At 72.8% G+C, this 95,374-nt stretch carries 76 protein-coding genes and 3 pseudogenes; 36 read left to right on the top strand and 43 right to left on the bottom strand.

The window, feature by feature from the left end; translation table 11 throughout:
- Positions 1-299 precede the first annotated feature (299 nt).
- On the bottom strand, positions 300-941 hold the full coding sequence (locus FF36_RS12645) for a TetR/AcrR family transcriptional regulator (protein ID WP_044885221.1): 642 nt from the start codon (positions 939-941) through the stop codon (positions 300-302).
- A gap of 281 nt (positions 942-1,222) precedes the next feature.
- On the opposite strand from FF36_RS12645, the gene FF36_RS12640 reads away from it, so the two are divergent.
- The 5 genes from FF36_RS12640 (at position 1,223) to FF36_RS12620 (ending at position 6,375) form a co-directional block, all read left to right on the top strand.
- Complete coding sequence (locus FF36_RS12640; protein ID WP_044885220.1) at positions 1,223-2,674, top strand: aldehyde dehydrogenase family protein; 1,452 nt, start codon at positions 1,223-1,225, stop codon at positions 2,672-2,674.
- Positions 2,675-2,803: 129 nt separating this feature from the next.
- Positions 2,804-3,622 (top strand): mycofactocin-coupled SDR family oxidoreductase, encoded by an 819-nt coding sequence (locus FF36_RS12635; protein ID WP_044885219.1) that lies wholly within the window; start codon positions 2,804-2,806, stop codon positions 3,620-3,622.
- A 97-nt stretch (positions 3,623-3,719) separates the two neighbouring features.
- Positions 3,720-4,952 carry a cytochrome P450 gene (locus FF36_RS12630; RefSeq protein ID WP_044885218.1) on the top strand — a complete coding sequence of 411 codons (1,233 nt, stop codon included), beginning with the start codon at positions 3,720-3,722 and terminating at the stop codon, positions 4,950-4,952.
- Entirely contained in the window at positions 4,949-5,143 is a 195-nt protein-coding gene (locus FF36_RS12625) for a ferredoxin (RefSeq protein WP_044885217.1), read from the top strand. Before FF36_RS12630 ends, FF36_RS12625 begins: the two co-directional genes overlap by 4 nt.
- 185 nt (positions 5,144-5,328) lie before the next feature.
- On the top strand, positions 5,329-6,375 hold the full coding sequence (locus FF36_RS12620; RefSeq protein ID WP_242418310.1) for a phosphotransferase family protein: 1,047 nt from the start codon (positions 5,329-5,331) through the stop codon (positions 6,373-6,375).
- 117 nt (positions 6,376-6,492) lie between these two features.
- On the opposite strand, the gene FF36_RS12615 is transcribed toward FF36_RS12620, so the two are convergent.
- Positions 6,493-7,317, bottom strand: coding sequence for an SDR family NAD(P)-dependent oxidoreductase (locus FF36_RS12615; protein ID WP_044885215.1), 825 nt, complete (start codon positions 7,315-7,317; stop codon positions 6,493-6,495).
- Between the two features lie 353 nt (positions 7,318-7,670).
- Here FF36_RS12615 and FF36_RS12610 point away from each other — a divergent pair, with 353 nt between their 5' ends.
- Positions 7,671-7,898 carry a hypothetical protein gene (locus FF36_RS12610; RefSeq protein ID WP_044885214.1) on the top strand — a complete coding sequence of 76 codons (228 nt, stop codon included), beginning with the start codon at positions 7,671-7,673 and terminating at the stop codon, positions 7,896-7,898.
- 51 nt (positions 7,899-7,949) lie between these two features.
- Here FF36_RS12610 and FF36_RS37815 read toward each other — a convergent pair.
- The 12 genes and pseudogenes from FF36_RS37815 to FF36_RS35915 all read right to left on the bottom strand — a co-directional run.
- Positions 7,950-8,783 (bottom strand): annotated as a pseudogene (locus FF36_RS37815) (cobyric acid synthase); the annotation flags it as partial.
- A 1-nt stretch (position 8,784) separates the two neighbouring features.
- Positions 8,785-9,512: cobyric acid synthase (locus FF36_RS37810; protein WP_242422463.1), on the bottom strand; the 728-nt coding region annotated here is incomplete at its 3' end.
- Positions 9,509-10,597: a cobalamin biosynthesis protein gene (locus FF36_RS12600; protein ID WP_052681080.1), complete on the bottom strand. Its 1,089-nt coding sequence runs from the start codon at positions 10,595-10,597 to the stop codon at positions 9,509-9,511. The genes FF36_RS12600 and FF36_RS37810, both read right to left, overlap by 4 nt.
- Positions 10,598-10,655: 58 nt before the next feature.
- Positions 10,656-13,712, bottom strand: coding sequence for a DEAD/DEAH box helicase (locus tag FF36_RS12595; RefSeq protein WP_044885212.1), 3,057 nt, complete (start codon positions 13,710-13,712; stop codon positions 10,656-10,658).
- Positions 13,713-13,792: 80 nt separating this feature from the next.
- The gene (gene tatC / locus FF36_RS12590; RefSeq protein WP_044885211.1) at positions 13,793-14,797 is read right to left on the bottom strand and encodes a twin-arginine translocase subunit TatC; all 1,005 of its coding nucleotides are present in this window, start codon (positions 14,795-14,797) and stop codon (positions 13,793-13,795) included.
- A 160-nt stretch (positions 14,798-14,957) separates the two neighbouring features.
- Positions 14,958-15,230, bottom strand: a complete 273-nt coding sequence (gene tatA / locus FF36_RS12585) for a Sec-independent protein translocase subunit TatA (RefSeq protein WP_044885210.1) — start codon at positions 15,228-15,230, stop codon at positions 14,958-14,960.
- Between the two features lie 359 nt (positions 15,231-15,589).
- On the bottom strand, positions 15,590-15,805 hold the full coding sequence (locus tag FF36_RS12580; RefSeq protein WP_044885257.1) for a hypothetical protein: 216 nt from the start codon (positions 15,803-15,805) through the stop codon (positions 15,590-15,592).
- A gap of 10 nt (positions 15,806-15,815) precedes the next feature.
- On the bottom strand, positions 15,816-16,808 hold the full coding sequence (locus tag FF36_RS12575) for a helix-turn-helix transcriptional regulator (RefSeq protein ID WP_044885209.1): 993 nt from the start codon (positions 16,806-16,808) through the stop codon (positions 15,816-15,818).
- A 3-nt stretch (positions 16,809-16,811) separates the two neighbouring features.
- Complete coding sequence (locus FF36_RS12570) at positions 16,812-17,909, bottom strand: helix-turn-helix transcriptional regulator (protein WP_236706107.1); 1,098 nt, start codon at positions 17,907-17,909, stop codon at positions 16,812-16,814.
- A gap of 273 nt (positions 17,910-18,182) precedes the next feature.
- Complete coding sequence (locus tag FF36_RS12565) at positions 18,183-18,848, bottom strand: FKBP-type peptidyl-prolyl cis-trans isomerase (protein ID WP_095212048.1); 666 nt, start codon at positions 18,846-18,848, stop codon at positions 18,183-18,185.
- Between the two features lie 13 nt (positions 18,849-18,861).
- Positions 18,862-20,220 (bottom strand): Pup--protein ligase, encoded by a 1,359-nt coding sequence (gene pafA, locus FF36_RS12560; protein ID WP_041939239.1) that lies wholly within the window; start codon positions 20,218-20,220, stop codon positions 18,862-18,864.
- A 57-nt stretch (positions 20,221-20,277) separates the two neighbouring features.
- A complete protein-coding gene (locus FF36_RS35915; RefSeq protein ID WP_199865381.1) occupies positions 20,278-22,398 on the bottom strand; it encodes an ABC transporter permease in 2,121 nt (706 codons plus the stop codon).
- Between the two features lie 406 nt (positions 22,399-22,804).
- On the opposite strand from FF36_RS35915, the gene FF36_RS12550 reads away from it, so the two are divergent.
- Complete coding sequence (locus tag FF36_RS12550) at positions 22,805-23,590, top strand: dienelactone hydrolase family protein (protein WP_044885207.1); 786 nt, start codon at positions 22,805-22,807, stop codon at positions 23,588-23,590.
- A 143-nt stretch (positions 23,591-23,733) separates the two neighbouring features.
- On the opposite strand, the gene prcA is transcribed toward FF36_RS12550, so the two are convergent.
- The 5 genes from prcA to arc all read right to left on the bottom strand — a co-directional run bounded on the left by prcA (position 23,734) and on the right by arc (position 30,056).
- Complete coding sequence (gene prcA, locus FF36_RS12545) at positions 23,734-24,459, bottom strand: proteasome subunit alpha (RefSeq protein ID WP_044885206.1); 726 nt, start codon at positions 24,457-24,459, stop codon at positions 23,734-23,736.
- 1 nt (position 24,460) lies between these two features.
- Positions 24,461-25,285 (bottom strand): proteasome subunit beta, encoded by an 825-nt coding sequence (prcB, locus tag FF36_RS12540; protein WP_173667317.1) that lies wholly within the window; start codon positions 25,283-25,285, stop codon positions 24,461-24,463.
- A 578-nt stretch (positions 25,286-25,863) separates the two neighbouring features.
- Positions 25,864-26,082, bottom strand: coding sequence for a ubiquitin-like protein Pup (locus tag FF36_RS12535; protein ID WP_044885205.1), 219 nt, complete (start codon positions 26,080-26,082; stop codon positions 25,864-25,866).
- A 244-nt stretch (positions 26,083-26,326) separates the two neighbouring features.
- A complete protein-coding gene (gene dop / locus FF36_RS12530) occupies positions 26,327-27,826 on the bottom strand; it encodes a depupylase/deamidase Dop (RefSeq protein ID WP_044885253.1) in 1,500 nt (499 codons plus the stop codon).
- Positions 27,827-28,250: 424 nt separating this feature from the next.
- A complete protein-coding gene (arc, locus tag FF36_RS12525; protein ID WP_044885204.1) occupies positions 28,251-30,056 on the bottom strand; it encodes a proteasome ATPase in 1,806 nt (601 codons plus the stop codon).
- 119 nt (positions 30,057-30,175) lie between these two features.
- Between arc and FF36_RS12520 the strand changes: the two genes are divergently transcribed.
- Positions 30,176-30,499 (top strand): ferredoxin, encoded by a 324-nt coding sequence (locus FF36_RS12520; RefSeq protein WP_044885203.1) that lies wholly within the window; start codon positions 30,176-30,178, stop codon positions 30,497-30,499.
- 643 nt (positions 30,500-31,142) lie between these two features.
- Here FF36_RS12520 and FF36_RS12515 read toward each other — a convergent pair.
- Both FF36_RS12515 and FF36_RS12510 read right to left on the bottom strand, forming a co-directional pair.
- On the bottom strand, positions 31,143-32,165 hold the full coding sequence (locus FF36_RS12515; protein WP_052681075.1) for a tRNA (adenine-N1)-methyltransferase: 1,023 nt from the start codon (positions 32,163-32,165) through the stop codon (positions 31,143-31,145).
- Positions 32,162-33,352 (bottom strand): site-2 protease family protein, encoded by a 1,191-nt coding sequence (locus FF36_RS12510; RefSeq protein ID WP_044885202.1) that lies wholly within the window; start codon positions 33,350-33,352, stop codon positions 32,162-32,164. Before FF36_RS12510 ends, FF36_RS12515 begins: the two co-directional genes overlap by 4 nt.
- Positions 33,353-33,524: 172 nt before the next feature.
- On the opposite strand from FF36_RS12510, the gene FF36_RS12505 reads away from it, so the two are divergent.
- From FF36_RS12505 to FF36_RS12490, 4 genes are all read left to right on the top strand, one after another.
- Complete coding sequence (locus FF36_RS12505; RefSeq protein WP_044885201.1) at positions 33,525-34,475, top strand: RecB family exonuclease; 951 nt, start codon at positions 33,525-33,527, stop codon at positions 34,473-34,475.
- Between the two features lie 371 nt (positions 34,476-34,846).
- Entirely contained in the window at positions 34,847-36,268 is a 1,422-nt protein-coding gene (locus tag FF36_RS12500; protein ID WP_422615087.1) for an ABC transporter ATP-binding protein, read from the top strand.
- A gap of 4 nt (positions 36,269-36,272) precedes the next feature.
- Positions 36,273-38,804, top strand: coding sequence for an ABC transporter permease (locus FF36_RS12495; RefSeq protein ID WP_044885199.1), 2,532 nt, complete (start codon positions 36,273-36,275; stop codon positions 38,802-38,804).
- 459 nt (positions 38,805-39,263) lie between these two features.
- Positions 39,264-40,337, top strand: a complete 1,074-nt coding sequence (locus tag FF36_RS12490; protein WP_052681074.1) for a type IV toxin-antitoxin system AbiEi family antitoxin domain-containing protein — start codon at positions 39,264-39,266, stop codon at positions 40,335-40,337.
- Here FF36_RS12490 and FF36_RS31510 read toward each other — a convergent pair.
- Positions 40,285-41,106, bottom strand: coding sequence for an HAD family hydrolase (locus FF36_RS31510; protein ID WP_370657258.1), 822 nt, complete (start codon positions 41,104-41,106; stop codon positions 40,285-40,287). The genes FF36_RS12490 and FF36_RS31510 overlap by 53 nt on opposite strands.
- Positions 41,107-42,251: 1,145 nt before the next feature.
- Here FF36_RS31510 and FF36_RS12480 point away from each other — a divergent pair.
- The gene (locus tag FF36_RS12480) at positions 42,252-43,094 is read left to right on the top strand and encodes a PAC2 family protein (RefSeq protein ID WP_011604006.1); all 843 of its coding nucleotides are present in this window, start codon (positions 42,252-42,254) and stop codon (positions 43,092-43,094) included.
- 240 nt (positions 43,095-43,334) lie between these two features.
- Here FF36_RS12480 and FF36_RS31505 read toward each other — a convergent pair whose 3' ends face one another.
- The 5 genes from FF36_RS31505 to FF36_RS12455 all read right to left on the bottom strand — a co-directional run bounded on the left by FF36_RS31505 (position 43,335) and on the right by FF36_RS12455 (position 48,556).
- Positions 43,335-44,720 (bottom strand): DivIVA domain-containing protein, encoded by a 1,386-nt coding sequence (locus FF36_RS31505; protein ID WP_052681072.1) that lies wholly within the window; start codon positions 44,718-44,720, stop codon positions 43,335-43,337.
- 3 nt (positions 44,721-44,723) lie between these two features.
- Entirely contained in the window at positions 44,724-46,097 is a 1,374-nt protein-coding gene (gene mshC, locus FF36_RS12470; RefSeq protein WP_199865380.1) for a cysteine--1-D-myo-inosityl 2-amino-2-deoxy-alpha-D-glucopyranoside ligase, read from the bottom strand.
- A gap of 148 nt (positions 46,098-46,245) precedes the next feature.
- Positions 46,246-47,025 carry an SCO1664 family protein gene (locus tag FF36_RS12465; RefSeq protein WP_044885198.1) on the bottom strand — a complete coding sequence of 260 codons (780 nt, stop codon included), beginning with the start codon at positions 47,023-47,025 and terminating at the stop codon, positions 46,246-46,248.
- 157 nt (positions 47,026-47,182) lie between these two features.
- Entirely contained in the window at positions 47,183-47,725 is a 543-nt protein-coding gene (locus FF36_RS12460; RefSeq protein WP_044885197.1) for a DUF3090 family protein, read from the bottom strand.
- Positions 47,726-47,731: 6 nt separating this feature from the next.
- Complete coding sequence (locus FF36_RS12455) at positions 47,732-48,556, bottom strand: histidine phosphatase family protein (protein ID WP_044885247.1); 825 nt, start codon at positions 48,554-48,556, stop codon at positions 47,732-47,734.
- A gap of 196 nt (positions 48,557-48,752) precedes the next feature.
- On the opposite strand from FF36_RS12455, the gene FF36_RS12450 reads away from it, so the two are divergent.
- Together FF36_RS12450 and FF36_RS12445 are read left to right on the top strand one after the other, a co-directional pair.
- Positions 48,753-51,263 (top strand): AAA family ATPase, encoded by a 2,511-nt coding sequence (locus FF36_RS12450; protein ID WP_082121867.1) that lies wholly within the window; start codon positions 48,753-48,755, stop codon positions 51,261-51,263.
- Positions 51,264-51,389: 126 nt separating this feature from the next.
- Positions 51,390-53,426: a glycosyltransferase family 39 protein gene (locus tag FF36_RS12445; protein WP_370657136.1), complete on the top strand. Its 2,037-nt coding sequence runs from the start codon at positions 51,390-51,392 to the stop codon at positions 53,424-53,426.
- Here the strand turns inward: FF36_RS12445 and FF36_RS12440 are convergent.
- On the bottom strand, positions 53,384-55,012 hold the full coding sequence (locus FF36_RS12440) for a glycosyltransferase (protein WP_242422460.1): 1,629 nt from the start codon (positions 55,010-55,012) through the stop codon (positions 53,384-53,386). The two genes, FF36_RS12445 and FF36_RS12440, sit on opposite strands and share 43 nt — an antisense overlap.
- Positions 55,013-55,267: 255 nt before the next feature.
- Between FF36_RS12440 and FF36_RS12435 the strand changes: the two genes are divergently transcribed.
- The 3 genes from FF36_RS12435 (at position 55,268) to FF36_RS12420 (ending at position 61,169) form a co-directional block, all read left to right on the top strand.
- The gene (locus FF36_RS12435; protein ID WP_044885195.1) at positions 55,268-56,758 is read left to right on the top strand and encodes an NAD(P)/FAD-dependent oxidoreductase; all 1,491 of its coding nucleotides are present in this window, start codon (positions 55,268-55,270) and stop codon (positions 56,756-56,758) included.
- 384 nt (positions 56,759-57,142) lie between these two features.
- Positions 57,143-59,017: a glycosyltransferase family 39 protein gene (locus FF36_RS12430; protein ID WP_044885244.1), complete on the top strand. Its 1,875-nt coding sequence runs from the start codon at positions 57,143-57,145 to the stop codon at positions 59,015-59,017.
- 1,948 nt (positions 59,018-60,965) lie between these two features.
- On the top strand, positions 60,966-61,169 hold the full coding sequence (locus tag FF36_RS12420) for a DUF5703 family protein (protein ID WP_009737761.1): 204 nt from the start codon (positions 60,966-60,968) through the stop codon (positions 61,167-61,169).
- 109 nt (positions 61,170-61,278) lie between these two features.
- Here the strand turns inward: FF36_RS12420 and FF36_RS12415 are convergent, their stop codons facing one another.
- Together FF36_RS12415 and FF36_RS31500 are read right to left on the bottom strand one after the other, a co-directional pair.
- The gene (locus FF36_RS12415; protein ID WP_044885243.1) at positions 61,279-61,725 is read right to left on the bottom strand and encodes a hypothetical protein; all 447 of its coding nucleotides are present in this window, start codon (positions 61,723-61,725) and stop codon (positions 61,279-61,281) included.
- 197 nt (positions 61,726-61,922) lie between these two features.
- The gene (locus FF36_RS31500; protein WP_199865379.1) at positions 61,923-64,253 is read right to left on the bottom strand and encodes a sensor histidine kinase; all 2,331 of its coding nucleotides are present in this window, start codon (positions 64,251-64,253) and stop codon (positions 61,923-61,925) included.
- Between the two features lie 970 nt (positions 64,254-65,223).
- Here FF36_RS31500 and FF36_RS35430 point away from each other — a divergent pair.
- Complete coding sequence (locus FF36_RS35430; protein ID WP_157866931.1) at positions 65,224-65,370, top strand: hypothetical protein; 147 nt, start codon at positions 65,224-65,226, stop codon at positions 65,368-65,370.
- On the top strand, positions 65,367-65,594 hold the full coding sequence (locus FF36_RS35425) for a hypothetical protein (RefSeq protein WP_044885192.1): 228 nt from the start codon (positions 65,367-65,369) through the stop codon (positions 65,592-65,594). The genes FF36_RS35430 and FF36_RS35425 overlap by 4 nt, the downstream gene beginning before the upstream one ends.
- A gap of 467 nt (positions 65,595-66,061) precedes the next feature.
- Here the strand turns inward: FF36_RS35425 and FF36_RS12395 are convergent, their stop codons facing one another.
- Entirely contained in the window at positions 66,062-67,420 is a 1,359-nt protein-coding gene (locus tag FF36_RS12395) for a M20/M25/M40 family metallo-hydrolase (protein WP_044885191.1), read from the bottom strand.
- Between the two features lie 193 nt (positions 67,421-67,613).
- On the opposite strand from FF36_RS12395, the gene FF36_RS37800 reads away from it, so the two are divergent.
- The 7 genes and pseudogenes from FF36_RS37800 (at position 67,614) to FF36_RS12365 (ending at position 74,546) form a co-directional block, all read left to right on the top strand.
- On the top strand, positions 67,614-67,991 hold the full coding sequence (locus tag FF36_RS37800; RefSeq protein ID WP_242422458.1) for a hypothetical protein: 378 nt from the start codon (positions 67,614-67,616) through the stop codon (positions 67,989-67,991).
- 350 nt (positions 67,992-68,341) lie between these two features.
- Positions 68,342-69,325 carry an ABC transporter permease gene (locus tag FF36_RS12385; RefSeq protein WP_044885190.1) on the top strand — a complete coding sequence of 328 codons (984 nt, stop codon included), beginning with the start codon at positions 68,342-68,344 and terminating at the stop codon, positions 69,323-69,325.
- A 125-nt stretch (positions 69,326-69,450) separates the two neighbouring features.
- A complete protein-coding gene (locus tag FF36_RS12380) occupies positions 69,451-71,241 on the top strand; it encodes an ABC transporter substrate-binding protein (RefSeq protein WP_044885189.1) in 1,791 nt (596 codons plus the stop codon).
- Positions 71,242-71,326: 85 nt separating this feature from the next.
- The gene (locus FF36_RS12375) at positions 71,327-72,328 is read left to right on the top strand and encodes an ABC transporter permease (protein WP_044885188.1); all 1,002 of its coding nucleotides are present in this window, start codon (positions 71,327-71,329) and stop codon (positions 72,326-72,328) included.
- Positions 72,325-73,413, top strand: coding sequence for an ABC transporter ATP-binding protein (locus FF36_RS12370; RefSeq protein WP_044885187.1), 1,089 nt, complete (start codon positions 72,325-72,327; stop codon positions 73,411-73,413). The genes FF36_RS12375 and FF36_RS12370 overlap by 4 nt, the downstream gene beginning before the upstream one ends.
- Positions 73,410-73,873: pseudogene (locus FF36_RS37795) on the top strand (ATP-binding cassette domain-containing protein); the annotation flags it as partial. The gene FF36_RS12370 and the pseudogene FF36_RS37795, both read left to right, overlap by 4 nt.
- A 16-nt stretch (positions 73,874-73,889) precedes the next feature.
- Positions 73,890-74,546: an oligopeptide/dipeptide ABC transporter ATP-binding protein gene (locus FF36_RS12365; protein ID WP_339325605.1), complete on the top strand. Its 657-nt coding sequence runs from the start codon at positions 73,890-73,892 to the stop codon at positions 74,544-74,546.
- A 102-nt stretch (positions 74,547-74,648) separates the two neighbouring features.
- Here FF36_RS12365 and FF36_RS12360 read toward each other — a convergent pair whose 3' ends face one another.
- Positions 74,649-75,416: a class I SAM-dependent methyltransferase gene (locus tag FF36_RS12360; protein WP_242422455.1), complete on the bottom strand. Its 768-nt coding sequence runs from the start codon at positions 75,414-75,416 to the stop codon at positions 74,649-74,651.
- A gap of 92 nt (positions 75,417-75,508) precedes the next feature.
- Entirely contained in the window at positions 75,509-76,300 is a 792-nt protein-coding gene (locus FF36_RS12355; RefSeq protein WP_242418301.1) for a class I SAM-dependent DNA methyltransferase, read from the bottom strand.
- Between the two features lie 261 nt (positions 76,301-76,561).
- Here FF36_RS12355 and FF36_RS12350 point away from each other — a divergent pair, with 261 nt between their 5' ends.
- Complete coding sequence (locus FF36_RS12350; RefSeq protein ID WP_242418300.1) at positions 76,562-77,719, top strand: enoyl-CoA hydratase/isomerase family protein; 1,158 nt, start codon at positions 76,562-76,564, stop codon at positions 77,717-77,719.
- A 189-nt stretch (positions 77,720-77,908) separates the two neighbouring features.
- Complete coding sequence (locus FF36_RS12345; protein WP_044885237.1) at positions 77,909-78,730, top strand: alpha/beta fold hydrolase; 822 nt, start codon at positions 77,909-77,911, stop codon at positions 78,728-78,730.
- Between the two features lie 78 nt (positions 78,731-78,808).
- Here FF36_RS12345 and cobF read toward each other — a convergent pair whose 3' ends face one another.
- The 4 genes from cobF to def all read right to left on the bottom strand — a co-directional run bounded on the left by cobF (position 78,809) and on the right by def (position 83,349).
- On the bottom strand, positions 78,809-79,735 hold the full coding sequence (cobF, locus tag FF36_RS12340; RefSeq protein ID WP_242418298.1) for a precorrin-6A synthase (deacetylating): 927 nt from the start codon (positions 79,733-79,735) through the stop codon (positions 78,809-78,811).
- Positions 79,736-79,754: 19 nt separating this feature from the next.
- Positions 79,755-81,500: an FAD-binding oxidoreductase gene (locus tag FF36_RS12335; RefSeq protein ID WP_242422453.1), complete on the bottom strand. Its 1,746-nt coding sequence runs from the start codon at positions 81,498-81,500 to the stop codon at positions 79,755-79,757.
- A 64-nt stretch (positions 81,501-81,564) separates the two neighbouring features.
- On the bottom strand, positions 81,565-82,536 hold the full coding sequence (locus FF36_RS12330; RefSeq protein ID WP_052681070.1) for an LLM class F420-dependent oxidoreductase: 972 nt from the start codon (positions 82,534-82,536) through the stop codon (positions 81,565-81,567).
- Between the two features lie 234 nt (positions 82,537-82,770).
- Positions 82,771-83,349 (bottom strand): peptide deformylase, encoded by a 579-nt coding sequence (def, locus tag FF36_RS12325; RefSeq protein WP_044885184.1) that lies wholly within the window; start codon positions 83,347-83,349, stop codon positions 82,771-82,773.
- A 126-nt stretch (positions 83,350-83,475) separates the two neighbouring features.
- On the opposite strand from def, the gene FF36_RS12320 reads away from it, so the two are divergent.
- From FF36_RS12320 to FF36_RS12300, 5 genes are all read left to right on the top strand, one after another.
- Complete coding sequence (locus FF36_RS12320; RefSeq protein ID WP_236706120.1) at positions 83,476-84,081, top strand: Fur family transcriptional regulator; 606 nt, start codon at positions 83,476-83,478, stop codon at positions 84,079-84,081.
- Positions 84,082-84,276: 195 nt separating this feature from the next.
- Entirely contained in the window at positions 84,277-85,347 is a 1,071-nt protein-coding gene (gene tsaD / locus FF36_RS12315; protein WP_044885183.1) for a tRNA (adenosine(37)-N6)-threonylcarbamoyltransferase complex transferase subunit TsaD, read from the top strand.
- 54 nt (positions 85,348-85,401) lie between these two features.
- Positions 85,402-86,115, top strand: coding sequence for an urease accessory protein UreG (ureG, locus tag FF36_RS12310; RefSeq protein ID WP_044885182.1), 714 nt, complete (start codon positions 85,402-85,404; stop codon positions 86,113-86,115).
- Between the two features lie 117 nt (positions 86,116-86,232).
- Positions 86,233-86,889, top strand: coding sequence for a DUF2889 domain-containing protein (locus tag FF36_RS12305; RefSeq protein ID WP_044885181.1), 657 nt, complete (start codon positions 86,233-86,235; stop codon positions 86,887-86,889).
- Positions 86,890-87,133: 244 nt separating this feature from the next.
- Positions 87,134-87,565, top strand: a complete 432-nt coding sequence (locus FF36_RS12300) for a peptidoglycan-binding domain-containing protein (RefSeq protein WP_052681069.1) — start codon at positions 87,134-87,136, stop codon at positions 87,563-87,565.
- 127 nt (positions 87,566-87,692) lie between these two features.
- On the opposite strand, the gene FF36_RS12295 is transcribed toward FF36_RS12300, so the two are convergent.
- A complete protein-coding gene (locus FF36_RS12295) occupies positions 87,693-88,457 on the bottom strand; it encodes a TetR/AcrR family transcriptional regulator (protein ID WP_242418296.1) in 765 nt (254 codons plus the stop codon).
- Positions 88,458-88,580: 123 nt separating this feature from the next.
- On the opposite strand from FF36_RS12295, the gene FF36_RS12290 reads away from it, so the two are divergent.
- A complete protein-coding gene (locus FF36_RS12290) occupies positions 88,581-89,729 on the top strand; it encodes an acyl-CoA dehydrogenase family protein (RefSeq protein WP_044885180.1) in 1,149 nt (382 codons plus the stop codon).
- Between the two features lie 317 nt (positions 89,730-90,046).
- Here FF36_RS12290 and FF36_RS37790 read toward each other — a convergent pair whose 3' ends face one another.
- Positions 90,047-90,379 carry a site-specific integrase gene (locus FF36_RS37790; protein ID WP_052681067.1) on the bottom strand — a complete coding sequence of 111 codons (333 nt, stop codon included), beginning with the start codon at positions 90,377-90,379 and terminating at the stop codon, positions 90,047-90,049.
- A 226-nt stretch (positions 90,380-90,605) separates the two neighbouring features.
- Here FF36_RS37790 and FF36_RS34140 point away from each other — a divergent pair.
- Positions 90,606-90,779, top strand: a pseudogene (locus FF36_RS34140) (IS1380 family transposase); the annotation flags it as partial.
- A gap of 348 nt (positions 90,780-91,127) precedes the next feature.
- On the opposite strand, the gene FF36_RS34135 reads toward FF36_RS34140, so the two are convergent.
- From FF36_RS34135 to FF36_RS37785, 4 genes are all read right to left on the bottom strand, one after another.
- Complete coding sequence (locus tag FF36_RS34135) at positions 91,128-91,835, bottom strand: hypothetical protein (RefSeq protein WP_128423298.1); 708 nt, start codon at positions 91,833-91,835, stop codon at positions 91,128-91,130.
- A 385-nt stretch (positions 91,836-92,220) separates the two neighbouring features.
- Entirely contained in the window at positions 92,221-93,156 is a 936-nt protein-coding gene (locus FF36_RS12275; RefSeq protein ID WP_044885179.1) for a hypothetical protein, read from the bottom strand.
- Positions 93,157-93,169: 13 nt separating this feature from the next.
- Positions 93,170-93,601, bottom strand: a complete 432-nt coding sequence (locus FF36_RS12270) for a hypothetical protein (protein ID WP_044885178.1) — start codon at positions 93,599-93,601, stop codon at positions 93,170-93,172.
- Between the two features lie 29 nt (positions 93,602-93,630).
- Positions 93,631-94,530 carry a CHAT domain-containing protein gene (locus FF36_RS37785; protein WP_242422466.1) on the bottom strand — a complete coding sequence of 300 codons (900 nt, stop codon included), beginning with the start codon at positions 94,528-94,530 and terminating at the stop codon, positions 93,631-93,633.
- Positions 94,531-95,374: the final 844 nt, after the last annotated feature.

The following is a 95,374-nucleotide window of genomic DNA, read 5'->3' as shown; positions in this document are numbered from 1 at the left end:
GGTACAGACGGGCGACGTGAACCGACCGGGGCATGGCTGTAATTCTACCCGAATACACGGCGATTCACCTCCCGACTAAAGGCGGAAGCCCTCTCGCCGAAGCCTGGTAGCGATCAGCGTCGAGACGGCCCGGTCGCGGTCGAGCTGGCCGGTCTTCGTCGGTGGAATCCCCGGGCGGCTCCCCAGGCGGCATCAGTCCGGTGCGTCTGATCCGCTGCCGGCTTCCACCAGCCATCCAAGATCATTTATGTTGCTCCCGTTTCGTCAACAACGTTGATTATCTTGTGTACGACGGGCCTTCACCGGACCGAGTCCGGCGGGGGCCGGCCGTGCTCCAGCAGCAGCGGGAGGAGGAGGTCGACGAGCTCGGTGCAGGCCGCGACGGTCTCCGCGTCGCTGGTGGTGTCCGTCTCGAGACCATGAGCCAGCGCCTTCAGGGTGATCGCGCCGTAGAGGCACTCGATGACACGGGCCCGGGTGATCGGGTTGATGGGTTCGCCGCGCTCGGCGGCCCGGGTGAGCACCACGCCTGCGGCTCGGCGATGGCGTTCGGCCACATCGATGGTGACCTGGGGGGCGGCGCGGCTGGCCACGGCCTCGACCGCGAGGCGCAGCGTCGCGAACCCCACGGGGTCGAGCAGGAATCGCAGCATGTTCGTACTCAGGGCGATCAGGTCGTCGCGCAGTGATCCGGTGTCGACGTCCTCGATCGCGCGGGACCGCGCCAGGACGCTGTCGACGAGGAGCGTGTCGCGGTCGGGCCAGCGCAGGTAGACCGTGGACTTGCCGACCCCGGCGCGCCGGGCGACGGCGTCGATGGTGAAGCCGGTCGCGCCGCGTTCGAGGTACTCGTCGATGGCGGCGTCGAGGATGCGCCGCTCGGCGTCGGCCTTGCGAGGCCGGCCGGGGGATCGTCGCGCGGCCGTCGCGCCGTCACCCATGGATCTCCTCTCCGCCGCGTCCGCGAGCTGATCCTCACCGTAGCGGCGAGCAGCGGGGCCTGCGGAGCCGAACTCCGCGCAAGGATTTACGGACGACTTTGTCCGATTCCTTGACACGTGACGACCACCACAGTTCACTAAGGTCACTCAGTCACCTCACTGTTCAGCCCCGAGCGGCGCACCTCCGAGCGGCCCGCCTCCCATCCGCCCGCCTCTGATCCGCCCGCCTCCGATCCGCCCATCCACTCCGTCGTGCGCGCGAGAACGTCCCGAGGAGCCCCATGCCAGACATCGACCGCACCCCACCGAGGGTCCATCTCCGCATCAACGGTGAGAAGCGTGCGTCCGGATCGGGCGGCACCTACGGTCACGTCAACCCGGCCACCGGCGAGGTCGACGCGCAGATTCCGTTGGCGGACAAAGACGAGATCGACCTCGCCGTCACCGCGGCGCACGAGGCGTTCCAGACCTGGAAGCGGACCCCGCCCGCCCAGCGCCGCGCCCTGCTCCACCGGCTCGCGGACCTGATCGAGGCCCACGCGGACGAGTTCGCCCGGCTCGGGGCGCTCGACAACGGCACGCCGCTGTCCGTCGGAGCGGCCTTCCCGGTGCTCTCGGCGGAGTGGACCCGTTACTACGCCGGCTGGGCCGACAAGATCCACGGCGACCTGACCGGCAACCCCGTCCAGGACTCCGAGCTCGGTTACACCCTCGCCCAGCCGTACGGCGTCATCGGGATCATCATCACCTGGAACGGCCCGCTCATCTCGCTGGCCATGAAGATCCCGGCCGCGGTCGCGGCCGGGAACACCGTGGTGGTCAAGCCCTCCGAGCTCACCCCGTTCAGCGGGGAACTGTTCATGGACCTCGTCGAGCAGGCCGGGTTCCCGCCCGGGGTCGTCAACGTCCTGCCCGGCACCGCCGAGGCGGGCGCCCAGCTCGTCTCCCACCCGCTGGTCCGGAAGGTCACCTTCACCGGTGGCCCGGCCACGGCGACCAGGATCCTCGAGGCGTGCGCGCCCAGCATGAAGCCCGCCGTCCTCGAACTCGGCGGCAAGTCCGCCAACATCGTCTTCGATGACGCCGACCTCGACGTGGCCTGCCAGCTCGGGACGACGTTCTCCCTGATCGCGCTCTCCGGCCAGGGCTGCGCCTTCGCGACCCGGATGATCGTCCACGAGGACGTGTACGACGAGGTCGTCGCGCGAGCGAAGCTGATCGCGCAGAACATCCCGGTCGGTGACCCGTTCGATCCCGCCGTGGCCTCCGGTCCGGTCGTCAACCAGGCGGCCGTCGAGCGGATCCTCGGGATGATCGAGCGGGCCTCCGAGCAGGGCGCGACCCTGCTGACCGGCGGGAGCCGGATCGACCGGGCCGGCTTCTACCTCCAGCCGACGGTCTTCACCGACGTCGACCCGGACTCCGAGCTCGCCCAGACCGAGGTCTTCGGACCGGTGCTGACGATCTTCCGGTTCCGGACCGAGCAGGAGGCGGTCGCCCTGGCCAACGGCACCCGGTACGCGCTGTCCTCCTACGTCCAGACCAGGGATCTGCAGCGGGCGCTGCGGGTCGCCGCCGAACTCGACGCCGGCGAGACGCTCATCAACGGCGCGACGAACCTCAAGGTCGGCCGGCCGTTCGGGGGGTTCGGGCTCTCCGGGGTCGGCAAGGAGGGCGGCCGCGAGGGAATCGAGGAGTTCCTCCGCATCCGCAGCGTCGGCATCGCCGTCTGACCGCACCGGCCGACCTCACCGGCACCGGCTTCTCGGCGGCCCTGGCCGCTCAGCGGCCCTGGCCGCTCAGCGGCCCTGGCCGCTCAGCGGCACCGGCTTCTCATCGGCTCGCGAGACAGGACAGGAACAATGACCGGAAAGCTCGAAGGGCGCGTCGCGTTCATCACCGGCGCCGCCCGTGGCCAGGGCCGCGCGCACGCCGTTCGCCTCGCCCGGGACGGCGTCGACATCATCGGCGTCGACATCTGTGCGGACATCCCGTCGATGAACTACCCGTGCGGCACCTGGGCCGAGCTTCAGCAGACCGCCGACCTGGTCGAGAAGGAAGGCCGCCGGGCGGTCATCGGCAAGGCCGACGTCCGTGACCAGCCTGCGCTTCGGGCCGTCTTCGACGAGGGATACGCCGCGTTCGGCCGGGTCGACATCATCCTGGCCAACGCCGGCATCCTGCGGGTCGGCGACAGCGTCGACCCGCAGCGCGAGTGGCAGGACACCATCGACATCCTGCTCACCGGCACGTTCAACACCGTCCAGGTGGCCCTGCCGCGGTTGCGGGCGGGTGGGCGCGGTGGCTCGATCGTCATCACCTCCTCGAGCGCGGGGCTGAAGGGCACCGCCAGCGAGGAGCCGAGTGCCCAGGCCTACACGGCGGCCAAGCGGGGCCTCGTCGGCTACATGCAGGTGCTGGCCACCCAGTACGCCGCCGAGATGATCAGGGTCAACACCATCCACCCGACCGGTGTCGTCTCGGGCATGACGATGAACGCCGCGATGCAGGCGGCGATGGCGAAGGCGGACAGCAACGTCTCCGCGATGCAGAACGCCCTGCCCATCCCCATTCTGCAGCCCGAGGACATCGCGGGCGCCGTCGCCTACCTGGTCTCCGACGAGGCGACGTTCATCACCGGGACCCAGTGGGCCCTCGACGCCGGCTTCACCGTCCGCTGACAGCCCGGGACAGCCGACAGCCCGGGACAGCCGACAGCCCGGGACAGCCGACGGCCCCGGACAGCCGACGGCCCGGGATAGCTGAGGAGAATCTGCGATGACAACGCCCACCACCGAGGTCACCGACCACCGACTCGTGGGAGTCGGCGCGGTCGGCGAAGCAGGCGACCGTTTCGACGCGCTGCGTGCCTTACACCGCGTCGTGCGGGTGACCGAACCCGCCCTGTCGTACTGGATGGTGCTGGACCACGATCTCGTCCGCGAATGCCTGCAGAATCCGGCGGTCTTCTCCAGCGAGGTCATCACCCCGCTCAGCCCGGACCCGCCGTTCGCAATGATTCCCATCCAGCTCGATCCGCCGGAGCACACGCAGTGGCGGCGGCTGCTGGCACAGTACTTCTCCCCGCGCACCATGGGGTTGCTGCGGCCGCGTCTGGAGGAGCGCACCGCCGAGCTCGTGGCGGCGATCCGCGCCAGGGGCGAATGCGACTACGTCGAGGATTTCGCGCTGGAGCTGCCGACGGTGGTCTTCCTCGAGCTCATGGGGCTGCCGATCGACGAGTTGCCGACCTTCCTGGAGTGGGAGAAGCAGGCGCTCGCCCCGACCGACGAAGGCGTCTTCGACCCGGACCGGCAGATCGGCGGGATCTTCTCGGTCGTCGGGTACTTCCAGGCCGAGATCGCTCGTCGGCGGGAGAGCGGCGAGCGGGGCGAGGGACTGCTCGGCGCGATGCTCGGCTGGGAGCTCGACGGCGCGCCGGCTCCCGACGACGCGCTGGTCAACTGCTGCCTGCTGCTCTTCCTCGCGGGGCTCGACACCGTGGCGATGAGCCTGTCCTTCGCGATGCACCACCTCGCCACGCATGAGGCCGACCGGCGTTATGTCGCCGGGCTGGCCGCCGCCGGCGAGCCGATCGACGGCGTCGTCGAGGAGCTGCTGCGGTTCTACGCCGTGCCCGAGATCGGCCGGAAGGTGACCCAGGACATCGAGGTCGGCGGCCAGCAGCTACGGGCCGGTGACCTCGTGCTCTTCCCGCTGGTCTCCGCGAACCGGGACGAGGCGCTCGTCGCCGGCGCGGACGCCCTCGACCTCACCTCGCGACAGCCCGCCCCGCACCTGGCGTTCGGCGCGGGCCCCCACCGGTGCCTGGGCTCACACCTCGCCCGGATCGAGATGACCGTCGCGCTCGCCGGCTGGCACCGCGTCATCCCGGACTACGCCCTGCGCGACGGCGCCACGCCCCGGGCGTACTGGGGCAATGTCCACGGCATCTTCTCCCTGCCCCTGGCGGGATTCGGATCCCGGCCCGGGCGAAAGGACGACCGATGAGAATCGTGGTCGACACCGGGCGCTGCTCGGGCCACGCCCGCTGCAACGCCACCGCCGACGATCTCTTCCCCCTCGACGACCTGGGCTACGTCGCCGTGACCGACCCGGAGGTTCCGGCGGGCCAGGAGAAGCGCGCCCGCGACGCCGTCGCCGCCTGCCCGGAGCGGGCGCTGAGCCTCGTCGACGAGTGAGTGCCCGCGGTCGTGCTGTACGTGATCGTGGGAGGTCGAACCGGCGGGCGCTGAAGTCGCGGGAGTCCCGCCGGGCGCCCGGCGGGCCGACCCGGCCGGCAGGCCCTCGACCGGGTGGGTCCCTGCACGCGTCAACGTCGTCGTCGAAGGTGTGGAAACCTGCATCTGTGACGGATGCGAACAAGGTGATCAATCTGGCGGCGCTGTCCGGCTGGCTGGACGAGCACGTCCCGAGCCTGGGCGACGGGCCGCTGGAGACGGCCCTGGTCTCGGGCGGGTCGACCAACCTGATCCTGAGCCTCGACCGGGGCGGCCGGAAGGCGATCTTCCGCAGCCCGCCGCTCGAGGGCAGCCCGCAGGGTGCGCGCACGATCCAGCGCGAGGCCACCGTCCTGCGCGCGCTGACCGGGACCGACGTCCCGAGCCCGGAGTTCCTCGGCTTCTGCGCGGATGACTCCCTGCTCGGGGTCAGCTTCTACGTCATGGAGCTGGTCGACGGCTGGGCGGCCACCATCACCGCCGAGAACGAGACGATCTGGCCGGCGGGTTTCGACGGCGGCCCCGACCAGCACTACATCTGCTGGGCGATGACCGACGGGCTGGTCGCGCTGGCCAACCTCGACTACGAGGCGGTCGGGCTGGGCGGCTTCGGCCGGCCCGAGGGATTCCTCGAGCGCCAGCCGGACCGGTGGCTGGGCCAGGTCGACGGCTACCGCCGGCGCTACCCGAAGTACGAGCCGCGCGACCTGCCCGGGCTACGGTACGTGGCGGACTGGCTGCGGGACAACGTCCCGGCGGGCTCGCGTCCCGCGCTCATCCACGCCGACTACGCGCCGAACAACGCGCTGTTCCACCACCGGCCGCCGGCCCGACTCGCCGCGATCATCGACTGGGAGACCGCGACCATCGGCGATCCCCTGCTCGACCTCGCCGCGTTCGCGAACAACCTCGTCACCGCCGAGGAGGACGACGGCGCCATGCGGTACTTCACGCCGGGGCGTTTCCCGCACCGCGACGACGTCATCGCCTACTACGGCGAGCAGACCGGCCGCGACGTCTCGACGATCGGCTACTACTCGGTCCTGTCCAAGTGGCGCGCGGCCTGCATGATCGAGTACAAGGTCGCCGAGTCGCTCCAGGGCCTGTCACCGAAGGCCAAGGGTGACCGCTTCGACGCGATCGTCCGCCGCCTGCTGCTCGACTCCGAGGCACTCGCCCGCTCCCTGACCTGACGGCCGAGCCCCAGTGCGGGCAGGCCACCCCATGAGCCGAACCAGGCCCGCTGGTTGTGCCGTGGCCGCGGGCCGACGGGAGCCAGGTCTGCCCCTCCGGCACGCAGGCAGCAGTGGTCAGGATCGGGTGGATGCGACGAGCAGCTCGTCGGTGGCCTGGCGGAGATGGCGGCGGGCAGCGGGGTCGTAGGCCTGGGCGAGAGCGCGGGCCTCACGTTGGCCGCCGAAGTAGCGGCCGGTGCCCGAGGTGGCTGCGGGGCCGGTGATCAGGTTCAGGGTGGCGTCGCCGCCCTCGGTGACGGTGCTGCTCACGGGGGAGCCGGCCTGGCGGACCATCGTGGTGTCCATGAAGGTCGCGGGGTGCAGGGCGTCGACGGTGACGCCGGTGCCGGCCAGCTGTTCGGCCAGGTCGAACGTTCCCATGATTTGGGCGATCTTGCTGCGGCGGTAGGCGCGAATGCCGCAGTAGTCCCGAGTGGTAAGCAGGTCGGCGAAGTCGAGGGGTTCCTGCCCGGCGGAGGCGACGTTGACGATCCTCGCCGGGGCGGAGCGGGTCAGCAGCGGCAGCAGCAGGCGGGTCAGCCGGTAGCCGGCCAGGTAGTTGACGGCGAAGCGCAGCTCGATGCCGTCGGCACTGGTCTCGCGGACGGCGCCCGGCGTGCCGAACCCGACCCCGGCGTTGTTGACCAGCACGTCGAGCCGGTCGGTGTGCCGTTCGACGGCGGCGGCGAGGCCGTCGACCTCGCCCAGATCCGCGAGGTCGGCGAGCAGCACCTCGGGCCGCGGCCCGCCGGCCGCGCGGATGCGGCCGGCCACCCGCTCGGCGCGGTCGGCGTCGCGGCCGTGCACCAGCACCCGCCAGCCCGCGCCGCCCAGCCGTTCGGCCAGGTGGGCGCCCAGCCCGTCGGTCGCCCCGGTGATGAGGACCGTGCCCTCGTCCACGTGCGTTCTCCTCTCGCCTGTCCTGGCAGGGACCGTGCCCGACAGCGGGGCCGTTCCTGTCGAAGCGGCCCTGCTCCTCAACCGGCCATGCTCCTCAACCGGGTAGGAACCCGTCGACCGCGGCGGCTCTTCCCGTGACGGCTCTTCCCGCGACGGATCCGAGCGGTTGGATGAGACGGGTAGGAACGTTCGGTACGGGCATAGGCACCTTCAGCGACCGCGGCGCGCCACCGGCTCGCGGCGGCGCGGGATCGCGGCCGCCGGTCCCCCGATGCCATGCCCGTAGCGGAGTCGGGGCTGGACCGCATCACGATGCTCAGAGGGCACGACGCCCAGAGGAGAGGTCGCCCATCATGACCACGACCGTGGAGCACGGGAACATCACCGGGACGAAGGACGCCCAGTACGACCTGCTGTGGTTCACCGAGATCTGCCTGAACAACGCGCTGCGGCTGGAGACCTACGCCGCCGACGCCGAGCGCGACGGGGACCGGGAGCTGCACGACCTGTTCCGCCGGGCGCAGACCGAGAGCCGCAAGGGCGCCGAGCAGGGCAAGCAGCTCCTGCGCAACCGGTTGTAGACCACCGGCGGCGTCACGGGGCGTCGGCGACGTCACGGGACGTCGGCGGCGTCACGGCGCGCCGGGCGGGACGAAGGGCAGGCCGGGCGGGGCTCCCCCGTCGAGCAGGCGGCGCAGTGCGGCGGTGTCGAGATGGTCGGCGACCAGATCGCCGAGGACGTCGAGGCGGCGGCTGCGCACGTCGGCGAAGCGGGTGCGGGCCGCAACGAACGCCCGCCCGGCCGCACCGGCGACGTCAGCGAGGTAGGCGCGGCGGAACTCGTCGTTCTCCAGCAGGCCGTGCCAGCTCGTACCGGCGACCGCGCCGACCCGCACGCCGTCGGCGGCGAACGGCTCGGCCCGGGGATGGCCGGCGACGGTGAGCCGGCCGTGGCGGATCTCGTAGCCGGTCACCGGCCGGCCGTCCGCGTCGGTCGCCGCGCGGCGGCCGAGCAGCTTCGACGCCTCGAAGGTGGTCGTCACCGGCAGCAGGCCGAGGCCGGCGACCTCCCCCGCACCCGACTCGACGTCGTCGTGGATGCGCCGGCCCAGCATCTGGTAGCCGCCGCAGATGCCCAGCACAGGCCGGCCGGCGGCGGCGCGGGCGGCGACGGCGTCGGCGAGGCCGCGGCGGCGCAGCCAGCGCAGGTCCTCCACCGTCGAGCGGGTGCCGGGCAGCACCACCAGGTCGGCGTCGGCCAGCTCAGCCGGACCGGTGACCAGCCGCACCACGACGCCGGGCTCGGCGCGCAGCGCGTCGAGGTCGGTGACGTTCGACAGCCGGGGCAGCCGGACCACGGCCACCCGCAGGCTCTCCCGCCGCACACCCTCCCCCGCCGATCCATCCTCCCCCGCTGGCTCGGCGTCGGGGTCGGCGTCGGCGTCGGCGTCGGCGTCGGCGTCGGGNTAGGAGGCCAGGTCGAGGGAGTCCTCGACGTCGAGCCAGAGCCCGGAGCGGAACGGGACGACGCCGTGCACGGGCCGGCCGGTCAGCGCCTCGATCTGGCGCAGCCCGGGTTCGAGCAGCCGGGCGTCGCCGCGGAACCGGTTGATCACCCAGCCGGCGACGAGAGCCTGATCGGCGCGGTCGAGCAGCGCCAGCGTGCCGAACAGGGCGGCGAAGACCCCGCCCTTGTCGATGTCGCCGACGACGATCACCGGCAGGTTCGCGGCGCGGGCCAGGCCCATGTTCGCGATGTCGGTGGACCGCAGGTTGATCTCCGCCGGCGATCCGGCGCCCTCGCAGATCACCGCGTCGAACCGGCCGCGCAGGTCGTCGAGGCAGTCCAGGACGATCTTCGCCAGCCGTTCCTTGTACGGGCGGTAGCCGAGCGCGTCGACCTCGGCGACGGGGCGGCCCAGCACGATGAGCTGACTGTGGCGGTCGCCGCCCGGCTTGAGCAGCACCGGGTTCATCGCCGCCTCCGGCTCCACCCCGGCCGCCGCGGCCTGCATCGCCTGCGCCCGGCCGATCTCCGCGCCGTCCGCGGTGACGGTGGAGTTCAGCGCCATGTTCTGTGCCTTGAACGGCGCGACGCGCACGCCCTCCCGGGCCAGCCACCGGCAGATGCCGGCGGTCAGCACGCTCTTGCCGGCGTCCGACGCCGTCCCGGCGACCAGCAGTCCCCCGCTCACCGACGTGGCCCCCCTTCGACCCCGACGCGGCGCACCCGGCGCAGGCCGCTGGCCAGCAGCGCGCCCGCCGCGCCGCCGACCAGCGCCGTCACCGCGAGGCACAGCACGCTGACCGCGCCGGACAGCCGGGCGGCGGCGGCGACGTCGGCGCCCCGCGGCGGGCGGCCGAACCCCAGCTCGGGCCGATGCTCGACCCGGTACGGGTAACGCAGCTCCCCGCCGAGGCGCAGGCCCAGCGCCCCGGCGAACGCGGCCTCGGCCATCCCGGCGTTCGGGCTGGGATGCGATCGGCCGTCGCGGCGCATCACCCAGAACGCATCGGCGGCGCTGCCCCCGACAACCGGCGCGCACACGCAGGCCGCCAGCGCGCACAGCCGGGCCGGCAGCAGGTTCACCAGGTCGTCGAGGCGGGCCGCCGCCCAGCCGAACCGTTCGTAGCGGTCGCTGTGATGGCCGATCATCGCGTCGAGGGTGTTCACCACCCGGTAGCCGACCAGCCCCGGCAACCCGGCTACCGTCCCCCACCACAGCGGCGCGACCACGGCGTCGCAGGTGTTCTCGGCGATCGACTCGATGGCGCCGCGAGCGATCCCGGCCTCGTCGAGCAGCGACGGATCCCGTCCGCACAACGTCGGCAGCCGCGCCCGGGCGGCGGCCAGGTCGCCGGCGAGCAGCTCGGCACCGAGCCGACGGCCCTGCCGGCGCAACGACGCCCCGCCGAGCACCACCCAGGTCCCCGCGGCGGTCATCGCGACCGCTGCGCTGCCACGCTCCCAACGGCCAACACGCTCCCCGCCGCCGGACCGGTCCTCCACGGTGGACCGCGCCGGCACCGCCCGGGGACGTCCCCACGCGTGCTCGACCGCGGCGGCCGGAACGGCGACGGCGGCCAGCAGCAGGGCGGTGTGCAGCACGCCGGCGGCGCGGCCGTCCCGGTAGTCCAGCCGTTCCAGCCGGACGGCGGCCCGCCCGAAGCCGGCGACCGGGTGCAGCCGCGTCGGATCGGCGAGCAGCGCGTCGAGGGCCGCGCCGAGCACCAGCCCACCGGCGCGCGCCGCCGCGCGCCGCCCTGCCGTACCACCCACCGACACCGCCCCGGACACCGACACCGCCCCGGACACCGGCACCGGCACCGGCACCGGCTCAGACACTGGTCGCGTAGGCGACGACGCCGCGGCGCAGCGCGTCCATCGCAGAGCGGGCGGTGCGGCGCACCCGGGAGTCGTCGGGGGCCACCTTGGCGATCTGGTCGAGCAGGTCGAGCAGTTGGCGCATCCACCGGACGAAGTCGCCGGCGGTCAGCTCCAGCCCGCTGTCGGTGAGGACCCGTTCCAGCGGCCGGCCCACCGCCCAGTCGTGGGCGGCGGGGACGAAGCCGAGCTCGGGCGGGCGCAGGAACGCCAGGCGGTGGCCCTGCTCGGTCGCGGCGAGCCGGAACGCCAGGCGGCCCATCTCGTCCAGGCAGTCGCGTAGCGCCGCGCCGCCGGGCAGCGCCGGGACGCCCACGTCGTCGCCGCGCGGCTCGAAGACCAGGCTGGACACGGCGGCGGCGAGCGCCGGCGCGGTCAGGTCCTCCCAGATGCCGGCGCGCAGGCACTCGGAGACGAGCAGGTCCTGCTCGGAGTAGATGCGCGCCAGCACCCGGCCGGCGTCGGTGACCGTGTCGCCGTCGAGGTAGCCGAGCTCCGTCAGCGCCGCGCGGACCCGGTCGAACGTCTTCGCGACCGTGTTCGTGCGGCCCTCGACCTTTCGCGAGATCGCCGCGGTCTCCTTGGCGAGCCGGTTGACCTGCTCGGCCGAGCGTAGATGCTCCTCGCGGCGCGGGCAGTCGTGCACCGGGTGGGCGCGCAGGGCCCGGCGCAGCCGGGCGAGCTCGGCGTCGTCCGCGGCCGCGGAGCGCGCCTTGGCCCGCCGGCTGGGCGGACCGTCGGGGTCGACGTCCGCGGCCCGCAGCGAGGAGGCCAGATCCCGGCGGGACTGCGGCGAGCGCGGGTTGAACGACCGCGGCACCCGGACCCGTCCGAGCGGCTCCACCGCGACCGGGAAGTCGACCAGCGACAGCCGCCGCACCTGCTTGTCCGCGGTCAGCACGACGGGCCGGGGCCCCTCGGCGCCGACCGCGCCCGCATCGGCGTCGAGGACGACGGCGAGCCCGCTGCGCCGCCCGGCGGGCACCCGCACGATGTCACCGGTGCGCAGCCGACCCAGCGCCGCCGCCGACTCGGCGCGTCGGCGCGCCGAACCCTCCCGGGACAGCGCCGCCTCCCGCTCGCGGATGTCGCGGCGGATCCGGTCGTACTCGGCGGCGTCCCCGCGGTCACAGCTCACCTGCGCGCGCATCTCGTCGATCGCCTCGGTGTTGCGCGCCACCACCCGCGCCAGACCCACCACGTCCCGGTCGGCCTGGAACTGCGCGAACGACGATTCGAGGACGGTGCGGGCCCGATCGGCGCCGAGCCGGCCGACGAGGTTGACCGCCATGTTGTAGGAGGGGCGGAACGACGAGCGCAGCGGATAGGTGCGGGTGGACGCGAGCCCGGCCAGCGCCAGCGGGTCCAGCCCCGGCTGCCACAGCACGACGGCGTGGCCCTCGACGTCGATGCCGCGGCGACCGGCGCGGCCGGTGAGCTGCGTGTACTCCCCCGGGGTGATGTCGACGCGGCTCTCGCCGTTGAACTTCGTCAGCCGTTCCAGGACGACGGTGCGCGCCGGCATGTTGATGCCGAGCGCCAGGGTCTCGGTGGCGAACACGACCCGGACCAGCCCCTGGACGAACAGCTCCTCGACGATCTCCTTGAACGTGGGCAGCATCCCGGCGTGGTGGGAGGCGATGCCCCGCTCCAGGCCCTCCAGCCAGGCCCAGTAGCCGAGGACGCCGAGATCGGAGTCGGGGATCCCGACGGTGCGCTCGCGGACGATCGTCCGGATGCGCTGCTGCTCGGCCGGCCCGACCAGGCGCAGCCCGGAACGCACGCAGGAGGTGACCGCGTCGTCGCAGCCGGCCCGGCTGAACACGAACACGATCGCGGGCAGCAGGCCGTCCCGGTCGAGGCGTTCGACGACCTCCGGCCGGCCCGGCACCCACATCCGCCGACGCGGGCCGCCGGGGCCGCCGGGGCCGCCGCGGCCCCGGCCGTAGCCGCCGGGCATCGCCCGGTTCTCCTCCCGGGCGAGCCGGACCAGGTCCGGGTTGACCACCCGGCCGCCCACCTTGGCCGTCGCGCCGCGGGCCGGGCCGTCGCCGCCGACGCGTGCCGCGGGCACCGTCTGCGACGGGGCCCGAGTGCCGTCGGCAGCGCGCCCCCGCCCGTCGCGGCGCCGGCCGCGTTCCCCACCGCGGCCCCGGTCCCCGGACCGCCCGCCCGCGCCGGCCGGAACCGCGGGGACGGACCCGGAAGCGGGCGGGACCGTGCGGGCAGACCCGGCGGCGGGCGGGACCGTGCGGGCGGACCCGGCGGCGGGCGGGGCCCCCCAGCCGGGCCGGGCGAGCTCCTCCTCGGACACCGCCCGGGCGAGTGCCGCCCCGGCGGACGGCGCCGGCGCGCCGGAACCGTCCTCGAGGAACAGGTCGTGCAGGGTGCGGTCGGCGAGGACGTGCTGCCACAGCGGCACGGGCCGGTGGTCGCTGACGATGACGCGGGTGTGCCCGCGGACGGTGACGAGCCACTCGCCGAACTCCTCGGCGTTGCTCACCGTCGCCGACAGCGACACCAGCCGGACGTGCGCCGGCAGGTGGATGATGACCTCCTCCCAGACGGCGCCCCGCTGGCGGTCGGCGAGGTAGTGCACCTCGTCCATGACCACGTAGGCGAGGGTGTCGAGGCCGCCGCCGCCGACCGGGCCGGCGTAGAGCATGTTGCGCAGCACCTCGGTCGTCATGACGACGACCGGCGCGGAGCCGTTGCGAGAGGTGTCGCCGGTCAGCAGGCCGACCTTGTCGGCGCCGTAACGGGCGACAAGATCGGTGTACTTCTGGTTGGACAACGCCTTGATCGGCGTCGTGTAGAAGCAGCGCGTTCCCGTGCTCAGGGCGAGGTGGGCGGCGAACTCGCCGACGACCGTCTTGCCCGCTCCCGTGGGCGCCGCGACCAGGACCCCTTCACCGGCCGCCAGCGCCGAGAGCGCCTCGAGCTGGAACGGGTCGAACCCGAAGGGGAGGCTGGCAGCGAACTCCACGAGAGCCTCAGGCGTGGAGGACACAGTGCCACCCTACGGGACGCGGCGCCCCCGCACCGACCGCCACGGCAGGTGGGAGCGGGGCACGTCAGGTGATGTCGAGGTCAGGTGATGTCGAGGTGCGACGGATCGCCGCCGGGGGCCGCGGAGCCGGTCCCCGCGCCGACCGGCGACGCCGGGGTCGCCTCGGCCGGCCGGGCGGCGCCGGGCGCGCGGGGCGGGGCGTCGTCGTAGTCCAGCGGCGAGGTCTCGTCGTCGCCGAGGTCGGCGTACGGGGAGTCGTCGCCGCGGCGGGCCTTGCGCCGATCGTTGATCCAGCCGACGATCAGCGCGACCTCGTAGAGGATCACCATCGGCAGACCCAGCGCCAGCATGGTGAACGGATCCTGGCTGGGCGTGACGACGGCGGCGAAGACGAACACGAGGAAGATCTCGGCGCGCCGCCAGGACCGCAGCCGGGCGGTGGTGACGACACCGGCCAGGTTCAGCATGGTGACGAGCAGCGGAATCTCGAACGACAGCCCGAAGATCAACAGCATCGCCTGGACATAGCTGAGGTACCTGTTGCCGTCGAGGACGCTGACCAGGCCGTTGCCGCCGAACCCGAGCAGCAGGCTCAGCCCCGTGGACAGGGTCAGGTAGGCGAAGACGGCGCCGGTGGCGAACAGGATCAGCGAGATCCCGACGAACGTGAGCGACCAGCGCCGCTCGTGCCGGTGCAGACCAGGGGTGATGAACGACCAGAGCTGGTAGAGCCACACCGGGGAGGACACCACCGCCGCGGCGATCATCGAGATCTTCAGCCGGATGGTGAACGCGTCGAGGATGCCGAAGAAGTACAGCGTGCAGTTGGTCGACGCCGCGCCGTCGGGGCTGAAACGCTTACTGGCCGGCAGGTCGCAGTAGGGCGCCTTGAGCCAGTTGAAGATGTGCGGTTCGAAGATGAAGCACACGACCGCGGCGATCGCGAACCCCAGGAGCGCGATCGCGATCCGGTTCCGCAACTCACGAAGGTGTTCCGTGAGGGGCATCCGGCTGTCCTCGACCGTGCGGGTCCGCCGCTGGTGCACCGAGGCGAAGAGCCTGCGCGGCGTGGGGATCCCTGGCACGTCGGCGTCTCCTGGTCAAGGGGGCAGGGTCGAGGGTCAGGCAGCCTCGAGGGTCAGGCAGCGTCAGGGGGTCGAGGGGTCAGGTCGAGGCCGCGAGGGACCGCCGACGGCGACCGGCATCCACCGGCCGGACGCTGCGGCGCCCGGCCGGGACGTGGGGTCAGCGCCGGTCCGCCGCCGGGGCGGAGCCGTTCACGGACGCGCTGGACTGGGCCGCCTGGGCGGGGGCCGCAGCCGGGGCCTCGATCGGCAGCGGGGCCGGCTGAGCGGCCGGGGCCGGGTGCTCGTCGTCGCGCAGGCCCTTGGTTTCGGCCTTGAAGATGCGCAGCGAGCGGCCGAAGGAACGCGCCGCGTCGGGGAGCTTCTTCGATCCGAACAGCACCAGCACGACGAGGGCGATGATGATGATCTCGGTGGTGCCCAGGTTTGGCATGGTCTGCGTCCTCCGATGAGCGGTACCGGCCCGGTCCCACGACCGGTGCGATCGATGCTACGTCCGCCAGCCTAGGAGGCGATAGAAGGCATACGGGTATCTCGGAGATGACGGCTGCGCAACGAAGCGGGTCTGCCGGACGAATTGTAGCTGTTCCGGAACGCTTCGCACGCGAGAATCCACACCACCACCGCCCGATGTTTCCCACAGTCATCACGAAAGCGCGCCGCGTCGACCACAATGTGACCCTGCGTTACGAAACCGAATCCCCCGATCGCTCCTCGCGGATCACGATGGATCACGATGGGACCACACCCGAGCTGCCCGCTCGCGCCCCGCATCCGGCCCGGTCGGGCCGATCAGGAGGTGCGCTCGGCGAGCCGGGCCGTGACCTCGGCATGGTTCAGCCGGGCGGAGAGCTCCGCGGTGTCGGCGGCAAGACCGGACACCCGCGTCGACAGCTCGCCGAGAGCCCGGCGCACGCCGCGCACCTTCTGCCACACCCGCCAGGCGCACAGGGCGAGCAGGACGAGCCCGCCGAGGATGAGCACGAGGTAGACGAGCGTCCAGAGCATGCCGGTCACCCTACCGTTCGCCGCCGGCGCCGCCGGCGGGGGCGTCGAGCCCGTAGGCGGCCAGCGCCCGACGCGCCAGGGCGTGCACCTGGGCGGCGAGCCCCGGCGGTTCGACGACCCGCACGTCGGCGCCGAGGCCGAGCACGAGCCGGTGCAGCCAGGACGTCTCCCGCGCGTGGAGGGTGACCTCCAGGCGACCGCCGGGCAGCTCCCGCACCCCCGTGACCGGGTAGTAGTCGGCGACCCAGCGGGCCGGCGAGGCGAGTTCGAGGACGACCCGGACGTCGGCCGGGCCGGGACGGTAGATCCCCTCGCTGGTGTCGCGGGACACCGCGCCCGGCGGCGGGGCGGCCGGAACGTCGAGCACCTCGACCCCGCCCGGCCCGTCGATGCGGTCCAGCCGGAACAACCGCACCGCCTCCGCCCGGTGGCACCAGCCCTCCAGGTACCAGTGGCCCTCCCGGACCAGCACCCGCATCGGGTCCACGTCACGCTCGGTCAACTCGTCGCGGGACCATACGAGGTAGCGCAGGTGCACCCGGCGACGTTGCCGTACCGCCCGCTGCACCGCGGCGAGCACCTCGGCGTGGGTGTCGAGGCTGACGCGCACCTGGCCGGCGACGCTGCCCGCCGCACCGACCGCCTTCTCCAACTTCTCCAGCGCCCGATCGAGGGCCTCCCGGCCGGCGAGCCCCGGCACATCGGCGAGCGCGCGGGCGGCGACGACCAACGCCGTGGCCTCGTCCACGGACAGGCGCAACGGCCGGTCAAGCGTCTGCGGATCGGCGACGGTGATCCGGTCGCCGGAGTAGCTCAGGTCGATGAGGTCGCCCGGCGCCCCGCCGGGCAGTCCGCACACGAACAGCAGGTCCAGGTCATCGCGTAGCTGCCGCGGCGTGATGCCGAAGGCCTCCGCGGCGGCCGGCAGCGGGATGCCGGGATGCGCCCGCAGCCAGGGGACGAGGGCGAGCAGCCGGCTCAACCGGTCGGTCGCGGCGCTCATCGCTCATCGCCCGCCGGGAACCGCGGCGGCCTCGCGCGCGCCGGCGGTGCCCGCGGCCGCCGCCCGCAGCCGGGCGACCACGGCGGCGCGCAGCTCCGGCGGCCCCAGCACGATCACGTCCGGCCCCGACCCGACGATCCAGCGGGCAAAGCGCTCGGTGTCGGCGAACTCCCGCTCCACCAGGTCCATGTCCGCCGGCACGACCGGCCGCCGCCCCGCCTCGGCCGGCCGACATCCCACCTCGGCCGGCGGGCCGGTGAGCAGGTCCGGCGGCAGCTCGGTCGGCGGGCAGGCGGCGTGGACGGGGCGGGCGCCGCGGCGCAGCGCGTGGCCGGTGCCGCGGCGCACGGCGAGCGTCGCGGTGCGCACCCGGTCCGGCGGGGCCTGGGTGGAGACCATGGCGTGCAGGTCGACGTCCGGCGGGACGCGCACGGCCCCGCCGGGTCCGACCGGCCGCACGGGCCCGGCGAACCGGGACAGCCGGAACACCCGCGGGGCGCCGCGGGTGACGTCGTGGCCCGCCAGGTACCAGCGGCCCCGCCAGGACAGCACGCCCCACGGCTCGACGTGCCGCTCGGCGACGTCGGTCTCGCCGACCTTGCGGTAGGGAAAGCGGATCGCCCGGCCGGCCTGCACCGCGGCGAGGCACGGTTCGAACGCGGGATCCGTCGCGTCGACCCGCGGCTCGAAGCCGTCCAGAGTGTCGAGGCCGGCGAGAGTGTCGAGGCCGGTAAGGGGGTCGAGGCCGCCGTCGCCGACCGCGGCGCTGCCGGCGGCCAGCTTGCGCAGGGCGCTCGCCGCCGGCCCGGCCAGCGCCGTCGTCGACCACAGCGACCCGGCCAGCGCCAGCGCGGCGGCCTCGTCCGGCGCCAGGGCGATGTCGGGCAGGGCGTAGTCGCCGCGGCGGATCCGGTAGCCGACCTCGTCGCTGAACGCCGAGTCCGCCCCGGTCTCCAACGGGATGCCGATCTCGCGCAGGTAGGCCTTGTCGCGCTCGAACATCCGCCGGAAGGCCTCCTGCTCCTCCCCGGTGACGCCGGGCTCGTAGCCCTCCACCAGCTCACCGAGCTGGGACACGGTGAGAAAGCGCGATGTCGCCATCAGGCACATCGTCAGGTTCAGCAGGCGCTCCACCCGTCGCCGGGACACATCGTCACACGGTAGTCGACCTGCAACGCCGGGCCGGCACCGCCCCCACCACGACCCGTTGTCCCACCGCCGGAGGACGGACGCCCGGATCCGAGCGAGGGTCGGGACGGGCCGGGATCGATCCGGGCGCGTGGCCAGGCGTTGCGGTGCGTTGTGCACGATCCCAGGGCTCAGACCGGACACAACGCACCGCAGCCGGCCCCGCTCGGGTTCGGACGATCTCGGCTAGGGCTGGACGGTCGCCCCGCCCGCGCCGGCACCGCCGGCACCGCCGCCGCCCTGGACGGCGAGCAGGTCGACCACGAAGACCAGGGTGTCGTCGGCGAGGATGGTCGGCGGCTGGCCGCCCGCCGGCCCGTAGCCGAGGTCGGGCGGGATGACGATCTGCCGGCGGCCGCCGACGCGCATCCCGTCGATGCCGCGCCCGAAGCCGGCGATCGTGCTGTCCAGCGGGAAGGTGGCGGTCTGCCCGCTGCCCCAGGTGGTGTCGAACTCCTTGCCGTTGCGCCACAGCACGCCGGAGTACTGGACGACGACGGTGCTGGCGGCCGAGGCGCGCGTCCCGTGGCCGGTGACGAGGTCGTCGGTGACCAGCGTGGTCGGCGGGGTGCCCGACCCCGCCGCGGACAGCGGCTTACGGGTCAGGTCGGTGGCGTTCTGCACCGCGGGCAGGCGGGGCCCGGCGGTCACGGTCGGCGCCGGCGCGGCGCCCGTGCCGTCGGGGGCGTCCGAGGCGGAGCAGCCCGCAAGGACCGGGACGACCAGCACTGCGGGCAGCACCACGCCGGCGAGCAGGCGGCGACGGCTCGCGGCTCGCGTGAGCGGGGCGACCACGCGCAGGGCGGTCAGGGCAGTCAGGGCGGCGCGGGCACGCCGCGGAGCGGACATCACAGGGAGCGGGTCCTCACATGCTGGCGATGAGCTTGTCGACCCGGTCGTCGACGGAGCGGAACGGGTCCTTGCACAGGACCGTACGCTGCGCCTGATCGTTGAGCTTGAGGTGGACCCAGTCGACCGTGAAGTCGCGCCGCTTCTCCTGGGCCCGCTTGATGAACTCGCCGCGCAGCCGGGCGCGGGTGGTCTGTGGCGGCCGCGACTTGGCCTCGAACACGTCGAGGTCGCGGGTCACCCGCTCGACGAGCCCCGCCCGCTCCATTCGGTAGTACAGCCCGCGATCGCGGTGGATGTCGTGGTACTTCAGGTCGAGCTCGGCGACCCGCGGCGAGGCCAGCGACAGGCCGTGCTTGTGCCGGAACCGCTCGATGAGCACGTACTTCGTCACCCAGTCGATCTCCCGGGCGACGAGCTCGAGGTCGTCGGTCTCGATCGCGAGCAGCGTGCGGCCCCACAGGTCGAGCACCCGCTTGGCGACCTCGTCGCCGCCCCGGCGCTCGACGAACTCGACGGCCTTCGAGTAGTACTCCCGCTGGATGTCCAGCGCGCTGACCTCGCGGCCGTTCGCCAGTTTGATCTTCCGCTGGCAGGTCATGTCGTGGCTGACCTCGCGGATCGCCCGGATCGGGTTCTCCAGCGTCATGTCGCGCAGCATGACGCCGGCCTCGATCATGCGCAGCACCAGATCGGTGGAGCCGAGCTTGAGCAGCATCGTCGTCTCGCTCATGTTCGAGTCGCCGACGATGACGTGCAGGCGGCGGAAACGCTCGGCGTCCGCGTGCGGCTCGTCCCGGGTGTTGATGATCGGGCGGGACCGGGTGGTCGCCGACGACACCGACTCCCAGATGTGCTCGGCGCGCTGGGAGATGCAGTAGACCGCGCCGCGCGGGGTCTGCAACACCTTGCCGGCCCCGCAGAGGATCTGCCGGCTGACCAGGAACGGCACCAGCACGTCGGCGAGCTTGGAGAACTCGCCGTGCCGGCCGACGAGGTAGTTCTCGTGGCAGCCGTAGCTGTTGCCGGCGGAGTCGGTGTTGTTCTTGAACAGATGGATGTCGCCGGCGATGCCCTCCTCCCGCAGCCGCCGTTCGGCCTCGACGAGCAGACCCTCCAGGATCCGCTCGCCGGCCTTGTCATGGGTGACGAGGTCGGGGACGGAGTCGCATTCCGGAGTGGCGTACTCCGGATGGCTCCCGACGTCGAGGTAGAGGCGGGCGCCGTTCTTGAGGAACACGTTGCTGCTGCGTCCCCATGACACGACACGACGGAACAGGTACCGCGCCACCTCGTCCGGGGACAGCCGCCGCTGCCCCCGGAACACGCAGGTGACGCCGTACTCGTTCTCCAGTCCGAAGATGCGGCGATCCACGTCTGTGACCCTATGCTCGGATGCCACCCTGGCGTGGCCAGACGCTCGGGCTCGAGGTCACCGGGATTCCGATCCGCCCGCCGTCGCACCCCCCGCGGGACCTCCCCCACGCCCTGGTGGCGGGTCGCCAGGGCGGGTCGGGGGCACCAGCCGGACGCCTCCGCCCGACGGTTCGATCGGCACTGTGCGCTCCAGCGGCGAGCGCCACGTCGGCAGGGGCGCCGCGACCGCAGCCGGTGGGCCACCGGGCGTGCTTCCCGCGCGCGCCGCCGGTGCCTGGTCCACCACCGCCCCACCGGGCAGCGCAGGGCCGCCGGGGAGCGCAGGGCCGTCGGCCGCTTCCTGGAGCGCCCACGCCTCGTCCGCTGTGGTCGCGCCGGCTCGTGCGGGCACCGCCGCCGCCACCCCCGGGCCCGCCACCCCCGGGCCCGCCGCGCCCGAGCCCGAACCGGCCGTGGCGCCTGCGCCTGCGCCTGCGCCTGCCGGGATCGTGGCCCCGCCCGCCGGCACCGTGCCCGTCGTAGGTGTGCCGGCCGGGGCGATGCCGGCCCCCTGTCGTTGGGCCCCCTGGCCCGACCGGGGGGTCCCCCGGGCACCCGGGTACAACGACGGGGCGGCGCCGCGCTCCCCCACGAAGGCCAGCCAGAGGCCGACGACCAGCCAGACGGCCAGCACGACCACCGGTCGGCCACCAGCCGCGCCCTCGAAGTAGCTGGTGGAGCGCAGCAGGGTCGCCCCCGCTCCGGGCGGCGCGAACTGGCCGATGTCCCCCCACGGGCGGGGCAGCATCTCCGGCGCGGACTGCACCGCCGACAGCGCGGCGCCCGCGACCGTCACCAGGACGGCGCCGACCAGGCCCGGCGTCCCGGCCACCGCGCCGACCCCCACGATCGGCCCCGCGACCGCCAGGGCCAGCAGGGTCAGCACCGCCATCGTCGTCAGGAAGGAACCCGGCAGGACGTCCAGCGCGCCCTGCAGCGCCACCGTCCCGGCGAACCCGGAGAGCACCGCGAGTACCGCGATGCCGGCCAGCCGGACCGCGCGGGAGCGGACCAGCCGGGTCAGCAGCACTCCCGCGGCGGCGATGACGAGCACGAGCGGCAGGTATCCGGCGGCCAGTCCCCCGCCGGCCAGATCCCGGGACGCGTTCGCGACCACGTCGACGACCGGGATCTCCAGACCGGGCATGAACACCCGGATGCCCCGGGTGATCGCCTCGGTTACCGCGGGACTGGCCGCCGAGGCGACCCGCAGCGTCAGTCCGTCGTTGCCGATGACGATCGCGGCGTAGGCGTCGCGGTCGCGCAGAGCCTGGTCGGCCGCGGCGACGGTCGGCACGGTGTGCACGGTCAGCGCGCCGGGTTCGACCCGGCTGATCTGGTCGGCGAGCGCGGTCGCCGCGGGCGCCGGACCCACGGTGAGGATCGGCAGGTCCCGTGGCCGCAGGCTGGTCACCGACGTCCCGTAGAGCCAGACGAGAATCCCCATCAGCACGGCCATCCCGACCGTGATGGCACCGGCCCGCCGCACAGCGCGCAGGCCGAGCGGGTCACGGCCGGGACGCTGCTGCGCCGGGGCGCCCGGCCTCCACCGGCCCGCCACCGCGTCACGATGGACGCCGGGGACGAGACCGGCGGGCACCTCGCCCGCACCGGCGATCGCCTCCCCCGCAGCAGGGATGCCGGCCGGTCCGGGCACCCCTGTCGAACCAGGCGCACCGGCCGAGCCAGCGCCAGCGGTCGCGGTCGCGCCCGGCAGGGTGTCGCCGGCAGGGACGCTGCCGTCCGAGGTCGGGAGCACGCTGCCGTCGGCGGCATGGCGGTGGCCGTACGCCGGTCGATGGTCCGGCGGGCCGGTGTCGCCCGGCCCGTGGTCGTGCGGCGGGTAACCGGGATGGGCGTGCCAGCCGACGGCGGGATCGACCCCGGCCGGATCGCGCATGCCGGCCGGACCCCGCTCGCCGCCCGAACCGCGCAGACCGCCCGAACCGTGCAGACCGCCTGAACCGTGCAGACCGCCCGAACCACCAGGGCCGTCGGCACCACCAGGGCCGACAGGCTCGCGATGGACGTCCGGCTCGGTGTTCGGCTCGAGGACGCCGTCCGACTGCGGGCCGGGTTGGTGACGTTGCCCAGGCAGGGGGCCGTGGTCGCCCTCCTGGTGCCTGCCGCCGGTCACCACGGGACCGCTGTCCCGGTCACGCCGGCCCGCGCCGCGCCCGCCGTACCCCGCGAGTCCGCCGTCGCGCGCACACTCGCCGTCCTGTTCGGCAGCGGTCTGCTCACCGCATCCTCCCCTCTGTCCGGCGGAGCCCGCCGGGACGCTACGGGGAGTAGCGTGACGCCTTCACGGTGTCGCGGCCCGTCCGGCGGCGTGTCGCGGCACGGCGTTTCGCGACGGACCCGTCGTCACCCGGCGGTTCCCGCCGCCGTCCGGCGGCCCCCGGCGGGGAAGCACGGGGGCGCTCAGGTGGGCCACCGCGTGGGGATCGACGCGATGCGCCCGCGCGCCCCCTGCCGCGACGGTGGCAGGTCCGACGCAGGCCATGCGGTCACGAAGCCTGCGACGGGGAAGGATGGCCGCCATGACAACCGGAACGAACGACGCGACGTCCAGCCAGGCCCACCGCAACGGCACCCTGAAGAGCCACCTGCGGGCGGAGGTCGCCCGGCGGGGTTCGGTCCCGCTGACGATCGTGGCCCCCGCGGCGGACGATCCGCCCCGGGGTGGCGTGGTCGTCGTGCAGGACGCCCGCGGCATCACGCCCTACCTGGTGTCCGTGTGCGACCGGTTGGCCGGGGCCGGCTGGCTGACTGTGGCGCCGCACCTGTACCACCGGGACGGACGCGACGAGGTCGACCCGGCCGGCGGCTGGCCGGGGGCGATCCCAGCGATGGAGGCGCTGACGGGGACGGGCATCGACGCCGACGTCGACGCGGCGCTCACCCATCTCGCCGACTCCGGCTTCGACGCCGGGCAGAGCGCCATCGTCGGGTTCTGCATGGGCGGCACCGTTGCGCTGCACACCGCCACCCGCCACCCGCTGGCAGCGGCGGTGTCGTTCTACGGCGGCGGGGTGAGCACGCCGTACTGGCCGGGTGTGCCGCCGCTGGTGGAGGCGGCCCCGACGCTGCGCGTGCCGTGGCTCGGTCTCTACGGCGAGGAGGACGATCTGATCAGCACCGACGAGATCGCCGCGCTGCGGGCCGCGGCCTCCCGCAGCGGCGCGCCGACGGAACTCGTCAGCTACCCGGGCGCGGGACACGCCTTCCACAGCGACGACCGGGAGGCGGTGTACCGCCCGGTTGCCGCGGCGGACGCCTGGTCTCGCGCGCTCGCCTTCCTCGACGAGCATGTTCGCCCGCGCTGAGACGTCATCCGCGCTGAGACACCACCCGCACTGAGACACCACCTGCACTGAGCACTACGCCGACCCGCCGTTCGGCCGGTCCGACGGTCGCCGCAGCGGCACCGATCGGACCGGCCGACGCGGCCGGTCAGGAGCGCGGTCGGTCAGGAGGAGGTGGCGGTCTGGGCGAGCAGCTCGGCGAGGGCCGTGCCGGCGATCCGCTTGAACTGCCGCCGGGCGCGGGTCCGGTCGAGCATCCCGACCTCCAGGTTGGCCGCGGTGAGCACCCGCTCGCCGTTCTGCGGCAGCCCCGGCGGGACGCTGACGGTCAGCGCCTGCACCGCGACCCGCAGGGCGTCGGCGAGGGGCTGGCCGTCCCGGTGATGCTCCTTCAACGAGGTCGTGACCTGGTCGGAGGCGCCGCCGATCGCGACGAACCCCCGCTCGTCGGCGATCGACCCGTCGAACGTCAGCTTGTAGATCTGGTCGTCGTCGGTGGTGGGGCCGACCTCGGCCACCACGATCTCGACCTCGTAGGGCTTCACGCTCTCGGTGAAAATCGCACCGAGGGTCTGCGCATAGGCGTTGGCGAGGGCGCGGCTGGTCACGTCGCGCCGGTCGTACATGTAGCCGCGGGAGTCCATCAGGCGGATGCCGGCCGTGCGCAGGTTCTCGAACTCGTTGTACTTGCCCACAGCGGCGAACGCGATGCGGTCGTAGATCTCACTGATCTTGTGGAGGGTCGCCGAGGGGTTCTCGGCGACGAACAGGATCCCGTCCGCGTAGGTGATGACGACGACGCTGCGCCCGCGCGCGATGCCCTTGCGCGCGTACTCGGACTTGTCGCGGACCTGCTGTTCGGGGCTCGCGTATCCGAACGGCATGGTCACGTCAGCCTCCCGCGCTCGTGGAACGGTCCGCGATGATGGCGGTCACCACGGGTTCTACCTCGTCGTCGCCGTAGCGCCGGTACCCGTCGGACGTCACCGACGCGACGATCGGATACAGCTTGCGGATCGTGTCCGGCCCGCCGGTCGCCGAGTCGTCGTCCGCGGCGTCGTAGAGGGCCTCGACGGCGATCCGCGCCGCGTCGTCCTGGGTCAGGTCGGGACGGAAGCGCTTCTTCAGCGAGCCCTTCGCGAACACCGAGCCGGAACCGATCGACTCGTACGTCCGCTCCTCGGACTTCGCCGCGGCGATGTCGTAGGAGAAGATCCGGCCCTTGTCCAGGTCCGGGTCGTAGCCGGCAAACAGGGGGACCACGGCGAGGCCCTGCAGGGCCATCGGGAGGTTCCCCTTGACCATGGCCGCCAGCCGGTTGGCCTTGGCGTCCAGGCTCAGGGTCGCGCCCTCGATCTTCTCGTAGTGCTCCAGCTCCACCTGGAACAGCCGGATCAGCTCGGCGCCGACCCCGGCCGTGCCCGCGTAGCCCACGCAGGAGAAGTCGTCGGCGTGGTGCACCTTCTCGACGTCCCGCTGGGCGATCATGTGCCCCTGCGTCGCCCGCCGGTCACCGGCCATGATCACACCACCGGGGAACGTCACCGCCACGATCGTCGTGCCGTGCGCCACCTCGGTGACCGGCCCCGGCAGGCCACCCCGGGCCCCCGGCAGCAGGTGCGGCGCCGACTGCGACAGGAAATCGGTGAACGACGACGTTCCCGGTGTCATGAACACAGCCGGTAGGCGCCCGGCGCCACCCATTGGATCAGCCACGCATCCCCCTTCCGATAGACGGTCACACGGTCCGCGGCGTCCCGATCGTCTCCGGGAACCGCGGGCGACGTGCGCATGAGCACAACATAGGGCCATCGCCTCCTGGTGCGGTCGGCCAGGGCGACCGGCCGGGCGATCGACGGCGATCCGCCCGCGGGGGGCCCCGGCCCCGAACCGGCCCCACGAACCGTCCGCAGGGCCTCCGCCAGCCCCCGGCCGACCCGCCCGCAGCACCCGACCGCACCCGGCGCCGCGCCGCGGGCCGGATCAGGGCCGTCCGGGCACGCCCGGACGGCCGCCGACGCGACCAGCGACGATCCGCACCCCGCGAACCGCAGCGGCGCGGCGCGTAGACGGGCGAAAACGCGGTTCCCGGGCCCGGCGGACCATCCACGACCCTGCCTCACCTGCCGGCGGAACCGACGGGCGACACGCGGAGCGCGGGTGGGCGACCCGGCCGACGGCGGTCAGGCGACACAGGGCGACCGCCACGATCGGGAGGCACCTTCGGTGCCCCGAGCGCGCCCGGAGCCGGTGCGTGGCGCGGGCTCAGCCCCGCCGACGCCGGGGTTGCGCGGTCACTCGCCGCCCTTCTGGACGTAGCCCTTCACGAACTCCTCGGCGTTCTCCTCGAGGACGTCGTCGATCTCGTCGAGGAGCGAGTCGACGTCCTCGGAGAGCTTCTCGTGCCGCTCCTTGAGGTCGCTGGCCTCGTTGCCCTCGGCCGCGACCTCCTCGACCTCGTCGGCCTGCCGGTTGGTGTGCTGCTGCCCGCCGCCGCTGTCCCTGGTGGCCATGAAGCCCTCCTTCGATCGCCTGGCGCGACACTATCCCGCCCCACCGACACCATCAGACGGATCGGTGAGAGGTCCACTCCATCACGAACTGACCGTCTCGTCGCGACGTCCGCCCAGGGCGCAACGCGCGCAGGTCAGCCGGGGAGCAACTCGGCCCGACGGTGGGCCAGGACGGGCCGCTCGGCTCACCGACCGGGCAGCGCCGCCAGGCGGCCCGGCGAGCGGCCAGCGCCGCCGGTCGGGCTCAGCGGCCGGCCAGCGCGTCGACGAGGTCCGCGGCGGTGGCGCAGCGGTCGAGCAGCTCGCCCACGTGCGCCCTGGTCCCCCGCAACGGCTCCAGGGTCGGCACCCGCTGCAGGGAATCCCGGCCGATGTCGAAGATGACCGAGTCCCACGACGCCGCGGCGACCTGCTGCGGGTAGCGGGCGAGGCAGCGGCCGCGGAAGAACGCCCGGGTGTCCTCCGGCGGCTCGGTCATCGCCCTGGTGACCTCGTCCTCGCTGACGACCAGATCGAACCGGCCGCGCTCGACGAGGCGGTTGTACAGGCCCTTGTCCGGCCGCACGTCGTGGTACTGCAGGTCGACGAGCTCCAGGCGGGGCGAGTCCCAGGCCAGGGCGTCGCGCGAGCGGTACCCCTCCAGGATCGACAGCTTGGCGACCCAGTCGAGTTCCCGGGAGCAGCTCATCGGGTCGACCTCGAGGCGGCCGAGGACCGACTCCCAGCGGGAGAGGATGTCGGCGGTCTGCGGGTCCACGTCCGAGCCGAACCGGTTCTCCACGTACTTGCGGGCCTGCTCGAAGTACTCCATCTGCAACTGCACGCCGGTCATCTTCCGACCATCGCGCAGCGTCACGAGATGCTTGAGCGAGGGGTCGTGCGAGATCGCCCGCAGCGCGGCCACCGGGCCGTCCACGGACAGGTCGACACTGAACCAGCCGTCCTCGATCATGGCGAGAACCAGCGCCGTCGTCCCCACCTTCAGGTAGGTGGCGACCTCGCTCATGTTCGCGTCGCCGATGATGACGTGCAGCCGGCGGTACTTCTCCGGGTCGGCGTGCGGCTCGTCGCGGGTGTTGATGATCGGACGCTTCAGCGTCGTCTCGAGGCCCACCTCGACCTCGAAGAAGTCCGCCCGCTGGCTGATCTGGAAGCCGGCCTCACGGCTGTCGACGCCGAGGCCGACCCGACCGGCTCCGCAGACGACCTGGCGGGAGACGAAGAACGGGGTGAGGTTGCGGACGATCTCCCCGAACGGGGTCGACCGGGCCATGAGGTAGTTCTCGTGGCAGCCGTAGGAGACGCCCTTGTTGTCGGTGTTGTTCTTGTACAGGTTCACGGGCTTGGAGCCGGGCACCGTCAGGGCGCGGCGGGCCGCCTCCGCCATCACCCGTTCACCGGCCTTGTCCCACAGCACGACGTCACGCGGGTTGGTGACCTCGGGCGAGGAGAACTCCGGATGGGCATGGTCGACGTAGAGCCGCGCCCCGTTGGTCAGGATGACGTTGGCGAGGCCCAGGTCGTCCTCGTTGGCCGGCGCGCTCGGGTCGACCGCCGGCTCCCGGGGGAGCTCGAAGCCTCGCGCGTCCCGCAGCGGCGACTCCTCCTCGAAGTCCCACCGGGCACGGCTGCCCGAGGACGACGTTCTGTTGGCATAGGAGTTCACCACCAACGACGAGGCCAACATCTGGTTGGTGTTCGGCTGACCGGGCACCGACACCCCGTACTCGGTCTCGATTCCCATGATCCGGCGCGCGCTCACTCTGCAAGCGTAGGTGCTGCGCGGGCGGTCGGTTGGCCGGACGTCCGCCTTGTTTGTTCTGGGCGGTCCGCACGGACCCGTTCCGCCCGACGCGGATCGGTGCGGCGAGCCCCCGAGCCGGACCCTCCCGAGGCCCGGGGATCCCCGATCGGGGGCACCCGGGGCCGGGCCCGGATCGCGGCGCGACCGGCACGCGGGTGTCGCCCATGCCGGTGGCGGCGCGCCTCGGTGAGAGCCCTCGTGGCGGGCGCAGGCCCCGCGGACTGGGCGGGTTTTCGGCGCACGCATGCCGCGGCGCCCGGAACCTTCTCGGTCCCGGGCGCCGCGGTACGGAGCAGGCCGCCCCGCCGCGGTCGCCGTACCTAGCGCGACCGCGACGGAACTGCGGTGAGTGTTCCGCCGGTCGTTACAGGTACTGGCCGGTGTTCGCGATGGTGTCGATGGAGCGTCCGGCCTCGGTGCCCTTCGTTCCGGTGACGAGCGTGCGGATGTAGACGATCCGTTCGCCCTTCTTGCCGGAGATCCGGGCCCAGTCGTCCGGGTTGGTCGTGTTCGGCAGGTCCTCGTTCTCCTTGAACTCGTCCAGGCACGCGGCGAGCAGGTACTGCATGCGCAGACCCTTGAGGCCGCCCTCGATGTGCGCCTTGACCGCCATCTTCTTGGCGCGGGCGACGATGTTCTCGATCATCGCGCCCGAGTTGAAGTCCTTGAAGTACAGGACCTCCTTGTCGCCGTTGGCGTAGGTCACCTCGAGGAAACGGTTCTCCTCGCTCTCCGCGTACATCCGCTCGACGACGCGCTGGATCATCGCCGCGACCGTGGCCTCCCGATTGCCGTCGAACTCGGCGAGGTCCTCCGGGTAGAGCGGCAGGCTGGGCACGACGTACTTGGCGAAGATGTCGCGGGCCGCTTCGGCGTCGGGCCGCTCCACCTTGATCTTGACGTCGAGCCGCCCCGGCCGCAGGATCGCCGGGTCGATCATGTCCTCGCGGTTGGACGCGCCGATCACGATGACGTTCTCGAGCTGCTCGACGCCGTCGATCTCGCTGAGCAGCTGCGGAACGATCGTGTTCTCCACGTCCGAGGACACACCCGAGCCGCGGGTCCGGAAGATCGAGTCCATCTCGTCGAAGAACACGATCACCGGCATTCCCTCGGACGCCTTCTCGCGCGCCCGCTGGAACACCAGCCGGATCTGCCGCTCGGTCTCGCCGACGAACTTGTTGAGCAGCTCGGGGCCCTTGATGTTGAGGAAGAAGGCCCGGCCGTTGCCCTGGCCGGTGATCGCCTCGACCTTCTTGGCCAACGAGTTGGCGACCGCCTTCGCGATCAGCGTCTTGCCGCAGCCGGGTGGGCCGTAGAGCAGCACACCCTTCGGCGGCTTGAGCTGATGCTCCCGGTAGAGCTCCTTGTACAGGAACGGCAGCTCCACCGAGTCGCGGATCGACTCGATCTGACTCTTCAACCCGCCGATCTGCTCGTACCCGATGTCCGGGACCTCTTCGAGGACAAGCTCCTCGACCTCGGACTTCGGGACCCGCTCGAAGGCGTACCCGGAGCGGGGCTCGATCAACAACGAGTCCCCCGCGCGGATCGGACCGTCGAGCAGCGGTTGGGCCAGCATGACCACCCGCTCCTCGTCGGTGTGACCGATCACCAGTGCTCGGTCACCGCTTTCGAGGACTTCCTTGAGCAGGACAATCTCACCCTGCCGCTCGAACGAGCGCGCCTCGACCACGTTGAGGGCCTCGTTGAGCATGACCTCCTGGCCGGGCGAGAGCGAGCCGACGTCGACACTCGGCGACACGGTCACCCGGAGCTTTCTGCCCTGAGTGAACACGTCGACGGTGCCGTCGTCATACCGGAAGACGAAGATCCCGTAGCCGCTTGGCGGCTGCGCGAGTCTGTCGACCTCCTCCTTCAGGGTGACGATCTGGTCGCGCGCCTCCCGGAGAGTGGCGACGAGTCTGTCGTTCTGTCCCGTGGCGGACGACAGCTCGGCCTGTATCTCCGCGAGGCGTTCCTCCAGCACCCTGACCTGCCTGGGCGATTCGGACAACCTACGCCGCAGCATGGCCACTTCCTCTTCCAGGAAGGCGACCTGCGTCGTGAGCTCGTGTGCTTCCTTCTCGTACGCCGACCGCCGTGATTCGGCATCACCTGGACGACCCGTGCTCCCACCGGAGCCAGAGCCCGAACGGGGACCGGACACTGCGCCTCCNCCNCCCCCGTGCTGACCGGGACGCACCCACACTACCGTTGTGACCGCCGCTGGCAGGCCGGTCGCGCAAGGACGACCGGGCTTTGCCGTAAACAGCGGGTTACGGTGCCATGGTGACAGAAGATCGGAGCCCTGTGGCAACTCCAGCGAAGCCGGGCGTTTCGGCGGGCCTGCGCGTGCGGGTCGACCAGAACGCCTGCACCGGCGACGGTCTGTGCGTCCAGCTCGCCCCCAGCATCTTCGAGTTCGACGTCGACGGGCTGGCCTACGTCAAGGACGACGCCGGCGAGCTCCAGACGACCGACGGGGCGTACGTGCCGGTACCCCTCCCCGTCGTGGACGCGGTCGTCGACGCGGCCGACGAGTGCCCGGGAACGTGCATCTACGTGGAACGCCCGGACGGCACCCTGGAGGCCGGCGGCCCCCTCGGCTGACGCCTCCATCACGCCGAGCCCCTCCATCGCCGCGAGACCTCTCCATCGGCAAGAGACCCCCCGTCGACGAGAGACCCCCCGTCGACGAGACCCCTCCATCGGCGAGAGACCCCTCCGTCGGCGAGAGGGTTTACAGGAGGTCGATGACGCCCCAAGGGCGGCGAGAGGTCACTGGCCTTCTGCAACTGCGACCGCCCTGCCGCCTCGGTCCCGATCGACCCGACCGTGGGGCCGCCGTGGCCTCTCCTGGTCCGCGTGTCCTGGTCCGCGCGGGTCAGGCCCCGGGCCTGCCTGGTCGGCTCGGCCTCGTGCAGCCGCTCACCAGTTCCTCATCCCGCGTTCGGTGACGAAGCGTGATGTCGGACTGCACCCGCCTCGCCATCGAACGGCCCACCGCCACCCCTCCACACCGCCTCGCGAGGCGGGGGTGTGCAGGGGAACGGGGCAACCTGTTCCTTCTGGGGGGACGAATCGGACGCCGAACCCCCCAGAAGAAACAGGTAGGCGCTCTCCCCGTATCCGCCGCTGGCGCACGGGCCGTAGCCCGCTTCGCGACGCGCCTCAGCCACACCCCCTAACGTCACGGAAGGTGACAGCAGGACGAGAGGGGGCTTCTGGGGGGTACGCCACGTCGCTGGTGGAGTCAGCTCCCACGCGTGGCTTCGGGCACCGCATCCACGACGGGTTCGGGCACCGCATCCACGACGGGTTCGGGCGCAGCTCCGGCGAGGGCCGTCGCGGCCGGCTCGGCGAGAAGGGCACCCGCCTCGGCCGGATCCGCGCCGGCCGGATCCCCGAGGGCGCCCTTTGCCGGGCGTCGACGGCGGACCGGAGGCGTGACCCCGTCGGCGAGGCGACGCGCGGTGACCAGGAAGCCCGTGTGGCCGACCATGCGGTGGCCGGGGCGGACCGCAAGGCCCTCGACATGCCAGTCCCGCATCATCGTCTCCCACGCGGCGGGCTCGGCGAACGTGCCGTGGGCCCGCAGGGCCTCCACGACCCGGGACAACTGCGTCGTCGTGGCGACGTAGGCACAGACCACCCCGCCGGGAACGAGCGCCGCGCTGACGGCGTCCACGACGTCCCAGGGCGCGAGCATGTCGAGGACGACCCGGTCGACGTCCCGTTCGGTCGTCTCGGCCAGATCGCCGACGATCACCGTGTGCGCCGGATGCGGCCCGCCGAAGAACGTCTCGATGTTGCGCTGGGCGATGGCGGCGAAGTCCTCCCGCCGCTCGTAGGAGATCAACCGACCGGCATCCCCGATGGTGCGCAGCAGGGAGCAGGACAGCGCGCCCGAGCCGACGCCGGCCTCAAGCACCCGCGCGCCCGGAAAGATGTCCGCGTACGTGACGATCTGGGCCGCGTCCTTGGGGTAGACCACGGTCGCCCCGCGGGGCATCGACAGCACGAAGTCCACGAGCAGGGGGCGCAGCGCCAGGTAGTCGGTGCCGCCGGTGCTGGTGACGACGATGCCCTCGGGCCGGCCGAGCAGCGCGTCGTGTTCGACGGCGCCGCGGTGGGTGTGGAACTGCTTGCCCGGTTCCAGGACGACGGTGTGCTTGCGTCCCTTGGGGTCGGTGAGCTGCACCCGGTCGCCCTTGGTGAAGGGCCCGCGGCGGTGCGCCGCGCCGGTGGGGCCGGGGCGAAGATCGGGCTCGGTCACCGCTGCGCCACCATGCGCGCGGCGGCGGCCGGGTCGAGGCGGGCGACCAGGTCGACCATCGCGAGCACACCGACCGGCCGGCCGTGCTGCAGCACCAGGTACTCCGAGGCGGGCATGCTCTGCACGGCGGCGAGCAGGTCCTCGCCCTCCAGGTCGGCGTCGAGCACCATCCCGGGCGAGATCGCCCGACTCACCTCGTCCACGGACATCCACGGCCTCCGATGCTCGGGCAGCGCGTCGACCGCCGAGCCATTCATGATCTTGATGGGATTACCGTCTCGGTCGATCACCGCGACGGCGGTGGCGCCGACCTCCTGGGCCCGCCGCAACGCCTCGGCCAGCGGCACGGCGCCCTCGACGGGCAGCGTCCGGCGCACCAGCCGGCCGGCGGACAGCCCCGGCAGCCGACCGCGCAACTGGGCCGCACGCAAGGACTGGAAGGCCGCGAAGGCCAGGAACGCCGCCAGAGCATACGTGTAGAACAGGCCGAAGCTGTCGCCGGAGATCGTCGTACCCCAGACGACCATGCCCGCGGCCACCACGAAGCCGCCGTAGGCGCCGGCCCGCAGCCCGCGCAGCTTGTCCCCGGTCACCGCCCACACGGCGGCGATGACCACCCGCCCGCCGTCCAACGGCACGCCGGGGGCCAGGTTGAACACGAACAGCGCCAGGTTGATGACCCCGAGATCGCGCAGCACCACCCCGACGTTGGTGTCGTCGCCGATGCCGAGCAGGCCGAGGAAGCACAGCCCGGCAAGCAGACCGTTGGCCGCCGGACCGACGAAGGCGATGAGGAACTCGCGGCCGGGACTGCGGGGTTCGGGCTCGAACTCGGTGAACCCGGCGAACCCGTGCAGCGTCACCGAACGGACGGTGTGGCCGAAGGCGAGGGCGGCCAGGCAGTGGCCGATCTCGTGGACCAGCAGGGAGAGCAGGAAGCCGACGGAGATCACCGTGGCCATCGCGAGGACCTGGCCGTCCGACGCCGTCGGCAGCCGGTCCCGGATGGAGCCGGAGAGCAGGTAGGCCACCAGGAGGGCGAAGATCAACGCAAGCGGCGACACCATGATCGGGACGCCACGAATGCGCCCGATGACGACCCCCGGCGGCCGTTCACCCGGATGCCGCGACGCACCACCCGTGCCGCCATGGGCATCCGAGCCGGTGCCACCGTGCTGATCCGTCATGGAACCGATGCTACGGACCAGATCCGGCCGCGTCTGCCGGCCCTGTCCACGCCTGTGACCAGCGGGGGTGCCGGGGGTCTCCGGCGAGGGCGGGACCGTCGCCGGGGACGTCCCTCGCCGCCGGCCGGGACCGACCCGCGGGACTGTCGGTGGCGGGTTCTAGGGTCGGGTCATGACCACGACGCCGCCGCCTGGTTCCGCGGCATCCAGCGAGGCTTCCGTGCCGGCGGTCGACCCCGCAGCGCCGGGCGGGCCGCGGGATGCCGAGCGGCCGCTGATCGGGTCGCTGTCGCCGTCGCGGGCGGCGGACTTCGTCAACTGCCCGCTGCGCTACCGATTCCGCGTCATCGACCGGCTGCCCGAACCGCCGAGCGAGGCGGCCAGCCGCGGGACCGTCGTGCACTCGGTCCTGGAGAACCTGTTCGACCTGCCGCCGGCCGGGCGGACCCTCGAGGCCGCGCGCGCGCTGGTCGAGCCGGCCTGGCGGGCGCTGCGCGAACGGGAGCCGGCGGTCGAGGCGCTCTTCGACGGCCCGGACGCGCTCGCCGCCTGGCTGGATTCCGCGCGCGAACTGCTCGCGGGGTACTTCGCGCTGGAGGACCCGGCCCGGCTCGCCCCCTCGGCCCGCGAGCTCTACGTCGAGCATGTGCTCGACTCCGGGCTGCGGCTGCGCGGCTACGTGGACCGGCTCGACGAGGCGACGACTCCGCAGGGCGTGGCCCTGCGGGTGGTCGACTACAAGACCGGCCGCTCGCCCGGGCCGGCGTTCGAGGGTTCGGCGATGTTCCAGATGAGGTTCTACGCCCTGCTGCTGTGGCGGATCCGCGGCGTGATCCCCCGGGAGCTTCGCCTGTACTACCTCGGTGACCGCACCTGGTTGCGGGCCGCCCCGGACGAGGCGGACCTGCGGGCCACCGAGCGGCGGATCGAGGCGCTGTGGGCGGCGATCGACCGGGCCCACCGCAGCGGGGACTGGCGGGCCACCCCGAACCGCCTGTGCTCCTGGTGCCACCACCAGGCGCTGTGCCCGGCGTTCGGCGGCACGCCGCCGCCGCTGCCCCGGCCGGCCCCCGCCGTGCCCCTCGACGACGCGGCCCCGGCCGTCTGCGAGGCGGACGGCTGACTCCCGCCGTGCAGGACGCCGCCCACGGGCGAGGCCGGGAACGTCGAGGGGACGCGGGTTGTCCGGGGATTCCGGATCAATCCCGAGATGCGGATCATTCCTCGATCGTTGGGGACTCCGACGGTGCGATCGAGGGTCGTCCGGACCGGGCGGCCGGCGGGCGGACCCCGCCGAGCGTGGCAGTCGCAGTCCGCGCGCCGAAACACCTACGTAGGACGATGGGACGGCCCTGTACCCGGCGGCGGGCAGGGGCATCGGCAGACGCGCCGAGCGCGCGAGGAGAGGACGTCACGATGGCCCGACGGACCGGATCATCCCCAGGCGGGAGGCGGGACGCGGGCAGGGGCGCTCCGCCCGGTCGCCCGCAGCGGGTGGCGCGGACCACCGAGCGCGGGGACGACCGCCGCGAGCAGCCCGCCGCCGGCATCGCGGGCAATCCCGGCGGCACGGGCGGCCAGGTCCCGGCGGCGCGCGCCGACCGTCTGACGAAGGTCTACGGCACCGGGGACACGACCGTCACCGCGCTGCGCGGGATCGACCTGGACTTCCCACGCGGCCGGTTCACGGCGATCATGGGGCCGTCGGGTTCGGGGAAGTCCACGCTCATGCACTGCCTGGCCGGCCTGGACACGGTGACCCGCGGGCGGGTGTTCATCGGCGACGTCGACCTGTCCCGGCTGTCGGACAAGGAGCTCACCCGCCTGCGCCGGGACCGGATCGGTTTCATCTTCCAGCAGTTCAATCTGCTGCCGACGCTGACCGCGGCGGAGAACATCACGCTGCCGCTGAGCATCGCGGGCCGCGCTCCGGATCAGGCGTGGATGCGCACCGTCGTCGACGCGGTCGGCCTCGCCCCCCGGCTGGGGCACCGGCCGAGCGAGCTGTCGGGCGGCCAGCAGCAGCGGGTCGCGTGCGCCCGCGCCCTCGTCACCCGGCCCGAGATCATCTTCGCCGACGAGCCGACCGGCAACCTGGACTCCCGCTCGGGCGCCGAGGTGCTGTCGTTCCTGCGGGACTCGGTTACCGAGCTCGGGCAGACGATCGTCATGGTGACGCACGACGCCACCGCCGCCTCCTACTCGGACGAGGTGATCTTCCTCGCGGACGGTCGGCTCGTCGACGCGATCGAGCAGCCGACCGCGGACGAGGTGCTCGACCGGATGAAGCACCTCGACGCCGCCCAGCGCGGGCTGCTCCCCGACGGCGCCGACGCGGCCGGCGAAGCGGACGCCTACGACGACGTCCGGGACGGCCGGGACGGCCGGGACCGCCACGACGATCGGGACCGCCACGACGGCCGGGACGGCCGGGACCGCCATGACAGCCGGGACGACCGCGACGGCCGGGCCCGCCGCGCGCGTCCCGCGGACCGCGAGCCTCAGGGCGACCGCGCCCGCCACGACGACTACGGCGCGGCGCCCCGCCCACGGGGCTACCCGGAGGGCGACGACCGGTACGGCGACTACGACTACCCCGACCAGCGCTACGGCAACGATGGCCGGCCGGCGCGGCCGGCGCCCTACGACGGCCGCTACGGCGAGCCGTTCACCGGCGAGTTCAATCCCGTCCCCGGGCCCGAGACCGGGCCGTTGGGCGCGACCGGACCGCTGGACGGGAGCGGGCCGGGCGGCGGCCGCTACGGTGGCCCGGCAGGCAACCCGCGGCGCCGGCCGGTGCCGCGCCCCACCGGCCCGCGCGATGACGACGCCCCGGACGGCTACGGCGCCCCGGACGGCTACGGCGCCCCGGGCGGCTACCGGGCGGACGGGCCCGGGTCGGCGGGCTGGGCCTGAGTCGATGCTGCGCGCCACCCTCAAGAGCCTGCTGGCCCGTAAGGTCCGGCTCGCTCTGTCCATGCTGGCGGTTGTCGTCGGCGTGAGCTTCGTCACTGGCACCCTGGTCCTGACGGACACGCTCAACCGGACGTTCAACAGCCTGTTCGCCGACATCAACAAGAACGTCAGCGTCGCGGTCCGAGCGGTCAACCAGATCGACCCGACGAGCGACTCCGGCCGACCGCCGCTGCCCGCGTCGATCCTCGACACCGTGGCCAGGGTCGACGGGGTGCGCGCGGCCGTCGGGTCGGTCAACGGCCAGGCGGTGCTCATCAACCCGCGCACCGGCAAGCCGGCGAAGGAGGGCGGGGCGCCGGGGCTGGGCAGAAACTGGACGGGCGGCCAGCCGACCGCGTCCGAGCAGCTCGCCGAGGGCCGCGCCCCTGGTCCCGGCGAGATCGCGGTGGATCGGGCGACGGCGCGGGACCTTCATCTCGCCCTCGGAACGCGGATCTCCGTGCAGACCAAGGGTGCACCGGCGACATACACGCTGGTCGGCACGTTCCGGGTCGCCGGGCAGGACAGCCTCGGCGGCGCCGCCGTGACCGCGTTCGACACCGCCACCGCCCAGCGGGTGCTGCTGGCCCCCGGCCAGTTCAGCTCCATCCACCTGGCGGCCGTCCCCGGCCTCGGCCAGCCGGAGCTGCGCGCGCGGGTCGCCGCCGTGCTCCCCGCCGGCATCGAGGCGATCACCGGCACGCAGCTTTCGGAGGAGAACGCCAGCGCCGTGCAGCAGGCGATCAGCGGCTTCTCGACCTTCCTGCTGATCTTCGCGGCGATCTCGGTGTTCGTCGGGGCGTTCATCATCTTCAACACCTTCACGATGCTGGTGGCGCAGCGGGTGCGGGAGCTGGCACTGCTGCGGGCGATCGGCGCCAGCCGGCGTCAGGTGCAGATCTCGCTGCAGGTCGAGGCGGCTCTGGTCGGCTTCGCCGGCGCAAGCGTGGGGCTGCTGTTCGGCGCGGGGCTCGCCGTGCTGCTCCGGGCGGCCGTCGGGGCGTTCGGCGTGGATCTGCCCAGCGGCTCGCTGGTCTTCGAGGCGCGCACGATCATCGCCGCCTACGGCGTGGGGATCCTGATCACCTCGGCCGCGGCCTTCGTGCCGGCGCGCAAGGCGGCGTCCGTGCCGCCGATCGCGGCGATGCGGGAGACCTACGTGCTGCCGACGCGCTCGCTGCGCACCCGGGCCGTCGCCGGGACCGCCCTCACGGCGCTCGGGGTGCTGCTGCTCGTCCTCGGGACCGCGTCGGCGGGCAAGTCGGGAGCCGCCGCCGTCGGGGGTGGCGCCGCGGGAATCTTCCTCGGTATCGCCACCCTGTCGCCCCTGCTGTCCGGCCCGATCATCCGGGTGCTCGGCGCGCCGTTCGTCTCGCTGTTCGGCACCACGGGCCGGCTCGGCCGGGAGAACGCGATGCGCAACCCGCGACGCACCTCCTCGACCGCCTCCGCCCTCATGATCGGACTCGCGCTGGTCAGCGCCTTCTCGATCCTCGGACAGTCGATCAAGGAGTCGGTGCGCACGACCGTGCAGGACAGCCTCGGCGCCGACTTCTTCCTGACCGCCCAGGGCTTCGGCCAGGGCTTCAGCGGCCAGGTGGCACGCGATCTGGCCGGGAAGCCCGGCATCGAGGTCGCGACCGGGCTGCGCGGTGGCCTGGCGAAGATCGGCGGGCGCGACGCCCAGGTGCTCGCCGGGGATCCGGCCGGCCTGCCCAAGGTGCTGGCCCTCAAGAAGGTCGCCGGAGACCTCCACGCCCTCGGCGACGGCACGATCCTCGTGGATGACGGCGTCGCCGCCGACCGCCACCTCGGCGTCGGGCAGAAGATCCCCGTCACCTTCCCCAACGGCACCCAGGACCTCACCGTCGCCGGGACGTACAAGAAGAGCCAGGTGGCCGGCTCGTGGATCATCTCGACCGGCCAGTTCGCCCGGCACACCACCGACGACCTCGACCTGTTCGTGCTGGTCAAACGCGCCGACGGGGCCGACCCCGCGGCCGTGCGCGCCGAGATCGACAAGATCGTCAAGCCGTACGCCACGGTGGAGGTACGCGACCAGTCGGAGTTCGTCGCCCAGCAGGAGAAGCAGATCGACCAGCTACTGGGCTTCATCTACGTCCTGCTGGCCCTGGCGGTGATCATCGCACTGTTCGGCATCGTGAACACGCTCGCCCTGTCCGTGATCGAACGGACCCGGGAGATCGGGCTGCTGCGCGCCGTCGGCATGAGCCGCGGGCAGATGCGGGCCATGGTCGTCATGGAGTCGACGATCATCTCCGTCTTCGGCGCCGTGCTGGGCGTCGTCGTCGGCAGCATCTTCGGCTGGGCCCTCACGAAGGCCCTGGCCTCCCAGGGCATCAGCACGTTCGCCTACCCGGTCCAGACGATCATCATCGTCATCATCGTCGGCGTCCTGCTCGGCATCCTCGCGGCCGTCTTCCCCGCCCGCCGCGCCGCCCGCATGGACGTCCTGCGCGCCATCTCCGCCACCTGAGCTGGGCCAGAGCCGCGGCAGGCGCACCCGCGACCTCGCCCAGGGGTTTGCGGCGCCCACGGCCCTCCTACTCGCGGGAGGCCAGGCACCCGCACCGGACCGCGACAGCCAGCCGGCACCCGTCCACGCGACCGTCGACGCACCCGTCCACGCACCCGTCCACGCGACCGTCGACATGGCCGGAACATCCCAGGCCAAGCCGAGCCGACCCAGCCCGTCGTCGCCCCACCCCGAGCGCGGCGCGGCCAGATTGCTGCCACATCATGCCGAGGGTTCGGTACGGTTTTCGGGCGAAAAACCGTACCGAACCCTCGGCACGATTATGTACACGGACGATTACCGAAGGAGCCTTCCCGCGAAATCCTCGTCCGCAGGTGCCCTTGTCCACAGGCCTCCGGCTCATCCACAGCTGGCCGAGTGCCGCTGCCCAGAAGGCGACATACCCGCCAGGCTGGCCGGGTGGACCTTCCCGCGCTTCCGCTCTCCCTGCGTCGGCTCGCCGCCCGCCAGGACGGCATGCTCACCCGGACCCAGATCCGGCAGGCGGGTCTGACCCGCCGGCAACTCGATCGCCTGGTCCGGGGCGCCGGCTGCTCCACGCCGTTCCGCGGTACCGTCCTGCTCCCGGGTGCGCACCCGCTGCGCGGACCGGTGCGGGCCGCGCTGGTCGGCCGGCCAGAGGCAGTCGTCTGCGGCGTGACCGCCGCCCGGCTCCTGGGCCTGCCGGGGCTCGACCAGACAGGCACGGCGCGCGAGCCGGTTCACCTTCTGCTCCCCCGGTCCGCTCACGCGGCCGCCGGCATCGACAACCTCATCCGGCATCTCGGTGCCCTGCGCCCCGACGAGCGGCAGCTCCGGCGAGGCATCCCGGTCACCACCGTCGAGCGCACACTGGCGGACCTGGTCCTGGACAGCGATCGGGAGACCGCCGTCAGCCTGCTCGACGCCGCGCTGCACCAGGGGCGAGTCCCGGACATCGGCGCCGTACTCAGGCCGGCAGCCGGCCGCCGGGGAGTGGTCGCCCGCCGGCACTGGTTTGCGCTCGCCGACGGTCGGGCCGAGTCACCTCTGGAGACGCGGCTACGCCTGTTGCTGCTCGACGCCGGCCTGCCGCCGGAGGAGCTGCAGTGGCAGGTGTGGGACCCCGCCAGCCCGACGGAGCGGGGCAGGCCGACGGGGTCCACGAGCGTCGATCCCCTCGAAGGGACGCCGGACGAGCCGCCGGACCGGGTCCCGACGCTGGGAGGCCGTCCAGTTGCCCGGCTCGACCTGGCCTGGCCGAGCCGGCTGGTCGCCGTGGAGGCGGACGGCGCCGCCTATCACCGCCAGCCACGCGCGCTGTTCCGCGACCGCATGCGGCAGAACGACCTGCTGGCGGCTGGCTGGACCCTGCTGCGCTTCACCTGGGCCGATGTGCTGGGCGGTCCGGCCGGCGTCGCCGAGATGGTGCGCCGCGCGCTCGCGCTCGCAGAGGTCACGGTCAGGTTCCGACCGGATGGGCGCCCAGCAGTTCGTCGAGCAGGTCGAGGGTGACGTCGTGCAGGCTGGCGACGATCGCGGCGAGGCCTGCGGGCACTTCGAGGGCGTCCGCTGACGCCGCGTCGGACCCCGCGAGGGCGGACGGCGCTCCATCCGACGCAACGGCGGCAGGCGGGACGGCGGCAGGCGGGGTGGCCGTGGGACGCGGGGTGGCCGTGGGCGGGGCCGGGGCAGGCGGGGTGGCGGTGGGCGGGGTGGTGGTGGGGTCGAGGAGATCGGGCATGGAGGGGACGAGGATGGTCGCGCAGCCGGCGGCCACACCGGCGCGCGCGCCCGAGGGGCTGTCCTCCAGGACGACGCAGCGCCGCGGGTCCACGCCGAGCATGCGGGCGGCGGTCAGGTAGGGCTCGGGATCCGGCTTCCGGCGGCTCACCTCGTCGCCGGCCACCGTCGTCGCGAACAGCTCCCGACCGATGACGCCGAGCACAGGGTCCATCAGGTCCCGGAAGGACGAGGAGACCAGCGCCGCCGGGACGCCCCGCTCTCGCAGGACGGCGAGCAGTTCGACGGCGCCGGGCTGCGGGACGATCACGCCTGGCTCGCGGAACAGCTCGGCGGAGCGTCGCAGCAGGAACCGCGCCGTGGCCGGGACGTCGGACGGCGGCCGGCCAAGCATCGAGACCATGATCGGCACCGCGGTGTCGATGCCGTGGCCGATCATCGCCCGCTTCATCGCCGACGTGAACTCGCCGCCGAGCCGCGCCGCCGCCTCGTGCTCGGCGACGGTCCAGATCGGCTCCGTGTCGACGAGCAGGCCGTCCATGTCGAAGAAGACCGCCGCGAGGCTTCCCACGTTGTGCTCCCAGCTCGAATCGGTGCGCTCCGGACGGTTCCGGGTGCGCGGGTCGGACGTGCCTTGCCCGGACGCGGGGTCGCGGCTGCCGGCCGCCGGCTGCCCACGCCGGCCGGTCCCGCCCGGGCGGGACCGGCCTCCGGTCTGGAGAGGCGCCGCTCTGCCCGGTACGGACCGGTCCTGCCCGTATGCTGCCGGATCGCGGCCGCGCAGCGGGCGGCGGGCGGCCCAGCGGGCTCGGAACGCGGGGTTCGGCCCGTCCGGGCGGCCGAGACCTGAGGACCTCGTTACACCGCCCTTCGGCGGGAATGCCGCGCGGGAAGGGGGCGGGGCCCGGCAACATGGTGACCATGGCGCCAGAGGCCCCCGGCACACGTCGCGACAGCACGGACAGCGGACCGTCGGGAATCCGTCGGCGACCCCGCCGCGAACCCCGGCGCCGTCTCCCCCGGTGCGGGCGGGCGCCCCTCCGGGGCAGTCCGCTGCAGGCGCCGATCGCGGCAGCCCCGCAGCCGCCCTCGGGCCGGCGTTCGCGGCCGGGAATGTGATCGCCCGGGCGTCGGTTGGCGACGACGCTGCCACCGGTGGCCGAGTGAACTCCGCCAGAGATGGCCGGGTGAACGGGAACATCCAGGAAGGTGGTAGGACGGGCGGCGCGGAAGTCACCGCAGCCGGTGCGGCACGGCGCCGCGGGCCCGCGGCGCCGCCGCCGGGGCGGACGGGGACGCGGCGGCCGCCAGAGCCGGCGGGCGGGCCGGGAGACGGGAGTGGGCGGGTGTCGCAACGTGGACAGTGCTCGCCGCGGCCGTTGGCCTTCCCGCGACAGCGGGTACTCGTCAGGAGCCGGTACGGTGCAGCCACCGCGTCGATCCGGAACGGATGTCCGATCCGCCCGGCGTCGTTTGCCATCGACAGACCGAGGAAAGGCGTTCCCACGAGAACACCGGCAGACTGGTCCCGCGGAGGTTCGCCGCGGGCGAGGGCAGGTTCCCCACCGGATGCAAGGAGGGCTGACGTAACGGATGTCGGCTCTGGGCAGGAGTCGTCTCCGTGAGGACGTACCGTTGCACTGTCACGGGGGCAGTGGGCCGCCGCTGGGCGGCAGGAGGTGGTAGGTGATCGAGTTTTCCGGCGTCGGTCAACTGCGGTCGCCGGTCGTGGTAGCGGCCTTCGAGGGTTGGAACGACGCCGCCGACGCGTCCTCCGCCGCCGTGGAGCATCTCGAGACGGCGTTCAAGGCCCGGGTGATCGGCGCGATCGACCCGGACGACTACTACGACTTCCAGGTGAACCGGCCGACGGTGAGCGGAACCGACGGGGCGTCGAGGAAGATCACCTGGCCGACCACCCGGCTGTCGGTGGCGCGGCCGCCGAAGTCGGAGACGGACCTGGTGCTCATCCGCGGGCTGGAGCCGAACATGCGCTGGCGCGGCTTCACCGATGAGCTGATCGAGGCGGTGCATGCCCTCGGCAGCGACATGGTGATCTCGCTCGGTGCGCTGCTCGCGGACTCTCCCCACACCCGTCCGGTGCCCATCAGCGGGACGGCCGGGGATGCGGCGACGGCGGCGAGGCTCGGCCTGGAGCCGTCCCGCTATGAGGGTCCGACCGGCATCGTCGGCGTCTTCGGCGACGCCTGCGCCCGGGCGGAGCTGGCGTCGGTGTCGTTCTGGGCGGCGGTGCCGCACTACGTCGCGAACCCGCCGTGCCCGAAGGCGACGCTCGCCCTGCTGCGGCGCGTGGAGGACCTGCTCGACATCGAGATTCCGCTCGGGGATCTGCCGGAGCGGGCCAAGGCATGGGAGCGTCAGGTCGACGAGCTCGCCGCCGGGGACACCGAGGTCGCCGAGTACGTCCGCTCGCTGGAGTCCCGGGAGCCGGAGACCGCGCTGCCGGAGGCCAGCGGCGACGCGATCGCCCGCGAGTTCGAGCGCTACCTGCGGCGCCGCGGGCAGTGATTTCTCTCATGCCCTGACTCCGCCCGCCGGCCCGTCGCACGGTCCGACCCGCCCCGGCCGACCGCCGTCAGCGTGGTCGGCCGGGGCGGGCGGCCAGCGTGGTCGGCCCGCCACACGGTCGGCCCTGGCTGTGGCACGGGTGGCCGGGTGGCCGGGCCCGGAGGGTCCCGGTCGGGCGGAGCGGCGCGTGGAACTCGGTGCCGCCGCCGCGGACTGGGGTGTGCGGACAGGGGCGGTGCCCTACTCCTCGACGATCTCGGCGTCGATGATGTCCTCGTCGGCGCCCCGGCGGAAGGGAACGCCGGCGGTGCTGGCCGCCGGCTCCCACTGCGCGGCGCTCGCCGGGTACGGCTCGGCGTCGGCGACCTCACCCTGCCGATGCCGGCCAGGAGGGCGCCGGCCGAGCCCGGCGGCACCCAGGCGGCCCGAGACCCGACCGGCCGCCGCGGCAGCACCTGCGCCGACGGCCGGGCCGAGAGCATCTCCGGCGGACCCGTTCCCGGCGGTGCCGCCGTGCGAGCCGAAGGCGCCCGCAGCGTCCCAGTCCGCCCCATCTGCACCCGCGGCCGCCGGCCAGCCCGGGCCGTGCTGACCGGTGCCGTGCGGCCCGGCTTCGCCCCGGCCTGCGCCGTACGATCCGCCGCCGTGATCGCTGGCACCGTGCTGACCGGTCCCATGCTGCTGACCGGTCCCGTGCTGCGGGGCGGCGCCGTGTTGGCCCGGGGCGGCTGAGGATCCCGGAGCGGCTGAGGATCCGGGAGCGGCTGAGGATCCGGGACCGTCGGGGCTACCGGGCACCCTGGGCGGCCGGGGTGGGACGCCCACGGGGGGCGTGGACGGCATCGACGGCCCGTCCACGACCGACGGAGCCGTCGGAGCCGTCGTGTCCGGTCCGCCCGGAAAGCCGCCGCCGGTCGCCTGCGCGGCCGAAGCGCCGGGGACGGCACCGTCCTGCGCGGTGGGGGTGCCAGGGACGAAACCTTGCCGCGCGCCGCCGGCGGCGGGGTCGCCGTCGCCCGCCTCCGGCGGGGCCGTGCCGGCCCGGGCGAGGTCGGTGAGGGCGCGGTCGACATCGTCGGAGCCGAGGATGCGGCGCAGCCGCAGGACCGCTCCGATGATCTCGCCCTGTTGGTGGCGAAGCGCGTCGAGGGACGCGGAGCTGCGGGCGATCTCGTCCGCCAGCTCCCGGTGGCGTTCGACGGCGAGCCGACGGCTCTCCTCCACCGCGTCGAGCAGCAGCTTCTCGGCCTGCTCGCGGGCCTCGCGGACGATCGGATGATTCGCCCCGGCGTCCTCGATCACCTCCTCCAGGGCGGACTCGGCGATCCGGCGGGCGCCGTCGATGATCTCGTCGGCCTCCCGCTGGGCGATGGCGAGCATCTGCCCGATCCGACCGCCGGCCTGGGCGGCGAACGCCTCGGTGCCGGTGACGCCCACGTTGCGCTCCCGCTCGTGCCTCAGCGCGCTCTCGGCGGCGGCCGCGCGCGAGGTCACCTGGCTGGCGTACCGCCACAGCGTGGCGAGGTAGTCGTCGACCTGGCGCGGGTCGTAGCCGTGGGCGACCTCGTCGAAGGCGGGCCGTTCGGTCGCTGCTCCGGGATCTGTACTGCGGTGGTGAGCCCCCATCCATCAGCTCCCTCTGGGTCGGACGGGTTCAAGGTCTACACCGAGCAGTGTGTCAACGAGCCTCGCGACCAGTGCGGGCGCCTCCCCCCCAGCACCCGCCGCACCGCCGGAACCGCGAAGGGACCCGCCAGACGAACCGACGCCAGCCGAACCACTGCCAGCAGATCCACCGCCGGCAGAACCGCCGCCGGCAGAACCGCCGCCGGCAGAACCACCGCCGGCGTCGGCGAGCGCCGCGTCGACCCAGGCGTCGACCGCGGTGAGGGCACCGGGGGCGTCGAGGTCGTCGGCGAGCCGCTCCCGGACGGCGGCGAGCACCCCCGCCGCGTCCGGGCCGGCGGGCAGAGCGACGGCCGCCCGCCACCGCTCGACCCGGGTCACCGCGTCCGCCAGCAGGCCCGCCGTCCACTCCCAGCCCGCGGTGTGGCGGTGGTCCAGCAGAGCGAGGCGCAGCGCGGCCAGGTCCGTCCCGGCGCGGCGCAGCCGGGAGACGAACTCCAGGTTGCCGCGCGACTTCGACATCTTGTGGCCGTCGAGGCTGACCATCGCGGTGTGCACGTAGCTGCGGGCGAACGGGCGGGCACCGGCGGCGACCTCGGCGTGCGCGGCACTGCACTCATGGTGCGGGAACGACAGGTCGGTGCCCCCGCCCTGGATGTCGACGACGCCGCCGAGGTGGTGACGGGCGATCGCCGAACACTCGATGTGCCAGCCCGGCCGGCCGGGGCCGAACGGGGACGGCCACGACGGTTCCCCGGGGCGCTGCGCCCGCCACAGCAGCGGGTCGAGGGGGTCCTTCTTGCCGGCGCGGTGCGGGTCGCCGCCGCGCTCGGCGCAGATCGCGAGCATCTCGGCCCGGGACAGGTGGGAAATGTCACCGAACGCGGGGGCGGCGGCAACGGAGAAGTACAGGTCGTCGTCGACGTGGTAGGCCGCACCCCGGTCCACGAGTTCGGCGACCATGTCGACGATCATCGGGATCGCCTCGACCACGCCGATGTAGGAGTCCGGGGCGAGCATCCGCAGCGCGGTCATGTCCTCGCGGAACAGCGCGATCTCCCGGGCGGCGAGGTCGCGCCAGTCCAGACCGTCCCGGTCGGCACGCTCGAGCAACGGGTCATCGACGTCCGTAACATTTTGCACATAAAGGACGTCATGCCCGGAATCCCGCAGAACCCGCTGCGCGAGGTCATACGTCAGGTACGTGAACGCGTGACCCAGATGCGTCGCGTCGTACGGCGTGATGCCGCAGACATAGAGATGGGCCGTGGGCGCGGAATCCAGGGCCCGCACACTCGACGTGGCCGTGTCGAAGATCCGCAAGGGCCGGCCGGAGCCTGGAAGTGGACGTATCGGAGGAGATGGCCACGCCTGCATGCGTGTCAGAGTAACCGCGAACCGTTCCGCCGGCGGGCACAAGACGGGTAACCATCCCGTAACCGACCTGCGAAAACGGACACAGATCGCAACATCACCGTCAGTAAACCGACGATGCGGAACGCAGGCGGTTCCGAACGGCGACGGTTCAGAACGGCGGCCACGGGATCGGCGGCCAGTCCCCCGAGGGCAGCGGGAAGCGTCCCTCGTCGAGCAGCCGCTCCACCCGAGCGGCCAGCGCGCCGGACTCGGCGACGGTGAGCAGCTCGGCGAGCCGGTCACCAAGGTCGCCGGCGAGTGCCTCGCGCAGGCAGCCGAGCAGGGCCGTCTCCTCGGCGACCAGCCGGCGGCCCCGCCACGTCCACAGCAGCGTGCGCAGCTTGCCCTCGGTGTGGAAGGTGACGCCGTGGTCGATGCCGTGGATGCGCCCCGACGGCGCGGGCAGCAGGTGCCCACCCTTGCGGTCGGCGTTGTTGATGACGGCGTCGAACAACGCGATCCGGCGTAGCTGCGGGTCGTCGGAGCGGGTGAGGGCGACCAGGTCGACGGTGACGTCGGTGTCGATCCAGAGCTGGACCATGCCCTCGCCGAACGGGCCGTCGCGCAGGACCGTCGGCGGCACGATCCCGAGGTCGAGGTGCGCGGAGACCTCGTAGGCGGCCAGCTCGCGAGCGGCGAGGGTGCCGTCGGGGAAGTCCCACAGCGCCCGTTCGCCGCGCACCGGCTTGTAGACGCAGCGGCCGGCGACGTCGCCCGCGGTGATGTCGCAGTACAGCGTCGCGTTGCTGGCGTCGGCGAGCCTGGCGCTGACCGCCAGCTCGCCGCGACGCAGCAGGTCGAGCGCGGCGGGGGCGTCGAGGCCGCCGCCGTCGATCGGATCGAGTGGCAGCCGCCGCCCCGGAGGGGGACCCGCCGCGGGAACGCCCATCAGCCCAGTGTGTCCGCTACGCGCCGGCTCTGTCGCCGGGTCCGGGTGGTGACCGGGGTCTCTCCGGGGCGAACCCGCACGCCGCGCCCCCGGCCGAGCCCCGAGACCGGCGCCCGACCAGGCCTGTCCCGCAGGCCGTGCGGGCGCATGGCGCGCATCAGTGCCGGTGCCCGTTCTGCCGCGGGCAGACGTGGTCCTCGTCGAGCGGCAGGCCGCACAGCGGGCACCGCGGGCGCCCGGCGGCGACGAGCCGCCCCGCCCGGCGGGCGAAGGCGCGGGCGGGGCCCGCCGCGAGCAGCACCCGCAGGGCGTCGGGGCCGTCCGGGTCGTCGCTGAACCCCGACGCCGACTCCTCGCCGCCGGCCGCCTGCGCCTCGACGACGACCCGGCTGCCGCGCGGATCCCACCCGAGGGCGATCGTGGCGACCCGGAACTCCGCCTCGATCGGCTGCTCCAGCGGCGACGTGTCGGGCGCGCCGACGGGTTCGGCCGGCCCCATCGCGACCCCGCGCCGGCCCAGCTCGTCGAGCAGCTCGGTGAGCTGCTCGGCCAGCAGGGCGACCTGGGCCTTCTCGACCGCGACCGTGACGAGCCTCGCCGCGTCCCGGGCCTGCAGGTAGAACCCTCGGGCGCCGGGCGAGCCGACGGTGCCCGCGACGAACCGCTCCGGCGGGTCGAAGACGTGTATCCGACGCGCCATGGCCGCTCAGACCGCTCCCCCGCCGGCGGGGGGCGGGTAGGACCCGGCGCCGCCGCCGACGACCTCGTCGGGACTGAGCGCCGGCCGGGGCGCCGCACCGTCCCCGGCGGGCGGCCCGGCGGCGCCGTCCCCGCCGTCCCCGCCGTCGCCCGCAGCGGCCTCCCCCTCGGGCTTGGGCGGCGGCGGGAGCAGCTCGGCGACGTCGCCGCCGATGTCGTTGATCCGCCGGACGAACGGTCGCCGCTCGCCGTAGCGGATCACCGTCAGCGAGCACGGGTCGACGGTGATGCGGTGGTACATGTCGAGGTGCATGCCCAGGGCGTCGGCGACGATCGTGCGGATGACGTCTCCGTGCGAGCACAGCAGCCAGGTCGCGTCCGGGCCGAGCCGGTCGTTCCACTCCCGCACCGCGGTGACGCCGCGGGCCTGGGTGTCGCGCAGCGCCTCACCCTCGGGCCCGGGGAAGACCACGGCGCTGGGATGGCTCTGCACCACCGCCCACAGCGGATCCTTGGCCAGGACGGCGAGTTCCTGCCCGGTCCAGTCCCCGTAGCGGCACTCCCCGAACCGCTCGTCGACGGCGACCGGCTGGACCCCGCCGGGAGCCGTCGGGCCGTCGGGGCGGCGGGCCGCGATCGTGCCCGCCGTCTCGCGGCAGCGCTCGAGCGGGCTGCTGACGATCGCGGCGAGCGGGATGTCCCCGAGCCGGCCCGCCAGGTCCGAGGCCTGCCGCCGGCCACGCTCGTCCAGGCTGACGCCGGGGGTCCAGCCGAGGAGGATCTTGCCCGTGACGGCGGTCAGGCCGTGGCGGACCAGCAACACAGTGGTCAACCGGTCGGTCCCTTCGAGGTCGGACGGGTCCGCGACGCCACCGGACCCGCGGGTGGCCGACCAGGCGCGACGCGAGGCCGTGGCGCCGGACACGCCGGGTCCGGACCACGGCGCGCCCTGGCACGGCCACCGGTGATACCACGCTACCCAGCGGGCTTCGCCGGGCGCCGAGTGGTGCGTCGTTACGCTTCCCGGCATGCCCGACGAGTACCCGACCGCCGCCGCTCCGGGACCCGATCCCGTCCCGGGAGCCGCCCACACCGCCGGTCCCGCCCCGGGAGCCGACCCGGTCGATGCCGACGCAGCCGTGGACCCGACGACGGTGTTCGCAGCGTTCTGCGAGGCCGCGCTGTGGCCGGGGCTGGGCCGTACGACGGCCGCCCGCCTGCCCGCCGCCGGCATCACCCGGCCCGAACACGTCGACCTCGGCCGGCTCGGCGCCGTCGAGGGGGTCACCGGCCCGCGGGCCCGCCGGCTCGCCGACAGCTTCCGCGCTGCCGCGGGCACGTACGCGGTCGTCGAACTGCTCGTCGCGGCGGACCTCCCGGCCCGCCTCGCCCGGGGGGCCACCGAGCGGCTCGGCCCGACCGCCGCCGAGGCCCTGCGGGCCGACCCGTGGATGCTGCTGACCGCCGCCGAGGCCGAGATCGGCCAGGCCGACCGGTTCGCCCGCCGCCGCGGGCTGCGCCGAGACGACCCGCGCCGCGGCCCCGCGGTGCTCACCCACCTGCTGGGCCGGGCGGCGACGCGGGCGGGGGACACCGCCGGCCCGGTCGACGCCGTGCTGCAGGCCGCGGCTCGGGAGGGGGTGGCCGATCCGCACCGGGCGCTGGACGCCGCCCTCGACGACGGGCGGATCATCGCCGTCGGCGACCGGATCGCGCTGGAGCGCTACGCGATGGCCGAGCAGTCCATCGCCGACGGCATCGAACGGCTGGTGGCCACCGCGGAGCCGCTGCGCGCGGGCGCGCCGAGGGTCCGCCGCCGCCCGGACGAGGACGACGACAACGACGATGACGACGGGTCGCAGGCCGTGGCCGCCGCGGCCGGGCCGCCGCCGACCGCGCTGATGTTCGACGACGAGGACGCCGCGGATGACGACCCGCCGAGCGGCGGGAACCGGGCGACTGGCGACGCCGGGCCGGACGGGACGTCCGAGGCCGCGGACGCCGGCGGCCCGACCGGCCCGACCGGCCCGACCGGCCCGACCGGCCCGACCGGCCTGCAGGGATCGTCCGGCGGGTCCGGGGACGACCCGGTGGGCGGCCTGGACGAGGTCCAGCTCGCCGCGGCCCGGGCGGCCCTGGAGTCGGGGGTCAGCGTGCTGACCGGCGGGCCGGGGACGGGCAAGAGCCGCACCGTCGCCGCCGTGGTCCGCCTGGCGTGGGCGGCGGACGCCGAGGTCGCGCTCGCCGCGCCGACCGGTCGGGCCGCCAAGCGGCTGGAGGAGCTGTGCGGGGCGCCGGCGAGCACCCTGCACCGGCTGCTCGGCGCGCAGGGCCGCGGCGGCGGCTTCGCCCGCGGCGAGCACAACCCGATCGACGCCGATCTCGTCGTCGTCGACGAGGCGTCGATGCTCGACGCGGAACTCGCCGCCGCGCTGCTCGACGCCTGCGCCGAGGGCACCCACCTGATGTTCGTCGGGGACCCCGCCCAGTTGCCGAGCATCGGACCGGGCCAGGTCCTCACCGATCTACTGGAGTCCGGCGAGGTCCCGGTGACGGAGCTGCGCCGGCTCTACCGGCAGGTCGACGGCGGGGCGATCGCGCTGATGGCCGCCGCGGTGCGCGGCGGGGAGCTGCCGCCGCCCCCGCCCGGCCCCGGCCGCGAGGTCGTCGTCGTCCCCTCGAGCAGCTCCGGGGAGGCCGCGCACCGCACCGTGCAGCTCGTCACCGACTCGATTCCGCGGGCGTTGGGAATCCCCGTCGCCGACATCCAGGTCGTCACGCCGGTGCATGCCGGGCCCGCCGGCACGGGGGCGCTGAACGCGGCGCTCAAACGCGTCCTCAACCCGGGCGCGGGCGCGGTGTCGGGATTTGACGTCGGGGACCGGGTGGTGGCGACGGCCAACCACATCGACGTGGGGTTCGCCAACGGCGAGATCGGCACCGTCGTCGCCGCGGGCGAACGCGGGGCGTTGCGGGTCGCCTTCCCGGGGGGGGTCGTCGAGGTGCCCGCGGGGATCCTCGGCGATCTGCGGCACGGCTGGGCGGTGACGGTGCACCGGGCGCAGGGCAGCGAGTGGCCGGCGGTCGTCGCCGTCTTTCCCCCGGAGGCCGGCCGGATGCTGACCCGCCCGCTGATCTACACCGCGCTCACCCGGGCGGCGACGCACCTGTCGATCGTCGCCGTGAACGGCCCCGCGGTGCGCCACGCGGTGCGCAACGCGGGCGGCCGGCGGCGCCTGACGTCACTCGCCGCCCTGCTGGCCGGGGAGATCGCCGGCCAGCTCGCCGAGGACGACGAGGAGCTGGACGACGAGGAGCTCGACGGCCAGGACTCGAAACGCGAAGGCCCGCAACACGCAGAGCTGGAGCGCGCAGGACTGGAGCGCGCAGAACTAAAGCGCGAGGGCCCGGACGTCGCCCGTTCCGGCGGCGGCGTCGGGTCCGTCGGGGCGGGGGCAGGGGACGACCTCGAACGTCTCCGGGCCCGGGTCGCGGCACTGCGCGCGCAGGCATCCGGCGCCGGGGTGACGGGTGGATGACAGGCTGACGGCGGGCCGATGGCCGGTGGACGCCGTCGCCGCGAGAGCCAGCGCCACCCCCGACGAGCCGGGGGTCCCCGATGGGAGGCAAGATCGTGCAGTATGAGGATGGGTAGCGTTCCCATCGTGGACGCAGACGCACCCGGAACGGCAGCCGCCGGCCGGGAGGCCGGGTCCGGCCCGACTGTTCTGCCCGGTCCGCGCGCGCCCCGGCAGGCACCGGACGGCGACCCGCCCGAGAGCCCCGTGGGCGACGCGGACGTGGCGACCGTCCCCGTCACCGCCGACACGGCCACCACCACCACCGACACGGCCAGCACCGCCGACACGGCCAGCACCGCCGTCCCCCCGGCCAACGCCGCCGACACGGGCAGCACCGCCGTTCCGGCGACGGCGCCGACCGCCGCCGGTACAGCGACCGCCGCAGTCCCGGCGACGGTGCCGACCACGACGCCCGCACCGCCGCCTCCAGCGCCAGCCACGACGCCGACGACGACCCCGCCACCAGCAGCGCCCTCCGGCGGGGCGGCGCCCGGGGATCGAGCACCGGTGGATCGGCGGCGTCGGGTCGGGCGCGTCGAGCGGCTGGGGCGCGCGGCGGGGGCCTGGATCGTGCCGCAGGTTCCGCGGCTGCTGGTGGCCGCCGTCGCGGTCGCGGTCGCGGTCGGCGCGGTCATGCGGTTCGCCACGCCGAGCCACCTGTGGCTCGACGAGTCGCTGACGGTCGCGATCGCCTCCCGGCCGGTGCCGGACCTGCTCCACGCGCTGCGCCACGACGGCTCACCGCCGTTGTACTACCTGCTGCTGCACGGCTGGATCAGCGTCTTCGGTGACGGCGACATCGCGGTCCGGGCCCTGTCGGGCGTGTTGTCGCTGCTCACGCTGCCGCTGGCGTGGCTCGCTGGACGCCGGGTGGGGCGCATCGCCTTCGCCGCCGGCAACGGCGAGCGGGACGCCCCGAGGTGGGTGGGCGTGGCGACGCTGCTGATGTTCGCCTGCTCCCCGTACGCCATCCGCTACGGCAGCGAGACCCGGATGTACTCGCTGGTCGTGCTGCTGGTGCTGGTGTTCGGGTTCGCGGCGGTGCGCGCGCTGGAACGCTCGACCCTGCCCCGGCTGGCGACGCTGACGCTGGCCACGGCGGCGCTGGTCTACACCCACTACTGGACGTTCCTGGTGATCTTCACGGTGGCGGCGTTCCTGCTGGTGCAGGCTCACCGGCGCCCGCACTACCGCCGGGTCACGCTGCGGGCGTTCGCGGCGATGGCAGCCTCGGCGGCGCTGTTCGCCCCATGGATGCCGTCGTTCCTGTTCCAGATGCTGCACACCGGCACCCCGTGGGCGCCGAAGGTGCAGGCCCAGGTGCTGCTCGACACGGTGTTCGACTGGGCGGGGCCGCAGTCGACCGGCGCGCTGCTCGGCGTGGTGCTGCTCGGCGGGGCGCTCATCGGCCTGACCGCCCGGCCGGTCGGCAGGCGGGAACTCGCGGTCCGGGTGACCGGCCGGGTGCCGGGCCGCTACCTGGCGGCGATCTGGCTGCTGCCGCTGGTGCTGGCGTACTTCGTGAACATGTTCGGCGGCAGCGCGTACGCCGAGCGGTACACCGGCATCGCCCTGCCGGCCTGCCTGCTGCTGGCCTCCCTGGGCATCGCCCAGCTTCCGGGCACACGGGTGCGGGCGATCGTGCTGGTCGTGGCCGTGTTCAGCGGGCTGGTCGGCGGCTGGCAGCTCGCCCGCACCGAACGCACCCAGGCCGGGGAGATCGCCGGACGGATCGGCGCGCTCGCGCGGCCGGGCGACGTGGTCGCCTTCTGCCCCGACCAGCTCGGCCCGGCCGTGCACCGGGCGCTGGTCCGGCACGGCCCGCTGACCGTCCGCGAGATCGTGTACGCGGACAACACCGGCCCGGCGCTCGTCGACTGGGTCGACTACGCCGACCGGATGCAGCGGGCGAACGGCACGACGTTCGCCGCCGAGGTCAACGAGCTCGCCGGCCCCGACCACGCGGTGCTGCTCGTGCGCGCCGACGGGTACCGGTTCCTGGAAGGTGCCTGCGCGGTGCTGTCCGACCAGCTCGCGACCCTGCGCGACCGGACCGTCCAGGTCGAGCGGCGCAATCTCTACGAGGGCGCGTCGCTGGAACGCTTCTCCACCCTGCGCTGACCGGCGGCGCCGGGCTCGCCGGCGGCGCTTCCCTGACCGGCGGCGGCCTGGGCGGGCACGCCCGCGACCTGGCCGCCGCGGCCGGAACCGAGGGCCGCGGCGGCCAGGACCAGCAGGCCCATCGGCAGCGTGTAGTGGTTGAAGAACGTCTGCTTGTTCATCAGGTCCACGGCGAGCAGGACCAGCGCGGCCCCGAGGCAGAATCCGGTGGCGTCGCCGCGCGCACGCCAGGCGGCGGCATACGCGGCAACCAGCGCCACCACGGCCGGCGCGAAGCCGAGCGTGACCCCGAAGTGCGACGCCCAGCCCGGCACGGACAGGGAATGGCCGAGCACCCGGTAGTGCAGGTTCGTCCAGACGGCGTCGTCGACGAAGTCCCCCGGTCCGGCCAGCACCCACGGGACGACGAGCAGCGCGGCGGCGCCCGCGGCCACCGCCGTGCGGCGCGGGCCGAACCGCGGCCAGGCCGCCGCGACCGGCAGCAGCAGGGCGATGTGCTGCTTGGTGGCCAGCGCGAGGGCGAGGGCGACGACCGCCGTGCGCCCGTGGCCGCCCCGGACGGCCAGCACCATGGCCGCCAGGCAGGCGACCAGCAGCGGTTCGGTCCACGACTGCTGCAACGCGTACATCGACTCGGGCAGGATCACGACCAGCAGCGGCAGCACGGCGACCGCAACCACCCTCCCGTCCGCGCCGCCCCGACCAGCCCCGCCGGCACCAGCATCGCCGGCACCGCCGTCGCGGACCGTCCCGTCTCCGCCGCGCGGGCCGGTGGCGAGGCGGCGCGCGCAGATCGCCGCCGCCGCGAGCGCCAGGAGCAGGCCGTAGCGGACGTCGCCGAGCAGCAGCCGCGACGGCGCGAGCAGCACCGAGGTCAGCGGCAGGTAGGGGTAGACGTCGAACAGGCCGTCGACGGGGTAGGCGGCCCGGCTCGGCGCCCACTGCTGGCGGTACATGTCCGCGCCGTGCGCCAGCCCCGACGTGGAGACCTGCAGCAGGTGGAACACGTCGATGCGGGGCGCGGGCGCCGCCCGGATGGTGGCGACCCCCGCGGCTCCCGCCAGGCCGAGCACGACCCAGAACAGCGCGGGCGAGCCGAGCACCCGCCGCGCCGCCGCGAGACCCGCCGGCACCGGTCTCCCGCGGGCCGGCCGTGCGGACAGCGCCACCAGGACGGCGGCGGCGAGCAGACCGGCGACGATCGCGAGCGCGTCGGCCGCGGCGGCCAGCGGCCCGGCGGCGTAGTAGCGGGGATGGCGCACGATCGGGCCCAACCCGACGGTGATCGCGACGAGCAGCCAGGCATTGCCCCACGCCCGCCCGCGGCCGGCGGCGACGCCCGCGGACGCGGACACGGAGGACTCGGACGGCGGGCGGTGACGGACGGTGGCGAACGCGGCGGCGGCGGTGCCGAGCAGGACGGCGGCCATCGCCCAGGCGCCATACCGGCCGTCCTTCGCCGCGATGCCCCAGGCGACGGCGCACCAGCCGACGAGGATCGCCGGCAGCGTCCGGTCCGGACCCGGGTCAGCACCTTCGGGCCGCGCCGCGACCGGCCGCCGCGGGCCGGATGCAGGCAAACCCATGCCCGCACGATGCCAGAGGCGGGCCGGGGCACGGCCGACGGACTCACCCGATCGCCGGGGGGACAGGGGGAATAGTCCGGATGTACCACGGATGATCGAGCCGGTGACCGCGAGGGGGTGCGGGCGGGTCACACCCGTCCGCATGCGAGACTTCCCCCCGAGGCCGGTCCCAGGGTCCGGCGCCCCCGGCGGCCGATGCCCCGCATCCGGCCGCGGGAGTGACCATGAAGGTGTGTTGAGGAGAGGTCCGGCACAGTGACCGAAAAGCCAGAGGTAGTCGTCATCGGAGCCGGGCCGGCAGGTCTGTCCGCCGGCTGGGAGCTGGTGAAACGGGACGTGCCCGTGACGATTATCGAGGGTGACTCGGTCGTCGGCGGAATCAGCCGTACCGCGCAGCGGGACGGCTGGCGTTTCGACATCGGCGGCCACCGTTTCTTCACGAAGGTGCCTGAGGTCGAGAAGCTCTGGCACGAGATCCTGCCGGACGAGGACTTCCTGCTCCGGCCGCGATCGAGCCGCATCTACTACAACGGGAAGTTCTTCGACTACCCGCTGAAGGCGACGAACGCGCTCGGCGGGCTGGGCCTGGTGGAGGCGGCGCGCTGCATCGCCTCCTACGCCGCGGCCCGCGTGCGTCCGCCGGCCGACCAGAGCAACTACGAGAACTGGCTGGTGGCCCGCTTCGGCTGGCGGCTTTACCGCACGTTCTTCAAGACCTACACCGAGAAGCTGTGGGGCGTTCCGGTCAGCGAGATGCCGTCGGACTGGGCGGCGCAGCGCATCAAGAGCCTGTCCATGATGAATGCCATCGTGAACTCGGTGCTGCCCAAGCGGAACCAGACCGACATCACCTCCCTCATCGAGGAGTTCCAGTACCCCAAGTACGGGCCCGGAATGATGTGGGAGACCGCCACCGACAAGATCGTCAAGCAGGGCGGTCGGGTGGTCTTCGAGGAGAAGGTCCGTAAGATCCATCACGAGGGCGGTCGCGCGACCGGCGTCACCACCACGGTGACCGGCGGCTACGGCCCGGGCGCCGGCGCGCCGGAGTCGTCGCGCACCGACATCGGCAGCGAGTACCAGTACCCCGCCGACGAGATCATCTCGTCCATGTCGTTCTCGTCGCTGGTCCGCGTGATGGACCCGCCGGTGCCCGACCACGTCCTGGCCGCGGCGAACGCGCTGAAATACCGCGACTTCCTCACCGTCGCCCTCGTCGTGCCGGAGTCGGCCGGGTTCCCGGACAACTGGATCTACATCCACTCCCCCACGGTCAAGGTCGGCCGGATCCAGAACTTCGCCTCCTGGTCGCCGTTCCTGGTGAAGGACGGGCGGACCTGTCTGGGGCTGGAGTACTTCGTCTTCGAGGGCGACGAGACGTGGAGCAGCTCGGACGAGGACCTCGTCAAGCTGGCCACCAAGGAACTCGTCGAGCTCGGGCTCATCCGGGCGTCCCAGGTCGAGCAGGGATACGTCGTGCGGATGCCGAAGGCGTACCCGTACTACGACATGCAGTACAAGAGCAACGTCGATATCATTCGGGCCTGGCTGGCCGAGAACACGCCGAACGTGCACCCGGTGGGCCGCAACGGCATGCACCGGTACAACAACCAGGACCACTCGATGCTGACCGCCATGCTGACCGTCGAGAACATCATCGACGGCACGAAGCACGACGTGTGGGAGGTCAACGTCGAGGAGGACTACCACGAGGAGGTGTCGTCCGGCGGCGCGGCCAAGCGCTGACGCCCGGACCGACCTGCTGAGCGCGGCGGCTCGGCCCGCCGGGACATCCGGCCGGGTCGAACCCGCCGACCGCCGACGAAGAACCTGGCCGGGATCTTCGGTCGTCGGCGCGCGGTGCCTTCGACGTGCCGTCGGCGGCCGACCCGGCCAGAATGCGGGACGGTACGCTCCGCGCCCGCCAGGCGCGCCCTGGCGGCGGCTTCGGTGGCCAGCCCACCGCCCCGGCATGCAATCCGCGGTCTGCCCCCCGCGCCCGCCCGGCATCGCCGCGGCGCGGGGGCTGCCGCACGAGACCTGCACCGGGTGCGGACCTGCCTGGTCGGCCGGATCGTGGCCCGGTTGACCCCGCCGCACCGCGGGCAACGTGGACGGAAGGGACTGACCGTGACGGATGTCGCGGTCCGGCCGGCGGAGCAGCTCCCCGGGCCGGTCGACCGGGTCGGGAACGCGCCCGACCGCGCGGGGCGGATGTTCGCGGTGGTCGTGGGGGTGCTTGTGGCCGCCGCGGTCATCGTGCGCTTCACCGCCAACCAGGCGTTGTGGCTCGACGAGGCGCAGAGCGTCGCCATCGCGCGACTCCCCCTCGGCGGGTCGGGCGTGACCATGTGGGACGGTTTGCTGCAGGACGGCTCACCGCCGCTGTACTACCTGGTGCTGCACGGGTGGATCGCCGTGTTCGGGGAGACCAACCTCGCCGTCCGGTCCCTGTCCGCCGTGATCAACATCGCCGCGGCATGGCCGCTGTTCGTGCTGGCCCGCCGGGTGGTGAACGCCCGCGCGGCGAAGGTCACCGTCGTGCTGTACCTGACCTCGCCGTTCGCGCTGTACTTCGGCACCGAGACCCGGATGTACAGCCTGATCGTGCTGCTCACCGCGCTCGGCGGACTCGCCCTGGAGCGGGTGCTGCGGGCGCCGTCGGTGCGCTCGGTGATCGGACTGTCCCTCGCCGCCGGCTGCCTGGCGCTGACCCACTACTGGTGCCTGTACCTGCTGCTCACCGTCGCCGTGTGGCTGACCGGGCTGCTCACCCTGCGCCCCTGGTACCGCGCGCGCCGCGCCCGCCAGCTCGGCGTGGCCTCGGCGACCGCGGCGGCGCCGCCGACCGCCGCGATGTCGCCGCCGGGGCTGGTGTCGCCGCCGGGGCTGGTGTCGCCGCCGAGCGGGCCGGTCTCCTCGATGCCGGCGACCGCCGCCATGCCTCGGCCGGGAGCCGGGGCGGTCAACGGCGGCCCGACGGGCCGCCCGCCCGGCGCGCGCAGCCATCGTTCGTCCGGCCGGTCCCCGTCGTCCGGCCGGTCCCCGTCGTCCAGCCGATACCTGACGCCGCAACGGCGCGGGCCGGTCTACGGGCTGCTCGGCATCGTCGGCGGCGCGATCGTCTTCTCCCCGTGGCTGCCGAACTTCTTCAACCAGCTCGCCCACACCGGCACCCCCTGGGGCGAGCCGGCCAGCTACGCGGCGATCTCCCACGCCTACGGCCAGTGGGCCGGCGGACCGACGACCCTCGGCCGCCTGCTGCTGTTTCTCATCACGGGCCTGGCCGCCGCCGGGATCGCCGGGCGCAGTCCCGGCGGCCGGTTCATCCTGATCGACCTGCGCGGTCTCGAACCGGGCCGCACGATGTTCTTCCTGGCCACGGGCACCCTCGTCGTCGCGGTGACGGCCGGCAAGCTCGTCGGCAACGCCTGGGCCGACCGGTACACCGCTACCGCCTTCGTTCCGTTCCTGCTCGTCATCGGCCTGGGTGCCACGATCATCGGGGACCGGCGGGTGTTCCACGGGGTCGTCGCCGTCGCGGCCCTGGTCGGCCTGCTGGCCGGCACCACCGACATCCGGCGGGAACGGTCGCAGGCCGGCGAGGCCGCCCAGGTGCTCCAGCGGCTCGCGCGACCCGGCGACGTCATGCTGGTCTGCCCCGACCAGCTCGGCCCGGGGCTCGCCCGCACCGTCCCGTCCTGGCTGAAGGTGTACGTGGTGCCGACCTACGCGCCACCGGACCGGGTCGACTGGGTGGACTACGAGGATCGCAACGCCAAGGCCGACGGCCAGGCGATCGCACGGCGCGCGCTGACCGAGGCCGGCCCGCAGCACACCGTCTTCCTCGCCGGCTCCGGCTCCTACCGGACCTACGAGGTGCTGTGCACGCAGGTCCGCGGGACCCTGCAGAACGCCCGCCCGCATGCGGACGAGGTCATGGAGCAGGGCCTGCCGGCGAAGGTGTACGAGAACTACTCGCTGCTGCGCTTCCAGGCGCAGTGACCACCGCGCGGGGGACGTCCGCCCACCCCGGTCCACAGCCGGGCCCAGGCCCGGCATCCGAGCCGGGGACGCCCCCCGCGCACGACCCCGCCGTCCCCCCGCCCGTTCCCGCCGCCCCAGGCGACTCCACCATCCCGCGCGACCCCCCTCCCCCACTCGAAGGCATCGCCCCACTGGCCGGCACCGTCCCACCCGGTGGCACCGTCCCACCCGGTGGCACCGTCCCATTCGACGGCACCCGATCCGCGTCTCGCCGACGCACCGCGGGCCGGCGACGCGCGCTGGTCCGCCGGGACGACCCGTGGTGCCTGCGGGAGGTCGTACTCGCCTGGCTCGCCGCCCGGCTGGTCGTCGGCGCCGCCCTGGCGATGACGAAGTTCATCGCCGACAACGCCCGCGGCGACCAGGGTGCCCGGCTGCAGACCACCGACCTGCTCGGATGGGATGCCGGCTGGTACAAGACGATCGCCGAGGTCGGCTACAGCGGCGCCGGCAGTGAAAGCCGCCGTTTCTTCCCGCTGCTGCCCACGCTGGTGCGGGTCCTGTCCCACCTGCCGGGCGCCGGTGCTCATGTCGGCATCGTGCTGCTGCTGGTGGTCAACCTGTGCGCCGTCGGCTTCGCCCTGGCGCTGGTCCGCCTGGCCCGCCTCGAGGGGCTCGGTTCGGACGCGACCTTCCGGCTGATCTGGTTCGCTGCCCTCGCGCCGCCCGCGTTCGTCCTGGTCATGGGATACGCCGAGGCGCTGGCCGGGCTGCTGGCGGTGGCGGTGTTCCTCGGCGCGCGCAGCCGCCGGTGGGAGCTCGCGGCCGCGGCCGCCCTGCTCGGCGGGCTGTGCCGGCCGCTCGGCGTCCTGCTGGCCGTCCCCGTCGCCGTGGAGGCGGCCCGCGGACTGCCCTGGCCCGGTCTGCGCCGCCTCGGCCCCCCGACGGCCACCCCGGTGAACGGGGCGAGGCGGGCCACCGCGGCGAACGGGACGAACGGGACGAAGCGGGCCACTGCGGCGAACGAGGCGGAGCGGGCCGCCGCGGCGAGCGGATCCGGACGGGCCGCGCCGGCGGGCGGCATCGGCCCGCGGGACCTGCTACGCCGACTGGTGGCAGTGCTCGCGGCACCGGCCGGCGCCGCGATCTACGTGCTCTGGTCGGCCCGGACCTACGGCGACGGCCTGGCGCCGTTCNCCCTCCAACGTGACGAGGCCCGCCACGGCAGCACCGGCAACCCCCTGTCGGTGCTGTGGCACGCCGCCCGCGGGGCCTTCTCCGGCGAGCTGGGCACGGGCCTGCACGTGCCGTGGCTGCTGCTGGCCCTGGTGGGCCTGGTGGTGATGGCCCGGCGGTTGCCGGTCTCCTACGTGCTGTGGAGCGCGCTGGTGCTCGCGGCCGTGCTCACCGGCAGCAACCTCGACTCGGCGGAACGCTACGTCTACGGCGCCTTCCCGTTCCTGCTGGTCGCGGCGCTGGTCACCGCCCGCCGGGAAGTCTTCACGTTCGCCCTCGTCGCCTCGACCGCGGCGATGACGCTCTACGCCACGCTGGCCTTCACCCTCTCCTACGTCCCCTGAGGCCCGCCGCGTCCTGAAGTCCGCCATGCGCCCTCCTCCATGCGGCCCCGTGGCCTACGTTCCCCCGGGGCGCTCTGCGTGCGCCGAAGTCCCGCCCGTCGCCGATGCGCCGGCCAGCCCGCCGTGTCATGATCGGCAGGCCGGTACGAACCCGCAACAGCCGGGCCCCCAACGCGCCGCAGTCCCTTGCGGGAGGTAGCGGGACGGTTAACGTGGTGGGGCCGAACGGTGGCCCTGTCCCCCGCCGTAACGGAGCATCCGGACCTCGCGCCCGTGCCCGTCGCACCGTCCGCCACATTCCGTCGTCGGCAACCGTCCCATCGTCGGCAAACCGTCCCATTGTCGGCAAACCGTCCCATCGTCCGCAAAGTCGAGGTCAGGTCGCTTTGGCTGGGGTCGAGCTGGAATACCAGAAGCTGTACATGCCGCCAGGAACGGACCGCCGGGCGGCCGTGCAGATCCTGACGATGCACGCCGAGTTCGGCGACTGGGAGCTGGAACGCCTGCGCCTGTTCCCCGACGGGTCGCGCCGTGTCGTCCTGCGCCGCCGCCGGCGCCCGGGCGGCCTGCCCGGCTACCTGCCCACCTGACGCCGCTCCGCCCACCACGGGCCCCGCCGCCCGGCACGGTGCGCGGGCGCCTCACCGCCCCCCGCCCAGCATGTTGCGCGGGCGCCTCACCGCCGCGGCCCGACTCCGATCAGCGGCCGACCTCGCGGCGAACCTGGGCGGGCGTGCGCACCTCCACGGCGTCCGGGGCAATCCCACGGCTTTGCAGATGCCGCCCCGACAGCGCCCAGCCGGTCAGCGGGACCCCCGGCGAACCCGGCTGGCCAGCCTGCGCCGAGCCGGTGGGCCGGTCGAGGGACCAGACGTCGGCGCGGAACCACACGTCGCGCCACCGGGCGTCCTCGTCGGCCCGCAACTGGACGAAACGGCGGCGCAGCACCTGGCAGGCGACCTGCGCCGCGGTACCCGGGCTGTGCTCGAAGCCGCCGGACGGCTCCGTCCGATCAGCCACCCACCGGCTGCCGTCCAGACTGACCTGCACCAGATAGGCGAAGGTGACCGACGGGCCGTCCGCCGGGACCTCGGCGGACGGCCCGAGGCCAGCGGCGGACACTGCGTCGTCGGTCACATCCGCCATGATGTCACGCAGCGACGGCAACACTTACACGACGGGTGACACTTCACGGACGAGCGGCACGGGACGTGTCTGTCCAGGAAACCGCGCCCGCCGGGGGCGCAGGAGTGACCCGGGCCACCTGTCATCCTTGACCCATGGGCCGCCTCGGCGGCACGTGCGCCTCCCAGCCGCCGCGATGGGCCGGGCCCGAGTCTGCGTCAACGGGCGCGGGCGTGAGCACGGGCTTGGGCGGGCACGGCGGCCGGTGGAGTGGGGTGCGACCGGGGGACGGGCGGTGCTGGCGCGACGGTGCCGACGGTGCTCGCGGTGGAGGCGGTGCTCGCGGTGGTGGCGGTGCTCGCGGTGGAGGCGGTGCCCGCGGTGGAGGCGGTGGCGAGGTTGACCTCGACGACGATCTCGCCGTCCTGGGCGGTCATCCGTAGCCGGCCGCCGTGGACCTCGACGAGCCGGCGCACGACATACAGGCCGAGTTGGGCGCCGTCCTCGGGGCGGCCCTCGGCGCCGGGGTGACGGCCGAACGGTTCGAACAGGCCGCGGATGGTGTCGGGGTCGAGGTCGGGTCCGGGGTTGCGCACGCGTAGGACGGCTTCGTCGCCGACCTGCCCGGCGGTCAGCCGAATCGGGGCGCCAGGCTGGGCGTACGTGGCGGCGTTGTCGAGGAGGTTCGTGACGAGCTGGTGCAGCGCGCCGTGGGCCATCCGAACGGGCAGGCGGCCCGCGGCGTCGATGATGACGCTGCTCGCGCGGGCGGGGACGGCGGCCCGCAGCGTCTCGACGACTTCGGCGAGCACCGACGGCAGGTCGGTGCGGACGTCGTCGTCGACGACGGCGGTGGCGGTCGCCGCGGTGAGCATGTTCTCCAGCAGGCGATGCAGGCGTCGTGAGGACCCGGCGGCGTCGTCGAGCAGCTCGTCGATCCGGGCGTCGGACAGACGGTCGCGCTCGCTGCGCAGGGTTGCCAGGGTGGCGCGGATGCCGGCCAGCGGTGCGCGGAACTCGTGGCTGACGGTCGTGACGAGTTCGCTACGGAGCCGGTCGGTCTCCTCGATACGGGCCATGAGGCTTTCCTGCCCTTCGTAGAGCTGGCCGCGGTAATGGGCGGCCCGTTGGCGGGATTGTTCGCCGTGACGGCGCAGGACGAGCTGGACGCCGGTGAGCGCGACGACGAACCCGCCGACGATCCACACGGGTCCGAACGGATCACGGCCGCCTGCGACGGTGTGTCGCACGACGGGGTCGGCGATGAACACGACGGGCAGGCCGAGCAGATGGGTCGTCCAGTCCTCGTACAGGGCGAGCAGGGCGGTGACGACGACGAAGTGCAGGACGAGCTGGCAGGCGCCGCCGGCGAGGAACATCAGGATCGTCGAGGAGCACAGCAGTCCGGCGCCCGCGGCCAGCGTGCGGATTCGCGGTCCCCCCGGCAGCCCCGCGGCGGCGAGCAGCAGCAGCGGCGGCAGCGCCGCGACCAGGGCGTGGCCGACAGACGCGCCCTGGTAGCAGGCGTAGCCGGCGATCAGCGGCAGATGCAGCGCCAGGATCCAGCAGACCAGGATGTGGCGGGCCTTCCAGTCCGCGAGCGGCAGCCCGCGCGGAAGCCACCCGCCGGCGGGTAACGGCGCGTCGAAGGCCGGCCGTGATGCGGGCACCGCCGCGAGCGATGCGGGCACCGCCGCGAATGCTGACGCCGCTGGGGGCTCGGGCTCGGGCGCCGCCGGGGGCTCGGGCGCTGATGCGACAGTCACCGCGCAGGTGGTCGCGGCGGGGTGTCCTGGACGGTCGGCGGGAGTCGCAACCTGCTGTCGCAACCGTTGCACCTGGTCGGCGAGCTCCGTCATCTGCACGGCGAGCTCTGCCACCTGTGCGGCGAGCTCCTGCTTCTGCGCGGTGAGGGCCCGCGCCTCTTCCTCGAGCCCCGCGGCCCGTTCGGTGGCGGCACGTAGCGCGTCGCGGGCCGCGGCGGCCTCGCGATGCGCCCGGTCGCACTCCCTGGACCCGACCTCGAGGATGTGGTCGCGGGAGTCGATCGCGGCGCTCAGGCCGGCCTCACGCGTCCGCGCCTCCCACCGCGTCTCCTCGAGTAACGCCTGCATCTGCCTGAGCTCGTGCAGGGCGTTCTCCAACAGCCTGTCCTGGGTGCGGATGACGATTCGAAGCGGGTCGAAACCCGCGGCGACGGGGTCGGCCGCCGGGTACGGACAGTCGGTGGCCTGCGGAAACGCCTTGCGGTAGAGGCGGCCGCACTCGTCGAGCGCGGTGTCGCGATCCTCGGGCGGGACCCCGAGTTGGATCTGCCCCTGAAAATAGATCCATTGGGCAGACGATTTTCCTATTCCATCCTGGAACAGACGGAGAATCTTCCTCGACAGACTCCGCTGGTTCTTCCAGGGATCGTCCGGCAGGATCCAGCGGGCGATCTGGTCGGCGGGCACCGGATGACGCCGGTGAAGATCGTGTCGGTATTCGATGAGTGCGGCCAGGTCAGGGTCGGCGAGCTGCCGAGGGGACCGCTGTGGAGCCCCGGGCATCGGTCCTTCTTTCGAGTGACGACGGAATGCGGAAACCCAGTCGCATCGCGACGACAGGGCTGGTAGCACGCCGGCTCCGGATGCGACATGCCTGTCGCACCCGGTCCACACGCGCATCGCGAACGGCCCCACCCCAAAGCCGTTGTTGCGTCATCTTGCCACGCATTCTCCCGGGTGGTCTTACTGGTGGACATCCAGCCGGAATCCCACGTACGGTCCGACTGTCCGCCCCCGGAAGGAGAAGTAAAGGGTGATGCACCTGCAAAGGCGCCGGTGTTTTCTCACGGCCGACGATCGGTCCCCGCACACGGGGACCGGGGGCACCGCGCGGGGTCGGGCGCCGATCTCGCGCCGCTCGACCCGAGCGCACCCGGACCGACGTCACCGTGGCCCCCTCCCCCGCGAGTGGATGTTGACACCGCCTGGTACTAGTCACATAGTGCCACCGGTGTAGCTAGATTGAGCTACTCCATCGTCGCTGTGGTGCCGTGTCGGCCGCATTGTCCGCGCACTCGGGTGGGGGACGTCCGTCGCCGCAGCCCGACGGCAGCACCTCGACGCCGCTCAGCCAGGCACTCAACGCCACTCCACCGCGATGGAACGGCCACCCACAGCAAGATCGATCAAAGGAGAGACTTCGATGGTCCAGCCCACCCCACGCCAACAGCTTCTGCCTGTCGTCGTGGTCGTCGTCCTGGCACACTGTGCCCACGACGTGGACCCTCTCGAGGCCAACACAGCCAGTGTCGACCCTCCAGGCAACGACCAACCCTCGGGAAACGACGAACCCTCGGGGAACGGCCAACCCCCAGGGAACGACGAACCTCCGGGGAACGACGAACCCCCGCCCCCGAGGGAACACGTATCTCCCGGGAACGGGGACTTCCCGGAGGGCAGGGAGGATCTCCACGAACCGATCGAGCCCGCCTCGAGCGACCCGGAACCGCCACCGCTCTGGGCGGCTGCCGCCGTGCTGCGGGTGGTCGTCGGCCTCACCGCCGCAGCGGTCCTACTCGTCACGGGCCTGGCGAGCGCCGACGCCCTGACGACCCACCTGTGGGGTGGCGCGTTCTTCCTGCTCGTCGACAGCGTGCTGCGCGGCCGGCGGATGCCGTGAGCCGACGCGACCGCCAGCCCGTTCCGCCCACCGGCGTCGTCGCCCCGAACCGGCACGACCGGAAGCGCGCCGCCGTGCACCATCCGCTGCTCGGCGCCCACGCCGGCTACGCGTGCACGATCGCCGGACCCGCCGCCCGACCCGTGTCCCCCTCCGGCCTGGTGGGACCCCCGGGGGGAACGCCTGGCCGGCGCAGCCATCATCATCGCCGCGGAAAGGCATGAACCGACGAATCCCGCCACGGACAGCGCCGACGCCGAGGAGGTCGCGGCGCGACTCCGTCGTCGCAGGACGATGATCGCGATGACAAGGTAACCATCGGAAGGACCCTCGAAGTCGCCGCGAAATCGCCGGAACATGGTGCCGTCAGCACGACGTCCCGACACCGAGGCATATCCACAGTACCGAAGTACAGATTTCAGTACTGCGGCGCGGCGTCATTCACCGTTCGGCCTCCGGTCTCGCCGCTCCTGCCAGTCGCCACCCGTCCACCGATTCGCGTGCGCCGGAAGCGCCGAAGTGCGCGAGTCGACGGGAACAGGCATGGAGATCGCACTCTCAGTCGCACACCCGAGGACAAAAGCCGCTCGGCACACCCGACCGCACCCGACTCCGTTGCCTCACGCACGGCGAAACCACGGTCCTGGGCCTCCACGAACAGCAGACCCCGCACCGCGGCGACCCGGCGAGGTCAGCAGGCGCGCAGGAAACGGTCCAGGACCCGGACGCCGAAGCGCAGGGACTCGACCGGCACCCGCTCGTCCACGCCGTGGAACATCCCGGAGAAGTCCAGGTCCGCGGGCAGAAGCAGGGGGGAGAAGCCAAAGCAACGGATCCCCAGCCGGGAGAAGGACTTGGCGTCCGTCCCGCCGGAGAGCATGTAGGGCACCGGCCGGGCGATCGGGTCCTCCGCGCGCAGCGAGGCGCCCATCGCCTCCACCAGCGCCCCGTCGAAACCGGTCTCGACGGCCCCGTCGTGGACGACCCACTCGCGGCGGATGTCCGGTCCGAGGATCTCGTCGAGCTGGCGGATGAACTCCTCCTCCTGGCCCGGCAGGTAGCGGCCGTCGACGTAGGCGGTGGCCTCGCCGGGGATGACGTTGACCTTCTCGCCGGCCTGCAACTGGGTCGGGTTGACGGTGTTGCGCAGCGTCGCGCCGATCATCCGGGCGACGGGGCCGAGCTTGCTGACCGTGGTCTGCAGGTCGTCGAGGTCGAACTCGACGCCGAGCGCCTCCCCCAGCTCGTTGAGGAACACCCGCACCGTCGGGGTGAGCACGAGCGGGAACTCGTGGCGCCCCAGGCGCGCCACCGCCTCGCACAGCGCGGTGACCGCGTTGTCGTCGCTGATCATCGACCCGTGCCCGGCCCGGCCGGACGCGGTCAGCTTCATCCAGGCCAGGCCCTTCTCGGCCGTCTCGATGAGGTAGAGCCGCAGGTCGTCGGAGACGGTGTAGGAGAAGCCGCCGACCTCGCCGATGGCCTCGGAGCAGTCGGCGAACAGGTCGGGATGGTGCTCGACGAGCCAGCGGGCGCCGAGCACACCGCCGGCCTCCTCGTCCGCGAGGAAGGCGACGACGAGGTCGCGCGGCGGCTTGCGGCCGGAGCGGGCGAGATCGCGCACAACCGCGAGGGTCATCGCGTCCATGTCCTTCATGTCGACGGCGCCGCGCCCCCACAGGCAGCCGTCGACCTCCTCACCGGAGAACGGCGGCACCCGCCACTGGCTGGCGTCGGCGGGCACCACGTCGAGATGGCCGTGGATGAGCAGCGGCGCGCGGGACGGGTCGGTGCCCTCGATGCGGGCCACGACGCTGGTACGGCCCGGCTCCGACTCCAGGATGGTCGGCTCGATCCCCACCTCGGCGAGCTTCGCGGCGACGTACTCGGCGATCGGGCGCTCGTGGCCGTCGCCGTTGCCGCGGTTGACCGACTCGAAGCGGAGCAGGTCCCGACAGAGCTCGACCACCTCACCCTCGGCGTCCGGTGCGGTCACCGGCAGCCGGATGCCACCGGTCGGGTCGGGGGACGAAGACGGCGCGCTAGGCATGCCTCCAGTCTGCCCCGCCCGGGATGCGCATGCCGACCGCGGACCGTACCGTGAAACATTGTCGTAGCCGACCAGCAGCATTGCGTCGCCGCGTCCCCGACCGAGGTGGCCCCACGGTGATCGCCCAAGGCGTGATCCGCGGCAGCGACCGCGATCCGCGCCGCCGACCGCGATCCGCCCGTGGGAGGTCCCCGTGACCGTCTACCCCTGCCCGCGCTCCGACCTCGCCTGCGCCGAGCGCTTTCTCAGCACCGGCGACCTCGACTACCACCTCCACGTGACCCACGGCTACCGGGGCGTCTGGCGAATCGTCGCGAGCCTGCGCCCGGATCACCCGCTGCCCATCGGCCCCCGCCCGGCCCGCCACGTCCCCGACGGCCTGGTCGAGAGCCCGGGCACCCCCACCCTGGCCGAGAGTCACGACGCCGACTCTCGGGCCGATGCGGGCAAGGCCGATGCGGGCAAGGCCGATGCGGGCAAGGCCGATGCGGGCGCCCTGACCGGTATCCGGCCATCGGCCACGGTCGCCGCGGGCCACCGCAGTAGGCGGCACATCCGCATCTCCCGCTGACCCCGGCACCTGTCGCCGGCCCCGGACCTGTCGCCGGCCCCGGACCTGTCGCCGGCCCCGGCAAGATCTGCAGCGCCCCAGAGGGCGTCCGGTCTGACCCGTTGTGACCGATACGGGTGGTTGTGGCACCGGGTCCACACAGGTGATCGACGTGTCGGTGTTACAGCGATGTCTTCGATGTATGTCCGAAGAAAATCTGATGATGTCGGCGGCGCGCGCCATGTAGCGAAGACGAAAAGTTTCCGGGTCAACTACCGTCCACGGCTATTCATCACCACTGCGGCTGGCTAGCGTTCCCGCGACCGCATCGGGAAGACGAATTCGCGGCCAGGATGGGTGGTGGTAGGACGATGACGGCTCCGCCGGGCGAGATGATGGTCGAATCTGTTGCCGCCCCGGCCGTCGTTCAGCCGGAGGGTCGATCGCTATGGCGATCCGGCTGGATCCGGCTGCGGCGCGACAAACCGGCAATGATCAGCGGAGTCTTCCTGATCCTCCTTGCACTGATCGCCATATTCGCGCCGGTCATGGTCTCGCTGCTGGGACATCCGCCGAACGAGCCGCACTACGACCTTCTTGATCCGAACACCGCCGCGCCACGGGGGCGTTTCGGCGGGATGAGCTGGCATTATCTGCTCGGGGTGGAGCCGGTCAACGGCCGGGACATCTTCAGCCGGACCGTCTACGGCGCGCGGGTATCGTTGCTGGTCGCGCTCCTGGCGACCGCGACGGCAGTGATCATCGGCACGGTTCTCGGGATGCTCGCCGGGTATCTCGGCGGGCTGTGGGACACGATCATCGCGCGGCTCATGGACCTGCTGCTGTCCGTGCCGTCGGTGCTGTTCGCGATCGCGATCGTGGCGGTGATTCCGAACAAGGCGTTCGGTCTGTCGGGTTCGGGGCTGCGGATCGGGGTACTGGTCTTCGTCATCGGGATATTCGCCTGGCCGTACATCGGACGCATCGTCCGCGGGCAGGTGCTGTCGCTGCGGGAAAGGGAGTTCATCGAGGCGTCCCGCTCGCTCGGCGCGGGGACGTTCACGGTGATGTTCCGGGAGCTGCTGCCGAACGTCGCCGCGCCGGTACTCGTGTACGCGACGCTGCTCATTCCCACGAACATTCTCAACGAGGCGGCGCTGTCGTATCTCGGGGTCGGGGTCCGGCCACCGACCGCCTCCTGGGGTGATTCGCTGGCCGTCGCCTCGCACGGCTGGTACAGCATCGAGCCGATTTTCATGCTGGCCCCGGGACTGGCAATCTTCGCCACCGTGCTCGCGTTCAACCTGCTCGGCGACGGCCTGCGCGACGCCTTCGACCCACGCGGCGGCCGATGATCGCGCTCCACCCGCGGCGCCCGGCGCGCCGCTGCCTGCCGGCTTCCCGCGCCGGTCATCCCGCGGGACATCCGGGCCGACCCGCCCGCGACACGGCGGGACCGGCACACGTGTGAGGGAGATTCATGAAACGGCGTGCAAATCTCATCCGGATGGGGGCGCTCGCCGCCGCCGCCGGGCTGGTGCTGGCCGCGTGCGGCGGCAGCAGCGGGGGCGGCGGTTCGAGCGGCGGATCCAATGGCACATCCTCGGGGAGCAGCTCGTCGAACGGCACCTCGTCGGCGGGGGCCAGCGACGCGCTGCTGCACCCGTCCGACAAGTCCGGCGGGACGCTGCGCGCCCTGAACGACTCCGACTGCGACTACTGGGACCCCGCCCGCACGTACTACGCGAACTGCTGGGACCAGCAGCGCTGGATCTCCCGCCAGCTCGTCACCTACTCCCCGCAGCCGGGCACGCCGAAGCTCACCGGTGACCTGGCGACCGCGGTGCCGACCTCGTCGGACCTGAAGACCTGGACGTACACGCTCAAGGACGGGATCACGTTCGCCGACGGCACGCCGATCACGTCGAAGGACATCAAGTACGCCGTCGAGCGGGTCTTCGCCACCGACGTCATCAACGGCGGCCCGACCTACCTCATCGACTACCTCGACGACCCCAGCGCCCCCTACCCGGGCCCCTACAAGGACACCGACCCGAACAAGCTGGGTCTGAAGTCGGTCGAGACCCCGGACGACAAGACGATCACCTTCCACCTGAACAAGCCGTTCGCGGACTGGAACTTCGTCATGGCGCTGCCGGGCGTCACCCCGGTGCCGAAGGCCAAGGACACGGGCGCGAACTACACCTTCAAGCCGGTCTCCTCCGGCCCGTACCAGATCGAGAAGTACACCCCGAACAAGATCATTACCTTCGTCCGCAACCCGCACTGGGACCCGAAGACGGACACGGTGAACAAGGCGCTGCCGGACCGCATCGAGGTCACGATGGGCCTCGACCTCGACGACGTCGACAACCGGCTGCTGGCCAACAGCGCCGACTTCTACGTCGGCCAGACCGGCGTGCAGATCAGCGCGCAGAACAAGATCCTCGGCGATCCGTCGCTGCGCAAGGACCGGACCACCAACGACGTCACCGGCTTCATCCGCTACCTGTCCGTGATGACGCAGGTCAAGCCGTTCGACAACGTCCACTGCCGCAACGCCGTCGCCTACGCCCTCGACAAGACCGCCCAGCAGCTCGCCCGCGGTGGCCCGGTCGGCGGCGGCGCGGTCGCCACGACGATGCTCACCCCGCCGCTGAAGTACTACAAGTCCTTCGACCTGTTCCCGACCGCGGGCAGCAAGGGCGACGTCGCCAAGGCCAAGCAGGAGCTCACCGCCTGCGGCCAGCCGAACGGCTTCTCCACCACGCTGGCCAGCCGCAGCAACGGCAAGGAGGTCGCGCAGGCCGAGGCGGTCCAGGCGTCGCTGGCGAAGATCGGCGTGAAGGTGACGATCAACAAGAGCGCCCCGTCGCAGTACTTCTCCTCGACGATCGGCATCCCGGCGAACGTCCACAAGAACGGCATCGGGCTGGCGATGGCCGCCTGGGGCCCGGACTGGCCGACGCCGTACGCGATGCTGAGCTCCATCGTCGACGGCCGCAAGATCCTCCCCGCCGGGAACAGCAACTACGCCGAGCTCAACGACCCGGCGGTCAACTCCGGCCTCGACGACGGCATCGCCACCACCGACGAGGCCAAGGCCCAGCGGATCTGGACCGACACCGACAAGGCGGTCGTGAAGTCCGCCGCCTACATTCCGCTGGTCTACGACAAGGCGCTGAACCTGTTCAGCGACCGCACGACGAACATCTACTTCACCTCCGCGTACGGCATGGCGGACTTCGCCCAGTTCGGCGTCGTCAAGTGAATGACCGGGTCCGCGCCGGCGGCGTTCCGCCGCGAGTGTCCGCCGGCGCGGGCCCGGTCCCGACCCACTGTCCGAGGGAGGTGACGTGGCCAGGTTCATCCTGGGCCGGCTGATCGGCGGCATCGTCATCCTGTGGCTGGTCAGCGTGCTCGCCTTCGTCCTGTTCTTCGTCGTTCCGAAGGCGCTGGGCAACAATCCGGCGGTGCTGTTCGCCGGGCGCAGCCCGGACCCCGCCACCATCGCCGGGGTGACGAGGAAACTCGGCCTCGACCGGTCGTACGTCGACCAGTACTGGGATTTCCTGCGGGGCGTCTTCGTCGGCCGCCACTTCGACTCCGGCTCGGATCGAAGCTGGTGCCCGGCGCCGTGCCTGGGTTATTCCTTCCGCAACGACCAGCCGGTGTGGTCGGAGATCGTCGACGCGCTGCCGGTGACGGCGTCGCTGTCGATCGGCGCGGCCGTGCTGTTCCTCGTCGTCGGCGTGAGCACCGGCGTGATCTCGGCGGTGCGCCGCGGCGGCCTGTTCGACCGGATCGCCGCCGCGGTGTCGCTGGCCGGCGTGTCGCTGCCGGTGTATTTCACCGGGCTGCTGCTGTTGCTGCTCGTCAGCTACAAATGGCACATCATCGACAACGTCCACTACGTGGACTTCACCCACAATCCGGCGTTGTGGGCGTGGAACCTGATCCCGGCGTGGCTCGTGCTGTCGCTGCTTTACACCGCCAACTACCAGCGGCTGACCCGGGCCAGCATGATCGAGACTCTGGGTGAGGACTACGTCCGGACGGCGCGCGCGAAGGGCCTGCGGGAACGCACGGTGATCGGCAAACACGCGCTGCGCCCCGCGCTGACGCCGATCGTCACCATCTTCGGCCTGGATCTGGGGGTGCTGTTCGGCGGCGCGATCCTCACCGAGCACACGTTCGGCTTCCGCGGTCTCGGCGCCATCTCCATCGACGCGGTGAACACCCAGGACCTGCCGGTGACGATGGGGGTGACGCTGTTCGCGGCGTTCTTCATCATCCTGGCCAACGTCCTGGTCGACGTCACCTACGCGTTCATCGACCCGAGAGTGCGGCCGTCATGACCGACACCACGTCCACCACCGAAGCCCCGACCCCCGCCACGGCGCCGGCGCCGGCGCCGAGCGGCACGCCGTTTCTGGAGGTGCGCGACCTCACGGTCAGCTTCCGCACGGACGACGGCGTCGTGCACGCCGTGGACAGGCTGAGCTTCTCCGTCGAACGCGGCCGCACGCTCGGCATCGTCGGCGAGTCCGGCTCCGGCAAGAGCGTCACCAGCCTGGCGATCATGGGCCTGCACCGGCGCGGCCGGCGGGTCAGCATCGCCGGGGAGATCCGCCTCGACGGCGAGGATCTCGTCACCGCGCCGGCCGAACGGGTCCGCGGGCTGCGCGGCCGGCGGATGGCAATGATCTTCCAGGATCCACTGTCGTCGATGCACCCGCAGTTCACCGTCGGCGACCAGATCGTCGAGGCCTACCGGGTGCACAACCGGGTGAGCAAGGCGGCGGCCCGCCGGCGCGCCACCGAGCTGCTCGACCTCGTCGGCATCCCCGAACCCGCCCGGCGCCTCGACGACTACCCGCACCAGTTCTCCGGCGGCATGCGACAGCGGGCCATGATTGCCATGGCGGTGTCCTGCAACCCGGAGCTGCTCATCGCCGACGAGCCGACGACCGCCCTCGACGTCACCGTCCAGGCGCAGATCCTCGACCTGATGCGCGAGCTCCAGAAGGAGTTCAACTCGGCGATCGTCATCATCACCCACGAGCTCGGCGTGGTCGCCGAGATCAGCCACGACATCCTGGTGATGTACGCCGGGCAGGCGATGGAGTACGGCGGAGTCGAGGAGGTCTTCGCCCACGCCGAACACCCCTACACCTGGGGCCTGCTGCAGTCGATCACCAGGCTCGACCGCCAGCTCGAGACCACGCTGCGCACCATCCCGGGCAGCCCGCCGAGCCTGATCAACGTGCCGCCGGGCTGCCCGTTCCATCCCCGCTGTACCTACCGCGAGCTCGCCGGGCCCGCGACGAGCACGACGCGCCCGCCCCTGGCCGAGACCTCCCCCGGCCACCGGGTCGCCTGCCACCTGCCGGTCGCGGAACGCCGGCGCCTGCTGCGCGAGGAGGTGCTTCCCACGCTATGAACGACCACCTGACGAAGGACTCGCCGTCCCCGCCGGCCGGTGAGGGCGCGGTGCCAGCCCAGCCCGCCCACGCACCGGCATCCGGCGCTGGACCGGCGGCGACCGCCGAGGCCAGCGCACCGCGGAGCCGTTCGACCGGCGGGGGCGACGAGCTGGTGCGCGTCACCGACCTGACCAAGCTGTTCCCGGTGCGCCGCGGCACGCTGGTGCGCCGCGGCGCGGGCGCGGTCCGCGCCGTCGACGGGGTGGGCTTCGCCATCGACCGCGGCACGACGCTCGGCCTGGTCGGCGAGTCCGGCAGCGGCAAGTCGACGACCGGTCGGCTCATCTCCCGGCTGCTCGAACCGACGTCCGGCTCGGTCGTCTTCGACGGCCGGGACATCAGCCACCTGTCCACGCGCGAGCTGCGCCCGTTGCGTCGCGACATCCAGATGATCTTCCAGGATCCGTACTCGTCGCTNANCCCCCGCCACACCATCGGTGCGATCGTCGCCGCGCCCCTGCGCATCCAGAAGCAGGTGCCCCGCGGCGGCATCCGCGCCCGGGTCCGGGAACTGCTCGAACTCGTCGGCCTCAACCCGGAGCACTACAACCGTTACCCCAACGAGTTCTCCGGCGGCCAACGCCAGCGCATCGGCATCGCCCGGGCGCTGGCCACCCGCCCCAAGCTCATCATCGCCGACGAGCCGGTGTCCGCCCTCGACGTGTCCATCCGCGCGCAGATCATCAACCTGCTCGACGGCCTGCGCGCCGAGTTCGGCCTGACCTACCTGTTCATCGCCCACGACCTGTCGATGGTGCGCCACATCAGCGACCGCGTCGCCGTCATGTACCTCGGGCAGATCATCGAACTCGCCGAGCGCACCGACCTGTTCTCCGGCGCGCTGCACCCCTACACGCACGCGCTGCTGTCCGCGGTGCCGATCCCCGACCCCACCAGCCACCGCCGCCGCGAACGCATCCGCCTGCGCGACGAGGTGCCCAGCCCGCTGAACCCGCCGGCGGCCTGCCGCTTCCACCCGCGCTGCTGGAAGGCCCAGGAGATCTGCCGCACCGAGACCCCACCCCTGCTCGCACGCGCCCCCGGCCACCAGGTCGCCTGCCACTTCCCCGAAAAACGCGACGTCGTCTGACCCCTGCGGCGCGCCCTCAACCCCGATGATCATGGTGTTCCGCGGCGCCGCGGTTCCGCGGAACCGCGCCACGCCCGGGCTCCGGCTCCGGGCGGAACCGCATCATGCGTCCGGGTGGCCGGGCTTGGTGGCTCGCAGCGAGTACATGAGCGGCAGACGGTGACGACCCTCGGGCGGGCGGAAGCCGTCCGGGCCGCGGACGAGGGACTCGAACTGCGCGAACAGGGCTCTGTCGTGTTCGTGCAGGAACTCGATCCGCAGACCGGCGGCGGCGATCGCCGAGACCACGCTGCCGAGCCGGTGCTCGTACTGCACGGTGGTGTTCTGCGTCGTGGCGGCGAGGCGGTCGGCGTAGCTGCCGGTGTCGGTCGAGACGAATGGCCCCTCGGCGAAGTAGTCGTAGGCCACCGTGGTGCCGGTGGCCTCGTCCAGGGTGTGGGCGAACGGATGGGATTCGGCCAGGTAGAGGAACCCACCGGGCGCGAGCAGGCGTGCCACGACCCGGGCCCACCGGTGCAGATCCGCCAGCCAGGGCAGGGCGCCGACGCCCGTGTAGACGACGTCGAAGGTTTCGCCGTCCAGCGCCTCGACCGCGTCGTACACGTCGGCCACGACGAACCGGGCATCCACCCCGATCTCGACGGCGAGCGCCCGCGCCGCCTCGACCGCGGGCGCGGAGAAGTCCAGGCCGACCACGGCGGCCCCCCTCCCCGCCCACGACAGGGAGTCCAACCCGATATGACACTGCAGGTGCACCAGCCGCTTCCCGGACACCTCGCCGACCTCGGCCACCTCGAAGGCCCGAAGCACGTCGGGACGCCGTCTGAACCCCGCCACGTCGTAGAACGCACCGTTCAGGTGAAGTGGCACCCGCTCGTCCCAGTGCGCCCGGTTCAACGCCGGCCCGTCCACGCCAGATTGATGCGAGGTCCCCGGCCGGGGCGCGGCCCCCGGTTGATGTGTCACTGCGGCCTGCGCCAGACGGAGATGTGGGACGTGCTGGTCGCCGTGAAGGGCTCGCCGTTCCAACCCGCCCATCGCTCGGCGAGTTCCAGGCCGGCGAGTCGGCCCATCAGATCCAGCTCGCTCGGCCAGGCGTACCGGATGTCGACCGGATAGGTGCCCACACCGCCCGACCCAAGGACGATGTGGTGACTGCGCACCCGCTGGGAGACCGGGTCGTGCAGCGAGACGTTCAGGTGCGTCGTCTCCCCGTCCAGACGGTCCGCCTGCACGCGCTGACCTCGGTCGTACCGGACGACGTCCGGGACGAACGCCTCCATGACGAACACGCCGCCCGGCCGCAGCGCGGCCGCCACGTTCGCGAAGCAGCGCACCTGCGCATCCTGGTCGGCCAGCGCGAAGAAGGTGTTGAACACGACATACACCAGCCCGAACGGTCCGCCCGGGGCGTCGACCTCGGCGAAGTCGCCGACCACGACCTCGATCTCGGACCCGCCGGGCTTGCCCCGCAGCCGGGCGACCATCCGCGGGGAGGCGTCGATGCCGACGACGGCCGTCCCGCGGGCCGCAAACGGCAAGGCGAGGCGCCCCGTTCCGACGCCGAGTTCCAGCGCGGGCCCGGCGCCGACCCGCGTCCGCAGGAAGTCGACCGCCACGGCCACCTCGGGCTGCCTGTCCGGCGCGGAATACCACTCGTCATATACGTCGGCGATGTGTTCGCCGTAGGCCGCCGGGTCAAGGTCGGTGCTGCCGAGAGGAGCTATGGCCGTCAGATTGGCACGCCACCACAACCCGTCGCATCCCATTTATCGCGGCAACGAAACGATCATCTGATCGTCGCCGGAACCTGGGCCACGATGTCGGATGACCTTGGTCGGGCTCGGTGGCCGCTGGGGGCGATCCCTACCGCGTGCGGCCCTGGGCCGGCAGGATGAACCGCAATCACCGACGTTGCCCGACCGACGTTCCCCGACGCAATGCTCTCCGACCCCATGCTCTCCGACTCAGTGCTCTCCGACTCAGTGCTCTCCGACTCGAAGGATGGCGAATCCATGTCTCCGCACGCGGCCGATGCCCCGTACCGCACCGGTTCGGCACCCGGGACGGCACCGGAGCCGGAGGTGCTGGTGCGGCGGGAGGGCCAGGGCGGGCGGCTCGGGCGGCTCACCCTGAACCGGCCGCGGTCGATCAACGCGCTCACCGGGACCATGGTCGGCCTGCTGGACGCGGCGCTGCGGGACTGGGCGGACGACCCGACGGTCGCTGCCGTCGTCATCGACGGTGCGGGCGAGCGCGGGCTGTGCGCCGGCGGGGACATCCGGGCGATCCGCGCGGCGGTGCTCGCCGGGACACCCGAGCGGGCGCTGGCGTTCTGGGCCGACGAGTACCGGCTCAACGCCCGCATCGGCAGGTTTCCCAAGCCGTACATCGCGATCATGGATGGGATCGTCATGGGCGGCGGCATCGGCGTCTCGGCGCACGGTGGGGTCCGCATCGTCACCGAGCGGTCGGTGCTGAGCATGCCCGAGGTCGGCATCGGCTTCATTCCCGACGTCGGCGGCACCTGGCTGTTGTCCCACGCCCCCGGTGAACTCGGCACGCATCTCGCGCTCACCGCGGCCCGCATCGGCGCCGCCGACGCGATCACCGCCGGCCTGGCCGACCACTACCTGCCCGCCGACCGCATCCCCGAGCTGCTCGACGCGCTGCGCCACGCCGCCGACCCGGCCGCCGCGCTCGCCGCCTTCGACTTCGCCGCCCACACCCCGCCGCCCGGGCACCTCACCACCGACCGCGCGTGGATCGACGAGCTCTACCGCAGCGACAAGGTCACCGAGATCGTCGCGGCGCTCGCGGCGAGCCCCATGCCGGCGGCGGCTGCCGACGCGGCGGAGATCGGCAGCAAGTGTCCGACGTCGCTGACCGTCACGCTGCGCGCACTGCGGGCCGCCCGGTCGATGACGAGCCTCGAGGCGGCGCTCGACCAGGAGTACCGGTTGGCCCGGGCGACCCTCACGACGGCGGACCTCGTCGAGGGCATCCGGGCGGCGGTCGTCGACAAGGACCGCAACCCTCGATGGTCACCGGCCAGCCTCGACGAGGTCGACCCGGCCGAGATCGACCGTTTCTTCGCCCCCGTCGATGACGAGCTCAGCCTCGCCGCCGCCCAGCCCGACACCGCCGCCCAGTCCCCCGTGCCCGCCCGCTGACCCGGCGGCGGCGGCCGGCCGGTCGGCCGAACGGACGGCCACGGTGCGATGCGATCGTGGCGCCGGCGCACCGCGTCGCCATACCGGCCTGATCGGCTACGCAGCGTCTACTGTCAGCCCCGGCGAGACCGCGCCCGGCCGCGCCCTGGCGGACGCCACAGCAGACCTGCCGACGGGAGGATGATCACCGTGCCCACGATCACCACAAGGGACGGCGCCGAGATCTTCTACAAGGACTGGGGCTCCGGCCAGCCGGTCGTGTTCAGCCACGGTTGGCCGCTGACCGCCGATGTCTGGGACAACCAGCTCAAGCTCGTCGCCGACCACGGGTACCGCGGAATCGCCCACGATCGCCGTGGCGGCGGACGGTCCAGCCAGACCTGGGACGGCAACGACATGGACACCTACGCCGACGACCTCGCCCAGGTGATCGAGGCCCTCGATCTGGCCGACGCCGTCCTGGTCGGCCACTCCACCGGTGGGGGCGAAGTGGCCCACTATCTGGGTCGGCATGGCTCCGCCCGGGTGGCCAGAGCTGTGCTGCGGGGCGCGGTGACGCCGCACCTGCTCGCCACCGACAGCGATCCGGGGGGCGCGCCGAGGGCGGTTTTCGACGGCCTGCGCGCCGGGTTGACCGCCGATCGGGGGCAGTTCTACCGGGACCTCGGCGAACCGTTCTACGGCAACAACCGCGACGGCGCGACCGTGTCGCAGGGTACCCGGGACGCCTTCTGGCAGATGTGCATGACGGTCGGGGTCAAGGGTGCCTACGACTGCATCGCCGCGTTCTCCGAGACGGACCTGACCGAGGACCTGAAGAAGATCGACATCCCGGTCCTCCTCTCGCATGGCGACGATGACCAGATCGTGCCGATCGAGGTCTCGTCGTCCCGCTCGGTGAAGCTGCTGCCCAGCGCCACGCTGAAGGTCCACCCCGGTGCTCCGCACGGCCTGACCGGCCGGTTCGAGCAGGACTTCAACCAGGAACTGCTCGACTTCATCGCCAGCTGAGGCATTCTCGCCATCGGATGTGCACGGGATGATGCCGAGGTTCGAGCACGGTCGAACCTTCCGGCCCTTCGGGGGTCATCACCGCCAGGGCGCACGCTGGTCGAGAATGTCGGCGTCGGCGTCGGCGTCAGAGGCGGAGGCGGCGTCGGAGGCGGCGTCGGAGGCGGAGGCGGCGTCGGAGGCGGAGGCGGCGTCGGAGGCGGACGGGCGACGGTCGCCAGGGGTGGGCGGGGCCGCGGGCGGGCGGCGGCGCAGCAGGTAGACGTCCATGATCCAGCCCTTGCGGCGGCGGGCGTCGGCGCGGGTGCGGGCGATGGAGCTGCCGACGTCGGCGACCCGGCCGTGCATGAGCATCTCGTCCGGGGTGCCGAGGTAGGCGCCCCAATAGATATCGAGGTCGGGGTCGTCGAGGGTGCGGAAGGTGGTGTCCGCGTCGAGCATGACGACGACGTCGTCGACCCCGGGTGGGAACCCCTCGGCGAGACGGCGGCCGGTGGTGATCTCGACGGCGCCGCCGACGCGGTTGAGCACCAACCGGTGGCTCGCGGCCAGCGCCTGCACGCTGGTGATCCCGGGGATCACCTCGTAGTCGAACGCCACCCGGCCGCGGGCGGTGACCCGCTCGATGATGCGCAGCGTGCTGTCGTAGAGCGACGGATCACCCCAGACGAGGAACGCGCCGCAGCCGTCGTCGGCCAGCTCGTCGAGGATCATCCGCTCGTACAGCTCGGCACGGCGATCATGCCAGTCCTCGACGGCGGCGGCGTAGGCGGTCGCATCCGCCGGGTTCCGGTCACGGCGTGGGTCGCGGGCCTCGACGACCCGGTAGCCGCCGGCGCCGACGTGCCGGTCCAGAATCTCCCGGCGCAGCCTGACCAGGTCGTCCTTGGCCGGCCCCTTGTCCAGCACGAAGAACACGTCGGCGCGGCCGAGAGCCTTGACCGCCTGGATCGTGAGCTGGTCAGGATCCCCAGCCCCGATCCCGACCACCAGAATCGTGCGCATCCCCACCATCCCTCCGGGACTAGTCCCCCACCGGCCCACCACCCGCACCGGTACCCGGGATGATCTTGCCGGGGTTGAGGTTGTGACCGGGGTCGATGCCGTCGAACAGCGCCGAGAGCAGAGTCACGCCAGCCGGGGAGATGTCGTCGTCGAGCCACGGGGCGTGCTCGACGCCGACCGCGTGGTGGTGCGACAGGGTGCCCGCGAGGTCGAGGAAGCCCTGCTGGATCGCGGACTTCACCGTGTCATAGCCCTCGATCGCCTCGAGGGTCACCGGGGAGGCGTAGGCGAACGTGAAGTACAGGCAGGCGCCGGAATGATACGAGTGCGACAGGTGGCACATGATCCAGCCGTCGACGCCGATCTCCGCGAACGCCTTGTTGGCCCGGGCGACCACGCCGCGGTAGAGCGGACCGAGCTGGGACCAGGAGGCCGACGTCTCCGACACGTCCGCGACCGCGCCCTGCCCGAGCAGGAAGTCGCGGATGTAGGGGGTGTCGAACTTCTTCTGGTCGTAGAGCTGCCCGGGACCGGTGCCGACGCAGATGCCGCCGTGGCGCCCGACGATCTCGCCGACGAGCTTGCGCTGGGCCTTGACGTGCGTCGGCGTCCCCTCGAAGCCGATGAACGACAGGCACATCGCGTCCAGGTCGTAGTTGCGGACCCGGCGCAGGTACTGCTTCAGCCCGGCGGAGACCAGCCCCGAGGCGAGCGAACCCTTCTTGCGGGTCGCGAAGGAGAACCGGGTCTCGTTCGCGTCGGACACCCGGGTGACGGTCGGGCTGGCCTCGCTCTCGGCGATCTCCCGCATGGCCACGAGCGCGTCGTCCCAGGTGGGGAAGAAGTAGCCGAGGATGACGCGCTGCTCGGGCACCCGGTGGACCTGCACCGTCGCCTCGGTGATGATGCCGAGCCGGCCCTCGCTGCCGAGGATCATCTCCCGCACGCTCGGCCCGGTCGACTGGCTGGGCACGGGCCGGGTCGCGAGGACGCCGGCGGGGGTGACGACGCGCACCGCCCGGGTGATCTCGGCGATGTCGCCGTACTTGTCGGACTGCATGCCCGACGAACGGGTGGCGATCCATCCGCCCAGGGTGGAGTGGGAGAAGCTGTCCGGGAAGTGACCCAGCGTCCAGCCCTGGGCGTTGAGCTGTTCCTCCAGGTGCGGACCGAGCGCGCCGGCCTGGATGCGGGCGAGCCGGGCGTCGGCGTCGATCTCCAGGACGCGGTCGAGGCGCCCCAGGTCCACGGAGATCACCGGCCGGGTCTCCGCGCGCGGCGCCTCCAGGCTGCCGGAGATGTTGGAGCCGCCGCCGAACGGGATGACCACCGCGTCGGCGTCGAGCGCCGCGGCGAGCACGGCGCGCGCCGCCTGTTCGCCGTCCGGGTAGACGACGGCGTCAGGCAGCCGGCCGAGGTCGGCGTTGCGGATCCGGACCAGGTCACGCAGGCTCTTGCCGTAGGCGTGCACCACCCGCATGTGCGCGTCGGTGTGGACGTGCTCGGCGCCGACGGCGGCGACGAGCGCCGCGCGCAGCGGCTCCGGCAGCGTCGGCGCGGGGATCGTCAGGTCCGCGAAGGCCGGCGGCTGCGCGGGCGGGCGGGTGATGTCCAGACCGATGTTCGTGCGCACGAACGGCGCCAGGTCGGGCTTGTCGCTGTGACTGAAGGAGACACTCTCCCGGCCCCAACCCCACCACTTCATGTGCTCGACCAACGCTGGCTCCTCGACGACGACGGACGTTCGGACGGATTCGGGACTCACGATGCAACCGGCGGCGGGGCTGGCCGCGGGGACGGCGGGACCGCGGCGGTGCCCGGCGGGCGGGTCAGGTGCCCGCGAGCCGCGCGACGACGGGTGCCAGCGCGGTCAGCGAGTCAAGGGCGACGCCGATGGTGCTGATCCCGAACCGCTCCCGGCGTTCGACGAGATCGTCGACGATCTGGTCGACCGAGCCGCACAGCGCGTGCGGGGTGGCGTAGGCCTGCTCGGTGGTCAGCCCGAAGCCGGCGGCGAGCTGCTCGACGATCTCGCCGCGGTTGTCGGTGACGATCGCCAGGTGGATGCGCACCTGCAGGGTGAGCTCGTCCCACCGGGCGCCGGCCGCCTCGCGGATCCAGCCGACCTTCTCCTCGGTGGCGGCCGTCGTCGCGTTCGGGCCGAGGGAGGCGTCGATGACCCCGCCGACCATGTTCATGTTCAGCCCGATGATGTCGGCCTCCCGTGCGGCCAGGGTCAGCAGCCGCCGCCCGCCGCCGCCGATGACGATCGGCGGGTGGGGGCGCTGCACCGGCTTCGGCGTGCCGCTGAGCCCCGCGACCTGGTAGTGCGTGCCGTGGAAGGTCAGCGGGCCGTCGGCGAACATGCCCTTGATGACGGCGAGGGATTCGGCGAGGCGGCTGATCCGCACCCCCGGCGGGTCCAGCGGCAGGCCGGCGCGCTCGTAGTCCGACGTCATCCAGCCGGCGCCGAGGCCGAGTTCGAACCGGCCCCCGGACAGCGCGTCGAGGGTGGCCGCCTCCTTCGCGAGCACGACCGGATGCCGGTAGTCGTTGCTGAACACCATCGCGCCGATGCGCAACGTGGTCGTGGCGTCCGCCGCCGCCATCAGCGCCGCGATCGGAGCGACCTGCTCGTCGAGGTGGTCGGAGACGGTCAGCGTCGCGTACCCCAGGTCCTCGACCTGCCGGGCGAGGTCCGCCCACGACCGGGCGTCGACCTGCGCAGGCGAGGAACACTGAATGTTGAACCGGAACGGCCGTTTGTACGGCCCGCCGGAGAACTCCGCCACCGCTGCCACTCCTCACTCCACCGACATCGTCACGTCGCCGACACCGTCAATGCACCGGCGTGCTCCCGGGCGGCATATTCTCCCGGACGGCGTTCTCGCGATTCTCGTGGGCGGGAGGATGCCAAGATAGCCCGCCCCGCATCGCCATGCCGCCGTCACCGCCCGCACGAGGTCACCTGCCCGCACGAGGTCACCAGGCCGCACGAGGTCACCAGGCCGTCCCCGTCACCAGGCCGTCCCCGTCTACTGGTCCGCGCGGCGCAGGGCGCGTAGCTCCTCGCCGGCCGCGCGCACCTGCTCCGGGCTCGGCGGTGGCTCGCGCAACGCCTGCACGGCCGCCTTGCGGTCCTCGCCGGTCAGCCGGTCGAGGTAGAGGGTGCCGTCGAGATGGTCGACCTCGTGCTGGAAGCAGCGGGCCAGCAGGCCCTCGCCGGCGTACTCCACGGCCGCACCCGTGACATCCACCCCGCGGACGCTCGCCCGCAGGGCCCGCGTCGTCGGGAAGTGCAGGCCCGGCACGGACAGGCAGCCCTCCTGGCCGTGCTGCCGCTCGCCGTCGGCGCCCAGTTCCAGCACCGGGTTGACCACGACGCGGGGCACGCGGGGCACCGTGACGTCGCGCGGGTCGTAGCCGACGTCGAAGACGAACAGCCGCAGGCCGACGCCGATCTGCGGGGCGGCCAACCCCACACCGGGCGCGTCGTACATGGTGTCGATCATGTCGTCGACGAGCCGCGCCAGGGCGGCGTCGAACGTCGTCACGAGCGCCGTCGGGGTGCGCAGCACAGGGTCGCCGACGGTACGGATGGGGAGCACGGCCATGGCGGACACTGTGTCATAAGCCGGCCCACCGCCGGGAGCCCACCGCCGGACGCCGGTCAGACGCCGGTCACCTGCCCGCAACAATGACCGCCGGGCCGCGTGGCGACCGGATCGGGACGGGCAGGGATGATCGGTACAGTCGGCGGGGTCATCGCCCGGGAGCACCGCCGGCCGGCCGATCGTTGTCCGGAGGTGGACGTCATGCGGGACCGCCGGCCCGTCGGCACCGCCGCGGCGCCGGCCGCCGCCGCGCACGAGGCGGGCCCCGGCCGCCCTGACCTCGCCGCGGCCGGGATCGCCGAGCTGCGGGCGCTCGGCGAGCGGGTCACCCCGGCGCGCCGGGCGGTGCTGCGGGTCCTCGCCGGGACCAGCGAACACCTCTCCGTCGACGATGTCCTCGCCCGCGCCGACGAGATCGTCCCGGGGCTGCACCGCACCACCGTCTACCGGGCGGTGGAGACTCTCGGCGAGCTCGGCCTGGTCACCCACGTGCATCCCGACCACGGGCCCGCCGTCTACCATCTCGCCTCGTCCCTGACCGGCAGCGGCCACCTGCACGTGCGCTGCCGCCGCTGCGGGGAGATCAGCGACGTACCCGCCGATCTGCTCGACGGCGTCGCCGATCGGCTCGCCCGCCAGCTCGGGTTCCGCCTGCAGCCCGACCACGCCGCGCTCACCGGCCTGTGCCGGACCTGCGCCGCCGCGGCCGATCCGCCGGGCCACCCACGCTGACCTGGGCCGACTCGCTATCCGAGGCTCGGCGTAATCTCACACCACAGGGCAGTTCGCCCTGTCGGACGCTGAACCACTGTTCAGACACAGCCATGCTGTCGGACACAGTCGCACTGGCGTACGGATGTGCTCTGTCGTACCGACCAGCGCGGGTAGGGACGGTGGCGGTCCGCCGTCCGAGGGAGGCCACGAACGATGCCGGTGCAGCCCAGCCCGGTGGTGATGGGCATCGAGACGTCCTGCGACGAGACCGGCGTCGCGCTCGTCCGCGACGGCGTCCTGCTCGGCGAGGCCCTGTCGACGAGTATGGACCAGCACGCCCGCTACGGCGGTGTGGTGCCGGAGATCGCGGCGCGGGCCCACGTGCAGGCGCTGGTCCCGTGCGTGCGCGCGGCGCTGGCGTCGGCCGGGTTGACCGCCGCCGACATCGGTGCCGTGGCGGTTACCGCGGGCCCCGGCCTCGCCACGGCGCTGCACGTCGGGGTGTCCGCGGCGAAGGCCTACGCCACCGCCCTCGACGTGCCGCTCTACGGGGTGCACCACCTCGCCGGCCACCTCGCCGCGGACCTCGTCGACGGCGAGCCGCTGCCCGACCCGCTCATCGCGCTGATCGTCTCCGGCGGACACACGTCGCTGCTGCGCGTCGGTGACCTGGCCCGGGACCCGATCGTCCATCTCGGCGACACCCTCGACGACGCCGCCGGCGAATGCTTCGACAAGGTCGCCCGGGTCCTCGGCCTGCCCTACCCGGGTGGGCCGGCGGTCGACCGCGAGGCGGTCGGCAACGACCCGGCGGCGCTGGCGTTCCCACGCCCCCTGACCGGCCGCACCGACGCGCCCTACACCTTCTCCTTCTCCGGGCTGAAGACGGCCGTCGCCCGCTGGGTGGAGGCCCATCCCGACTCCGCCGTCCCCGCCGGGGACGTGATCGCGTCGTTCCAGGAGGCGGTGGTCGACGTGCTCACCGCCAAGGCGATCCGCGCCTGCCGCGACCACGAGATCGGTGACCTGCTCATCGTCGGCGGGGTCGCGGCGAACAGCCGGCTGCGGGCCCTGGCTGCGCAGCGGTGCGAGGCGGCCGGCCTGCGGCTGCGGATCCCGGCCCGCAAGCGCTGCACCGACAACGGGGTGATGATCGCCGCTCTCGGGGACCTGCTGGTCCGCTCGGGGGCCGCGCCGTCCCGGCCGGACCTCGCGGCGATGCCCGGCGCCTTCCTCGACCAGGCCCAGCTCGGCGTGGCGCACCCGGCGCAACACGCCGCCTGACGCCCACCGCCCACCGCCCGGCCCCGACCGCACCCACCTGAGAGGCCTCCGACGATGCATCTCGGTCACGACGAACTGCATCCGCCGCACGCGCACGGCGGTGGCGGGGGGCCGGTGCCGCTCGGGCGGGCGCCGCGGATCGGCGTCGGCGGCCCGGTGGGCAGCGGCAAGACCGCACTCGTCGCCGCGCTGTGCCGTTCCCTCGCGCCAAGCCTGCGTCTCGGCGTCGTCACCAACGACATCTACACGACCGAGGACGCCGACTTCCTGCGCCGCGCCGGGGTGCTGGACCCGCAGCGGATCCGCGCGGTGGAGACCGGCTGCTGCCCGCACACGGCGATCCGCGACGACATCACCGCCAACCTGGACACGGTTGAGGATCTGGAGGCCGACACCGGCCCCCTCGACCTCGTCCTCGTCGAGTCCGGCGGCGACAACCTCACCGCGACGTTCAGTTACGGACTGATCGACCGGCAGATCTTCGTCGTCGACGTGGCCGGCGGCGACAAGGTGCCGCGCAAGGGCGGCCCCGGGGTCACCCTCAGCGACCTGCTGGTCATCAACAAGACGGATCTCGCGCCCATGGTCGGCGCGGATCTCGGCGTCATGGCCCGCGACGCGGCGGCGGCCCGCGGCCCCCGCCCGGTGCTGTTCACGTCGCTGACCGCCGACCCCGCGGCCAGCGACGTGACAGCCTGGGTGCGGGCCCAGCTCGCCGACCTGTCCCCGCCCGGCCCCCGAGGCGCCGCCCCGGCCGCCGCCGGGTAGGCCGCGTAGTCCGCGTGGGCCGGGCGGGCCGGGTCACCGTGAGCCGGCCTCGGTCCGACCGCCGGACCAGCCCCGGGGCCGCGCGCCGGCCGCCGGGCGAGCGCGAGGGGAGTCGCGATGCCAGCAGCCGTGCCGCCGGTGCACCGCAGGACGATCGAGATCGAGGTCCACCAGGCCGACGACCTGCTGATCGCCCAGGCGAGGCTGCGCGACACCCGGCCCTGGCATCCGGACCCGGCCCGGGTGCTGCTGCACGACATGCAGCTCGCCCTGCACGTGCGGACGGCGGACCTGACGATCGTCGCCGTCGAGTCGGGGATGAACGCCTTCCCGCACACCGAGTGCCCGCTGATCAGGCCGAGCTTCGACCGCCTCGTCGGGCTGTCGGTGCGCCGCGGGTTCACCCGCGCGCTGCGGGAGACCGTGTCCGGCGTCCACGGCTGTTCCCATCTGCACGAGCTTGCCCGCGCCGCCGGCCCCGCCATCATCCAGGCGACGTTGAGCGCCGCCGATGCCCGCCGCCGCGGCCTCACCCCCGGCGCCGAACCCCCGGACGCGCCCGCGTCGGCGGACGCCCAGACGGCGGACGCCCAGACGGGAGACCGGGCCGGAGGCTCGGGTCCCGTGGTGAGCGGGCGGCAGGCCGCGGCCCTCACCGGAACCTGCCACATCTGGGCGCCCGACGGTATCGCCACGCGGAAACTCGCCGCCGGCTGGCGCCCGGGCTTCGACCCCTATCCCGCGCCGCCGCTGACCGCGTACGAGCCGACCTGAACCAACCCGCCCGCCCGCTTCGCTTCAGCCGGCCGGCCGGCCGGCAAGAAATCGTTGCCGTGCGAACGAGAATGTCGCGGCATTCCCGCGCGTCCGAGGCGGCCACAAGAAAGGAGAAGTACGGACTAATTCCCGCGTGTCGCGAGCACGACGAAATGCGGCGGAAATCTGGTTTCGAGCGCAGGCTTGGCAGTGTTCCAAACCATCCATCCGCCTTCACTCACGCGACACGGGAGATCTCCTCATGGCACTTGTCTGGCCCCTTCAGAAGTCCGGTGACGCCGGACTCACCGTGCAGCTCGTGCAGTATCTTCTCGGCGCGCACGACCTGCGCGTCCCGGTTGACGGCGCCTTCGGACCGCGGACCGCGGCCGCCGTGCGCGATTTCCAGACCCGGCATGGGCTGACGCCCGACGGGCAGGTCGGCCAGCGCACCTGGCCGGTGCTGATCGTGCCGGTGCGCTCCGGTTCGCGCGGCCAGGCCGTCCACGCCGTGCAGGACGCCTCCCACACGCTCGACCCCCACTACCAGCCGAAGCTGGCGCTGGACGGCGAGTTCGGGCCGCGCACCGCCGCCTGGGTGCGGCACTACCAGGGAGTGGTCCACGCTCTCGTCGACGGCGAGGTCGGCCCCACCACCTGGAACCACCTGGCCAAGGGGGACCGGGCAAGCTGACCGCGCCCGCTCACCCGCTCACCCGCTCACCCGGAGCCGACCGGCCCCGCCCCCGCCCCCGCGACCGCGGTCCGCGAGGGCGGGGCCGGCCCGGCTTCTCATCCGGTGCCAGAGCGTCCCGCCCAGCTCAGCCGCCTGTCCGCAGACGATCGTCGGCGGGCACCGAGCGCGGGTCGGCGGGCGCCGAGCGCGCAGGACGTGTCGGTGCCTGTTCGGCGGTCTCGGGCGCGGTGAGCGCCGGGACCGACCTGATCTGCTGCCCGCTTGCCGCATCGCCGTCCCGGCGGGCCAGACCGTGCAGCAGCAGGCCGGCGAGCTGGGCGTACGCGTCGGCGTCGACAAGGCCCGTCTCACGTTCGATGGTGCCCTGCTGGATGCCGACCATCGCGAGCGTGGCGACCTGTCCGACGAACCGCGCGTCGACCTCCCGGAAGACGCCGACGGCCACCCCCTCGGCGACCAGGGTGCGCAGCTTCGCCGCGGCGATGCTGGTGTTGCGCTCGTAGATGGCGCGGGCGGGCGGGAACGCGGCAAGGTCGGCGCGGAAGGCCGCGGAGGCGGGGCGCAGCTCGGCGGCGACCCCGTCGAGGTAGCGACGCAGCCGATCGGCCGGGTCGGGCGCACTGCGCAGGCTGTCGTCGATCCGTTCGGCGGCGCTGCGGAAGAAGTGCACAACGACGGCGACCGCGAGCTGTTCCTTGCTGTGGGCGAGGGTGTAGAGCGTCGACTTCGAGCACCGCAGCCGGCCGGCGAGGTCCGCGAGGGTGAACCGGGCGAACCCCTCCGCGAGGAAGATCCCGACGAGCGCGTCGAACAGGGTCGACTGGCGGCTGGTCCTCGGTCCACCGGCCGTCGCGGCCGACCAGGTGTCGACGTCCCAGTTCACCGTCATGATCGATCAATCTACCTCAGCACTGGACAGTACCTAGGTACTCCGTGCGGTACTGTCGTTTCCAGTCGCACGGTGAGCCCCGGGCGACTCCCGGTCCCTCGGTGCGATCCCTGGAGGCACGTCATGCCGGCCGACCGCCTACTCCCCTCCCCCGAGGCCGGCGAGCTGATCGACCTCGTCCGCACGATCGGCGAGAAGGAGATCGAGCCGCGCGTCGTCGACGACGAGGCGCAGGCCCGTTTCCCCCGCGAGGTCTTCCACGTCCTGGGCGACGCCGGCCTGCTCGCGCTGCCCTACCCGGAGGAGTTCGGCGGCGGCGGCCAGCCCTACGAGGTCTACCTGCAGGTGCTGGAGGAGATCGCCTACCGGTCGGCGTCGGTCGCCGTCGGGGTGAGCGTGCACAGCCTGAGCTGCTTCCCGCTGGCCTACCACGGCACCGACGACCAGCGCGCCGCCCTGCTGCCCCGGCTGCTGTCGGGCCGGCTCCTCGGCGCCTACTGCCTGTCCGAGCCGCACGCCGGCTCCGACCCGGCCGCGATGACGACGGCCGCCCGCCCCGACCCCGACGGCGGCTACCGGCTGTCCGGGACGAAGGCCTGGGTGACGCACGGCGGCGCCGCCGACTTCTACACCGTGTTCGCCCGCACCTCGGCGGACCGCTCCGGGGGCATCTCCTGCTTCCTCGTCGACGCCGGCACCGCCGGCATGGACGTCCACCCGCCCGAGCGCAAGATGGGCCTGACGGCCTCCCCGACGACGCAGATCGGCTTCGACGAGGCCCCCGTGCCCGCCGACCGGCTCATCGGCACGGAGGGCAACGGCCTGCGGATCGCCCTGTCGGCCCTGGACGCCGGCCGGCTCGGCATCGCCGCCGCCGCGGTCGGCCTGGCGCAGCGCGCCCTCGACGACGCGGTCGCCTACGCCAAGGAGCGCCAGGCGTTCGGCAAGGCGATCATCGACCATCAGGGCCTCGGCTTCCTGCTCGCCGACATGGCCGCAGCCGTCGAGTCGGCCCGGGCGACGACCCTGGCCGCCGCCCGCCGCCGCGACGCCGGCCTGCCCGCCGGCAAGGCCGCGAGCATCGCCAAGCTCGTCGCCACCGACGCCGTCATGAAGGTCACCGAGGACGCCGTCCAGGTCTTCGGCGGCGCCGGCTACACCAAGGACTACCCCGTCGAGCGCTACATGCGCGAAGCCAAAATCATGCAAATCTTTGAAGGAACCAACCAGATTCAGCGCATGGTGATCAGCCGCCACCTCGCCCGCTCCTGATCAGAGCCCATTGCCGCTGGTCAGAGCTCCAATTCGGGTGCGGGTACGTCGTTGGCCGAGTGCGGGCTGGTGTCCGGCTGCAGCCGGCCCGGTCCGGTCGTGTCCGGCTCGCCGTGGCCTATTCGTGGACCAGACCGTGGCGGCCGCGCGGCCGGGACCACGTCGGCCGTCCCGGCCTCGGCGGCCAGCGCCGCGTCGATCCGCCGCCGAGCGGCCTCGTCCCCACCGGCGATGCACCTCGCGTAGACAAGCAGGCACACCCGCACGGAGTGGCCCGCCCGCTCCGCAACCTGGGTGACCGGGACGCCGGCGTTCAGTCAGCCCGACACCGCGGCATGCCGCAGGTCGTACGGCCGTCGCGCCAGCGGTGACGCCTGCTTGGCAGGCGTGAGCGCGATCTCGCGGGCCTGCCGCCACCTGGCGATGTACCGGATCGCCTTCACCGGCCCGTCCTGTCCCGACCGGAACAGTCTGCCGTCGGCGGTAACGCCGAACGTGTCGATATGGCGGCGCAGGATCGCGACCAGCGGCGGGTTCAACGGCACCTGACGCACCTCCCCCTTCGCCCGGTGCTTGAGTTCGCGCGCCTGCCGCGGCCCGTCCGGAGCATCGGACCAGCGGGGCGAAATCTCGGGATTGTTGGCGTCCACAAGCGCCTCACCCCAGCCGGACGCCGGCAGCGTCAGCTGGTTGAGACGCAGTTCCTGGAGTTCGCCGGGTCGGAGCGCGGCATGGTAGATCGTGGCGTAGAAGGCCTCAAGATCCGGGGCTTTCTCCGCGGCGGCCTTCAGTCGAGACCCGCGAGCGGATTGGCGTCCAGGTCACCACGCGCCACCGCAGATTTCACTGCCATCTCGAAGATCTGTCGGCGGCACCACTGCCGCGCTCGGCCAGCTGCCCAGACGGCTGCGCCGGTCCCGTGCGGTGCTCGTCCGCGCGGACTCGGGAAGTGGCACCCACGCCTTCGTCGAGTGGCTGCACCGGCGCCGGGTGGGCTATTCGGTCGGGTTCACCTTGCCCGACAACGCCGGCGAGCCGATCGCCCGCCTTCTGCCACCGGCTGTTCTCACTCGCCGGCTGGCTCGCCCGCCACGCCCGCTACGCCCTCCAGACCGTGCTGCACCTCGCCGCCCACCACCCCTGGGCGCCACTCGCCGTCCAGGCGATCAACACACTGCGCCCTGCCCGCCCCCGGATAACCCGAAGCCACCGACCTCCCACCCCGCAGACCAGGAGAAATGCCGTTCCGGGCGTGGACCGGACGTCTGCCCCGCGCGGCAACGGGGCACCCGCCACGGCCGCACCCGGCCTGACCGGCAAAACTCGGCATCAACAAGGGTGGGAGGTCAGCCCACGATCACGCCTGATCGAAGCGTGAAGGATCTGGGATGGCCCTTTTTAGTTCTCCAATGTGTTCAGCACGATCTCGCCCGATCCAAGATCAATGGCGCGGACCAGCGCCGAACTTGTGTCCGGGTAGACGTGGATTTGGTGGGAAAAAGTCCCCGTCGAACCACTTGCCACATTTTGCGGATCGCCTGCCGCGCCACCGGTGGAAGTTTTGAACTGGTAGTCGATCTGGACGGGCTGGTTGGGTTCGAAGCCCGACCCGTCCACTTCGACGTAACTCCCTACCCAGTGAAGTTTCGTTGACGGGTTCGGAAATGGACGATGCGGAAGAACGAACAGGAATCCCTGAGCGTGGTGCGCGTCCCCGGCGGGGCAGCGACCCTTCTTCGCCGGGTCACCGTTGAAGAACAGGCCGAAGCACTTGTCACAGAAGCGCCACCCCGGCTGCCCGACCGTGTCCGGCACATCGTGCGGCAGAACGAACAGGAACCCCTGAGCACGGTGCGCGTCCCCGGCGGGGCAGCGACCCTTGTTCACCGGGTCACCGTTGAAGAACAGGCCGAAGCACTTGTCACAGAAGCGCCACCCCGGCTGCCCGACCGTGTCCGGCACATCGTGTGGCAGGTAGAAGACGAACCCCTGGGCGTGGTGAGCGTCCCCCGCGGGGCAGTGACCCTTCCGCTTCGGGTCCGGATCACCGTTGAAGAAGATACCAAAACACTTGTCGCAAAAACGCCAGGCCGGCTGACCATCCATGCTGTACGTCCCCCTTGTCATCACGACGGAGAATATTGGTCTGACGTGACATCGCCCACCGGACGACCCACTCTGCCGCGTACGACGGGGAGTGAATGCGGACGGCCACACGCGCGCCCTCTCCACCAGGCGCTGCAGGATTGCGGATGCGACAGAAGGCGCCCCCACAGATCAAGACATTACCAGAAGTCCGTATTGGCGGTCGGCGAATCCAGGAAATATCCGTGGGCTCCCAAGGTAGGAGTCGTGCCATTCCGGACGCCGGGATTCGACAGTGCCGTACCGAACAGGCGGACGAGGAGCGCACGCACGATCGAGGACTCCACAGGAAAGTTTCTGAGGCGGGCTGGAAAGTCCCGTCTCGGAGTGCGGAAACCGGGGCCGGTCAGGGAGGCGGGGTGAAGGTGGGGGTGGGGCGGTCGGAGCCGCGCAGTAGGTAGGCGGTGAGGGCCTGACCGGCGGCCTTCTCGTCGGCTGGGGTGGCGGGGAGGGGCCAGCGGAGCTGGCTGTAGAGGGCGGTGCGGTGGGTGTCGTAGGCGGTTTCGATGAGGTCGCCGAAGGTGTGGGCGCGAGCGGGGATGACGGTGGTGACGGTGAGGGTGGTGACGGCGAGGCCGAGGGGGATCGCGAGCCAGGTGAGCGGGGTGAAGGCGCAGAACAGCAGTCCCCACAGGGCGGTGGTGGTGGCGGTGTCGAGGGTGGCGCGGGCGGCGAGGAGGTCGGCGCGCAGGGTGTCGGGGAGGGCGGGCCACAGCCGCGGCCAGCAGATGATGGTGTCGAGGCCGTACTTGTCGGCCGGGCGGCGTTCGGCGGCGCGCAGGATGTTCCCGATCGGGGTGGGCAGGTAGTAGGCGGGGGCGCCGGGAGTGGGGCGGCGTCGGAGGCGTTGTTCCAGGCGGGTGTACGCGGCGAGTTGCCGGCTGGTCGGGACTGCCGGGGGGCGCACGGCGGCGTAGGCGGCCTGCCAGGCGGTCTGGTCGTCGGCGGCGCGGCGTGCGGCGCGGGCGGCGAGGCGGTGGCGCAGCGGATCGGCGAACGGGGGCCAGTAACCCTCGAGCAGGCGCAGGGCGGGGGTGGCGGCCTGGTTCACGATCACCGCGGACGCGGCGATGGTGAGCAGGCAGGTGGTGATGGTGAGGATCTGGACGGTGGGGGTCTGCCGGTCGAGCCAGGCGGTGTGGCTGGTCAGGGTGTGCAGGCCGCCGTTGTGGTGGGTCCAGGCGGCGAGTCCGGCGAGCCAGAAGATGAGTGCGGGAGCGGCGAGGGCGGCCCAGCGGTCGGCGAGTTTCCCGCCGATGGCCTTCCAGAACTCGTCGAGCACGCCGTTGGCCCTGTCAGCCGGGAATCAGGGCGACGGCATGGTCGGGGCAGTGGCGAACGGTGTCGCCGACCGAGGGCCGATGCCATGCGTAGTCGCAGTCGGGATCCGGGCAGATGAAGCGGTCGGCGTCGACGACTCCGGAATCCCCGGCGAGCGCCACTCCTCGGCTGGAGTCGGCGGCCCGCTGGGTTTCCTGGTCGAGGGTGGGCGGTCGATAGTGGGGGGCGTCGGCGAGAACACGGCGCAGGAACGCCCGGGTCTGGGGGCGGTTCCGGAGCAACCGGTCCAGCTCTGCCGCGGCCTGAGTGGGGTCGGGGTGGGTGAGGGCGTCGGCGAGCTGGGTGTCGAGCTGCGCGGCGTGGGCCGGGCCGACGAGCGCGGACAGGCGCGGGCGGATCGCGTGCGTGGCGGCGAGGATTCCCGCCGTGTCGAGCGCATCGGGCATGGCTGGTTCCAAGCGGTAGGGGGGTGGGGTCAGGCACCGGTGTGGAGATGCGAGGCCCAGATGCGTGGGCTGTTGAGGTTGAGCGCGCGAAGGCCGAGGACCGCGTCGTGCAACGCGCGGGCCGGGTTGAGGCGGTCACCGTTGGCGGCGAGGGTGCCGTAGATGTCGTCGGTGAGATCGGCCGCGGCCGTGTCGTCGATGGGCCACAGGGTGGCGATGACGTGACGGTAGCCGGCGAGTTGGAACGCCGACGCCAGGTGGATCGCCTCGTCGGGGAGCAGGTCGCCGGGCCGGCTGGTCTCGCAGGCGGACAGGAACGCCAGTTCCGCGCCGTCGAGGTGCAGCCGGGTCACGTCGAGGACGGTCAGCGGCCGGGTTCGGTGGTCGTGCAGGAACAGCCGGCTGGCCGACGGGTCGGCAAGGTCGGCCATCCCATGGCAGGCGAAATGCGCCCACCGGCAGGCCGGCAGGGCCTCGGTCACCGTGGCGTAGGTCGCCCGCAGGTCGATCAAGGGCCGCACCCGGCCGGGGAAATGCGCTTCAAGGTGGCCGACTTCCTCCTTCGCGCCAGGAAGATCGTTCAGGGAGATGTCTTCCCCCGAGGGATCCAGGGCGGGTGGGGTGTGGGTCATGGCGACCGCGACGATGTGCGGCTCCTGCCGGTGGGGCACAGGCTCGGGCAGGGGGCGGCGGGCGTGGATGAGCGCGCGGACCGTCGGGGTGTAGGAGGAGATAGCACGGTCGAGAACGGTGGCGGGGACGGCGTCGTGGCAGGTGTGATGATGTCCAGCGGCGTGCAACGGCAGGAACGACAGCAGGCCGGAGGTGCACCACCACACCCGCGGCCACTCCTGATCCCGCGGATGACCGGTCAGACCTAGCCGGCCCAGAACGGGGGCTGCGAGTTGGTCCCACAGCCAGCCCAGCACGTCCCCCAACTCCTCCTCCCCAGCGGGGGAAGACTCGGTGACGAACGCAGTCACCCGGTCGTCGACGGCTTCGGAGGTCAGCCTGGGGAGCGGCAGGGTATGGACCTCGTCGCGAATCAGGATCAAAGCATGGGATCCGTAATCTGACACCGCGACGATCACCACCGGGCCATCGACGGCCGCAGCGTGCAGCTCGCGGATCGACGGGGGGCGCAGGAAGCCCTCGAAGCCGTCCTGCCCGCGGATCTGCTCGATCAGCGCGTCAAACGCCAGCGCCGCCGACCTCCGCCGACCGCCGTCGTCGTAGGCGGCGCTGATGCCGTCCGGTCCCACGGTGGTGAGCGATGGGAAGGTCCGTGTGGGGTCCGCCGAATCCAGTTCGTCGCGGAGGCGGGTGAACGCCTCGGCCAAGCGGGGATACGCCGCGGTGAGGTCGGTCAGGTCGGTGCGGGTATCCAACGCCTGCCCGAGCAGCNCCCCCCGACCCGCCTCGAACAACTCCACCGCCCGCTCCGGCAGCCCGGCCTGGACACAGCACACCGCCGCGTCCGCACCCAGATTCCTCAGAGCGACGAGGAGGTGCTCCTGATCAGAGCGGTCCAGGCTGCGAGGGGCGAGCTGGCCTACGAGCTCGGCTGCGGCGGTGAACCCGGCCACCGCCTCATCCCACCGCTCCCCACCCGCGGCCGCCCGCCCCCAGCCGGCAGCCGCCTGAACCCGTACCCTCGGCGATGCCCCCACCACGCCCGCGGCGGCCCGACCGACGATGATCGCCTCATCCAGATCACCCAGCTCCCCGATCCGCCCAAACCGGGCCTGCAGGGCGCCGCCGAGGTTGGACAGC

It is taken from the genome of Frankia torreyi (genome assembly GCF_000948395.1).
Taxonomy (GTDB): domain Bacteria; phylum Actinomycetota; class Actinomycetes; order Frankiales; family Frankiaceae; genus Frankia; species Frankia torreyi.
The sequence above is the reverse complement of the archived record's forward strand: the minus strand, read 5'-3'. Positions and strand labels throughout refer to the sequence as shown.

Coding starts and splice junctions, on each gene's coding strand:
- FF36_RS12575 (WP_044885209.1), bottom strand. CDS start 16,808: ATGAGCGCCGCGACCGACCGGTTGAGCCGGCTGCTCGCCCTCGTCCCC.
- FF36_RS12625 (WP_044885217.1), top strand. CDS start 4,949: ATGAGAATCGTGGTCGACACCGGGCGCTGCTCGGGCCACGCCCGCTGC.
- tatA (WP_044885210.1), bottom strand. CDS start 15,230: ATGCCAAACCTGGGCACCACCGAGATCATCATCATCGCCCTCGTCGTG.
- FF36_RS12610 (WP_044885214.1), top strand. CDS start 7,671: ATGACCACGACCGTGGAGCACGGGAACATCACCGGGACGAAGGACGCC.
- def (WP_044885184.1), bottom strand. CDS start 83,349: ATGGCCGTGCTCCCCATCCGTACCGTCGGCGACCCTGTGCTGCGCACC.
- FF36_RS12640 (WP_044885220.1), top strand. CDS start 1,223: ATGCCAGACATCGACCGCACCCCACCGAGGGTCCATCTCCGCATCAAC.
- FF36_RS12645 (WP_044885221.1), bottom strand. CDS start 941: ATGGGTGACGGCGCGACGGCCGCGCGACGATCCCCCGGCCGGCCTCGC.
- ureG (WP_044885182.1), top strand. CDS start 85,402: ATGCATCTCGGTCACGACGAACTGCATCCGCCGCACGCGCACGGCGGT.
- FF36_RS31505 (WP_052681072.1), bottom strand. CDS start 44,720: ATGGGGGCTCACCACCGCAGTACAGATCCCGGAGCAGCGACCGAACGG.
- FF36_RS31500 (WP_199865379.1), bottom strand. CDS start 64,253: ATGCCCGGGGCTCCACAGCGGTCCCCTCGGCAGCTCGCCGACCCTGAC.
- FF36_RS12580 (WP_044885257.1), bottom strand. CDS start 15,805: ATGCTCTGGACGCTCGTCTACCTCGTGCTCATCCTCGGCGGGCTCGTC.
- FF36_RS12535 (WP_044885205.1), bottom strand. CDS start 26,082: ATGGCCACCAGGGACAGCGGCGGCGGGCAGCAGCACACCAACCGGCAG.
- FF36_RS12495 (WP_044885199.1), top strand. CDS start 36,273: ATGCTGCGCGCCACCCTCAAGAGCCTGCTGGCCCGTAAGGTCCGGCTC.
- FF36_RS12395 (WP_044885191.1), bottom strand. CDS start 67,420: ATGCCTAGCGCGCCGTCTTCGTCCCCCGACCCGACCGGTGGCATCCGG.
- FF36_RS12505 (WP_044885201.1), top strand. CDS start 33,525: ATGACCACGACGCCGCCGCCTGGTTCCGCGGCATCCAGCGAGGCTTCC.
- FF36_RS12460 (WP_044885197.1), bottom strand. CDS start 47,725: ATGGCGCGTCGGATACACGTCTTCGACCCGCCGGAGCGGTTCGTCGCG.
- FF36_RS12415 (WP_044885243.1), bottom strand. CDS start 61,725: ATGGCGGATGTGACCGACGACGCAGTGTCCGCCGCTGGCCTCGGGCCG.
- FF36_RS12380 (WP_044885189.1), top strand. CDS start 69,451: ATGAAACGGCGTGCAAATCTCATCCGGATGGGGGCGCTCGCCGCCGCC.
- FF36_RS12300 (WP_052681069.1), top strand. CDS start 87,134: ATGGCACTTGTCTGGCCCCTTCAGAAGTCCGGTGACGCCGGACTCACC.
- dop (WP_044885253.1), bottom strand. CDS start 27,826: ATGGGAATCGAGACCGAGTACGGGGTGTCGGTGCCCGGTCAGCCGAAC.
- FF36_RS12465 (WP_044885198.1), bottom strand. CDS start 47,025: ATGGGCGTTCCCGCGGCGGGTCCCCCTCCGGGGCGGCGGCTGCCACTC.
- FF36_RS12385 (WP_044885190.1), top strand. CDS start 68,342: ATGACGGCTCCGCCGGGCGAGATGATGGTCGAATCTGTTGCCGCCCCG.
- FF36_RS12520 (WP_044885203.1), top strand. CDS start 30,176: ATGGTGACAGAAGATCGGAGCCCTGTGGCAACTCCAGCGAAGCCGGGC.
- FF36_RS31510 (WP_370657258.1), bottom strand. CDS start 41,106: ATGGACGGCCTGCTCGTCGACACGGAGCCGATCTGGACCGTCGCCGAG.
- mshC (WP_199865380.1), bottom strand. CDS start 46,097: ATGCAGGCGTGGCCATCTCCTCCGATACGTCCACTTCCAGGCTCCGGC.
- FF36_RS12550 (WP_044885207.1), top strand. CDS start 22,805: ATGACAACCGGAACGAACGACGCGACGTCCAGCCAGGCCCACCGCAAC.
- FF36_RS12350 (WP_242418300.1), top strand. CDS start 76,562: ATGTCTCCGCACGCGGCCGATGCCCCGTACCGCACCGGTTCGGCACCC.
- FF36_RS12290 (WP_044885180.1), top strand. CDS start 88,581: ATGCCGGCCGACCGCCTACTCCCCTCCCCCGAGGCCGGCGAGCTGATC.
- FF36_RS12510 (WP_044885202.1), bottom strand. CDS start 33,352: ATGACGGATCAGCACGGTGGCACCGGCTCGGATGCCCATGGCGGCACG.
- FF36_RS12630 (WP_044885218.1), top strand. CDS start 3,720: ATGACAACGCCCACCACCGAGGTCACCGACCACCGACTCGTGGGAGTC.
- FF36_RS12270 (WP_044885178.1), bottom strand. CDS start 93,601: ATGCCCGATGCGCTCGACACGGCGGGAATCCTCGCCGCCACGCACGCG.
- FF36_RS12570 (WP_236706107.1), bottom strand. CDS start 17,909: ATGGCGACATCGCGCTTTCTCACCGTGTCCCAGCTCGGTGAGCTGGTG.
- FF36_RS12635 (WP_044885219.1), top strand. CDS start 2,804: ATGACCGGAAAGCTCGAAGGGCGCGTCGCGTTCATCACCGGCGCCGCC.
- FF36_RS12295 (WP_242418296.1), bottom strand. CDS start 88,457: ATGACGGTGAACTGGGACGTCGACACCTGGTCGGCCGCGACGGCCGGT.
- FF36_RS12320 (WP_236706120.1), top strand. CDS start 83,476: ATGATCGGTACAGTCGGCGGGGTCATCGCCCGGGAGCACCGCCGGCCG.
- FF36_RS12305 (WP_044885181.1), top strand. CDS start 86,233: ATGCCAGCAGCCGTGCCGCCGGTGCACCGCAGGACGATCGAGATCGAG.
- FF36_RS12370 (WP_044885187.1), top strand. CDS start 72,325: ATGACCGACACCACGTCCACCACCGAAGCCCCGACCCCCGCCACGGCG.
- tsaD (WP_044885183.1), top strand. CDS start 84,277: ATGCCGGTGCAGCCCAGCCCGGTGGTGATGGGCATCGAGACGTCCTGC.
- cobF (WP_242418298.1), bottom strand. CDS start 79,735: ATGCGCACGATTCTGGTGGTCGGGATCGGGGCTGGGGATCCTGACCAG.
- FF36_RS12440 (WP_242422460.1), bottom strand. CDS start 55,012: ATGGGTTTGCCTGCATCCGGCCCGCGGCGGCCGGTCGCGGCGCGGCCC.
- FF36_RS34135 (WP_128423298.1), bottom strand. CDS start 91,835: ATGGATGGTCAGCCGGCCTGGCGTTTTTGCGACAAGTGTTTTGGTATC.
- FF36_RS12450 (WP_082121867.1), top strand. CDS start 48,753: ATGCCCGACGAGTACCCGACCGCCGCCGCTCCGGGACCCGATCCCGTC.